Source organism: Methylonatrum kenyense (assembly GCF_023195885.1).
Classification (GTDB): Bacteria; Pseudomonadota; Gammaproteobacteria; order Nitrococcales; family Aquisalimonadaceae; genus Methylonatrum; species Methylonatrum kenyense.
Map to the genome: position 1 here is coordinate 56,384 of NZ_JALPKO010000007.1, position 112,203 is coordinate 168,586.

General features: G+C 64.4%; 115 protein-coding genes, 1 tRNA gene, 1 other RNA gene, 1 pseudogene and 1 riboswitch (2 of these 119 only partly in view). Of the genes and pseudogenes, 49 read left to right on the forward strand and 69 right to left on the reverse strand.

Going from position 1 to position 112,203, the window contains the following annotated elements; translation table 11 throughout:
- From M0534_RS09585 to M0534_RS09635, 11 genes are all read right to left on the reverse strand, one after another.
- Window positions 1-91, reverse strand: partial view of a carbohydrate kinase family protein gene (locus M0534_RS09585; protein ID WP_248568205.1) — the 5' portion only. 860 nt of this gene lie to the left of the window's left edge; 91 of the gene's 951 nt are visible here — the first part of the coding sequence; the start codon lies at window positions 89-91; the stop codon falls past the left edge of the window.
- A 35-nt stretch (window positions 92-126) separates the two neighbouring features.
- Window positions 127-1,590, reverse strand: coding sequence for an aminomethyl-transferring glycine dehydrogenase subunit GcvPB (gene gcvPB / locus M0534_RS09590; RefSeq protein ID WP_248568206.1), 1,464 nt, complete (start codon window positions 1,588-1,590; stop codon window positions 127-129).
- Complete coding sequence (gene gcvPA / locus M0534_RS09595; RefSeq protein ID WP_248568207.1) at window positions 1,587-2,948, reverse strand: aminomethyl-transferring glycine dehydrogenase subunit GcvPA; 1,362 nt, start codon at window positions 2,946-2,948, stop codon at window positions 1,587-1,589. The genes gcvPB and gcvPA overlap by 4 nt, the downstream gene beginning before the upstream one ends.
- The gene (gene gcvH / locus M0534_RS09600; RefSeq protein ID WP_248568208.1) at window positions 2,948-3,346 is read right to left on the reverse strand and encodes a glycine cleavage system protein GcvH; all 399 of its coding nucleotides are present in this window, start codon (window positions 3,344-3,346) and stop codon (window positions 2,948-2,950) included. The genes gcvPA and gcvH overlap by 1 nt, the downstream gene beginning before the upstream one ends.
- A gap of 30 nt (window positions 3,347-3,376) precedes the next feature.
- Complete coding sequence (gcvT, locus tag M0534_RS09605; protein WP_248568209.1) at window positions 3,377-4,480, reverse strand: glycine cleavage system aminomethyltransferase GcvT; 1,104 nt, start codon at window positions 4,478-4,480, stop codon at window positions 3,377-3,379.
- Between the two features lie 87 nt (window positions 4,481-4,567).
- Window positions 4,568-6,250, reverse strand: a complete 1,683-nt coding sequence (locus tag M0534_RS09610; protein ID WP_428348742.1) for an ABC transporter permease — start codon at window positions 6,248-6,250, stop codon at window positions 4,568-4,570.
- A gap of 36 nt (window positions 6,251-6,286) precedes the next feature.
- Window positions 6,287-7,309 (reverse strand): Fe(3+) ABC transporter substrate-binding protein, encoded by a 1,023-nt coding sequence (locus M0534_RS09615; RefSeq protein ID WP_248568211.1) that lies wholly within the window; start codon window positions 7,307-7,309, stop codon window positions 6,287-6,289.
- 156 nt (window positions 7,310-7,465) lie between these two features.
- Window positions 7,466-8,707: a UbiH/UbiF/VisC/COQ6 family ubiquinone biosynthesis hydroxylase gene (locus M0534_RS09620; protein WP_248568212.1), complete on the reverse strand. Its 1,242-nt coding sequence runs from the start codon at window positions 8,705-8,707 to the stop codon at window positions 7,466-7,468.
- Window positions 8,700-9,929, reverse strand: coding sequence for an FAD-dependent monooxygenase (locus tag M0534_RS09625; protein WP_248568213.1), 1,230 nt, complete (start codon window positions 9,927-9,929; stop codon window positions 8,700-8,702). The genes M0534_RS09620 and M0534_RS09625 overlap by 8 nt, the downstream gene beginning before the upstream one ends.
- Window positions 9,930-9,940: 11 nt before the next feature.
- A complete protein-coding gene (pepP, locus tag M0534_RS09630; protein ID WP_248568214.1) occupies window positions 9,941-11,245 on the reverse strand; it encodes a Xaa-Pro aminopeptidase in 1,305 nt (434 codons plus the stop codon).
- Window positions 11,246-11,284: 39 nt separating this feature from the next.
- Window positions 11,285-11,869: a UPF0149 family protein gene (locus M0534_RS09635; RefSeq protein ID WP_248568215.1), complete on the reverse strand. Its 585-nt coding sequence runs from the start codon at window positions 11,867-11,869 to the stop codon at window positions 11,285-11,287.
- 146 nt (window positions 11,870-12,015) lie between these two features.
- Between M0534_RS09635 and M0534_RS09640 the strand changes: the two genes are divergently transcribed.
- The 9 genes from M0534_RS09640 to M0534_RS09680 all read left to right on the forward strand — a co-directional run bounded on the left by M0534_RS09640 (window position 12,016) and on the right by M0534_RS09680 (window position 17,968).
- Window positions 12,016-12,243, forward strand: coding sequence for a TIGR02449 family protein (locus M0534_RS09640; protein ID WP_248568216.1), 228 nt, complete (start codon window positions 12,016-12,018; stop codon window positions 12,241-12,243).
- Window positions 12,243-12,545: a cell division protein ZapA gene (locus M0534_RS09645; RefSeq protein WP_248568217.1), complete on the forward strand. Its 303-nt coding sequence runs from the start codon at window positions 12,243-12,245 to the stop codon at window positions 12,543-12,545. Before M0534_RS09640 ends, M0534_RS09645 begins: the two co-directional genes overlap by 1 nt.
- A 98-nt stretch (window positions 12,546-12,643) precedes the next feature.
- Window positions 12,644-12,830, forward strand: a non-coding RNA gene (ssrS, locus tag M0534_RS09650) — 6S RNA.
- A gap of 28 nt (window positions 12,831-12,858) precedes the next feature.
- Window positions 12,859-13,455 carry a 5-formyltetrahydrofolate cyclo-ligase gene (locus M0534_RS09655; protein WP_248568218.1) on the forward strand — a complete coding sequence of 199 codons (597 nt, stop codon included), beginning with the start codon at window positions 12,859-12,861 and terminating at the stop codon, window positions 13,453-13,455.
- Between the two features lie 96 nt (window positions 13,456-13,551).
- Window positions 13,552-14,040, forward strand: coding sequence for an EVE domain-containing protein (locus M0534_RS09660; RefSeq protein ID WP_248568219.1), 489 nt, complete (start codon window positions 13,552-13,554; stop codon window positions 14,038-14,040).
- Window positions 14,041-14,412: 372 nt separating this feature from the next.
- Window positions 14,413-15,999, forward strand: a complete 1,587-nt coding sequence (locus tag M0534_RS09665; protein WP_248568220.1) for a peptidoglycan DD-metalloendopeptidase family protein — start codon at window positions 14,413-14,415, stop codon at window positions 15,997-15,999.
- A 77-nt stretch (window positions 16,000-16,076) separates the two neighbouring features.
- Window positions 16,077-16,676: a Slp family lipoprotein gene (locus tag M0534_RS09670; RefSeq protein WP_248568221.1), complete on the forward strand. Its 600-nt coding sequence runs from the start codon at window positions 16,077-16,079 to the stop codon at window positions 16,674-16,676.
- Window positions 16,676-17,197 carry a Slp family lipoprotein gene (locus M0534_RS09675; protein ID WP_248568222.1) on the forward strand — a complete coding sequence of 174 codons (522 nt, stop codon included), beginning with the start codon at window positions 16,676-16,678 and terminating at the stop codon, window positions 17,195-17,197. Before M0534_RS09670 ends, M0534_RS09675 begins: the two co-directional genes overlap by 1 nt.
- A gap of 240 nt (window positions 17,198-17,437) precedes the next feature.
- The gene (locus tag M0534_RS09680) at window positions 17,438-17,968 is read left to right on the forward strand and encodes an outer membrane beta-barrel protein (protein ID WP_248568223.1); all 531 of its coding nucleotides are present in this window, start codon (window positions 17,438-17,440) and stop codon (window positions 17,966-17,968) included.
- Between the two features lie 68 nt (window positions 17,969-18,036).
- Here M0534_RS09680 and ilvA read toward each other — a convergent pair whose 3' ends face one another.
- Window positions 18,037-19,599: a threonine ammonia-lyase, biosynthetic gene (ilvA, locus tag M0534_RS09685; protein ID WP_345894718.1), complete on the reverse strand. Its 1,563-nt coding sequence runs from the start codon at window positions 19,597-19,599 to the stop codon at window positions 18,037-18,039.
- Window positions 19,600-19,682: 83 nt separating this feature from the next.
- On the opposite strand from ilvA, the gene rpiA reads away from it, so the two are divergent.
- Both rpiA and M0534_RS09695 read left to right on the forward strand, forming a co-directional pair.
- Window positions 19,683-20,342, forward strand: a complete 660-nt coding sequence (gene rpiA, locus M0534_RS09690) for a ribose-5-phosphate isomerase RpiA (protein ID WP_248568225.1) — start codon at window positions 19,683-19,685, stop codon at window positions 20,340-20,342.
- Between the two features lie 3 nt (window positions 20,343-20,345).
- Window positions 20,346-20,546 carry a DUF2905 domain-containing protein gene (locus M0534_RS09695; protein WP_248568226.1) on the forward strand — a complete coding sequence of 67 codons (201 nt, stop codon included), beginning with the start codon at window positions 20,346-20,348 and terminating at the stop codon, window positions 20,544-20,546.
- A 79-nt stretch (window positions 20,547-20,625) separates the two neighbouring features.
- On the opposite strand, the gene M0534_RS09700 is transcribed toward M0534_RS09695, so the two are convergent.
- From M0534_RS09700 to M0534_RS09735, 8 genes are all read right to left on the reverse strand, one after another.
- Window positions 20,626-21,294: a hypothetical protein gene (locus M0534_RS09700; RefSeq protein WP_248568227.1), complete on the reverse strand. Its 669-nt coding sequence runs from the start codon at window positions 21,292-21,294 to the stop codon at window positions 20,626-20,628.
- Between the two features lie 17 nt (window positions 21,295-21,311).
- The gene (mgtE, locus tag M0534_RS09705) at window positions 21,312-22,667 is read right to left on the reverse strand and encodes a magnesium transporter (RefSeq protein WP_248568228.1); all 1,356 of its coding nucleotides are present in this window, start codon (window positions 22,665-22,667) and stop codon (window positions 21,312-21,314) included.
- Between the two features lie 354 nt (window positions 22,668-23,021).
- Window positions 23,022-23,879 (reverse strand): vWA domain-containing protein, encoded by an 858-nt coding sequence (locus M0534_RS09710; RefSeq protein WP_248568229.1) that lies wholly within the window; start codon window positions 23,877-23,879, stop codon window positions 23,022-23,024.
- Window positions 23,876-24,442, reverse strand: coding sequence for a hypothetical protein (locus tag M0534_RS09715; RefSeq protein ID WP_248568230.1), 567 nt, complete (start codon window positions 24,440-24,442; stop codon window positions 23,876-23,878). The genes M0534_RS09710 and M0534_RS09715 overlap by 4 nt, the downstream gene beginning before the upstream one ends.
- Window positions 24,439-25,398 (reverse strand): vWA domain-containing protein, encoded by a 960-nt coding sequence (locus M0534_RS09720; RefSeq protein ID WP_248568231.1) that lies wholly within the window; start codon window positions 25,396-25,398, stop codon window positions 24,439-24,441. Before M0534_RS09720 ends, M0534_RS09715 begins: the two co-directional genes overlap by 4 nt.
- Window positions 25,395-26,342 carry a hypothetical protein gene (locus tag M0534_RS09725; protein WP_248568232.1) on the reverse strand — a complete coding sequence of 316 codons (948 nt, stop codon included), beginning with the start codon at window positions 26,340-26,342 and terminating at the stop codon, window positions 25,395-25,397. Before M0534_RS09725 ends, M0534_RS09720 begins: the two co-directional genes overlap by 4 nt.
- Window positions 26,343-26,345: 3 nt before the next feature.
- Window positions 26,346-27,206, reverse strand: a complete 861-nt coding sequence (locus M0534_RS09730; protein ID WP_248568233.1) for a DUF58 domain-containing protein — start codon at window positions 27,204-27,206, stop codon at window positions 26,346-26,348.
- Window positions 27,203-28,228, reverse strand: coding sequence for an AAA family ATPase (locus tag M0534_RS09735; protein ID WP_248568234.1), 1,026 nt, complete (start codon window positions 28,226-28,228; stop codon window positions 27,203-27,205). Before M0534_RS09735 ends, M0534_RS09730 begins: the two co-directional genes overlap by 4 nt.
- A gap of 248 nt (window positions 28,229-28,476) precedes the next feature.
- Between M0534_RS09735 and M0534_RS09740 the strand changes: the two genes are divergently transcribed.
- On the forward strand, window positions 28,477-29,361 hold the full coding sequence (locus M0534_RS09740; protein ID WP_248568235.1) for a sirohydrochlorin chelatase: 885 nt from the start codon (window positions 28,477-28,479) through the stop codon (window positions 29,359-29,361).
- 748 nt (window positions 29,362-30,109) lie between these two features.
- Here M0534_RS09740 and M0534_RS09745 read toward each other — a convergent pair.
- The 6 genes from M0534_RS09745 to M0534_RS09770 all read right to left on the reverse strand — a co-directional run bounded on the left by M0534_RS09745 (window position 30,110) and on the right by M0534_RS09770 (window position 33,057).
- Window positions 30,110-30,183 (reverse strand) — tRNA-Gln (locus tag M0534_RS09745).
- Between the two features lie 9 nt (window positions 30,184-30,192).
- A complete protein-coding gene (gene rpsI, locus M0534_RS09750) occupies window positions 30,193-30,585 on the reverse strand; it encodes a 30S ribosomal protein S9 (protein ID WP_248568236.1) in 393 nt (130 codons plus the stop codon).
- Between the two features lie 32 nt (window positions 30,586-30,617).
- Window positions 30,618-31,046, reverse strand: a complete 429-nt coding sequence (gene rplM, locus M0534_RS09755) for a 50S ribosomal protein L13 (protein ID WP_248568237.1) — start codon at window positions 31,044-31,046, stop codon at window positions 30,618-30,620.
- Between the two features lie 97 nt (window positions 31,047-31,143).
- On the reverse strand, window positions 31,144-31,458 hold the full coding sequence (locus M0534_RS09760; RefSeq protein WP_248568238.1) for a (2Fe-2S) ferredoxin domain-containing protein: 315 nt from the start codon (window positions 31,456-31,458) through the stop codon (window positions 31,144-31,146).
- A gap of 288 nt (window positions 31,459-31,746) precedes the next feature.
- Window positions 31,747-32,577 carry an adenosylmethionine decarboxylase gene (speD, locus tag M0534_RS09765; protein WP_428348690.1) on the reverse strand — a complete coding sequence of 277 codons (831 nt, stop codon included), beginning with the start codon at window positions 32,575-32,577 and terminating at the stop codon, window positions 31,747-31,749.
- A gap of 63 nt (window positions 32,578-32,640) precedes the next feature.
- Window positions 32,641-33,057 (reverse strand): OsmC family protein, encoded by a 417-nt coding sequence (locus tag M0534_RS09770; protein ID WP_248568240.1) that lies wholly within the window; start codon window positions 33,055-33,057, stop codon window positions 32,641-32,643.
- Between the two features lie 234 nt (window positions 33,058-33,291).
- Here M0534_RS09770 and crp point away from each other — a divergent pair, with 234 nt between their 5' ends.
- Window positions 33,292-33,936 carry a cAMP-activated global transcriptional regulator CRP gene (crp, locus tag M0534_RS09775; protein WP_248568241.1) on the forward strand — a complete coding sequence of 215 codons (645 nt, stop codon included), beginning with the start codon at window positions 33,292-33,294 and terminating at the stop codon, window positions 33,934-33,936.
- 47 nt (window positions 33,937-33,983) lie between these two features.
- On the opposite strand, the gene trpC is transcribed toward crp, so the two are convergent.
- The 7 genes from trpC to M0534_RS09810 form a co-directional block, all read right to left on the reverse strand.
- On the reverse strand, window positions 33,984-34,793 hold the full coding sequence (trpC, locus tag M0534_RS09780) for an indole-3-glycerol phosphate synthase TrpC (protein WP_248568242.1): 810 nt from the start codon (window positions 34,791-34,793) through the stop codon (window positions 33,984-33,986).
- A gap of 7 nt (window positions 34,794-34,800) precedes the next feature.
- Entirely contained in the window at window positions 34,801-35,826 is a 1,026-nt protein-coding gene (gene trpD, locus M0534_RS09785; protein WP_248568243.1) for an anthranilate phosphoribosyltransferase, read from the reverse strand.
- Window positions 35,827-35,865: 39 nt separating this feature from the next.
- Window positions 35,866-36,474, reverse strand: a complete 609-nt coding sequence (locus M0534_RS09790) for an anthranilate synthase component II (protein WP_248568244.1) — start codon at window positions 36,472-36,474, stop codon at window positions 35,866-35,868.
- A 24-nt stretch (window positions 36,475-36,498) separates the two neighbouring features.
- Window positions 36,499-37,989 carry an anthranilate synthase component I gene (gene trpE / locus M0534_RS09795; RefSeq protein WP_248568245.1) on the reverse strand — a complete coding sequence of 497 codons (1,491 nt, stop codon included), beginning with the start codon at window positions 37,987-37,989 and terminating at the stop codon, window positions 36,499-36,501.
- 74 nt (window positions 37,990-38,063) lie between these two features.
- Window positions 38,064-38,738, reverse strand: coding sequence for a phosphoglycolate phosphatase (locus M0534_RS09800; protein ID WP_248568246.1), 675 nt, complete (start codon window positions 38,736-38,738; stop codon window positions 38,064-38,066).
- A 44-nt stretch (window positions 38,739-38,782) separates the two neighbouring features.
- Window positions 38,783-39,250, reverse strand: coding sequence for a CopD family protein (locus tag M0534_RS09805; protein ID WP_248568247.1), 468 nt, complete (start codon window positions 39,248-39,250; stop codon window positions 38,783-38,785).
- Between the two features lie 112 nt (window positions 39,251-39,362).
- Window positions 39,363-39,962, reverse strand: a complete 600-nt coding sequence (locus M0534_RS09810) for a TetR/AcrR family transcriptional regulator (protein WP_248568248.1) — start codon at window positions 39,960-39,962, stop codon at window positions 39,363-39,365.
- Window positions 39,963-40,236: 274 nt separating this feature from the next.
- Here M0534_RS09810 and M0534_RS09815 point away from each other — a divergent pair, with 274 nt between their 5' ends.
- The 5 genes from M0534_RS09815 to M0534_RS09835 are packed head-to-tail and all read left to right on the forward strand — an operon-like array spanning window position 40,237 to window position 46,304.
- Window positions 40,237-41,559, forward strand: a complete 1,323-nt coding sequence (locus tag M0534_RS09815; RefSeq protein WP_248568249.1) for an NAD(P)/FAD-dependent oxidoreductase — start codon at window positions 40,237-40,239, stop codon at window positions 41,557-41,559.
- Window positions 41,560-41,562: 3 nt separating this feature from the next.
- Window positions 41,563-42,321: a DUF1365 domain-containing protein gene (locus M0534_RS09820; protein WP_248568250.1), complete on the forward strand. Its 759-nt coding sequence runs from the start codon at window positions 41,563-41,565 to the stop codon at window positions 42,319-42,321.
- Window positions 42,321-43,559 carry an SAM-dependent methyltransferase gene (locus tag M0534_RS09825; protein WP_248568251.1) on the forward strand — a complete coding sequence of 413 codons (1,239 nt, stop codon included), beginning with the start codon at window positions 42,321-42,323 and terminating at the stop codon, window positions 43,557-43,559. The genes M0534_RS09820 and M0534_RS09825 overlap by 1 nt, the downstream gene beginning before the upstream one ends.
- Window positions 43,556-44,896 carry an MFS transporter gene (locus tag M0534_RS09830; protein WP_248568252.1) on the forward strand — a complete coding sequence of 447 codons (1,341 nt, stop codon included), beginning with the start codon at window positions 43,556-43,558 and terminating at the stop codon, window positions 44,894-44,896. The genes M0534_RS09825 and M0534_RS09830 overlap by 4 nt, the downstream gene beginning before the upstream one ends.
- 49 nt (window positions 44,897-44,945) lie before the next feature.
- On the forward strand, window positions 44,946-46,304 hold the full coding sequence (locus M0534_RS09835; protein WP_248568253.1) for a hypothetical protein: 1,359 nt from the start codon (window positions 44,946-44,948) through the stop codon (window positions 46,302-46,304).
- 76 nt (window positions 46,305-46,380) lie between these two features.
- On the opposite strand, the gene M0534_RS09840 is transcribed toward M0534_RS09835, so the two are convergent.
- From M0534_RS09840 to tkt, 3 genes are read right to left on the reverse strand one after another with little or no spacing between them, the layout of a single operon-like run.
- On the reverse strand, window positions 46,381-47,559 hold the full coding sequence (locus M0534_RS09840) for a phosphoglycerate kinase (RefSeq protein WP_248568254.1): 1,179 nt from the start codon (window positions 47,557-47,559) through the stop codon (window positions 46,381-46,383).
- Between the two features lie 32 nt (window positions 47,560-47,591).
- A complete protein-coding gene (locus M0534_RS09845; protein WP_248568255.1) occupies window positions 47,592-48,605 on the reverse strand; it encodes a type I glyceraldehyde-3-phosphate dehydrogenase in 1,014 nt (337 codons plus the stop codon).
- Window positions 48,606-48,615: 10 nt separating this feature from the next.
- Entirely contained in the window at window positions 48,616-50,616 is a 2,001-nt protein-coding gene (tkt, locus tag M0534_RS09850) for a transketolase (RefSeq protein ID WP_248568256.1), read from the reverse strand.
- Window positions 50,617-50,936: 320 nt separating this feature from the next.
- Between tkt and metK the strand changes: the two genes are divergently transcribed.
- The 4 genes from metK to M0534_RS09870 all read left to right on the forward strand — a co-directional run bounded on the left by metK (window position 50,937) and on the right by M0534_RS09870 (window position 55,980).
- Window positions 50,937-52,100, forward strand: a complete 1,164-nt coding sequence (metK, locus tag M0534_RS09855) for a methionine adenosyltransferase (protein ID WP_248568257.1) — start codon at window positions 50,937-50,939, stop codon at window positions 52,098-52,100.
- Window positions 52,101-52,116: 16 nt separating this feature from the next.
- Window positions 52,117-52,196: riboswitch (S-adenosyl-L-homocysteine riboswitch) on the forward strand.
- Window positions 52,197-52,237: 41 nt separating this feature from the next.
- Window positions 52,238-53,653, forward strand: coding sequence for an adenosylhomocysteinase (gene ahcY / locus M0534_RS09860; RefSeq protein ID WP_248568258.1), 1,416 nt, complete (start codon window positions 52,238-52,240; stop codon window positions 53,651-53,653).
- An 83-nt stretch (window positions 53,654-53,736) separates the two neighbouring features.
- The gene (gene metF / locus M0534_RS09865) at window positions 53,737-54,618 is read left to right on the forward strand and encodes a methylenetetrahydrofolate reductase [NAD(P)H] (protein WP_248568259.1); all 882 of its coding nucleotides are present in this window, start codon (window positions 53,737-53,739) and stop codon (window positions 54,616-54,618) included.
- A gap of 9 nt (window positions 54,619-54,627) precedes the next feature.
- Window positions 54,628-55,980: an adenosylmethionine--8-amino-7-oxononanoate transaminase gene (locus M0534_RS09870; protein ID WP_248568260.1), complete on the forward strand. Its 1,353-nt coding sequence runs from the start codon at window positions 54,628-54,630 to the stop codon at window positions 55,978-55,980.
- 224 nt (window positions 55,981-56,204) lie between these two features.
- On the opposite strand, the gene M0534_RS09875 is transcribed toward M0534_RS09870, so the two are convergent.
- From M0534_RS09875 to pilG, 7 genes and pseudogenes are all read right to left on the reverse strand, one after another.
- Window positions 56,205-56,936, reverse strand: a complete 732-nt coding sequence (locus M0534_RS09875; RefSeq protein ID WP_248568261.1) for a 16S rRNA (uracil(1498)-N(3))-methyltransferase — start codon at window positions 56,934-56,936, stop codon at window positions 56,205-56,207.
- A gap of 8 nt (window positions 56,937-56,944) precedes the next feature.
- The gene (locus tag M0534_RS09880) at window positions 56,945-57,406 is read right to left on the reverse strand and encodes a chemotaxis protein CheW (RefSeq protein ID WP_248568262.1); all 462 of its coding nucleotides are present in this window, start codon (window positions 57,404-57,406) and stop codon (window positions 56,945-56,947) included.
- A 30-nt stretch (window positions 57,407-57,436) separates the two neighbouring features.
- Window positions 57,437-63,016, reverse strand: a complete 5,580-nt coding sequence (locus tag M0534_RS09885; RefSeq protein ID WP_248568263.1) for an Hpt domain-containing protein — start codon at window positions 63,014-63,016, stop codon at window positions 57,437-57,439.
- Window positions 63,017-63,097: 81 nt separating this feature from the next.
- Window positions 63,098-64,303: pseudogene (locus tag M0534_RS09890) on the reverse strand (methyl-accepting chemotaxis protein); the annotation flags it as partial.
- A gap of 94 nt (window positions 64,304-64,397) precedes the next feature.
- Window positions 64,398-64,943 (reverse strand): chemotaxis protein CheW, encoded by a 546-nt coding sequence (locus tag M0534_RS09895; protein WP_248568264.1) that lies wholly within the window; start codon window positions 64,941-64,943, stop codon window positions 64,398-64,400.
- A complete protein-coding gene (locus tag M0534_RS09900) occupies window positions 64,943-65,308 on the reverse strand; it encodes a response regulator (protein ID WP_248568265.1) in 366 nt (121 codons plus the stop codon). The genes M0534_RS09895 and M0534_RS09900 overlap by 1 nt, the downstream gene beginning before the upstream one ends.
- 293 nt (window positions 65,309-65,601) lie before the next feature.
- Window positions 65,602-66,006 carry a response regulator gene (gene pilG / locus M0534_RS09905; RefSeq protein WP_248568266.1) on the reverse strand — a complete coding sequence of 135 codons (405 nt, stop codon included), beginning with the start codon at window positions 66,004-66,006 and terminating at the stop codon, window positions 65,602-65,604.
- A gap of 197 nt (window positions 66,007-66,203) precedes the next feature.
- Here pilG and gshB point away from each other — a divergent pair, with 197 nt between their 5' ends.
- The 8 genes from gshB (at window position 66,204) to M0534_RS09945 (ending at window position 72,571) form a co-directional block, all read left to right on the forward strand.
- Window positions 66,204-67,157, forward strand: coding sequence for a glutathione synthase (gene gshB / locus M0534_RS09910; RefSeq protein WP_248568267.1), 954 nt, complete (start codon window positions 66,204-66,206; stop codon window positions 67,155-67,157).
- Between the two features lie 109 nt (window positions 67,158-67,266).
- Complete coding sequence (locus M0534_RS09915) at window positions 67,267-68,106, forward strand: energy transducer TonB (protein WP_248568268.1); 840 nt, start codon at window positions 67,267-67,269, stop codon at window positions 68,104-68,106.
- A 10-nt stretch (window positions 68,107-68,116) separates the two neighbouring features.
- The gene (locus M0534_RS09920; RefSeq protein WP_248568269.1) at window positions 68,117-68,677 is read left to right on the forward strand and encodes a YqgE/AlgH family protein; all 561 of its coding nucleotides are present in this window, start codon (window positions 68,117-68,119) and stop codon (window positions 68,675-68,677) included.
- Window positions 68,674-69,099 (forward strand): Holliday junction resolvase RuvX, encoded by a 426-nt coding sequence (ruvX, locus tag M0534_RS09925; protein WP_248568270.1) that lies wholly within the window; start codon window positions 68,674-68,676, stop codon window positions 69,097-69,099. Before M0534_RS09920 ends, ruvX begins: the two co-directional genes overlap by 4 nt.
- Window positions 69,099-69,602 carry a bifunctional pyr operon transcriptional regulator/uracil phosphoribosyltransferase PyrR gene (gene pyrR, locus M0534_RS09930; protein WP_248568351.1) on the forward strand — a complete coding sequence of 168 codons (504 nt, stop codon included), beginning with the start codon at window positions 69,099-69,101 and terminating at the stop codon, window positions 69,600-69,602. Before ruvX ends, pyrR begins: the two co-directional genes overlap by 1 nt.
- Window positions 69,596-70,561: an aspartate carbamoyltransferase catalytic subunit gene (locus M0534_RS09935; RefSeq protein WP_248568271.1), complete on the forward strand. Its 966-nt coding sequence runs from the start codon at window positions 69,596-69,598 to the stop codon at window positions 70,559-70,561. Before pyrR ends, M0534_RS09935 begins: the two co-directional genes overlap by 7 nt.
- Window positions 70,558-71,859, forward strand: a complete 1,302-nt coding sequence (locus M0534_RS09940) for a dihydroorotase (protein WP_248568272.1) — start codon at window positions 70,558-70,560, stop codon at window positions 71,857-71,859. The genes M0534_RS09935 and M0534_RS09940 overlap by 4 nt, the downstream gene beginning before the upstream one ends.
- Window positions 71,860-71,866: 7 nt before the next feature.
- Window positions 71,867-72,571 carry a hypothetical protein gene (locus M0534_RS09945; protein WP_248568273.1) on the forward strand — a complete coding sequence of 235 codons (705 nt, stop codon included), beginning with the start codon at window positions 71,867-71,869 and terminating at the stop codon, window positions 72,569-72,571.
- Window positions 72,572-72,575: 4 nt separating this feature from the next.
- Here the strand turns inward: M0534_RS09945 and M0534_RS09950 are convergent, their stop codons facing one another.
- Window positions 72,576-73,433 (reverse strand): bifunctional nuclease domain-containing protein, encoded by an 858-nt coding sequence (locus tag M0534_RS09950; protein ID WP_248568274.1) that lies wholly within the window; start codon window positions 73,431-73,433, stop codon window positions 72,576-72,578.
- A 108-nt stretch (window positions 73,434-73,541) separates the two neighbouring features.
- On the opposite strand from M0534_RS09950, the gene M0534_RS09955 reads away from it, so the two are divergent.
- Window positions 73,542-74,162, forward strand: a complete 621-nt coding sequence (locus M0534_RS09955; protein ID WP_248568275.1) for a GDSL-type esterase/lipase family protein — start codon at window positions 73,542-73,544, stop codon at window positions 74,160-74,162.
- A gap of 105 nt (window positions 74,163-74,267) precedes the next feature.
- A complete protein-coding gene (locus M0534_RS09960; protein WP_248568276.1) occupies window positions 74,268-74,465 on the forward strand; it encodes a hypothetical protein in 198 nt (65 codons plus the stop codon).
- Window positions 74,466-74,607: 142 nt separating this feature from the next.
- Here the strand turns inward: M0534_RS09960 and M0534_RS09965 are convergent, their stop codons facing one another.
- A complete protein-coding gene (locus M0534_RS09965; RefSeq protein ID WP_248568277.1) occupies window positions 74,608-75,741 on the reverse strand; it encodes a PilT/PilU family type 4a pilus ATPase in 1,134 nt (377 codons plus the stop codon).
- 10 nt (window positions 75,742-75,751) lie between these two features.
- Window positions 75,752-76,789, reverse strand: a complete 1,038-nt coding sequence (locus M0534_RS09970; RefSeq protein WP_248568278.1) for a type IV pilus twitching motility protein PilT — start codon at window positions 76,787-76,789, stop codon at window positions 75,752-75,754.
- A gap of 72 nt (window positions 76,790-76,861) precedes the next feature.
- Here M0534_RS09970 and M0534_RS09975 point away from each other — a divergent pair, with 72 nt between their 5' ends.
- The 7 genes from M0534_RS09975 (at window position 76,862) to M0534_RS10005 (ending at window position 82,379) form a co-directional block, all read left to right on the forward strand.
- Window positions 76,862-77,569 carry a YggS family pyridoxal phosphate-dependent enzyme gene (locus tag M0534_RS09975; protein WP_248568352.1) on the forward strand — a complete coding sequence of 236 codons (708 nt, stop codon included), beginning with the start codon at window positions 76,862-76,864 and terminating at the stop codon, window positions 77,567-77,569.
- Window positions 77,570-77,615: 46 nt separating this feature from the next.
- Window positions 77,616-78,443 carry a pyrroline-5-carboxylate reductase gene (proC, locus tag M0534_RS09980; RefSeq protein WP_248568279.1) on the forward strand — a complete coding sequence of 276 codons (828 nt, stop codon included), beginning with the start codon at window positions 77,616-77,618 and terminating at the stop codon, window positions 78,441-78,443.
- A 1-nt stretch (window position 78,444) separates the two neighbouring features.
- Window positions 78,445-79,020, forward strand: a complete 576-nt coding sequence (locus tag M0534_RS09985) for a YggT family protein (RefSeq protein WP_248568280.1) — start codon at window positions 78,445-78,447, stop codon at window positions 79,018-79,020.
- Window positions 79,021-79,180: 160 nt separating this feature from the next.
- On the forward strand, window positions 79,181-80,326 hold the full coding sequence (metX, locus tag M0534_RS09990) for a homoserine O-succinyltransferase MetX (RefSeq protein WP_248568281.1): 1,146 nt from the start codon (window positions 79,181-79,183) through the stop codon (window positions 80,324-80,326).
- Window positions 80,323-80,925, forward strand: coding sequence for a methionine biosynthesis protein MetW (metW, locus tag M0534_RS09995; RefSeq protein ID WP_428348708.1), 603 nt, complete (start codon window positions 80,323-80,325; stop codon window positions 80,923-80,925). The genes metX and metW overlap by 4 nt, the downstream gene beginning before the upstream one ends.
- Window positions 80,926-80,985: 60 nt before the next feature.
- The gene (locus tag M0534_RS10000) at window positions 80,986-81,417 is read left to right on the forward strand and encodes a DUF4426 domain-containing protein (protein ID WP_248568282.1); all 432 of its coding nucleotides are present in this window, start codon (window positions 80,986-80,988) and stop codon (window positions 81,415-81,417) included.
- Between the two features lie 41 nt (window positions 81,418-81,458).
- Complete coding sequence (locus M0534_RS10005; RefSeq protein WP_282571396.1) at window positions 81,459-82,379, forward strand: histone deacetylase family protein; 921 nt, start codon at window positions 81,459-81,461, stop codon at window positions 82,377-82,379.
- A gap of 341 nt (window positions 82,380-82,720) precedes the next feature.
- Here the strand turns inward: M0534_RS10005 and M0534_RS10010 are convergent, their stop codons facing one another.
- Window positions 82,721-83,449, reverse strand: a complete 729-nt coding sequence (locus M0534_RS10010) for a hypothetical protein (RefSeq protein WP_248568284.1) — start codon at window positions 83,447-83,449, stop codon at window positions 82,721-82,723.
- Window positions 83,450-83,534: 85 nt separating this feature from the next.
- Window positions 83,535-84,632: a cell division protein ZapE gene (gene zapE, locus M0534_RS10015; protein WP_248568285.1), complete on the reverse strand. Its 1,098-nt coding sequence runs from the start codon at window positions 84,630-84,632 to the stop codon at window positions 83,535-83,537.
- 257 nt (window positions 84,633-84,889) lie between these two features.
- On the opposite strand from zapE, the gene sohB reads away from it, so the two are divergent.
- The gene (gene sohB, locus M0534_RS10020) at window positions 84,890-85,882 is read left to right on the forward strand and encodes a protease SohB (RefSeq protein WP_248568286.1); all 993 of its coding nucleotides are present in this window, start codon (window positions 84,890-84,892) and stop codon (window positions 85,880-85,882) included.
- A gap of 34 nt (window positions 85,883-85,916) precedes the next feature.
- Here sohB and M0534_RS10025 read toward each other — a convergent pair whose 3' ends face one another.
- Window positions 85,917-86,171: a sulfurtransferase TusA family protein gene (locus M0534_RS10025; RefSeq protein ID WP_428348711.1), complete on the reverse strand. Its 255-nt coding sequence runs from the start codon at window positions 86,169-86,171 to the stop codon at window positions 85,917-85,919.
- Between the two features lie 120 nt (window positions 86,172-86,291).
- On the opposite strand from M0534_RS10025, the gene M0534_RS10030 reads away from it, so the two are divergent.
- Window positions 86,292-86,459 carry a hypothetical protein gene (locus M0534_RS10030; RefSeq protein WP_248568287.1) on the forward strand — a complete coding sequence of 56 codons (168 nt, stop codon included), beginning with the start codon at window positions 86,292-86,294 and terminating at the stop codon, window positions 86,457-86,459.
- Window positions 86,460-86,467: 8 nt separating this feature from the next.
- On the opposite strand, the gene M0534_RS10035 is transcribed toward M0534_RS10030, so the two are convergent.
- Window positions 86,468-87,058, reverse strand: a complete 591-nt coding sequence (locus tag M0534_RS10035; protein ID WP_248568288.1) for a YIP1 family protein — start codon at window positions 87,056-87,058, stop codon at window positions 86,468-86,470.
- Between the two features lie 72 nt (window positions 87,059-87,130).
- Between M0534_RS10035 and M0534_RS10040 the strand changes: the two genes are divergently transcribed.
- Window positions 87,131-88,312, forward strand: coding sequence for a YncE family protein (locus M0534_RS10040; protein ID WP_248568289.1), 1,182 nt, complete (start codon window positions 87,131-87,133; stop codon window positions 88,310-88,312).
- An 11-nt stretch (window positions 88,313-88,323) separates the two neighbouring features.
- Here the strand turns inward: M0534_RS10040 and mutM are convergent, their stop codons facing one another.
- The 7 genes from mutM to rpmB form a co-directional block, all read right to left on the reverse strand.
- Window positions 88,324-89,142, reverse strand: a complete 819-nt coding sequence (gene mutM, locus M0534_RS10045) for a bifunctional DNA-formamidopyrimidine glycosylase/DNA-(apurinic or apyrimidinic site) lyase (RefSeq protein WP_248568290.1) — start codon at window positions 89,140-89,142, stop codon at window positions 88,324-88,326.
- A 3-nt stretch (window positions 89,143-89,145) separates the two neighbouring features.
- Window positions 89,146-90,000, reverse strand: a complete 855-nt coding sequence (locus M0534_RS10050; RefSeq protein WP_248568291.1) for a DUF4340 domain-containing protein — start codon at window positions 89,998-90,000, stop codon at window positions 89,146-89,148.
- Window positions 90,000-91,349: a GldG family protein gene (locus tag M0534_RS10055; RefSeq protein WP_248568292.1), complete on the reverse strand. Its 1,350-nt coding sequence runs from the start codon at window positions 91,347-91,349 to the stop codon at window positions 90,000-90,002. The genes M0534_RS10050 and M0534_RS10055 overlap by 1 nt, the downstream gene beginning before the upstream one ends.
- Before the next feature lie 9 nt (window positions 91,350-91,358).
- Window positions 91,359-92,126 (reverse strand): ABC transporter permease subunit, encoded by a 768-nt coding sequence (locus tag M0534_RS10060; protein ID WP_248568293.1) that lies wholly within the window; start codon window positions 92,124-92,126, stop codon window positions 91,359-91,361.
- Complete coding sequence (locus M0534_RS10065) at window positions 92,123-93,052, reverse strand: ABC transporter ATP-binding protein (RefSeq protein WP_248568294.1); 930 nt, start codon at window positions 93,050-93,052, stop codon at window positions 92,123-92,125. The genes M0534_RS10060 and M0534_RS10065 overlap by 4 nt, the downstream gene beginning before the upstream one ends.
- Before the next feature lie 146 nt (window positions 93,053-93,198).
- On the reverse strand, window positions 93,199-93,354 hold the full coding sequence (rpmG, locus tag M0534_RS10070) for a 50S ribosomal protein L33 (RefSeq protein ID WP_248568295.1): 156 nt from the start codon (window positions 93,352-93,354) through the stop codon (window positions 93,199-93,201).
- An 8-nt stretch (window positions 93,355-93,362) separates the two neighbouring features.
- Window positions 93,363-93,599, reverse strand: coding sequence for a 50S ribosomal protein L28 (gene rpmB, locus M0534_RS10075; protein ID WP_248568296.1), 237 nt, complete (start codon window positions 93,597-93,599; stop codon window positions 93,363-93,365).
- 267 nt (window positions 93,600-93,866) lie between these two features.
- Between rpmB and M0534_RS10080 the strand changes: the two genes are divergently transcribed.
- Both M0534_RS10080 and M0534_RS10085 read left to right on the forward strand, forming a co-directional pair.
- Window positions 93,867-94,796, forward strand: a complete 930-nt coding sequence (locus tag M0534_RS10080; protein WP_248568297.1) for a DnaJ C-terminal domain-containing protein — start codon at window positions 93,867-93,869, stop codon at window positions 94,794-94,796.
- 42 nt (window positions 94,797-94,838) lie between these two features.
- Window positions 94,839-96,194, forward strand: a complete 1,356-nt coding sequence (locus M0534_RS10085) for a DegQ family serine endoprotease (RefSeq protein WP_248568298.1) — start codon at window positions 94,839-94,841, stop codon at window positions 96,192-96,194.
- 169 nt (window positions 96,195-96,363) lie between these two features.
- On the opposite strand, the gene M0534_RS10090 is transcribed toward M0534_RS10085, so the two are convergent.
- The 4 genes from M0534_RS10090 to M0534_RS10105 are packed head-to-tail and all read right to left on the reverse strand — an operon-like array spanning window position 96,364 to window position 98,768.
- Window positions 96,364-97,227: an energy transducer TonB family protein gene (locus M0534_RS10090; protein ID WP_248568299.1), complete on the reverse strand. Its 864-nt coding sequence runs from the start codon at window positions 97,225-97,227 to the stop codon at window positions 96,364-96,366.
- Window positions 97,227-97,631, reverse strand: a complete 405-nt coding sequence (locus M0534_RS10095) for an ExbD/TolR family protein (protein ID WP_248568300.1) — start codon at window positions 97,629-97,631, stop codon at window positions 97,227-97,229. The genes M0534_RS10090 and M0534_RS10095 overlap by 1 nt, the downstream gene beginning before the upstream one ends.
- Window positions 97,631-98,032, reverse strand: coding sequence for an ExbD/TolR family protein (locus tag M0534_RS10100; RefSeq protein WP_248568301.1), 402 nt, complete (start codon window positions 98,030-98,032; stop codon window positions 97,631-97,633). Before M0534_RS10100 ends, M0534_RS10095 begins: the two co-directional genes overlap by 1 nt.
- Window positions 98,022-98,768, reverse strand: coding sequence for a MotA/TolQ/ExbB proton channel family protein (locus tag M0534_RS10105; RefSeq protein ID WP_248568302.1), 747 nt, complete (start codon window positions 98,766-98,768; stop codon window positions 98,022-98,024). The genes M0534_RS10100 and M0534_RS10105 overlap by 11 nt, the downstream gene beginning before the upstream one ends.
- A 306-nt stretch (window positions 98,769-99,074) precedes the next feature.
- Here M0534_RS10105 and M0534_RS10110 point away from each other — a divergent pair, with 306 nt between their 5' ends.
- Together M0534_RS10110 and M0534_RS10115 are read left to right on the forward strand one after the other, a co-directional pair.
- Window positions 99,075-99,728 (forward strand): protein-L-isoaspartate O-methyltransferase family protein, encoded by a 654-nt coding sequence (locus M0534_RS10110; RefSeq protein WP_248568303.1) that lies wholly within the window; start codon window positions 99,075-99,077, stop codon window positions 99,726-99,728.
- A 1-nt stretch (window position 99,729) separates the two neighbouring features.
- Window positions 99,730-100,050 carry a rhodanese-like domain-containing protein gene (locus M0534_RS10115; RefSeq protein WP_248568304.1) on the forward strand — a complete coding sequence of 107 codons (321 nt, stop codon included), beginning with the start codon at window positions 99,730-99,732 and terminating at the stop codon, window positions 100,048-100,050.
- A 50-nt stretch (window positions 100,051-100,100) separates the two neighbouring features.
- On the opposite strand, the gene waaA is transcribed toward M0534_RS10115, so the two are convergent.
- Genes waaA through hldE form a run of 3 tightly spaced genes read right to left on the reverse strand, consistent with a single transcriptional unit; the run spans window position 100,101 to window position 103,721 of the window.
- Complete coding sequence (waaA, locus tag M0534_RS10120) at window positions 100,101-101,366, reverse strand: lipid IV(A) 3-deoxy-D-manno-octulosonic acid transferase (protein WP_248568305.1); 1,266 nt, start codon at window positions 101,364-101,366, stop codon at window positions 100,101-100,103.
- A 4-nt stretch (window positions 101,367-101,370) separates the two neighbouring features.
- Window positions 101,371-102,282 carry a BUD32 family EKC/KEOPS complex subunit gene (locus M0534_RS10125; protein WP_248568306.1) on the reverse strand — a complete coding sequence of 304 codons (912 nt, stop codon included), beginning with the start codon at window positions 102,280-102,282 and terminating at the stop codon, window positions 101,371-101,373.
- Window positions 102,279-103,721 carry a bifunctional D-glycero-beta-D-manno-heptose-7-phosphate kinase/D-glycero-beta-D-manno-heptose 1-phosphate adenylyltransferase HldE gene (gene hldE / locus M0534_RS10130; RefSeq protein ID WP_248568307.1) on the reverse strand — a complete coding sequence of 481 codons (1,443 nt, stop codon included), beginning with the start codon at window positions 103,719-103,721 and terminating at the stop codon, window positions 102,279-102,281. The genes M0534_RS10125 and hldE overlap by 4 nt, the downstream gene beginning before the upstream one ends.
- Before the next feature lie 199 nt (window positions 103,722-103,920).
- Between hldE and M0534_RS10135 the strand changes: the two genes are divergently transcribed.
- Window positions 103,921-104,907 carry a lysophospholipid acyltransferase family protein gene (locus M0534_RS10135; protein ID WP_248568308.1) on the forward strand — a complete coding sequence of 329 codons (987 nt, stop codon included), beginning with the start codon at window positions 103,921-103,923 and terminating at the stop codon, window positions 104,905-104,907.
- A gap of 18 nt (window positions 104,908-104,925) precedes the next feature.
- Here the strand turns inward: M0534_RS10135 and M0534_RS10140 are convergent, their stop codons facing one another.
- The gene (locus tag M0534_RS10140; protein WP_248568309.1) at window positions 104,926-106,722 is read right to left on the reverse strand and encodes a PHA/PHB synthase family protein; all 1,797 of its coding nucleotides are present in this window, start codon (window positions 106,720-106,722) and stop codon (window positions 104,926-104,928) included.
- Between the two features lie 175 nt (window positions 106,723-106,897).
- Here M0534_RS10140 and M0534_RS10145 point away from each other — a divergent pair, with 175 nt between their 5' ends.
- A complete protein-coding gene (locus M0534_RS10145) occupies window positions 106,898-107,689 on the forward strand; it encodes a class I SAM-dependent methyltransferase (protein WP_248568310.1) in 792 nt (263 codons plus the stop codon).
- The gene (locus M0534_RS10150) at window positions 107,686-109,512 is read left to right on the forward strand and encodes a S9 family peptidase (protein ID WP_248568311.1); all 1,827 of its coding nucleotides are present in this window, start codon (window positions 107,686-107,688) and stop codon (window positions 109,510-109,512) included. The genes M0534_RS10145 and M0534_RS10150 overlap by 4 nt, the downstream gene beginning before the upstream one ends.
- A 103-nt stretch (window positions 109,513-109,615) precedes the next feature.
- Here the strand turns inward: M0534_RS10150 and pqqE are convergent, their stop codons facing one another.
- The 4 genes in view from pqqE to pqqB are tightly spaced (each overlapping or abutting the next) and all read right to left on the reverse strand, a layout consistent with a single transcriptional unit that may run on beyond the window.
- Window positions 109,616-110,809 carry a pyrroloquinoline quinone biosynthesis protein PqqE gene (gene pqqE, locus M0534_RS10155; RefSeq protein ID WP_248568312.1) on the reverse strand — a complete coding sequence of 398 codons (1,194 nt, stop codon included), beginning with the start codon at window positions 110,807-110,809 and terminating at the stop codon, window positions 109,616-109,618.
- Entirely contained in the window at window positions 110,778-111,050 is a 273-nt protein-coding gene (pqqD, locus tag M0534_RS10160) for a pyrroloquinoline quinone biosynthesis peptide chaperone PqqD (protein ID WP_248568313.1), read from the reverse strand. The genes pqqE and pqqD overlap by 32 nt, the downstream gene beginning before the upstream one ends.
- Window positions 111,047-111,817 (reverse strand): pyrroloquinoline-quinone synthase PqqC, encoded by a 771-nt coding sequence (gene pqqC, locus M0534_RS10165; protein ID WP_248568314.1) that lies wholly within the window; start codon window positions 111,815-111,817, stop codon window positions 111,047-111,049. Before pqqC ends, pqqD begins: the two co-directional genes overlap by 4 nt.
- Window positions 111,792-112,203, reverse strand: the 3' end of a protein-coding gene (pqqB, locus tag M0534_RS10170; RefSeq protein ID WP_248568315.1) for a pyrroloquinoline quinone biosynthesis protein PqqB. 503 nt of this gene lie beyond the right edge of the window; only the last 412 of its 915 coding nucleotides appear in the window; the start codon falls outside the window, past its right edge; it ends in the stop codon at window positions 111,792-111,794. Before pqqB ends, pqqC begins: the two co-directional genes overlap by 26 nt.

Consider the following 112,203-nt stretch of genomic DNA (forward strand, 5'->3'; position numbering starts at 1 on the left):
GCACCTGATCGGGCAGGACGTGATTCTTGAACCGATCACGGAACACCATGATCGTGTCGTAGGCGATCGATCCGCTGATCAATGCGGGCATGCAGATTCCTCCGGGATTGTCGGTCGGGGCGCTGCTCAGGCGTCGGGCGTCCAGCGGAGATCCAGTTCGCGTGCCGCCCGGACCTCGTCCAGCCGGCGGACGGGCAGCCGATGTGGCGCGCCCTGAACCAGTTCGGGATCGCGCCGCGCCTCCTGCCGAATGGCCACCATGGCGTCGACGAAGCCGTCCAGCTCCTCGCGGGTCTCGGTCTCGGTCGGCTCGATCAGCAGACACTCCGGAACCAGCAACGGGAAATAGGCGGTCGGCGCATGATAGCCGTAATCCAGCAGGCGCTTGGCCACATCCATGGCGCCGACCCCGAGGTCGCGGGACTCGCGCTTCAGGCTGATGATGAATTCATGGCTGGCCCGGCGTTGCGGAAACCAGACCTGGAAACCTTCGGCACGCAACCGGCTCATCAGGTAATTGGCATTCAGGGTGGCAAACTCGGCGACCCGGACCATGCCCTCGGCACCCAGCATCCGGGCATAGACGTAGGCCCGCAGGATGACGCCGGCATTGCCCATGAAGGCCGACAGGCGGCCGATGCTCTGCGGCCGGTCGGTTTCGGTCAGCCAGCGGTAGTGGTCACCGTCGCGACCCGCCATCGGGATTGGCAGGAACCCCTGCAGCCGCTCGCCGGCCCCGATGGCACCGGCGCCCGGACCGCCGCCGCCATGCGGCGTCGAAAAGGTCTTGTGCAGATTGATGTGGATGACATCGAAACCCATGTCACCAGGGCGGGACTTGCCAAGAATGGCGTTCAGGTTGGCGCCGTCGTAATACAGCAGGCCACCCGCCTCGTGGACCAGATCCGCCATCTCGCGAATGCGACGCTCGAACACACCGAGCGTGGAGGGGTTGGTCAGCATGATGCCGGCGGTCTTTGGACCCAGCGCCTCGCGCAGGGCCTGCATGTCGACATCGCCGTCGGCGTCGGTGGGCAGTTCGCGCACGGTAAAACCGCACATCACGGCGGTGGCCGGGTTGGTGCCGTGGGCGGCATCCGGCACCAGGATCTCGGTCCGTTCACTGTCTCCCCGCGCCTGATGGTAGGCACGGATCATTGCCACACCGGCGAACTCGCCCTGGGCGCCGGCCATCGGCGTCAGACTGAACTCTGCCAGGCCGGTGACCGTGCACAGCATCTCCTGCAACTCCTGCACGCAGGCGAGGAACCCCTGGCTCTGCGCCGCCGGCGCCCAGGGGTGGCGCTGCAGGAAACCCGGCAGCATGGCCAGCGAATTGCTGGCCCGCGGGTTGTATTTCATGGTGCAGGAACCCAGCGGGTAGAACTGGGTATCGATCGAAAAGTTCTTCTGCGACAGACGCGTGTAGTGCCGCACGGCCTGCAGTTCCGACACCTCCGGCAGACAGGGTGGCTGCCGGCGCAGTGCCTCCGGTGGCAAGTCGCCGGTGTCCGGGGATGCGGCCGGGGCCTGGACCTGCGCCCTGCGGCCGGGGCGGCCCTGATCGAAGATCAGACGGTCCTGCCTCATGCAGCCTCCCGCAGGATATCGGCCAGGGCGTCACGATAGGCCCGGATGTCGCTATCGGTGATGACCTCGGTGGCGCAGACCAGCACGCCGTTGGCAAGCGCCGGATCATGCTGTCCGAGGGGGTAACCGCCAAGCAGGCCACGCCGGGCCAGACGTTCCAGCACCGGCTCGGCGGGTTGCCCCAGATCCAGCGCCCGTTCATGGAAACAGGCTCCCTGGTGCAGGGCGCGCACGCCCGGCAGTTCGCAGAGGTTCCGCACCAGCGTGCGGGTGCGTTCGTGGCAGCAGGCCGCCACCCGACGCAGGCCCTCGGCACCCAGCAGCGCCATGTGGATGGTCGAGGCGGTCACCACCAGACCCTGGTTGGTGCAGATATTGGAGGTCGCACGCGACCGCCGAATATGCTGCTCACGGGCCTGCAGGGTCAGCGTGTAGCCCTCCACGCCATCCAGGTCGACGGTGCGACCGACAATACGCCCGGGCATCCGCCGGACCATGCTGCGGCGACAACAGAGGAATCCGTAGTACGGCCCACCCGAGGACAACGGCACGCCCAGTGGCTGACCATCGCCGCAGGCAATATCGGCACCGTGCTCGCCCCAGTCACCCGGCGGCTTGAGCAGGGCCATGGCCAGGGGATTGACCACACCGATGACCAGTGCGCCGGCGGCGTGCGCCCAGTCGGTCAGGCGGTCCACGGCCTCCAGCCGCCCAAAGAAATTCGGCTGCGGTATCACCACGGCCACCACGTCATCGAGCAGCGGCAAGGCCGCCACATCAACCACGCCGGAGGCCGGCTCCAGCGGCAGTGATTCCAGCGTCACCCCCTGGTTGCCAACCACGGCCTGTGCCACCTGGCGGTACACCGGATGCAGACTGTCGGCCACCAGGATGCGTCCGGAACGCACCTTCTGGTTCGCCCGGATTGCCATCAGCATGGCTTCACCAAGCCCGGAGGCACCGTCATACAGCGACGCGTTGGACACCTCCATCGCCATCAGGCCGCACATCATGGACTGGTATTCGTAGATCAACTGCAGCGTGCCCTGACTGGCTTCCGCCTGATAGGGCGTGTACGCGCTGTAGAACTCGCCCCGCGTCGCCAGTTGCCAGACCGCCGCCGGCACGTGGTGCTGGTAGGCACCCGCGCCGATGAAGCACGGCCCGGTCTGGTCGCGGCCCGCACGATCCTGCATCAGCCGGCCGATTTCCATTTCCTGCAGTGCTGGCGGCATCGGCCGCAGGCTGCCCGCGCGCAACTCGGGTGGAATCTCGTCGAACAGCGTGTCCAGGTCCGGCACGCCAATCGCCGCCAGCATCTCGCGGATGTCATCCTCGGTGTGCGGGATGAACGGCACTAGTCGTCCTCTTCCTCGGCAAGCATGTGTTCGTAATCCTCGGCGCTCATCAGTTCTTCGATCAGATCCGGATCCTCCGCCTTGATTCGCATGATCCAGCCGTCGCCGTAGGGATCGGTGTTGACCAGTTCCGGCTCGTCGGTCAGTCGGCCATTGGCATCCACCACCACACCGCTGACCGGCGCATAGATATCGGATGCCGCCTTCACCGACTCGACCACGGCGCAGGCGTCCCCGGCTTCGACATCGGCATCCAGTGACGGCGTCTCGACGAACACCAGATCGCCGAGGGCCTCCTGGGCATGGTCGGTGATGCCGACAGTGATCAGGCCATCATCGTCCAGCCTTGCCCATTCGTGGCTGCTCGCATAGCGCAACTCTGTGGGTAGTTCACTCATCCCTGCTGTCCCCTGTTGAGATATCGGTTTTCATTCGCTCGACACCAGCACGCGTCCATGGCGTACAAATGGCGGCCGTACGACTCGCGCCTCCAGCAAACGTTGGCGGCTCTGCACAACGACGGTCTCCCCGGGCTCCAACGGCAGTCGCGCCAGACCGATCGAGCAGCCAAGCTGCGGTGAGTATCCGCCACTGGTGACGACTCCGCCGCCATCGCGACCGGTCAGTGCCACCGCCTGCCCCTGACGCAGCATGCCACGCGCCTGCAACACAAGCCCGAAGAGGTTGCGGTCCGGCCCGGCCTCGCGCTCAGTCGCCAATGCCTGACGGCCGATGAAGTCGCGCGTCTCCGGTTGCCAGGCCACGGTCCAGCCCAGCCGCGAGACCAACGGTGAGGTACTCGCGTCCATATCCTGCCCGTACAAGTGCATGCCGGCCTCAAGACGCAGGCTATCCCGGGCGCCCAGGCCACAGGGCGCAACACCGGCATTCATCAGCCCTTGCCAGAGGCCCGCCAACTGTGCGGCAGGTACAGCAACCTCGAAACCATCCTCGCCGGTATATCCTGTCCGACCAAGCAGCCAGGCGCCGCGTTCCAGACAGCCGAACGGCTCGAGTCCGCGCAGCGCGTCACCCAAGTCCGACTCCAGCAGGCTGGCCAGAACGTCCGCGGCCTGCGGTCCCTGTACCGCAAGCAGGCCCAGGTCGTCGCGCAAGCGCAGATGCACATTGAAATCGGCGCCCTGCGTCAGCATCCAGTCCATGTCGCTGGCCCGGTTGGCGGCGTTGATCACGCAGCGGAAACGGTCCTGCTGCAGACGGTAGACGATCAGGTCGTCGAGTACCCCGCCCCGGACATTCAGCATGCAGCTGTACAGGGCCCGTCCATCATCCAGGCGCGCCACATCATTCGCCAGCAGGCGGCGCAGGAACGCTTCGGCCTGATCACCGGCGACATCCACCAGCCCCATGTGCGAGACATCGAAAACGCCGCAGGCGGAACGCACCGCGGCATGTTCGCGCAACTGCGAGCCGTAGTGCAGCGGCATATCCCAGGCGGAGAAATCGATCATCCGCGCGCCGGCCGCCCGGTGCAGGGCATTCAACGGCGTCTGTTGTTGTGCACTGCTCATGGACCTCACCGTCGGGGTGCGAACTTTGCCGTCATGATAGAGACGGAAACGGTCGCCGTCTCGTGACGCGGGGAATCGCCGGCCGGGTCAGGCCCCGCCAAGCCGCAGATCACGGCCGGCGGTCGCTTGCACGGTGCCCCGGGACGAGCGGCGTGGCTGCTGGGCGGATCGACGGACCAGGAAGATCACCGGCAACAGGCCGACAAGCACCAGGGTGACGGCCGGCAGGGCGGCCCGTTCCCATTCGCCCTCGCTGGTGAGTTCAAAGATGCGAACGGCCAGTGTGTCCCAGCCGAACGGGCGCATCAGCAGCGTCGCCGGCATTTCCTTCATCACGTCGACGCAGACCAGCAGTGCACCGGCAAACAGGCCCGGCCGCAGCATCGGCAGGTAGACCTCACGCAGCAAGCGACCCTGGCCAGCCCCGAGGCAGCGCGCGGCTTCGGGGATACTTGGCCGGATCTGCTCCACCGCGGCATCCACCGAACTGAAGGCAACCGCCATGAACCGGATACTGTAGGCCAGCAGCAGGGCAACCAGGCTGCCGGCCAGCCAGCCGCCACCACCGAGACCGAACAAGGAGACCATCGCATTATCCAGCCAGGTAAAGACCAGCATGACCGCCACCGCCAGCACCGAACCGGGCAGGGCGTAGCCAAGCGTGCTCGCCGCTACCGCCCGTCGCGTCAGCCAGTCCGGCTGGATGCGCTTGGCGTAGGCCAGTACCAGGGCGACGCTGACGGTGATGAAGGCGGCCATCAGGCCCAGCCCAACCGTTCGCAGCAACAGGTTCAGGTAGCGCGCATCCAGATCGCCGATGGAATGCCAGATCACCCACCAGACCAGCTGGAACAGCGGAATCAGGAAAGCGACGGCGAGCACGCCGCCGGCGAAACCGGTGGCCAGCCAGGCTCGCGTGCCCCGCAGCACGATCCGGTGGCCGCTGCCTGCGACCTGGAAAAAGCGTGCCCTGCCACGGGTGTAGCGTTCGGTAAACAATGCCACCGCCACGAACAGCAGCAGCAACGAGGCGAGTTGCGCCGCCACCTCGATGCTGAAGAAACCGTACCAGGCCTTGTAGATGGCAGTGGTGAACGTGTCATAGTTGAATACCGCGACGGCCCCGAAATCGGCGAGCGCCTCCATCAGCGCCAGCGCCGTGCCGGCGGCGATGGCCGGCCGGGCCATCGGCAGGGCGACGCGGAAGAACGCGCGCCAGGGTCCCATGCCGGCAATCCGCGCAGCTTCCATCAGGGTCGGCCCCTGTGCCATGAAGGCGGTGCGGGCCAGCATGTAGACATAGGGGTAGAGCACCAGGCCCATGACCAGGACCACGCCGCCGGGGGAACGGATCGGCGGGAACCAATCACTGCTGCCGAACCAGTCGCGCAGACTGCCCTGCACCGGCCCGGAGTAGTCGAGAATGCCGATGAAGGTGAAGGCGAGCACGTAGGCGGGCACGGCCAGCGGCAGCATCAGCGCCCAATCGAAAACCCGCCGACCCGGGAATTCGCAGACCGCCGTCAACCAGGCCAGCGACACCCCCAGCAGCAGCACCAGCGCAGCGACGCCGACGATCAGGAACACCGTGTTGCCGATCAACCGGGTCAGCACCGTCTGTGACAGGTGCTCCCAGATGGCCTGATCGGGCTGCAGCCAGGACAGCAGGGTAATCAGGATCGGCGCCAGGATGATCGCCGCGATCGCTACCGCCAGCCAGCGCCAGCCACCGGTGCCGCCACCCCGGGTGGAACCCGCAGTCGGGCTCATCCAGCGGATATCGGCCTCCGGCGTTGCCATGAACCGTTACCGGTAACCGACCCGATCCATCAGCATGACGGCATCCACCTGGCGACGACCGGCCTCGGACACGTCGATGTCATCGCCCTGGAATTCGCCCCAGCCACGCACGCGCTCGGTCCACTCGGTTTCCGGGCGTACCGGATATTCCATGTTCAGCGCGCCGAACATCTCCTGCGCCTCCTGTTCCGACAGCCACTCCAGCAATTGCAGGGCTGCCTCGGGATTCGAGGCGTGGCGGGTGATTCCGGCGCCGGAGACGTTGACGTGTACGCCCTCGGCGTCCTGATTGGGCCAGAACAGGGCCAGCGGCGTCTCGTCCCCATCGCGTTCCTGGAGACGGCCGAAATAATAGGTATTGACGATGCCGACGTCGCACTGGCCGGCAACGATGGCCTCCATCACCGCGGTGTCATTGGAGAACGGCTGGGTGGCCAGGTTATCGACCCAGCCGGAAACGATCTCCTCGGTAAGCTCCTCGCCGTGGCGGGCGATCATGGTCGCGACCAGGGACTGGTTGTAGACCTTCTTCGAGGTGCGCAGGCAGAGCCGGCCGTCCCACTGATCATCGGCCAGCGCCTCGTAGGTGGACAGGTCCTCCGGATCCACCCGCTCGGTGCTGTAGACAATGGTGCGGGCACGGACCGAGAGACCGAACCAGCGACCATCCGGATCACGCAGGTTGGCCGGCACGTTGCGCTCCAGCGTGTCCGACTCGATTGAAGCCAGCACATCCTGCTCCGCCGCCTGCCAGAGGTTGCCGGCATCGACTGTCATCAGCATGTCGGCGCGGGTGTTTGCCCCCTCGGCCCGAAGCCTTTGCAGCAACGGCCCGGCATCGTCGGTGACGTAACGAACACGCATGCCGGTTTCCTCGGTGAAGCGGTCGAACAGCGGCTTGATCAGATGCTCCTGGCGCGCCGAGTAGACGATGATCTCGTCACCCTGCCCACCCGACTGCTGGCTGGCCCAGAACGAGACACCAAGTACGGCCGCGGCGACGAGACCCACAATCAACAATACGCGCATGAGACCGGCTTCCTGACGGTGAACGGGACAATGTCAGCAATGATAATCATTCTTATTACGGCCTGCAAAAAGACTTGCGCATGACCTGAAGAAACCGTGCAGAAATCGGCCGCGACGCGACCCGGGGAGCGATTCGCTGACTAGGGAAACACTGATTTATTCCCGCGCCTGCGTTGGAGTCCGTATTTTTTCCGAGGCCAGCCGCGGCAGGTGGGCGCCCGAATGCAGGGCAAGAGCGGTGAACAGACGCTTCGCCGGGGGCAGGCGTTCGGTGGCCAGGAAACCGAGGTTGCGGGCCAGTTGCCGCACCGGATCCGAATTGCTGAATAACCAGTGAAATCCGTCCATCAGCCATTGCACCGGCAGATTGTCACTGCGGCGCCAGCGGGCATAACGCCGCAGCTGCGGATAAGCGCCGGGGTCAACGCCCTCCTGCAAGGCCTCGCCCACGACCTGGGCCAATGCCGCAGCATCCAGCAGGCCCAGGTTCACACCCTGCCCGGCCAGCGGATGGATGACGTGCGCGGCATCCCCCACCAGGGCGAATCGCGGCGCCACATAGCTGTCCGCCTGCTGCGAGCGCAGTGGGAACAGGTGCCGCGGGCCGGTCTCCCGGATCGGCCCGAGCACCGCCTCCGATGCGTCCGTCAGCGCGGCAAGGAACGCGGTATCGTCCAGGGACTGCAGGCGTTTTGCTTCCTCGTCAGGCAGCGACCAGACGATCGAGCACAAATCGTCCTGCACCGGCAACAGGGCCAGTGGTCCGCCGGGCATGAAGCGCTGCCGCGCGATCCGGCCATGCGATTTCGAAGGTCGCACGGTCGCTACCAGCCCGTGCTGGCCGTAACTCCGGCCGCTCACCCCGATGCCCATCTGTTGCCGCAATGCGGAACCGGCACCATCAGCCGCAACCAGCAGCCGCGCACGCGCCGTGCCACCGTCGCCCAGGCGCAGCCGGCAGCGGGAAGGCTCCGTCCTGGCCTCATCGATCCGGCAGTCGTACCGACAAAGAACGCTGCCACCCCAATGCGCATGCAGCCGCTGGTCCAGCATGGTCTGAAGCAGGCTGTGTTCAACCAGATAACCCAATGCCGGCTGCTCCAGGTCCGCGGCATGGAAACGCAATCGCGCACCGCCGGCATCCCAGGCATGGATGGCCTCGAACGGCCCCAGCCGCCGCTCGGCGATGGCCGGCCAGACACCGACTCGTTCCAGCATGCGACGCGATGCCGGGGTGAGTGACGAGATACGGATGTCCGGATGCTCCGGCGACCACTGCGGCGGCGGGCCGGCCTCGAACACGGCGACACGGGCGCCCTGTTCGGCCAGGGCCGCGGCCAGCATCAAGCCCACCGGCCCGGCCCCGCCGATGGCCACATCGAATGTCCTGTCAATCACGGCCATCTCCGTCCAGCGGCAAGCCTCGGCTCAGCCGCCCACCACCACCATGGCGCCCCATGCCCAGGCCCGCAAACCCCCGCCGCAACGGCGGCAAGCCGGCCAGCAACAGCAGTCCCGCATTGCGGGCCAAGCGCAGCCCCGGAAACTCGTTGGAGAAAAGACCGACCAGGCCGTGGGTGAACGCGGTGACCCGCTGCTGCACGCGATGCTGCGCACGCAGCCAGGCAGCCAGCTCGCGGGAAAGGGCCGGATCCTGACCGGCCTGTGCCGCCTCATGCAGCGCCTCTGCCAGTCCGGCGACATCACGCAGTGCAAGATTCAGCCCCTGGCCGGCAACCGGGTGCAGATTGCAAACGGCGTTTCCGACCAGCAGCAGGCGTCCATCGCGCCGCCTGCGGGCACGGCGCAGCCGCAGCGGCCAGGCACCGCGATCGTTGACCTCAAGCAGTCGGCCGAGACGATAGCCGAAAGCCTGCTGCAATTCGGCGAGGAAGGCCGCGTCGTCCAGCGGGGCCAGCGTGTCGGCCCGCGCGCTGGGCGCGGACCAGACCAGTGACAGGCGACCATCGGGCAACGGCAGCAGGGCCAGCGGACCACCTGGCGTGAAGCGCTCGAAGGCCTGCCCCTGATGCGGACGACTGGCTCGCACTGTCGCCACCAGGGCGACCTGGCAGTAATCCAGCTCTTCGGCGCCCAACCCGGCCGCCTGCCGCAACGGCGATCCGGCGCCATCGGCCGCAAGTAGCAGACGCGCCGACACGGTGCGGCGTGTCTGCTGCTCCAGCAGTTCCATGCGAATCCGGTCGCGGTCGTTTTCGGGCGCCTGTACCTGCGTCCCGGTCAATAGACTGAGCGAGCCGGGATCATCGTTGATCCGCTGCCAGAGGGCCGCTTCCAGGTCGCGGTTCATAATCACGTGCCCGAGTGCCGCCATGCCCTGTTCCTCGGCCTCCAGCCGGACCCGGCCGAAGCCGCCGCGCTCGGACACGTGGATGCTGCGGATCGGCGCCATCCGGCCGGCAAGCCGTGGCCAGACTCCGAGCGCCTCAAAGATATGGCGCGAGCCGGGCGCCAGCGCAACACTGCGGGGATCGGACTTGCCTGCCGGGCCGTGGCCGGGGTCCACCAGCAGCAGACGCAGGCCGGAATGGCGCAGTGCGCAGGCCAGGGTCAGCCCCACCAGGCCACTACCGGCAATCACGAGGTCGGCATCGGGCATCGAGGCAGTCGTCACGAGCGCATCAGTGCCTCGATGTCGTCGATCGCCTTTGGCACATCGAGACTGAGGACCTCGGGACCGTCGCGGCTGACCACCACGTCGTCCTCGATGCGCACACCGATGTTGTGCCAGCGCGGGTCGACATCCGGGATGTTGTCGGCGATGTAGAGGCCCGGCTCGACGGTCACCACCATGCCCGGCTCCAGCTCCCGCCAGTGACCGTCCACCTTGTAGTCACCGACGTCGTGTACATCGAGCCCGAGCCAGTGGCCGGTGCGATGCATGTAGAACGGGCGGTAGGCTTCCTGCTCGATCAAGCCGTCGATGTCACCGTCCAGGAGGCCCAGGTCAACCAAGCCCTGGACCAGTAGACGCACCGCCTGTTCATGCGGCTCGTTCCAGTGGTTACCGGCCCGGGTCGCGACGATTGCTGCCTGCTGCGCGGCAAGCACGATCTCGTAGACTGCGCGCTGCTCCCCGGAAAAACGTCCGTTGACCGGAAAGGTGCGCGTGATATCGGAGGCGTAGCAGTCAAGTTCGCAACCGGCATCGATCAGCAGCAGGTCGCCATCACGCAACTCGGCCCGGTTATCGATGTAATGCAGGATGCAGCCGTTGCGGCCACCGCCGACAATCGGCGGATAGGCATGCTCACCGCCATGGTCGCGGAACACGGCGTGGAATTCCGCCTCGATCTGGTATTCGAAAAGTCCCGGCCGGCAGCGCTGCATGGCCCGTCGATGCGCCTTGGCCGCCACCGCGGCCGCCTCCCGCATCTGAGCCAGTTCCGCCGCACTTTTGAACAGCCGCATTTCGTGCAGCAGGTGCTCCAGCGAGACGAACTCGTCCGGCGCCCTGACTCCCAGGCGTGAACGGGCGCGCAATTGATTGACCCAGCCGAACAGCATCTGGTCCATTTCCGGGTGCTGGCCAAGGCTACCGTACACCTTCTGCCGACCCTCCAGCATGCCCGGCAGGATGTCGTCGATATCGTCGATCGGAAAGGCATCGTCAGCGCCGAACTGATCGCAGGCACCGTCCTGTCCGGCGCGCGGCCCGTCCCAGACCTCGCGATCCGGATCGCGCTCGCGGTTGAACAGGATGTACTCGCCCTGGGCTCGCCCCGGCACCAGCACGAGCACCGCCTCGGGCTCAGCGAACCCGGTGAGGTAGAAGAAGTCACTGTCCTGCCGATAGGGGTAATGCACATCGCGGTTGCGAATCTGCTCGGGAGCAGCAGCGAGAACCGCAACCGCCTGCTCCCCCATCATCGCCATCAGTTCCTCGCGGCGACGGCGGTATTCCTCCTGGATCACAACACCTCTCCTGGCATGGGTGGACTTTTCAACTATTTCCTAGTGAATGGTTCCGTCATCCGGCAGTTGCACCGGCACTGGCCGCTGCCGACGCAGCGGCTGGAGTTGCTCATGCACCAGCAGTGCCGCGACGCGGACGAACTCCTCCAGTTCGGAGAAGGCCGCCTCGTCTTCCTCGCCACTGGCATCCGGGTCCAGCAAGGCGATTTCCGACAGGCTCTGCACCGCCTCGGCAGCCTCACCAGGCAGCTTCGCGACGCGGTCCTGCTGGTCATGACCAAGCCCGTAGAGAAAGCCCTGGCACCAGGCCGCCAGCCCTCCAGCACGTGCGGACAGCATTGTTTCTGCCGCCGGCAGCAGCAGCTGCAGACCGAGGTCGGGATCCTGCAACCCATCACGGGTCTGCTGCCAGAGCACACTGAGTTGCTCCAGACAGCGCCGCGCCGGGTCACCCTTCGGCTCGGCATCCTCGAGAACCCGCGCGATCCATTCCGCAATCTCGGTCTTCGACGACGCACTCAGCATGCCGCACAACAGCCCCTGGCTCTCGGCGGCCCCCATCTGCGCGGATACCGCGCCGAGAGCCGCTTCCAGTTCGGCATGCGTACAGGTCTGATCGACCATGGCCGTCCTCCATTTCGCCGGCAGATTTCTGAAACAAGTCTGTGATTGCCGGACAGGCTATCCTACCATTGGGTTCCGGCGGTGCCGGCGGCTTGCTGCCGGCGCCGGACCGGCGTTGGCAAACAGGGGGAGCAACGCGGCAGACCATGGATAACGCGGACGCAGGAAAGATTCGTCAGGACCTCCAGCTTCTCGAGCAGCGAGTCGACCAACTGGTTGAGCTGTGCCTTCGGCTGCGCGAGGAAAATCGCGTGTTGCGCCAGTCCCAGGAAAGCCTGAATGCGGAACGCGCCGGTCTGCTGGAGAAGAACGAGCTCGCACGATCGCGGATCGAGGCGATGATCAGCCGACTCAAAGCGATGGAGCAGCACTGATGGAACGCACGGTGGAACCGGTCAAGGTACACATTCTGGACAAGGAGTTCCTGATTGCCTGTCCGGAGGATGAAAAGAACGATTTGATGAAGTCGGCCGCCTACCTGGACCGGCGCATGCGCGAAGTACGCAAGAGCGGCAAGGTGGTCGGGGCCGACCGCATTGCGGTCATGGTGGCGTTGAATATCACCCACGAGATGCTGCAGACCACCGAGGACGGCGCGGACATCAGCCAGTTGGTACAGGACCGGATCCAGACCATGAGTCAGCGGATCGCCAGCGTCCTGCCGACCAAGGAGTAGCAATTACCCACCCATCCGCGCCACCCACCGCGGGCCGCGCCTGCAGATGGAAGCTACGGCTTGCACCGCGGCGCTGCTGGCCCCACCATGGAGCCAGGCACCCCCTGCGGCGTTCGAGATCCGGCATAGCGATTCTTGAGCCTCAACTTTTTCGCCCGGGGAGCTGCGTGCTGGACGCCGGTGTGCATGTCCGCCAGGAGCGGAAAGCCTAAGGCCCCAGTCGTCCTCCCCACCTGAACCACAGGGTTCAAGGGGCGACGCCGGGACGGCGCAGGCGGGGGGTGTCTGTCCACGACCAAACGGCCCGATTCCCATGAGCCCTGACACCGATCGCAGCGCGATACGCCGCGCCATGCGTCAGCAACGCGCACAGTTGTCGGCGGCGGCGCGCAATGCGCTCAGCGCCAAACTGTGTCACACGATTTCTCGCCTGCTGCCCTGGCAAAAGGCGCGTCGCCTGGCACTGTTTCTGCCCCACCGCGGCGAACCGGATCTGCGGCCGCTGCTGGCGGAAGGCCGACGGCAGGGCAAGCGGATCGTTGTCCCCGTGCTGAAGCCGTTCGGTGAACGCGGGCTCTGGTTTCGGGAGATCACCGCCGAAACGCGCTTGCGACCCAACCGTTTCGGCATCGGCGAACCCGGAGCGCGGGCGGCAAGGCTGAAGCCGCGGGAACTGGACCTGGTCCTTACCCCCTTGCTGGCATTCGATGGTGCCGGCAACCGGCTGGGCATGGGTGCCGGTTTTTACGACCGCAGCTTCGCCTTCCTGCAACGGCAGCAGGGCTGGCGCCGCCCGCTCCTGCTGGGCGTCGGCTTCGGCTTCCAGGAAGTCCCGCAGTTGCCAGCCCAAGCCTGGGACGTGCCACTGCACGGTGTGATCACCGAGCTGGACCTGCGCCGCTTCCGTTGAAGCCGAAGTCCGGTATTGGTTTACTGCCGGAGGCAAACGCCTGTGCGCGGCAAGGCATCAGCCTTCGCCGGCCCATTCGCGACAGGGAGGACCAACGTGCGTTACTGGCTGATGAAGTCCGAACCGGACGTGTTTGGCATCGATCACCTTGCCGAACGGCCCGGGCAAACGGAGCCGTGGGACGGTGTTCGCAACTATCAGGCGCGCAACATGATGCGTGACCAGATGCAGGTCGGTGACCAGGCGTTCTTCTACCACTCCAACACCAAACCGCCCGGCATCGTCGGCGTCGTCGAGATAAGCCGCGCCGGATATCCGGATCACACGGCCTTCGACCCGGAGGATCCGCACTACGATCCGAAAAGCCATCCGGACAATCCACGCTGGTTCATGGTGGATGTGACCCTGAAGCGACGCCTGAATCGCAAGATCACCCTGGACGAGCTGAAGGCGCGCCCCGAGCTCGCCGACATGCGGCTGGTGCAGAAAGGCAATCGACTGTCCGTCATGCCGGTCGAGGCTGACGAGTGGGAAGCGATACTGGCGCTGGAAGATGTGCCTGCTGCCGAGGCCGAACGGCGCTGAATCGTTCGCGGTAATACGGCCTGGCAAGCAGGGTTTGGCCGCTGCAGCATGGCCCGCAACATGTGTGGATATTCTGCAACACGCACTGTCGCCAACCCGAAAAAACGTCCCGCAGAGGTTTCATTTAGGTGTCAGCCTGCCCTCATCTGGTGCTGTCGCTTTTTGGCCACACCCGGGCTGGTCGCAAAACTCCTGCATACGCAATATGTTGCGTCAGATTCCTGCACTTGAGTGGGACAAAGGGATAGGGTAAGTTGCAGCCTTGATCAATTCCTGTCGGGCAGATAACAAGAACGCGCGCGGAACCGCGTCGACTCACTCGGGGGAGTGTGTATCTGCACTGCGGGCCTAACCGATTCCTGGAGGTATGGTGTGCAGGGCACGCGACTGACCGATCTTGATTTCAAACTTGATGGTCCGCGCTTCAACCGACGACACCGCCTCCGAAAAAGGCTGGCTCCCCTCCTTTACGGCATCATTCTGATCGGACTCGTGATTGGTCTGGCCAGGGCCCCGCAACCGGCGAGCCTGGTGCCCGGCGAAGCCGGGAACGAAACCGGATCGCGCGCCCTGGACGTTGCCGACAGCGATGAGCAGGCTGCCGGCGACAAACCGGAAAAACCACTGGGCGACGGACGGGCTGACAAGGCCGACCAGCAGCAGGCTGACGAAGCCGTCGCCGACAGCACCGACGAAGCGGAACAGGAATCAGCCACCGCCGCGACTCCTCGGGACTGGCAGCCAGGCGTTGTCCTCGACAGCCTTCTGCCGATGCCGCGGCTGCATGATATCGCCACCGGCGAACTGCTCGTCTTCAAGCGGATTGTCGAGCTGGCGCCGGATACCGAACCCGACTACCAGAAGGTCACCGTCCGTTCCGGTGACAGCCTCTCGGCGATTTTCAGTCGGGCCGGCATCAGCGCCCAGGAAACCCACCGGGTCACCAACGCCGATGATCGGGTCAAGGCCCTGCGGCGGATCTATCCCGGCGACGAACTGCTGTTCCACGTCGACAAGGATGGCCGTCTACAGAGTCTGCGCTACGCGATGGACAGCGTTCGCACCCTGGTCGTGGAACGGGATGCGGAAGACGGCTTCAGCACACGGATCGTCGAGGAAGTGCTCGAGACCCGCGTGGTGGAAGCCTCCGGCACCATCGACCGCTCGCTTTTCGTCTCGGCCCGGCGCGCCGGCCTGAGCCAGCGCCAGGTGATGCAGTTCATGAGCATTTTCGAGTGGCAGCTGGATTTCAATCGGGACATCCGCCAGGGCGACACCTTCTCGATCGTGTACGAGGCCGAATTCCTCGATGACGAAATGGTCAACGACGGCCGCATCCTCGCCGCAAAGCTGATTAATGGTTCCCGTCGGCACACGGCACTGCGCTTTGAGCAGGAAGACGGCACGGTCGGTTATTACGGCGCCAACGGTGAAAACCTGCGCAAGGCCTTTATCCGCCGACCAGTACAGAATGCACGCATCAGTTCCGGTTTCGATCGCAACCGGATGCACCCGGTGCTGGGCGAGCGGCGCCCGCACCTGGGTACCGATTTCGCCGCCCCCACCGGCACACCGATCATGGCCTCCGGTGCCGGCCGTGTGGTCCACGTCGGGCGCAAGGGTGGCTATGGCCATACGGTCATCATCCAGCACAACAACCGCTACCGGACCCTCTACGCCCACATGTCCCGCTATGCCGACGGCCTGAGCAATGGCAGTCGCGTGGAACAGGGTGAAGTCATCGGGTACGTTGGTCGCTCAGGCCTCGCCACCGGGCCGCACCTGCACTATGAGTTCATGGTGGAAGGCAATCATTACGATCCGATGTCGATTGACCTGCCCACCGGTGAGCCGGTGCCGGACTCGCAGATGACGGCCTTCCGCCAGCACACTGCCGGTGCCCTCGCCCAGCTTCAGGACGGTGCCGAAACCCAGCTGGCAGCGCGCGGCGAGGACTGACCTGGGCCGGAACCGGTGCCTTCGAACACGGTCTAGGTTGAGAGGGAAACCACTCCTGCCGCCGTTCGAGCGCCGTGATGCCACGCAATACCCCGCGAAGCCTTGCCGACCGGACGCCGCATCACCTGCGGCGGTCGGTTGTGTTCGGCCTGCTAGTGCTGCCTTTTCTGCTTTGCGCCTGCGCCGCGATGCCCGAGGCGCTCGATGTCGAGCTCGCCGCCGATCCGCCCAGCCTCGAGCAGGCCCGGCACCAGCCGGATGCGGTCAAGGATGCGAGCGTACGGTTCGGGGGCCAGATCGCAGCGGTCGAGAATCGCAGTGACACGACACTGATCGAGGTGGTTGGCCGGGACCTGCGCAGGGACGGTCGGCCCGTTGGCGATAGCACGAGCCGCGGCCGCTTCCTTGCCGTGTTCGAGGATTTCCTGGATCCGGCCGTCTATGAAGAAGGCCGCCAGATCACCGTGGTCGGTACGCTGGACGGCACCGAAGCACGTAAGGTCGGGGAACATGACTATCCCTATCCCCGGGTCAGGGTCCAGGGCCATCACCTCTGGCCGGAACTCCGGCCGCTACCGCCACCGTATTATTATGACCCCTGGTACTACCGGGACCCGTTCCTGCGCTCGCACTATGATCCGTTCTTCCCCAGGCACCCAAGGCACCACTGGCGATAATGGCACGACGTCGATTCACACCGCTGCTGCTGACCGCGATCTGCCTGGCGCTGCTGCTTTCCGGTTGCGCCACGGGACCCGGTTATGACCTGGCTGCGGCGCGGACCGACCTGACCGCGGAAGCGGTTGCCGCTGGGCGCGACAACTTCCGTGGCGAGCCCGTCGTCTGGGGCGGTCGCATCATCGAGACCACGCCCAAGGATGCCGGCACCGAAATCGAGTTGCTGGCCTACCCACTGGACCAGCGGCAGCTGCCGGCACACCGGCGCCAGTCCCAGGGCCGTTTCCTGGTCGAGTACGCCACGTATCTCGAACCCGGAGACTGGACAACCGGCAGGCTGGTCACGGTTCGCGGCCGACTTGCACCGAATCGCGACGGCAAGGTCGGGGATGCCGATTACACCTATCCGGTGGTGATTGCCGAGGATCTGCATCTGTGGCCGGAAGATGCCGCGCGCACTGATCGATACCGCAGCGGCCCCCGGGTCAACGTCGGCATCGGTGTCATCTATTCGCGATGACAGGCATTGTGAGGAGGGACAAGGAGCTGACGGCCTTGCGATAGCTGTCTCATTACTGCAACAAAACAAAATTATCTGTGTTTTTTTTGCAAATCGGGTATATAGTTGAGGGTAAGAAACCGTTGTGGCGTCAGCGCATTTCCGCCCTTGTGAATGGCGGAACTGTTCGGCGGGAGGCAGCGACAGGCTCGCAGGCGAAGCAAGATGGACAGAAAAACAACACAGTGCGGACTTCTGGTCGTGACTCTCGCCTGCTGCGGCGCGCTTGGTAGCGCCCAGGCGCAGCAGTACCTGACGCCCGAATTCGAATCTTTTGGCGGCGACAGCCTGTCTGAACCGCACCGCTACAGTAGCGGCTTCGACGACTTCCGCAGCGACCAGTTCCGCGATGACGACCACTGGCGAATCAGTGGCGGACTGCGCGTCAATCCGTTTGTCTCGCTGGAGCTCGGCTATCAGGATCTCGGTGCGCGCGGTGCCCGGGAACCGGGTGGCGATGACATGGCCGGCTGGAGTTTCTCAGGCCTGTTGTCGATGCCGCTCAGCAGTGGCCTGGCCCCCTACGCGCGCATCGGCCAGATGTTCTGGGACGAATCCGGCAGCAGTCCGCGCAGCGTCTCGGGTCGCCGAGACAGCCGCGAGCTGTACTACGGCATCGGCTTGCGCTTCGGCTTGGCGGAACAACTGGACATGCGCTTCGAGTACGAGCGTTACGAGCTTGACGAGAGCGAGCTCGACATCGGCACGATGAACCTGCAATTCTCGTTCTGATCGATCCACGCCATCGGCGCCCGCCGATGCGGTCTCCAACGCAGGCGTGCGAATAAACCAGTTTTTCCTTAACTCAGAAACAGCCCGTAAACCGGATTCGCGGTCTCCTCGTGATAGCGGTAATCCAGCTTGTCGAGAAACTCGAGGAATGTCCCGCGCTGGGCCGGGGGCACCTGGACGCCCACCAGCACGCGGCCATAGGCCGCGCCATGATTGCGGTAGTGAAACAGGCTGATATTGAAGCGCTTGCCCAACCGGGTCAGGAACTTGAGCAGCGCACCGGGCCGCTCCGGAAACTCGAAACGGTACAACAGTTCGTTTTCCACCATATGACCATGACCACCCACCATGTGCCGCACATGGGTCTTGGCCAGATCGTTGTTGGTCAGGTCCAGCACCGGGTAGTCCTGTTCGATCAGGCTGGCGACCAGCTTGTCCCGTTCCTCCAGGCCATCGTTCAATTGCACGCCAACGAACACATGAGCCTGGCTCGGATCGGCGAAACGGTAGTTGAACTCGGTAATGCCGCGCTGGCCAATGGCCTGACAGAACTGCCGGAAGCTGCCCGGACGCTCCGGGATCGTGACCGCCAGCACCGCCTCGCGGTGCTCGCCGACCTCCGAACGCTCGGCCACGTGCCCGAGCCGGCTGAAGTTCATGTTGGCGCCGCAATTGATGGAAACCAGGGTCTGCCCGCTGACACCCCCGCGCTCCACGTATTTCTTGATACCGGCGACGCCGAGTGCACCGGCCGGCTCGACGATGGAGCGGGTGTCGTCGAAGATGTCGCGAATACCGGCACAGATTTCATCGGTATTGACCAGCACCACCTCGTCCACATGCTGACGGCAGATGCGCCAAGGTTCCTTGCCCAGCTGGCGGACGGCGACGCCATCGGCGAACAGTCCAACCTGCTCCAGCTGGACACGCTTGTTCCGGCGCAATGACTCGTACAGGGTCGGGGCATCCTCGGGCTCGACGCCAATCACACGGATGTCCGGACGCAGGTGCTTGACGTAGGAAGCGACACCGGCCATCAGGCCACCGCCGCCAACGGCAACGAATATCGCGTCGATCGGATCCGGATGCTGCTGCAGGATCTCCATGGCGACGGTGCCCTGACCGGCAATGACGTCCGGATCGTCATACGGCGGCACCCAGCTCATGCCGCGCTCTTCCATCAACTTGGCCGCATGGGCCGCCGCCTCGTCGTAACCGTCGCCATGCAGGACGACACGGCCACCCAGACGCCGCACCGCCTGTACCTTGATCTGCGGCGTGGTCCGCGGCATCACGATCACGGCCTTGATCCCCATCTGCCGCGCCGCCAGTGCCACACCCTGGGCATGGTTGCCGGCCGAGGCGCAGATCACGCCGCGGGTCCGGGCCTCCTCGGGCAGGCTCGAAATCTTGTTGTAGGCGCCGCGCAGCTTGAACGAGAACACCGGCTGCAGGTCTTCGCGCTTGAGCAACACGCGATTATCCAGCCGCGCCGACAGATTCGGTGCCGGATCCAGCGGCGACTGGATCGCCACGTCGTAGACACGGGCCGTGAGAATGCGCTCCAGGTAGCTTCGGCTCATAGGCTCTTGTTCTTCGGACTGTGTGGGGCGCTCAGTGTAAGGAAACACCAGGCGGTACGCACGTCTGCCATCGATTGGCGCGGTTCCGAAGGAACCGTATCATTGGCCGCAGTCAATTTGAGGAGAAGCAGATGAATCAGGACGATTTGAAACGCGCTGCGGCCAGGGCCGCGCTGGACTATGTGCCGCGGGGCGAGGTGGTCGGCGTCGGCACAGGCTCCACCGTGAACTTCTTCATCGAGGAACTGGCCGCTATCCGCGACCAGATCGCAGGCGCCGTATCGAGTTCGGAGGCCTCGACCGAGAAGATGCAGGCGGCCGGCATCCGGGTCATGACGCTGACCGAATCCGGCGACCTGCCGGTTTACGTGGATGGTGCCGACGAAACCAACCGCCACCTGGAACTGATCAAGGGCGGGGGCGGCGCACTCACCCGGGAAAAGATCATCGCGGCGGCCAGCAAGACCTTCGTCTGCATGGTCGACCAGAGCAAGATGGTGGGGACACTCGGTGCATTCCCGCTGCCGGTGGAAGTCATCCCGATGGCAAGGAGCTATGTGGCGCGGCAACTGGTCAAGCTGGGCGGACGCCCGGTATTGCGCGAGGGATACACCACCGACAATGGCAATGTGATCCTCGACGTCCACGACCTGCGCATCAGCGAGCCGATGAAGCTGGAACAGCAGTTGAACAATCTGCCCGGCGTGGTCACCAACGGGCTGTTTGCCATGCGCGGCGCCGACGTGCTGCTGCTGGCCGAAGCCGACGGCGTGAAGACCCTGAAAGCCTGAACCATGCAGCGCACGCTGATCATCATTGGCCTCGCAGTACTCCTGATCGGTTTGCTGTGGCCCTGGATCTCGCGAATAGGGCTCGGTCGGCTTCCCGGCGACATCATCATTCGCCGGGAAGGCGGCACGTTCTACTTTCCGATCATGACCAGCATCCTGGTCAGCCTGGTTTTGTCGCTGCTTTTCTGGCTGTTCCGCAAATGAAAACACCGGGGTGTTTCACGCACCCCGGTGCCGATGATGCCGGTTTAGAAAGCGAACCCGCGAATAAACCAGTCTTTCCTCAGAACTGTGCCAACTGAAAGCCGATGCCGGCGGAGAAACCACCACTTCCGCCGGACTCGGTTTCCTCGAAGTAGCTGATGTCCAGCTCCACCTGGTCATCGAACAGCACGAACCGGATACCGCCATGCAACGTCGGCGCATTGTTGTCGACGCCGAAGACCTCGGCCGCAAGTTCCACCGGTCCGAACAGGGCCAGTTCGCCGCCCACGCCCCAGAACGGGCTCCAGCGACTGTCTTCCCGGCTCCAGACTACACCTGGGTTGAGGTGCACCAACAGGCGGTCGGCGACCGGCTCCAGGGTCAGCATGCCGAACACCTCGCCCTCTTCCCAATTGCGGCTGTCGCTGTCGTAGCCGGCCGCGACGAAGAGCCCTAACCCGTAGCCGTCGGTTTCCAGCTCCCGGCCGAGCGCCTTGCCCTCCAGCCGGTAGGCTTCGCGGTCGCCGCCACGTGGCATTTCGACTTCACCCAGCAGTTGCAGCGGTGCCGTGCCGCGGCAGGCCAGGTTCACGAAATTCGCATCCTCGAAATCACTGTGCCAGAGCTCCATGTCGCAGGACCGCGGATCGGCAAGATCCGCGTCCTGGACCACCCACTGGCCTGCTCCCTGGGCCGCCAGTGGCGACAAGGCCGCGGCCAGCAACATCACATAACGCAGCTTGCACATAACGAAACCCTCCCTGGTCATCCGCCGGCCGGCAGCGTCAGCACCGCCGTGGCAATGGAGAAATAGATCATGATCCCGCAGATGTCCGCGATGGAGGTGATCAGCGGCGCACTGGCCGTCGCGGGATCAAGCTTCATGCGGGTCAACAGGAACGGCAACAGCATGCCGATCATGCTGCCGACAATCACCACGCAGACCATGGCCAGCGCAACCACGATCGCGACCTCGGGGCCGCCCCGCCATAGACCAATCGTGGACACCGCCAGCCCCATGGTCAGACCCAGGGCCGTGGCAACGCCGAGCTCCTTGCCCCAGAGCCGCAACCAGTCCTTCATGCGTACATCACCCGTGGCCAGCGCACGCACCATCAGCGTCGCAGACTGGGACCCCGCGTTACCTCCGGAGTCAACAATCAACGGCAGGAAGAAAACCAGCGCGATGACCGCCTCGATGGTGTCCTCGAAATGGGCGATGGCGGCACCACCGAAAATGTTCATGAACACCAGCAGCACCAGCCAGCCGACGCGCTTGCGATACAGCAGGCTCGGGCGGGCCTCCTTCAGGCTGAGATTCAGCACACCCACCGAACCCATCTTGTGGAAGTCCTCGGTGGCCTCCTCCTCGACCACGTCAATGACGTCGTCGACCGTGACGATGCCCAGCAACACCCCGCTCTGGTCCAGCACTGGCAACACTTCCAGGTCGTAATGCTGCATCAGGCGGGCGGCTTCCTCGCGGGACTCGCTGGCGATAATGCTGACCGGGTCGTCCTGCATGATGTCGGCGATGCGCTGGGATGGCCGCCCAAGCACGAAATCACGCAGCCGGATCCGGCCCAGCAGCCGATTGCGCTGGTCCACCACGAAAACGACGTTAACGGTCTCGCCGCCCGCGCTCCGGTCACGCACGTAATCCAGCGCACGTTCGACGGTCCAGTCCTCCTTGACCGTGAGAAACCGCGGCGTCATCAGACGGCCGGCCGACCTCTCCGGATAACCCAGCAGGCGCATGGCCTCCTGCATTTCCGGTGCGGGCAGCAGCTTCAGCAAGCGTTCCGACTGCTCGGGCTCCAGTCGTTCCAGCAGCGCGGTGCGGTCATCCGGCACAAGTTCGGCGAGCAATGCCCGGGCGTCGCCCTCCGGCAACTGATCGAGCAGAGTGAACTGCATCCCCGGCGCCAGATAGGCGAACACCGGTGTCCGCCGTTCGGCCGGCACCTTGCGCAGCAGCGCGGCCATCTCTTCGGCCCCGAGGTCCTGCATCGCATCAGCGATGTCCTGGACCGCCATCTCTTCGAGCAGGCGTTCCAGGAGATCGCCGCGATCGGCGCGGAAGAGCTGCAGCAGCTCCAGAATCTGTTCGGTCTTTTCCACGATTGCGTCTCCTGTGGTTGGGGAGACGGCGACAGCGCAGGCATCGAGGGCAGCCTGGATGGACCCGGTCGCGGACATCGGCCAGGGATCAGCGTCTCCAAGCGCCCAAGTGTGGGACACGGATTAGACGCGACCATGACAGACATGGCTTCTCTGGTACCGGCGCTCAAACGCACCGGAGGGTCCTGCAGAATGGGGATTCAGGGGTGTTCAGTCACCGAATCACGGCCGACGCCGGATTCGTGACCGCGGGGGGTCTAAAGCGGGCGCCGGCGCTATTGCGCCATCCTGTTAGATCGACTACTGCTCGGTTCCAACGGATTCACCGCCTCTGGCTTGACAACGGTCGAGAGTCTACGGACGCGGACCGCGGTTGACAAGTGCCGGCACATGAACGGCAACCAGCAGCAACAGGGCGAGCCCCGCGAACAGGGGTGCCAGCGGGCGCTCGCCCGGCAGCCGTGTGGCATGTTCCGGGCCCAGCAGATCAGTCACGAGTTGCTCGTCGTCGCGCAGGCGCAGATAACTGATGTCCGGCTCGGCAGCGAGGCCGACCAGATGCTCCTCGTCCAGCCGGGATACCGCCGCCGCCCCCGAGGGCAGCGACAGGAACCCGGTGGACTGGCCACGCGGATCCAGTCGGGGCACGTTTGATGCCTCCTCCGACCCGGTACCGACCAGAATCACGGGTGCGGCCAACTCAGGCACCGAGGCTCCGGTCCAACCGCCGGCGCCGCCGAACGCCGGCGCCTCGTCGCCGTCCGAAATGAACACCAGGGTCGGCGGTGACTCCATGCGCCGTTGATGTGCCATACCGTCGACCAGTGCACGTCGCACGTTACTCTGCGGCACCCAGCCGAGGGTCCAGTCGATATCCGAGACCAGTTCAGTCAGCTCCTGCCGATGACCGCACGCCTCCACCGGGTTGAGCAACAGGCCGGTTTGCCAGCCGGAGAACAGGGCAATGCCGACCTTCGAGTCGCAGGGCACCTCCCGCAGGAAGCGCTGCAGGCTGCGACGGGTCAGCTCCAGCCGGCTGATGGGTTCACCGTTCAGCAGGTAATCCGGCACGTTCATGCTGCGCGTGACGTCGACCACGAACAGATAGTGAAAGACCTCCCGCTCGGCCGGCAGTGACGGTCGAAAAACGGCGATCACCGTCAGCGCAAGGGCACCGATCAGCAGCAGCAGACGAATGCGGCCGCGGATCATGGCATGCCCTCCGGAAACTCCTGCAACAGCTGCCAGCGGTGCGTACCACCCGCTTCCGGATCGGCAACGTCATCGACCGCCCCTTCGGTCTGGCCCGGCGTCTCCGCCCGCGGCAGCCCGAGGTAATCCAGATTGTACTTGGCCGCATAGAAATCGCTGTCGGCGCGCAGCGCGCGCATGAAGGCGATCCGGGCCTGCTGGATTACCGGCGCGACGTTGGTCCGCGGCTGGTCATACAGTTGCCGTGCGAGCTGGAAATGTGTGGTACCCAGGTTGTAGAGAACGGCTGCAAGCTGTTCATCGTCGACCTGCTGCTCCAGCAGTCGATATCCCGCGATCGCCTCGTCGATCCGCCCGGCCTCGGCAAGATGGTGGGCCTTGACCATGAGCAGCTCGGGAGCGGCATCCCAGGCGATCGCATCGGCATCCCCGGAAGCCAGGGCCCGATTGTAGCTTGTCATATCCAGCCAGAGCCGGCCGTAATGAACCGCTCCGACCGCAAGCACCAGCACCAGCACCAGCAGCGCAGCTAGTCCACGCACCGCCCGGTTTCGCTGAGTCATCGTTCCAACTCCATGCTGCGCAAGCCGACCAGGGCGAACAGCAATAGCCCGGCAGCAATGTAAAGGGGACGGTCCAGTTCGCGCCGGGGGCTTACCTGCTGCATCGGTACCGGGCCCGTCTCCAGGGCGTCCAGACCGGCCAGCACCTGATCCACGGCATCCTCCTCATTCGCCCAGACTTCTCGGGTCGGCACTTCGAGACTGCCCATCACGGTCGGGAAATGAATGCCCTCCGCCTCGCGCGTCTGCCAGCCGCTGGGCCGTCCCACCACGTCATCCGAAGGCGACGGAAAGCGCAGCCAGTGCAAGCGAACGCCGGCATCGCGACTCCACAGCCGAAGCCGTACCGCATGCTGGCCGTCAACGCCAAGTTCGCCGTCGGATACCAGCAGGATCACCCGTTCGGACGCCCCGGCGTGGCCATGAAAACTGTCCAGCGCCTGCACCAGCGGGGCCGCGACTTCGGTCAGGGTCAGACCGCGATCGGTGGCGGCATCAATGGCCGCCCGCACCGCGTCGGTGTTCCCGGTAGGCCGGATGGCTCGCAGCGGCGCTGTGGAAAAACCGATCACCCCGTAAAGGTTGTCCGGGCGACGGGACACGATCTCATGCATCATCTCCCGTGCCTTTTCGTAACGCCGGTAAGGCGACCCCTGCTCGAAGTCGTCTCCCATGCTGCGGCTGCGGTCGACGACCAGCATGACCTGCACCGCCTCGACGGTCGTCGGTTCGATCTCTTCCGGTAGATGCGGCCCGGCAAGCGCCAGGATCAGGGCAAGCATGGCCGCTGACGCCAGTCCGCGGATCAACCAGTCGGAAATACGGGATAGCGGGTCGGACGGCAGCAACGGCAGCCAGGGATAAACCAGCCGATCCTGCCCCGAGCGAAGCAACGGCAATACCGCCAGCGGCAACAGCAGCAGGGGCCACCAGGCATCCAGCGCCAGACCGCTCACTGCCGTCGCTCCAATCGGTCACACTGGCGCAGCAACTGTTCGAGCTCGTCCAGGTCGACCGACTCGACCGTCGCGCCTTCCCGATAGAAGGCGCTGGCAGAGGTCGCGAAGAACTCGCGCAAAGTCGCCTCGGCCGGCTGCAGCCAGGGCCGGCTTTGGATGAAGGCCGGCAGCCTGCGCAGCATCAGGGTTTCGCCTGCGGTCTCGTCCAGTGCCCGATGCACCCGGCGAACCGCCCGGACCGCGAGATCCTGACCATCCGTACGACGCAGCTGGCGAATGTCGTGTCGGGCCTGCGCGAAAGCGTTCCGCTGCCGCCCGTCCCGCAACAACGGCCAGCCCCAGACGAAGAAAGCAAGGCCTGCCCCACCAGCGGTGCAAAGCGCGAACCCCAGCAGCGCCGGCGCCGCGTCCCTGGGTTCCGGCGCCACGCCCGGCAACATCCGACCCTCTCCCGGCGTGCGGTCAATCGCTTCACCGATGAGGGGTGACAGGGCGAAACGCCAGCCAGGCACGGCGGTTTCCACGCGCATGCCATCGCCCGACAGCACCAGGGTGAAGCCAGGCACATCGTGCAGCTGCACATCCACCGGCGCGGCGAAAATCTGGTACTGGATTCGCAGTACCGCCTCGCGCTCGCCGTCAGTCCGCTTTGTTTCAACACGCACACGCTGCCGCTCCAGGCCGCCGGCGAAATTGCGTGCCGTCGGAATACTGCCCGGCTCCAGCGTCAGCCCATCCTCAAGCTTCAAACGCACGACGAGTTCAAAGCTGTCGCCGACGAACAGGCCGTATGGACGCGGCCCCTCGAGGATCGCGGGGACTGGCGCATCCTCCAGCTGTGCTTCCCAACCAAGTCCGATGACCTGCTGGCGCGATTCCGTCTCCGCCAGCGCGGACCCGACCACGACGAGAAGCAGGGAGATACAAGCAAGCAGCCGCATGCGCTAACGATCCGCGAAATAGGCGTTTAGACGGCTCGAATCGACCCGTCCTTCAAGGAAAAAGGGCTCCAGCCCGAAGCTCCGGAACAGGCGGAGCAGTGCTTGCCGGCGCTCTTCGGCGGCGAGTTGGAGCTTGCGCGCAAGCCCGGGACGCACCCAGATGTGCCGTTCCCGACCTGTCTCCGCGTCGCGCGCGAGCATGAAACCGAAGCGTCGGCGCGGCACCATTTCAGCCTCGTTCCAGACCACGATCGGCACGACATCATGCATCGCGGTTAGCGTGGCCAATGCCGGCTCGAGATCCCGGACCGGCAGGTGAAAATCGGAAACCAGGAAAACCATGCCCGGAGTTGCCGGCAAGGCATGGGCCAGGCCGTCGAAATCCGGCGGCGTGGCAGCCTGTGGCAGCGTCTCTCGCAAGCGCTGCAGCGTGCTCTGGACCAGAGACTCGCTGCGGGTTGCCGTGAGCGGTTCGCCCAGCACCGGCGTGGTCGCCAGACCCAGTTGATCGCCGAACCGCCAGGCGGAAAAAGCCAGGGCCTCGATAAAATCCAGGGTCAAGGCCCATTTCCTCTCCAGCCCGCGGCCACCCATTGAAGCCGACGCGTCAAGCAACACCTGCACCGGAATACGGCTGTGCTGGTTGAACACATGAACGTGCAGCTGGTTGAAGGGATCCTGCACGCTGGAACGCAACGCCAGGCGGCGGGGGTCCGGATGCTCAAGCAAAGATACGCGATCACGCAATTCATGGCCGGCACCCGCCGCCAGACCCTTGTGCGCCCCTGGCATCAGGCCTCTTGGCCGAAACCCGGGCCGGTAGTCGAACTCCCGACTTGCAGCCCGTTGCCAGCCGCTAGTCATGGTGAAGGCACCGTCTGCAGGATGGCCTCGCTCAGCTCCGGACCCAGCACATTGCGTCGCCGTTCATAGGCCGGCGTGAAGAACAGGCGGTGAGTCATCACTTCGGGAAAGATTTCACGCACGTCGTCCGGCAGGACGTAATCGCGCCCGGACAGCCAGGCAGCGACCCGGGCTGCCCGAATCAGCAGGCTGACCCCACGCGGGCTGGCGCCGGCAACCATCAGCGAATTCATATCGACGTCTGCCAGATCCACGCCGGCTGCGCCCGGATCGCGGGTCGCCTGCCACAACCGCAGGCCGTAATCCTGCAGCGTCTCGCTGACGGTCACGGCCTGCTGGATCTGCGGCGCCAGCGCAGCCAACTGATCATAGGGCAAGCGCCCGGTCGGCACTTGATCGATCAAACGGTCCACATCATGAAAGCGACTGTCGAACATCAGCGCGCGACGGTCCTCGTCGGAGTCCGGCGGCTGGATATTGATTTCCATCAGGAAACGGTCCCGGGCCGCCGACGGCAGTTCGAAAGTTTCTTCTTTCTCGACGCGGTTCCTGTCGGCAAACACCTGCAGGTGCGGGAAGCGGTGCTCTCGGTTGAACGCGGTGAGGGTCCGTTCCTCCATGACCCGCAGCATCAGCGAGTGGACCTGGGGTCGGGCCCGGTTGACCTCATTGAAGAAGAACACCGCCAGATCCTCGCCGTGCCGCAGCAGCGGACCCGGATCAACCCGGGGCTGGCCGTTTTCATCCAGATAGGTGTGATAGATCAGGTCGTGCGGCAACAGGTCAATGGTGCCTTCCAGCCGCTGGTAACCGCCACCGATGCCCTTGGACAAGGCACGCAGCAGCGTCGTCTTGCCAACCCCCACATCACCTTCGAGAAGAACATGGCCACGCGCGAAAAGCGCAACCAGCAGCAGACGGATGGCCCGCGCCTGTCCGACAACGGTATTCCGAATATCCATTTCCAACGCGAGCGCCGCTTCGCGCCAGTTATCCAGCTCCGAAAATGCTTTGTAATCCATGCAAGACTGTCCTGACAGCGATATCGATGTGCGGTACGCGCGCGTCCGCCGGAAAAACCTATTGCAACGCAGCAATTTAGCGCGCATTTTCCAGCGCCAGATGTACTTATACCATCCAACGAACTTTCTTTTCCAACTCCTAGACAAAAACAGTACACGCCAAGCCCTTTCCGCCGCAGTCCCGACTTTAACCGGCTGCGACAATCCGTGAGAATCGGCTTGATTCAAGGGACTGCAACAGGACAGACATGCGCGCCATTTTTTTGGTAGATAACGGATCACTCCAACCGGCGGCGACTTTCAACCTGCGCCGGGTGGCACGGCTTCTCGGCGAACAAACGGCGTTGGAAATAACTCCAGCCTCGCTGTTGCATTCCCACAAGATCCCGGCGGCTGATCTCGACGGAACGCCTGCGCCGACACTGGCTCCGCAGGTCAGCCGCGCCGCGCGGGCCGGCGTCAACGACGTGGTGGTGGTGCCCTTCTTCTTCGGGCCGAGCAAGGCACTGACCGATTACCTGCCCCGACGACTCGGGCAGATCCAGCAGGAGTGGCCGGAGCTTGCGGTTCGTGTGGCGGCGCCGCTGGTGGATTTGGAAGGCGCGTTGGACCTGCGGCTGGCGGAGATCCTGTGCGATGGCGTGCGGCAACACCTGACTGGCGGTGACCCCCCCTCGGTGGCGCTGGTGGATCACGGCAGCCCGATCCCGGAGGTCAGCGCGGTACGCAATGTGCTCGCGGGCCAACTGGCAGCCCTGCTGGGCGACGAAGTCGCGCGGCTGACACCGGCCTCAATGGAACGGCGCGAAGGCGACAGTTACCGGTTCAACGAACCACTGCTGGAGAATCTGCTGGACCGGCCCGGCTTCAATAGCGGCCTGGTCATCCTGTCCATGCTGTTCCTGTCCCCGGGGCGCCACGCCGGCGAGGAAGGCGATGTGCACGCGATCTGCGCGGCAGCAAGGGACCGCAACCCCGGATTATCGACGGCGATGACGGCCCTGGCCGGCGAGGACCCGCGCATCGTCGAGATTCTCGCCGACCGTCTTCAGGACGCCCTGACCGGTCGCCGTTACCTGCTGGATCTGCCGCCTGATCGCAAACCGGCGAAGAATCAGCCGAATGGCAAATAACGCCGCGAGGGAACGTGTGCCGCAAGAACGCGGCCGTCGATGGCCCTTTCAGCAGGTGCAAGACTCGATCGCCCTGGGGCCAGTGGAAGCTTTTTCCTGGCCTGACGTGCCTTCGGCCCACCAGGGCCAGGAAAAAACTTCCACTGCCCCGTACCACTCCGCCAAGGGATCACACCGCGCGGATCCGCTGCGCTTGATCCGCCCTACGGCCCTGCCTGGGTGTTGAACCTTCCAGGTTCGAACCCTGGGCATCTTCTACCCAACAAAAAACCGGGACCCCCGTTGGGGGCCCCGCACGGGCCGAGGTGATACGTATTGCACCGCCGCGTTGGAGTCCGCATTTTTTCCGAGGCAAGGCGCGCTGCGCAGCGCCGCAGTCATTCTGCGGTCAAGCAGCGCAACACGGACTCGGGGAAAATGCGGCCCAACCCGGAGGGCCCGGCCGGTTTTGGCCCCTGGCGGCGTTGCGTCACCGGCCCGGTAGCTATGGCTACCGAACCGGCACCGCGCCTTGCCAGATGACCAAAACCGGTCTCGGGCGCGGCGGTGCAATACGTATCACCTCGGCCCAGTTGGCTGGGGGACCAGGATTATTCGGCCCTTCGGGCCTCACCCCTTTGGGGCCGCAGTCGCTGCCGCTCCTGCGTTGGCTTCGCTGCGCTACGCGCTCGAACCTTCCAGGTTCGAACCCTGGCATCTTCTACCCAACAAAAAACCGGGACCCCCGCTGGGGGCCCCGGTTTCTTGTTGGCTGGGGGACCAGGATTCGAACCTGGGTTGACGGAGTCAGAGTCCGTAGTCCTACCGCTAGACGATCCCCCAATAAGCGGTTTAGCGCTTGGAGAACTGGGTGGCGCGGCGGGCCTTGTGCAGGCCGATCTTCTTGCGCTCGACCATGCGGGCGTCACGAGTGACGAAGCCGGCCCGGCGCAGGCTGCCACGCAGCTCACCGTCGTATTCCATCAGTGCGCGCGTGATGCCGTGGCGGATGGCGCCGGCCTGGCCGCTGGGGCCGCCACCGGAGACGGTGACATCGACATCGAACTTGTCGGTCGCCTCGACCAGTTCCAGCGGCTGACGCACGACCATGCGCGAGGTCTCGCGACCGAAATAGTCGTCAATCGACTTGCCGTTGATCGTGATCCGTCCGCCACCGGCCCGCAGAAAGACGCGAGCTGCCGAGGTCTTGCGGCGTCCGGTACCGTAATAATGCTGTTCTGCCATGTTCAATCCGTCCAGGTGGTTATCGGCTCGGCTCAGAGTTCAAGCGCCTTGGGCTGCTGGGCGGCGTGGCGGTGCTCGACGCCGGCGTAGATCTTCAGCTTTTTCAGCATGGAACGACCAAGCGGACCTTTCGGCAGCATGCCCTTGACGGCAATCTGCAGGGCTTCGCCAGGCTTGGACGCCTGCAGGCCCTGGAAATTGATGCTTTTCAGGTTGCCGATGTAACCCGTGTGCCGGTAATACATCTTGTCGCTGGCCTTGCGGCCGGTGACACGAAGCTTGTCCGCGTTGACCACGACGATGTAGTCGCCGGTATCCACATGCGGGGTGTACTCGGGCTTGTGCTTGCCACGCAGGCGATGGGCAATCTCCGAGGACAGACGACCAAGCGTCTTGCCGTCGGCATCAACCACGTACCAGTCTCGCTCGACGTCGGCCGGTTTCGCGCTAAAGGTCTTCATGTAAATCGTCCACCGTGTGGGAGCGCGTGCTCCGAATTGCGAAGGCTGCGGATAGTACCCGAAAGGTACAGCCCCTTCAAGCGCATCCGCCGAACCCTTATTGCCCAATCAGGAGCCGCCTGACGACCTGCCCGCCAAGCAGATGCCCTTCGATGATTTCATCCAGGTCCTCGCGATCCACATAGGTGTACCAGACCTCGTCCGGATAGATCACGACGACCGGCCCGTCCTCGCACCGATCCAGGCAACCAGCATTGTTGATCCGGACCTTCCCTGGACCATTCAGGCCCAGTTCCTTGACCCGCGACTTGACGTACGCCCGCGCCTCGGCGGCACCCTTGTCGGCGCAGCACTCGCGCTCACCGTCCCGGCAGTTGGTACAGAAAAATACATGGTGCTTGTAATAGGCCATGAAGTCGACGCTCCCTAGGGAAACACTGATCTATTCGCACGCCTGCGTTGGAGTCCGCATTTTTTCCGAGGCAAGGCGCGCTGCGCAGCGCCGCAGTGATTCTGCGGTCAAGCAGCGCAACACAGCATTCGGGAAAAATGCGGCCCAACCCGAAGGGCCCGGCCGGTTTTGGCCCCTGGCTGTGTTGCGTCACCGGCCCGGTAGCTCAGGCTACCGAACCGGCACCGCGCCTTGCCAGATGACCAAAACCGGTCTCGGGCGCAGACGCGGGAATAAATCAGTGTTTCCCTAGCGGAATTCGAGCCCAAGCGAGACTTCCTGACCGGGCTGCACATTCCGGCCGTAGAAGATTTCCGCCATTTCCCTTCGCAACTTGCGCCGGATCTCCTGTTTTTCGGCGTCGGACACCTGTTCCGCGGACTCGCCGAACAGGTAGTTCGACAGCCGTGGTTCCTTGAGCAGCATCTTGGTGTGAAACATGTTCTCCTGATACACGTTCACATCGATGGTGTGGTACTGCTCCTTGGTGTCCTGGGACAGGTAGTTCTGGATGGAATTGATCTCGTGATCGATGAAGTGCTTGTGACCCTCGACGTCACGGGTAAAGCCGCGCACCCGATAGTCCATCGTGACGATGTCGGAATCGAAGGAGTGGATCAGGAAGTTCAGCGCCTTCAGCGGCGAGATGACACCACAGGTGGAGACATCGATATCCGCCCGGAATGTGCTGACGCCGTGGTCCGGATGCGTCTCCGGATAGGTATGAACCGTAATGTGGCTCTTGTCGAGATGCGCCAGCACGATATCCGGCAATGGGCCCGGGGCCGCCTCGCCGATCTCCTCGCTGGGCACGGTTTCTTCCTCGGCAATCAGGATCGTGACGCTGGCGCCCTGCGGGTCGTAGTCCTGGCGAGCAATGTTCAGCACATTGGCGCCGATGATATTCGCCACCTGGGTCAGGATCTGGGTCAGGCGCTCCGCATTGTAGACCTCGTCAATGTAATCGATGTACGCCTGACGCTGGCCGGCGCTGCGCGCATAGCACACATCATAGATGTTGAAGCTCAACGACTTGGTCAGATTGTTGAAACCGTGAAGCCTGAGCGTGTCCCATTGCACCAAAAGCGAGCCCTCCCCCGACTCACGCGCCGCGTGATCGCGGCGAACGCATGATGGAATTCCTCAGCGTTGTTCGAGCACGTATTCGTGCGTCAGGTTCGCTGCCTTGCCGAGCATGATCGAGGCCGAGCAGTACTTCTCTGCCGACAGCCGCACGGCCCGCGCGACCGCCGCCTCACTCAGGCCTTCACCACTGACGTGGTAGACCAGATGAATGTCGGTGAAGACCTTGGGCGGGGTTTCAGCGCGCTTCGCCTGCACCTCGACCTGACAATCACTGACCGGATGCCGCCCCCGTTGCAGGATATACACCACGTCGAATGCGGTACATCCGCCGAGCCCCAGCAACAACATCTCCATCGGACGGGTACCGCGATTCCGGCCTCCGGCATCCGGCGGGCCGTCCATGACGACCGTGTGTCCACTGTCGGCGGTTCCTTCGAAGCTGGCCTCACCGAGCCATTTGACGGTGGCGTGCACTGGCACCTCCCGATTGATGTTCCGGACCGCCCCGCCGCAGGCAGCCGGCATCCGCCTGCCGCATCAATGACGGTTACAAAAAAGGGCTGGCATTATAATCACTGTGCCTCGCCGGGGAAACGTCGCTTTTGCAGCGCAGCAAAACCGGCCCGGCGGCGCGAGGCGATTGGAAACTTGCATCACGGGCGCTGGCATGTCCCCATAGGAAGATCAGTCGTCGAAGGATGCGAATCGATGGACAAAGTCGTGGGTTCCGCCAAGCGACCTTACCAGGACACAATCGAAGCACTTCTCAAGCACTGCCACAGACGACGCTATCCCGCGCGCAACGGCATCATCTTCGCCGGCGACGCATCGGACGCGCTGTATTACATCGTTGAAGGCTCGGTCAGTGTCGTCATGGAAGACGAGAATGGGCACGAAATCGTGCTTGCCTACCTGAACGCCGGTGATTTCTTCGGCGAACTGGGCCTGTTTGCGCAGGAAACCATTCGCAGTGCCTGGGTGCGGACACGGACGGCCTGCGAGGTGGCGGAAATCAGCTACAGCAAGTTCCAGCAGCTTGCGCACGCAGATCCGGAGATCGTGTTCTGCCTCGCTGCGCAAATGGCGGAACGGCTGAAACGCACCAGTCGCAAGGTCAGTGATCTGGCGTTCCTTGATGTCACCGGCCGGGTCGCCCGCACGCTGCTTGACCTGTGCCGCGAACCGGATGCCATGACCCATCCCGACGGCATGCAGATCCGCATCACCCGGCAGGAACTCGGCCGCATCGTCGGCTGCTCCCGCGAGATGGTGGGGCGGGTGCTGAAGGATCTTGAGGAACGGGAACTGATCTCGGTGTCCGGCAAGACGATGGTGATCTTCAATACGCGCTAGCGTTTTTACGTTTTACGTTTTACGTCAACAGCTTAAAACCTAAAACATTAGACTTTAAACAGTTCTTCCAACTTGTGGCCCGGCTCGTCGGCGCGCATGAAGCTTTCTCCGATCAGGAAGCCGTGCACACCGGCCTTGCGCATCGTGGCCACCTCTTCCCGGGTGGCAAGCCCGCTTTCGGTGACCAGCAGCGTTCCCGCCGGCACCCGGGGCAACAGCCGCAACGTCGTCCCGACATCGGTATCGAAGGTGCGCAGGTTTCGGTTGTTGATGCCGAGCAGGTCCGGCTCCAGCACCAGCGCCCGCTCCAGCTCGGCCTCATCATGCACTTCGACCAGCACATCCATGCCCAGCTCCCGTGCCAGGCCATCGAGTTCCGCCATGCGGTCGTCACTGAGGGCCGCCACGATCAAAAGGATACAGTCGGCACCGAGCATGCGCGCCTCCCAGACCTGGTAGGCGTCGATCATGAAGTCCTTCCGCAGCACCGGTAATTGGCAGGCCTGCCGGGCCTGCTGCAGGTAGAGGTCATGCCCCTGGAAGAAATCGCGATCGGTCAGCACCGACAGGCAGCTGGCGCCGCCCTTCTCGTAGCTGCGGGCGATCGCTGCCGGGTCGAAGTTCTCGCGAATCACGCCCTTGGACGGCGAGGCCTTCTTGATCTCGGCAATTACCGCCGCCTCGCCCTGATCGACGGCGCGTTTCAACGCACTGCGAAAACCACGGGCCGGTGGCGCGGAACGGGCTTCGTTGCGCAGGGTTTTGAGATCCAACGCCTGCGAGTTGGCGGCCACTTCCTCGGCCTTGCGACCAAGTATGCGCTTGAGGACATCCGGGGTATCGGGTTGCAGGTCCATAAAAACCTCAGGCCTTGGGCTGCGACTGCGAGAAGGCAACGAACTGGGCGAGTTTTTCGGCGGCACCCCCGGAGTGCAGGATTTTCTGGGCGCGCAGCACACCGTCGGCCAGCGACTCGGCAAGGCCTGCAAGATAGATCGCGGCACCGCCATTGAGCGCGATCATGTCGCTGGCAGGCCCCGGCTCACCCGAGAACGCGGTACGAATCATCGCGAGACTGTGCTGCGCGTCTTTCACCCGCACCGCATCGAGGCCCACGCGGGTCATGCCGAAATCCTCGGGGCGAATGGTGTATTCGCGGATCACACCATCGCGCAACTCGGCGACCTGGGTCTCTCCACTGATGGTGATCTCGTCCAGACCATCCTCGGCGTGGACCACCATCACATGCCGGCTGCCAAGCTGCTGCAGCACGCTGGCGATCGGCAACACCAGACTGGGGGAAAAAACGCCCAGCAACTGATTGGGTGCCCCCGCCGGGTTGGTCAGCGGACCCAGCACGTTGAAAATGGTGCGCACCGCCATCTCCTTTCGTGGGCCGATGGCGTACCTCATGGCCGAGTGGTAAAGCGGCGCGAACAGGAACCCCACGCCGACCTGCTCGACGCTTTCGGCAACCTGGGGCACATCCAAGTCCAGCCGCGCCCCGGCCGCCTCGAGCAGATCGGCGCTACCGGAGGAACTCGACACGGAGCGGTTGCCGTGCTTCGCCACCCGGCCGCCAGCGGCTGCGACCACGAAGGCGGTGGCGGTGGAGACATTGAACGTACCCGAGGCATCGCCTCCGGTACCACAGGTATCCACCAGATGGTCCGTCGATACCGGCACGGCAGTCGCCAGCTCACGCATCACCCGGGCGGCAGCGGTAATCTCGTCGACGGTCTCGCCCTTCATCCGCAGACCGACCAGAAAGCCGCCGATCTGGGCCGGGGTCGCCTCGCCGGTCATGATCGTGCGCATGACCGAAGCCATGTCGTCCACGCTTAGATCGCGGCTGTCGACGACCGAGCGAATCGCGGTTTGCATATCCATCGCATCTACCTGCCTGTCTGCTGGGTTTGTCTACCGATCTCAGCCGGCGACCACGTTGGGCTGCCGGTCACGTGGCCCGAGGAAATTTGCGAGCAGTGCATGACCGTCGGTGGTCAGGATCGATTCCGGATGAAACTGCACGCCTTCCACATCCAGTTGGCGATGCCGGAAACCCATGATTTCCTCCTGGCTGCCGTCCGGATTGCGGGTCCAGGCGGTGACCTCAAGGCAATCGGGCAGGCTGTCGGCGGCGACCACCAGCGAATGATAACGGGTCGCCGTCATCGGATTGGGCAGTCCTCGAAACACGCCCACATCCTTGTGATGGATGTCGGAAACCTTGCCGTGCATGACCCGGCCGGCATGCACCACCTGACCACCAAACGCCTGACCAATTGCCTGATGACCGAGACAGACCCCGAGCAGCGGCACCCGCCCGGCGAAATGCCGCACCACATCCAGCGAAACGCCGGCCTCGTTGGGGGTACAGGGGCCCGGCGACAGCACGATCCGCTCCGGGCCCAGCTTCTCGATCTCATGGATACCGATGGCGTCATTGCGGAAGACCCGGACGTCGGCACCCAGCTCACCGAAGTACTGCACCAGGTTGTAGGTAAACGAGTCGTAATTGTCGATCATCAGCAGCATGCCGGTCCTCTCCTCGCCTGCAGCTCAGTCGTCCAGTCCGCGTTCCGCCATGGCGACGGCACGGAACAGCGCCCGCCCCTTGCTGAGCGTCTCTTCCCACTCCGCATTGGGCACCGAGTCATACACCACACCGGCCCCCGCCTGCACGTGCACCTGGCCATCCTTGATGACCGCGGTGCGAATGGCGATGGCGGTATCCATGTTGCCGCTCCAGGACCAGTAGCCGATGGCACCCGAATAGATGCCGCGGCGTGTCGGCTCCACCTCGTCGATAATCTCCAGCGCACGGATCTTGGGCGCCCCGGACAGCGTGCCGGCGGGGAAGGTCGCACGCAGCACGTCCAGCGGCGACAAGCCGGACCGCAACCGGCCGGTGACATTGGAAACGATATGCATGACGTGGGAGTAACGCTCGATGGTCATCTGGTCCGTGACCCGCACCGACCCGGTTTCGCTGACCCGGCCGACGTCATTGCGACCCAGATCGATCAGCATCAGGTGCTCGGCCAGTTCCTTCGGGTCGGCCAGCAGCTCGGCCTCCAGGGCCTGATCCTCCGCCTCGTTGGCACCCCGCCGACGGGTGCCGGCGATGGGCCGCAACGTGACCTCGCCGTCCTCGACACGGACCAGGATTTCCGGCGAGGAGCCCACCACATGAAACTCGTCCAGATTGAGGTAGAACATGTACGGCGAGGGATTGGTGCAGCGTAGCGCCCGATACAGGTCCAGCGGCGGCGCCGTGTAGTCGGCCGTCATGCGCTGGGACGGCACCACCTGCATGGCGTCACCGTCGATGATGTAGTCACGAATGCGGCTGACGGCGGCCTCGAAATCCGCCTGCGGAAAGCCGAAGCGGAAATCCGTCTCGTCAACCTGCCGCGGGGCATGTGGCACCCGGTAGTCGCCGCCATTCCCCTGGCGCAGGGTGCGCACCAGCTGGTCAAGGCGTGCCGTGGCCTGCTGCAGGGCAGCGTCCTGCCGTGGATCGACATTGACCACCAGATACAGCCGGCCGCCGAGGTTATCGAACACCAGCACCTCGTCGGCCACCATCATCAGGATATCGGGCACACCGAGCTCATCGGGCTGACCGCGCTGCGCCAGCCGAGGCTCGATGTAGCGGATCGTGTCGTAGCCAAAATAGCCGGCAAGGCCACCGATGAAACGTGGCAGGTGGTCGAAGCCGGGCGGCTCGGCCACCTTGTAGCTGGCCTGGTAGGCCTCCAGCCACTGCAACGGGTCATCCAGCCGCTGATCAAATTCGGCAACGCCATCGCGGTGCACGGTGACCCGATGGTCCATGACCCGCACCACGGTTCGCGCCGGCAACCCGATGATCGAGTAACGGCCCCATTTCTCGCCGCCCTGGACAGACTCCAGCAGAAACGAATACGGGCCGTCCGCCAGCTTCAGGTAGGTGCTGAGCGGCGTATCCAGATCCGCCAGCACCTCGCGGATGACCGGAATGCGGTTGTAGCCGGCCTCGGCCAGCGCATCGAAAGCCTGTTTATCCATAGGAACTACCGTCGCGGCTTGCCGGCCGCCGCGGGCACCGACCGATGTCGATTTCCGCGGACCGGGCTCGCCTGTCAGGCCGCCTCGCGCAGTATCTGTTGCAGCTCGGTCAGCTTGTCGATCACCGGCACACCACACTCGCGGATGTTGCCAGTCGGATTGTAGCCATAGCTGACACAGGCAATCGCGGTCCCGGCATTGGCCGCGGCGCGGATGTCGGTAATCGAGTCACCCACCATCAGGGTCTGTTCGGCAGTCGCTCCCAGTGCCTGCATCGCATGCCGCAACGGCGCCGGATCCGGTTTCTTCTGCGGCAGGCTGTCGCCACCGACCACCACCGGAATCAGCTCGGGGCCGAGACCGATCTCTCGCAACAGATCACGGGACAAGTCCTCCGGCTTGTTGGTCACGCATCCCAGGCGATAGCCCTCGGCATGGAGCTGGTCGACACACTCGCGAACCCCGGGGTAGAGCACGCTGCGAACGCAGAGCGCCTCCCGGTAGGCCTCCAGGAACAGCGCCAGGGCGCGTTGCCGATCGGCCTCTGGCGGCATACCGTCCATGGTGCCTGTCAGGGCACGATCCATCAGTTTCTGCGCACCATTGCCAATCCATTTCCGCGCCAGGGCCTCGCCACGCGACTCACGCCCCATGGCAAGCAGCGCCTTGTCCATGGCCACGGCGATGTCAGGTGCCGAGTCCACCAGCGTGCCGTCAAGATCAAACAGCAGGGTCGTGATTCCCTTCATGCGAATTCCTCGAAAAACAGGTCTATGGTGCAAGCCCGGCGGGCTCAGCCCAGCAATCCGAAGCGGCCGCCGCTGGCGACCACGACCACGACGATGCCGAGCAGCAGATTCGCGCCGACCAGCTTGCGCAACATGGCCAGGGCATTACCGCCGGCCTGCCAATCCTGCCGGTCCACGGCATCACGCAGGGCACGGAACGGCAGGAAGAACGCGACCAGGAACAGCACAACCATGATCCAGCTCAAGCCATGCATGACATGCACATGGGTCGGCCAGTTGGCCATCGTCTGCCAGATGCCGAAACCGAGCCAGTAGCCGGTCAGCGTCATGATCAAACTCGCCTTCCAGACCCAGACGAAGAACTTGGCGAGAACGCGACGCCAGAGCATGAGCCGCTCCGGGGCCTCGAGCACACTGGCCGCAACCGGCCGCAGAATGATCCACGCGAAGAACATGCCGCCAACCCAGATGACGGCAAACAGCACATGCAGGAGACTGGCAAGGCTTAGCACGGCAGCGCACTCCTCGAATCGAACAATGGCCGGACCGCCGCCGAACCAGCGGCAAGCGATCCCGAGGGCGCGAAGAATAGCATGGCGGGCGGACTCACTGGACTACCGCCCATCAACTTGCGGCGACCAGCAAACCGGCGGAACTGATTCCGAGCCCGTCACGCACCTGCTGCAGTACGTCCTGGAAATGCCGGCTGCCGCGCAATCGTGCCAGCTGCAGGCCGCCCTGCAGCTGGGCAAGAATCGCGACTGCTACCGCCCGACTGGCGCCCTCCAGACGGATATCCTGCGCGCGACGCCCCTCCTCAAGCACTGCCGCGAGCCAGGTCTCCAGGTCAGCTGCCAGGCCGGCCGCCTCGGCCTGAACCGCCTGCGTAACGTTCTCGAACTCGACGCAGACCACCCCTAGCGGACAGACCTTGCCTTCCAGGCAGTACCGGCTTTCCAGTTCCAGAAATCTCGCCACTTTCTGCGCCGGCGTCAGCCCCTGCCGCTCGACCTGCTCGGTCCACCAGCGGAAGCTGTCCCGATAGCGACTGAGCAAGGCAACCCCAAGATCTGCCTTGCTCGGGAAATGGTAATGAATCGCGGCATTGCGCACCCCCAACTGGGCGGCAATATGCTGATAGCTGAAACCGCTGAAACCGCGGCGCTGAAACAGTTCCGCGGCCGCATCGAGAATCCGTTTGCGGGTACTTCTGGCTGCGCTCACTGGTGCCTCACCTGGTTGCCTCACACCGCCGCTCTGCGGCCGGGCCCGGTGTTCGGTTCGATCCGGTCCGGACAAGGCCTCTTCCCCCAAGCCTCGCAACCCGGGGGCGCGTAAAACGGTTCAAAGGTTCTTTACTGTTGAAGCCTACCATCGTCGGCGATTATCCCGCCGCATCCAGTCGGCGCCGAACGCCGTACCGCAGACGAAATCAGTGCTTGCAGTGCATGCCAAATGATGTACATTCCCTGTACAAATATTAATACGGTATTAGGCGATGCGTATTGCGGTGGTCGGCGGAGGAATCTCGGGACTTTCGGCAGCCTGGCTACTGAGCAGGCGTCACGAGGTCATGCTTTTCGAAGCGAATGATTACATCGGCGGTCATTCGAACACCGTTGATGTCCCGGGACCGGGTTCGACGCCGGTGGCCGTCGACACGGGTTTCATCGTCTTCAACGAACGCAATTATCCGCACCTGACGGGGCTTTTGCAGACGCTCGGCGTCGTCACCCGATCCAGCGACATGTCGTTCGGCTTCAGTGACCGTCGCAGCGGCCTGGAGTGGGCGGGCGACAACCTCAACAGCCTGTTCGCCCAGCGCCGCAACCTGTTGAACCCGGGCTTTATCGCGATGACGCTGGATATCCTCCGGTTCAATCGTGCGGGCAAGCGGTTTCTGCGGATGCGGGGCGGCGACGCCATGTCACTCGGAGAGTTCCTGCGAGAAATCGGTGCGGGGTCGGCCCTGCGCGACCACTACCTGCTGCCGATGGCGGCGGCGATCTGGTCCTGCCCTCCCGATACGATGCTGGACTTCCCGGCCCGCCGTTTCCTGCACTTCTTCGACAATCACGGCCTGATCGACTTACGCAACCGACCCCAGTGGCAAACAGTGCTCAACGGATCACGCGAGTACGTGCGGCGCATGCGCCCGGCAATCAGCGGCGGCAGCCATTGCAATACCCCGGTACGGCGGGTTCGGCGCAAGGCTGGCGCGGTGGAACTGTTCGGCGACCAGGGATCCCTTGGCGAATACGACCAGGTGGTCCTCGCCAGCCACGCCGACCAGGCCCTGGCGATGATCGAAGAGCCCGGGTTCTGGGAGGCAAAGCTGCTGGGCAGCATCCGTTATCAGCGCAACGAGGCCTGGCTGCACCGGGACCCGGGGCTCATGCCCAGCTCCGGGCGTGTCTGGTCTTCGTGGAACTACCTGGCCGGCAACGGGCAGTCCCAGGCCTGTGTCAGTTACTGGATGAACCGACTGCAGGAGCTGCAGACGAACCAGCAGTGGTTCGTCACGCTCAACCCGCCGGAACCCCCTGCGGAAGCCTTGGTCTTCCGTCGTATGGACTACGATCACCCGGTCTTTGATATGACCGCAATGCGGGCCCAGGAGATGCTGCCGCAGATCCAGGGACAGGACCGGATCTGGTTTTGCGGTAGCTACCGGGGCTATGGCTTCCACGAGGACGCGCTGCGTTCGGCGGTCGAGGTGGCAGCCGCGTTCGACATCCATCCGCCGTGGCAGTCCAACCCGAATCTTGCTGCCGCCAAGCCGCATCGGGAACCGGCTGACGTGCAGATGGAGACCTCCTGAGTCGTGACAGCGGCGTTATACATCGGCAGCGTCATGCACCGGCGCCTGGTGAAGCCACGGCTGCATTTTCGCTACCGTCACTTCGCTCTGCTGCTGGACATTGATCAGCTCGACCGCGACCTGTCCGCGACCAGGCTGCTATCTCGGAACCGATTCAACCTGTTCTCGTTCCATGACCGGGACCATGGCCCGCGCGACGGCTCACCCCTGCGCCCCTGGATCGACCGGATTCTGCGCGGAGCGGGAATTCATCTGCAGGGCGGCAGCGTCCGGCTTCTCTGCATGCCGCGCACGCTGGGATACGGTTTCAATCCGTTGAGCAGCTGGTATTGCCACCATGCAGACGGCAGCCTGCGGGCCGTGCTTTGCGAGGTGCGCAACACCTTCGGCGAACACCATGGCTACCTGCTGCACCAGCGAGGCGAACCGCTGGCAGCAACCGTTCGCTCCGCGGCGAACAAGCAGTTTCACGTGTCGCCGTTTTTCCCTGTCCAGGGCCGCTACGAGTTCAGCATCCAGCCTCCGGCGGACCGCGTGCGCATCGGGATCCGCCTGATCAGTAACGAAACCGTCCAGCTACTTGCCGGCCAGCACGGCCGACATCGCCCGCTAAATGATCGCGAGTTGCTACGGCTGGCACTGCGCCAGCCGTTCAGCAGCCTGAAGGTAATCGCCAGCATTCACTGGCAGGCCCTGAAGCTCTGGCTGCGAGGCGCCCGCTATCACTCGAAACCACAACCTCCGCAACAGGAGATCAGCTGATGGATGCCGAGCGCACTGCCGAACGCGGTCAACTTGCGTTTAGGCCCTCTCGCAGCTGGCATGGGCGCCTGCTGAACCGCGCGCTGTCGCGCATCGAACACGGCGAGCTGGATGTCCGCATGGGCGACGGCAGCCGCTACCTGCACCAGGGCGCCAAGTCCGGCCCGAAGGCGCGAATCATGGTACATCGGCCCGGTCGGCTGGTCTGGCGCCTGGCGACCAGCGGCGGCCTGGGGCTGGATGACGCCTTCCTCGCCGGCGACTGGGAAACCGACGAGCTGTCGGATTTCCTGACCCTGATGGCTGCCAACGAGCACTGTTTCGGACGGCTCGGCGAGCCCCGGCTGCTGGCCCGCATTGTCACAGGGCTGGTCCATCGGCGCCGACGCAACACCCGGCGCGGCAGCCGACGCAACATCGCCGCCCACTATGACATCGGCAACGATTTCTACCAGGAATGGCTCGATCCCGGCATGACCTACTCCGCGGCACTGTTCGACCGGCAGGACGAGGACCTGGAGCAGGCGCAGCAACGCAAGTACGGTTCCATCCTGGAGCGTCTCGACCTGCAGGCCGGCCAGCACATCCTGGAAATCGGCTGCGGCTGGGGCGGTCTCGCGGAGGCCGCCGCCCGACGTGGGGCAAGGGTCACCGGCATCACGCTGTCACGGGAGCAACTGGACTTCGCCCGCCGCCGGATCGAACGGGCGGGCCTGTCGCATCTGGTCCGGCTCCGCTTGCAGGATTACCGGGATGTCGAGGGTCAGTTCGACCACGTGGTCTCGATAGAGATGTTCGAGGCGGTGGGCCGGGACTACTGGCAGACCTTCTTCGAGTGCCTGCGCAAGCGGTTGAAACCGGGTGGCCGCGCCGCCCTCCAGATCATCACCATGGATGCAGAATTCTTCGAACGCTACCGCCTGAATCCCGACTTCATCCAGCGCTATATCTTCCCCGGCGGCATGCTGCCAACGGTTTCGGAGCTTCGTACCATCGTCCAGCGGCTGGGGCTGGATCTTGCGGAAACCCAGTTCCACGGCCGGCACTATGCGGCCACGCTGCACCGCTGGCACGAACGGTTCAACATGGCCTGGCACCGGATACAGCTGCTTGGCTTCGACGAACGATTCCGCCGCATGTGGCGCTACTACCTGGCCTACTGCGAGGCCGGCTTCCGGACCGGTCGTATCGACCTGATGCAGACCGCCCTGATCACGACACCCGGACACGAGGCTTGACCGCCACCACCCCGGTAAAGCGCAGGACCGTTTTCTTCTACGGCCTGCCCGGGCTGCCTTTGGCGGTGCTCGGGATACCGTTGTATGTCTTCCTGCCGCCGTTCTATGCCGAGACCGTGGGCATCGCCGCGGTGGGTGTCATCCTGCTTGCGGCCCGCTTGTGGGACGTGGTTACCGATCCGCTGGTCGGTGCCATCGGTGATCGCCTGGACAACCGGCTGGGCCGACGCAAGACCCTGATCCTGATCGGCACACCATTGTTGTTGCTGGCAGTCGACCAGCTCTTCCGGCCGCCGGACGGCGCTGGCATGCTGCACCTGCTGGGCTGGAGCTTTCTGGTCTACCTGGCGTGGACGCTTGTTGCCCTGCCCTACACGGCCTGGGGTGCGGAACTGTCTCCGGATTACGACCAGCGATCCAGCATCGCCGGCAGCCGCGAGGGATTCGTCATCGTCGGCATGCTGCTGGCCATTGCCCTGCCAGCGATCATGGTGCCGGATGGCAGCCCCGGCGAATCCCTCGCCTGGCTTGCCGGCATGCTCTGGATCAGCGTTCCGCTGGCGCTGGGCGCGACCCTGCTGCTGGTTCCGGAACCGCGCAACCTGTTGCCACCGGTACCCTGGCGTGAGGGCCTCCTGTTACTGAAGGAAAACAGGCCGTTCTTCCGCCTGCTGGTGGCCTACATCCTGAACGGCATGGCCAACGCCCTGCCTGCCACGCTGTTCCTGCTGTTCGCCCAGCACGTGCTGGTTGCCGACGACTGGGCCGGCGTCATGCTGATTACCTATTTCGCCGCCGGCCTGGCCGGGATTCCGTTGTGGTTGTGGCTTGCGCGCCGGATCGGCAAGCACCGCGCCTGGGCATGCTCCATGCTCTGGGCTGCGATGATTTTCGCCTGGGTGCCGCTGCTCGGCGCGGGTGACATCTGGCCGTTCCTGGGGATCTGCCTGATGTCCGGGCTGAGCCTCGGCATCGACATGGCGCTACCGGCGTCCATCCAGGCAGACCTGGTGGACCGTGACACGGCCCGGGGAGGCGGCCAGCGCACCGGGCTGTTCTTCGGCCTCTGGGGCATGGCCACCAAACTGGCCCTGGCATTGGCCGTTGGCCTCGCGTTTCCGCTACTGTCGCTGAGCGGGTTCGACGCCGGCGCCAGTGAACCCGACGGGCTGCTGGCCCTGGCGCTGCTGTACGGGTTGGCGCCAATTCCGTTCAAGCTGGCCGCCGTCTGGCTGATGTGGAGCTTTCCGGTGGATCGCGAAACCCAGCAGCACTGGCAGCAGCAGGTCCGCGAGCTGGAACAGGTCGACGAGACTGGGCCGGGTCTCATACGCTAGACTGCAGGGTTTGGAGAACCGGCGTTTTCTCGAAGGAGCGCCCATCGTCATGACGAGGGTTTTTACCGTGTCCCGACACCTGATCGCACTGCCCGGACTGCTCGCCTGCGCGGCACTTCTCGGTGCTTGTGCATCGTCCGATCGTAATGCCGAGCAAGAGGCGGCGGAGCCGCAGGCCCGCTACCCCACCCAGGAAATGCAGCAGAACGCGCTCGGCGATCGCGAGGCCGAGGACGAGAGCGGCGGCTGGTTCTCCGGGCTCCGTGGCCTATTCAGCAGCGACCGCGGCGGTGAGCGACCCATGACCTACCAGGAGCGGGAACGCCAGCGCCGGGGCGGCGGCGGACCTGCGCGCCAGGAGAATTACGGCAGCGGCCCGGCACCGGAACGGCGGCAACGGGATCAGCGCCAGGAGTGGGATCCGGCGGCCATGGATAGCCGCGACCAGGAAATCCGTGAACTGGAAATGGAGCTGGCCATGCTGGAGGCCGGTGAGGATGACCGCGGCTTCCTGCAGGCCCTGCGCGGCCTCGTTGTACCCGGCGGTGACAACGGCGGCACTCGGGACTTCCAGCAGGTTCAGCGCGAGCGTTACCAGTCCACAACAACGAGCCGGGGTGGTGAGCGCCGCATGCAGCAATCGGAGCGCGAGGAACGGATTGCCGCGCTGCGCGAGGAACTGGAACAAAGGGAGCGCGCGGCCTGGGACGAACGGCTGCGGGAAACCGAGCGCAGTGATGCACGCGGGCCACGCACCCGCGTCGGTGTGATTCTCAGCGGAGAGGACCGGGACCGGTTGGAGACCGCCTTCAAAGCGGCGGCGCTGGATATGCCGATTCGCCTGATCAGTGATCGCCGGACGCGTGATGCCGTCGAGCGGGCCGGGTGCAGTATCGAGAACGCGAGTGCCTGTGCGGAAACGCTGCGGCGCGATCTGGGCCTGCGCATGCTGATCGAAGTCCGTGTCACGGATGACCAGCGCGTTGCCGTGCGTAACCATGACCTGGAGATGCAGGGTGCGATGAGTGAACGCCGGCTGGCGCCGGGTACGCCCAGCGGCCGCGTCTCGGCCCGATCCCTGGAGGAATTGGGGGAGAACGTGCTCCGCGACTCGCTGGAACAGGCACGTCGCATGCCCTGGTTCGCACGGCCTGTGGATGCCGCCGCCGAGGAGCGCTGGATCATCAATGCAGGGCGCGCCTCCGGGCTGACCGCCGGACAACAACTGCGGGTGCACCAGCCCGGCCGGCTAATTCGCGGACCCGAGGGTCAGCCGCGGAGCTGGTTGCGGGGACCCGCCATCGGTGTGGTCGAGGTCACCGACCTGGAAGACGAGGATCGCGCCAGGGTCCGGCTGCTGGATGGCCAGGGACCGGCGTCGGAGTCGGTGCTGATTCCGCAAGGATAGGCGGCCTCCGGCAGACTCAGCATAAAAAAACCCCGCTTATGCGGGGTTTTTTCTTGGCTGGCTTTCCGTCCTAGCCCTAGCCGGCGCGGTCGCTCAGCACCTTGACCGCGGGCAGGGTCTTGCCCTCGAGAAACTCGAGGAAGGCACCGCCGCCGGTGGAGATATAGGACACCTGATCGCCGATGCCGTACTTGGCAACGGCCGCCAGCGTGTCGCCACCACCTGCGATGGAAAACGCCGGACTTTCGGCAATGGCCTGGGCCAGCGCCTTGGTGCCCGCTCCGAACTGATCGATCTCGAACACGCCCACCGGGCCATTCCAGACAATGGTACCGGCTTCCTTCAGCCGTTCAGCGTAGATGCGCGCAGTTTCAGGGCCGATGTCCAGGATCAGGTCATCGTCGGCCACATCGGCCACCGCCTTGGTTTCAGCAGCGGCGTCCTCGGAAAACTCCTTGGCCGTAACCACATCCACCGGCACCGGAATCTCGCCACCCTTGGCCCGGGCCTGCTCCATCAGGCGCCTGGCCTCGTCCACCAGATCCGCCTCGTACAGGGATTTACCCACCGGATAGCCGGCGGCGGCGATGAAGGTGTTGGCAATACCGCCACCGACGATCAACTGATCGACCACACCGGCCAGGGATTCCAGCACGGTCAGCTTGGTCGAGACCTTCGATCCGCCCACGATTGCCGTCATTGGCCGCTTCGGTTCCTCTAGCGCCTTGCCCAGCGCATCCAGCTCGGCTGCCAGCAGCGGGCCGGCGCAGGCCACCGGCGCAAACCGGGCCACGCCGTGGGTCGAGGCCTGGGCACGGTGGGCGGTGCCGAAGGCGTCCATGACGTAAACGTCACAGAGCGCCGCCATCTTTTTCGACAGGGCCTCGTCGTCCTTTTTCTCGCCGGCGTTGAAGCGCACGTTCTCGCACATCACCACTTCGCCTTCGCCAACCTCGACGCCATCCAGCCAGTCGGCCACCACCCGGACAGGCTGGCCCAGCAGGCCTTCCAGGTGCTTGGCCACCGGTGCCAGCGAGGCCTCCGGGTCGAACTGACCCTCCTCGGGACGGCCGAGGTGACTCATCAGCATGACCCGGGCGCCGCCATCCAGTGCCGCCTGAATGGTTGGCAGCGAGGCACGAATACGGGTGTCGTCGCCGATCTGGCCGTTTTTCACCGGCACGTTCAGGTCTTCGCGGATCAGGACGCGCTTGCCCTTCAGATCCAGGTCGGTCATGCGCAAAATCGTTGCCATGATCTGTCTCCTTACAGGTTTCTTGAAATCGGTCAGTGCTGAAATCGGGCCGCCCAGCGATCCGCCACCTCGAGCATGCGGCAGGCGAAGGCCCATTCGTTGTCGAACCAGGCCATTACGGTCAGCAGACGTCCGCCACTGACCCGGGTCTGGGTCAGGTCGACGATGCTGGACCGGGTGTCATGATTGAAGTCGCAGGACGCATGCGGCAGGTCGGTCCAACCCAGCACCCGATTGCATCCCGCCTTCAGAATCGCGTTGACTTCCGCCTCGTCGGTGTCGCGGGCCAGCAGCAGATTCAGCTCCATGACCGAGACATTCATCGTCGGCACCCGCAGATGCCGTGCGTGGATCCGTCCCTCCAGTTCTGGCAACAACCGCTCGACCCCGCGCGCCAGTTCGGTGGACACCGGAATCACCGAGTGCATCGCCGAGCGGGTGCGGCGCAGGTCGCTGCGATGATAGCCGTCCAGCAGGGGCTGGTCGTTCATCGCCGAATGCAGCGTGGAAATACCGGCTGCCTCGACCCCCAGCGCCCGGTGCAGCAACTGCAGTAGCGGCACCACACAGTTGGTCGTGCAGGACGCGTTCGACACCAGCCTCGCCGCCGCGGGGATCGCCTCCTCGTTGACCCCCATCACCACGGTGATGTCCGTGTCCTCGCGGGTATTCATCGGCTGCGAAAGCAGCAAGCGGGGACACCCTGCGGCCTGGTAGCGCTCGGCGGTGGTCCGGTCACCGAAACTGCCGGAACATTCCAGCAACAGATCGATACGCAAGGCCGCCCAGTCCACATCCTCGGGCTCGGTGGCGTGAAACACGCGAATCCGGCGGCCATTCACCGACAATGCCGTGCCGTCCTCCTTCACCTGGCCGGGAAACCGGCCATGGGTGGAGTCGAACTGGCTCAGGTAGGCCATGCTGGCCAGATCCTGGGGCTCGTTGATCGCCACCACCTGGATCCGGTCCGCGTCGCCACGTTCATGCAGGGCGCGCAGCACACAGCGGCCGATACGCCCGTAGCCATTGATGGCGACGCGGAGCATGCGCCGCGGATCAGCCCTGCAGCAGGGCCTTCGCCCGCTTCACGACGTTTTCGGTGGTAAAGCCGAAGTGCTTGAACAGATCACCGGCCGGCGCCGACTCGCCGTAGCTGCTCATGCCCACCACATCGCCGTCCAGGCCGACATACTTGTGCCAGCCGTCGACGTGCGCGGCTTCGATGGCGAGCCGCTTGCCGACCGCCTTCGGCAGCACCGACTCGCGGTAGGCCGCATCCTGCTGCTCGAACACCTCGAGGCAGGGCATGGAGGCAACGCGCACCTTGACGCCGGCGTCAGTCAGCTCCTGCCAGGCATTGACCGCCAGTTCCACTTCCGAACCGGTGGCGATCAGCAGCAACTCCGGCTCGCCGTCGCAATCCTTCAGCACGTAACCGCCCCGGACCACGTCGGCGAGCTGCGCCTCGTCCCGGGGCTGATGCGGCAGACCCTGACGGGTCAGAACCAGCGAGGTCGGGCCATCCTGGCGCTCGATACCGGCACGCCATGCGGCAACGGTCTCGACCACGTCGCAGGGCCGCCAGACGTGCATGTTCGGAATCATCCGCAGGCTCGGCACATGCTCCACCGGCTGGTGGGTCGGACCGTCTTCACCCAGACCGATGGAATCATGGGTATAGACCAGCACCACGCGCTGCTTCATCAGGGCAGCCATGCGCACGGCGTTGCGGGCGTAGTCGGAGAACACCAGGAAGGTGCCGCCATAGGGCAGCAGACCACGATGCAGGGCAACGCCGTTCATCACCGCGGTCATACCGAACTCGCGCACGCCATAGTGGATGTAGTTGCCGCCGGCCTCGCTGGTGCTGATGACCTTGCTGCCGGACCAGTTGGTGTTGTTGGAACCGGTCAGGTCCGCCGAGCCACCGAGGAATTCCGGCAGCACCGGACCGAAGCCTTCGATCACGGACTGCGAGGCCTTGCGGGTCGCGACTTTCTCCGCCTTGTCGTTGGCTTCACGCAGCAGCTTGTCGGCGGCAGCGGCGAAGTCCGCGGGCAGATCGCCGCGCATCCGGCGCTGGAATTCGGCGGCCAGCTCCGGGTGTGCCTTCTGGTAGGCGGCGAAGGTTTCGTTCCAGGCATCCTCGGCGGCCTTGCCGGCCTCGACCGCATTCCAGCCCTGGTAGATCTCGTCCGGCACCTCGAACGGTGGATGATGCCAGCCGATGGCCTCGCGGGTCGCCGCCACTTCGTCATCGCCCAATGCCGCACCGTGCACGCCATGGGTACCCGCCTTGTTCGGCGAGCCCATGCCGATCACGGTCTTGCAGCAGATCATGCTCGGCTTGTCCGTGACCGACCGGGCTTCTTCGATCGCCTTCCTGACCGCCTCGCTGTCATGGCCGTCGACATTCTCAACCACGTGCCAACCGTAGGCCCGGAAGCGCTCCGGCGTATTGTCGGTAAACCAGCCCTCTACCTCACCGTCAATGGAGATGCCGTTGTCATCGTAGAACACCGTGAGCTTGCCCAGACCCAGCGTGCCGGCCAGCGAGCAGGCCTCGTGGGACACACCTTCCATCAGGCAGCCGTCGCCGATGAAGCACCAGGTGCGATGATCGACCACGGCATGATCCGGGCGGTTGAACTGGCTTGCCAGCACCTTTTCCGCCAGCGCCATGCCGACGGCATTGGCCAGCCCCTGACCCAGCGGGCCGGTGGTGGTCTCGATACCCGGGGCATAGCCGTGCTCCGGGTGACCTGCAGTCTTGGCATGCAGCTGACGGAAGTTCTTCAGTTCTTCCATCGGCAGGTCATAGCCGCTGAGATGCAGCAGGCTGTAGATCAGCATGGAACCGTGGCCGTTGGAGAGGACGAAGCGATCACGATCGACCCAGTCCGGGTTGCGCGGGTTGTGGCGCAGATAATCGTTCCACAGCATTTCCGCGATTTCGGCCATCCCCATCGGCGCACCAGGGTGCCCCGAATTGGCCTTCTGCACCGCGTCCATACTCAATGCTCGGATGGCGTTCGCCAGGTCTTTACGCGACGTCATGAGTCGACTACTCCTCTCTGGATTCAGAATTCTGGGCGCGCACCACAACTGTGTCCGCCGGGTTGCGGAGCTCTGGCGACCCCTTTGAAAACCTCGCACTGCGACGGACGACTGCCCCGATCGGTGCCGTGAAAAGTCGGCAATTTTCTCTAAGTTTGGGTGCAGCAGCAAGCCGGCATATATAAGTGTTGCTCGCCGCGAGCATAATCCGGGCGGAACCGACCGCGGCGAGCGACGTCAACGGACTGGAAATTTCACGGCGAGACCTTACACTTGACAGTCTTTTGCGGACGTCGCCCACGGTTGGAGGAGGCAGACGGTTGAGCGAGTTTCTCTTTACCTCGGAATCGGTGTCCGCCGGGCATCCGGACAAGATGGCGGACCAGATTTCCGATGCGGTGCTGGACGCAATTCTGTATCAGGATCCGAACGCCCGCGTGGCCTGCGAGACCCTGACCAAGACCGGCATGATACTGCTGGCCGGCGAGATCAAAGTGGCGGACCACGTGAATGTGGACTTCGAGTCCATTGCCCGGGATACCGTGAAGCGAATCGGCTATACCGACTCGTCAATGGGCTTCGACTGGGAGACCTGCGCCTTCATCAACGCGCTTGGCAAGCAGTCCATGGACATCAACCAGGGCGTCGACCGCAATTCCCCCGAGGAACAGGGTGCCGGCGACCAGGGCCTGATGTTCGGCTACGCCTGCGACGAAACCGATGTACTGATGCCGGCGGCAATCACCTACGCGCACCGGCTGGTACAGCGGCAATCGGAGCTGCGCGCCAGCGGTGAACTGGCATGGCTGCGGCCGGACGCCAAGAGCCAGGTGACGCTGCGTTACCGCGACGGCCGGCCCTTCGCCGTCGACACCGTCGTCCTGTCGACCCAGCATGCGGATTCTGCCAAGGACGCCGAGATCCGCCAGGCGGTGATAGAGCAGATCATCAAGCCGGTCCTGCCGGAAGAGTGGATCACCGCGGACACACGCTACCTGGTCAACCCGACCGGCCGTTTCGTGGTCGGCGGGCCGATGGGCGACTGCGGTCTGACCGGCCGCAAGATCATCGTCGATACCTATGGCGGCATGGCCCGCCATGGTGGCGGCGCATTCTCGGGCAAGGACCCGTCCAAGGTGGACCGCTCTGCCGCGTATGCCTGCCGCTATGTGGCCAAGAACGTCGTTGCTGCCGGCCTGGCACGGAAATGCGAGGTCCAGGTGTCCTATGCCATCGGTGTGGCAGAACCCACCTCGATCATGGTCGATACCTTCGGCACCGGCGAGATCGACGACCGCCAGATCGAGGTGCTGGTGCGTGAGCACTTCGATCTCAAGCCCTGGGGCATTATCACGATGCTGGATCTGCTGCGCCCGATCTATTCCCCAACCGCGGCTTATGGTCATTTCGGCCGCAACGGTGATCAGTTCACCTGGGAGCGAACCGATCGTGCCGAGGCCCTGCGGATCGCAGCCGCCGCCTGAACACGATCTTTCGGTGAAGGCCGAGGAGCGCTGCAACGGGAGTCTCCCTGCCAGGCTTGGCCCTCACCACCCTTAATTGAACGGCGCTCAGCGAATGCGGGGAACGGCAGGCGTTCTCCCGGGAAGGAGTCAGCACCATGAATGCAGTGGTTGAAACCAGGGCATCCGACTACATCGTGCGCGACATCGGCCTGGCTGACTGGGGTCGCAAGGAAATCGGCATTGCCGAAACCGAGATGCCGGGTCTGATGGCGGTGCGCGAGGAATACCGCGCGCAGCAGCCGCTGAAGGGCGCGCGCATCGCCGGCAGTCTGCACATGACCATCCAGACCGCGGTCCTGATCGAGGCACTGGTGGAACTCGGTGCCGAGGTACGCTGGGCGTCCTGCAACATCTATTCGACCCAGGACCATGCTGCGGCGGCGATCGCCGCCGCCGGCGTGCCGGTGTTCGCCTACAAGGGCGAGAGCCTGGAGGAATACTGGGAGTACTGTCACCGCATCTTCGATTTCGCGGATGGACAGACGGCCACCACCATCCTGGACGATGGCGGTGATGCCACCCTGCTGCTGAACCTTGGGGCGAAGGCGGAACAGAATCCGTCGGTGCTGGACAATCCGGGCAGCGACGAGGAAAAGGCGCTGTTCGGCAGCATTCGTGCCCGGCTGGAGACCGATCATGGCTGGTACGGCCGCGCACTGGCCGCCATCCAGGGGGTAACCGAGGAAACCACCACCGGCGTCAACCGCCTGCTGCGGATGGAAAAGGACGGCTCGCTGCCGTTCCCGGCGATCAACGTCAACGACTCGGTGACCAAGTCCAAGTTCGACAACCTCTATGGCTGCCGTGAATCACTGCTGGACGGGCTGAAACGCGCCACCGACGTGATGATTGCCGGCAAGATCTGCGTGGTCTGCGGTTACGGCGATGTCGGCAAGGGCTGCGCGCAAAGCCTGCGCGGCCAGGGTGCCACCGTCTGGGTGACCGAGGTGGATCCGATCTGCGCGCTGCAGGCGACCATGGAAGGTTACCGCGTGGTGACCATGGAAGACGCGGCCGCGCAGGCCGATATCTTCGTCACCGCCACCGGCAACTACAAGGTGATCAACCACGATCATCTGGTGCAAATGAAGCACAATGCCATCGTCTGCAACATCGGTCATTTCGACAACGAGATCGATGTCGCCAGCCTGAAGCAGTACCCTTGGGACAACATCAAGCCGCAGGTGGACCACATCACCCTGCCCAGCGGCAACCGCATCATCCTTCTGGCCGAAGGCCGGCTGGTGAACCTGGGCTGTGCCACCGGCCATCCCAGCTTTGTCATGTCCAACTCGTTCACCAACCAGGTACTTGCCCAGATCGAACTGGTGCAGCACCGGGAGCGGTACGAGAACAAGGTCTACGTCTTGCCGAAGCACCTGGATGAAAAGGTCGCGGCGCTGCATCTGGAGAAGCTCGGTGCCAGACTGACCAGGCTGACGGAGGAGCAGGCCGACTACCTCGGGATCGAGGTTGCCGGACCGTTCAAGCCGGACACCTACCGGTACTAGGCGGTCCCGCGTCCGGGCCTCTCGCCCCGTCGGCAAAACTGCCGCCGGGGCGTTCCTCGTTGACAAACTTCGGTAAGCACAGCATGACAAGCGACAGCAATGCCTCGCGGGTTTTCAGTTTCGAGTTCTTTCCGCCCAAGAGCCCGGAAGCCGAGGCGCGCCTGCAACGCACACGCGAGCGGCTTGCGCGCCTGAATCCGCTGTTCTTCTCGGTAACCTTCGGTGCCGGTGGCTCCACCCGTGACCGGACCTTCGAAACCGTGGTCGAGATCCAGCGCAGCGGCGGCATCGACGCCTCGCCACACCTGTCCTGCATCGGCGCGACGCCGGAAAGCATCCGCGAGATCCTGGCACAGTACCGGGAGCACGGCATCCGCCATATCGTCGCCCTGCGGGGTGACATGCCGTCGGGCACCGGCATCGTCGGTACCGGTGACTTCCGCTACGCCAGCGAACTGGTGGAATTCATCCGTGCCGAGCACGGCGATCATTTCCGGATCGAGGTGGCCTGCTATCCGGAGGTGCACCCACAGGCGGATGATGCCGACGCCGATCTGCGGCACTTCGTACACAAGGTGCAGTGTGGCGCCGACAGCGCCATCACCCAGTACTTTTTCAATGCCGACGCCTATTTCTATTTCGCCGACCGCTGCCAGGATGCCGGCGTCACGATCCCGATCGTCCCGGGCATCATGCCGATCATCAATTTCAAGCAACTGGCCCGCTTCTCCGACGCCTGCGGTGCCGAGATCCCCCGCTGGTTGCGCAAACGGCTGGCCGCCTACGGTGACGACAAGGCCTCGCTGCAGGCCTTCGGAATCGACGTGGTCAGTGATCTTTGCGAACAATTGCTGGACGGCGGTGCGCCCGGCCTGCATTTCTACACACTGAACCAGGCGGGTCCCACTGAAGCCATCTGGCGCAACCTCGAGCTGCCGGTGGACACCACCGCCGCACCCGCCTGAGGTCAAGGCATGGCGTCCCGCAATCGCGCCCTGATCGAACGTGACCTGGAGGTGCTCTGGCACCCCACCACCCAGATGAAGGACCACGAATGGCTGCCGCTGGTGCCGATACGCCGCGGTGAAGGCGTCTGGCTGTACGACCTGGACGGCAACCGTTATCTGGACGCGATCAGTTCCTGGTGGGTCAACCTGTTCGGCCACGCGCACCCGCAGATCAATCAGCGCATCCGCGAGCAGCTGGACAATCTGGAACATGTTCTGCTGGCCGGCTTTACCCACGAGCCGGTGGTCGAACTCTCGGAACAACTGGTGGAGATCACGCCGGTGTCGCTGACCCGCTGTTTCTATACCGACAACGGCTCGTCCGCCGTGGAGGTGGCGCTGAAGATGAGCTACCACTACTGGCACAACAGGGGCCAGGCGGAGAAGCGCCGCTTCATTACCCTGAGCGGCAGCTACCATGGCGAAACCCTGGGCACACTCGGGGTCGGCGACGTGGCCCTGTACAAGGAAACCTACAAACCCTTGCTGATGGAGGCGATTACGGTGCCGTCACCGGACTGCTTCCAGCGCGAACCCGGACAGAGCTGGGAGGATCACAGCCGGGCGATGTTCGTCCACATGGATCAGGCCCTGGCCGAACATGCCGGGGAGACCGCAGCGGTCATCGTCGAACCACTGGTGCAATGCGCCACCGGCATGCGCATGTACCACCCGGTGTACCTGCAGTTGCTGCGCGAGGCCTGCGACAGGCATGGCGTGCACCTCATTGCCGACGAGATCGCGGTCGGCTTCGGCCGTACCGGCAGCCTGTTCGCCTGCGAGCAGGCCGGCATCTGTGCCGATTTTCTCTGCCTGTCGAAGGGCCTGACCGCCGGCTATCTGCCGCTGGCAGTTGTGCTCACCACCGATCAGGTGTACGAGGCCTTCTACGATGACTACGCCACGCTGCGCGCCTTCATGCACTCGCACAGCTACACCGGTAACCCGCTGGCCTGCAGTGCCGCACTGGCAACGCTGGAGCTGTTCCGCGAGCAGGACGTGATTGGCCGCAACCGGGAACTGGCCGAGCACATGGGAGATGCTGTCGCACATCTGGCCGAGCATCCGCATGTCGGCGAGATCCGCCAGACCGGCATGATCCTCGCGATCGAGATGATGCAGGATCCGGCCAACCGCGTCCCCTACCCGTTCCAGGAGCGCCGCGGCATCCGCGTTTACCAGCATGCCCTCAGCCGCGAGGCACTGCTCCGCCCGCTGGGCAACGTGGTCTATTTCATGCCGCCCTACGTCATCAACGAAGACCAGATCGATCACCTGGCACGGGTGGCGGAGGAAGGGATTGAGCACGCAACGCGGTAGCGTGGCGAGTGTTCGGTTTTCAGTGTTCAGTTTTCAGACGGCGCCCGGGCAACGGTGAGCGGCGGAGTTGAGGCCCAACGCAATGCCTAATATCCGGCTTGGTTCCAATACCATTCGGCTGCTCTAGACCGATCTGCAACAGCAATCCGAAATTCGCGCCGCAAACGCCCCTGAAAACTGAACACTGAAGCCTGAAAACCGCCGCGCGAAGCGCGGCTACGCGTCTACCCCATATCCCCCCACAGCGTCTGGACGGCAGCCAGGGCGGCGATGCCGGCGGTTTCCGTGCGCAGTACGCGGGGTCCGAGACGCATACAGGTCCAGCCGGCATGCCGCGCGCTGGCCACTTCCTGATCGCTAAGACCACCCTCAGGACCGACCAGCAGGCTGAGGCCATCGGCGTCCGGCGGCGGCAGTTCGGTAAGGCCGTGCCCGGCCCCCGGATCAAGCACCAGGCGACGGCCGGCGCCCTCGCGCGCGAGCAGCTCAGGCAAGGCGCGCGCCGGTAACAACCGTGGCAACTCCGCGCGGCCGCACTGTTCGCAGGCACTGACGATCACTCCCTGCCAATGAGTCTGGCGTCGGGCCAGGCGCCGCTCATCCAGCCGCACCACACTGCGCTCGGTGAAGACCGGGCCGATGCACGCCACCCCGAGCTCCACCGCCTTCTGGATGGCGGTATCCATGCGGTCGCCCTTGCTCACACCCTGAAAAAGCGTCAACGGCAGTGAAGGTGCCGTTTTGTTGGGTCGAGCCTCACCCAACGCAACGCGGGCACGGCGGCGCTCCAGGGCCAGCAACTCGCCGGGGTAATCCAGGCCATCGCCATTGAACAGAACCACCGCCTGGCCGGGGCGCGCCCGCAACACGCGCAGGTGCGCCGCCGGACCTGCCGGCAAGTCCAGTTCGCCGCCCGACTGCAGCGGTTGATCCAGGTAGAGTCGCGGGCACTTCATGGACTGGCTCAGGCCGGTTGGAGGTCGTTCAGCAGGCGGTCCATCGCGGCAAAGTCGGGTATCACGGCTGGGCCACCATCAAGCCGGACCGCTGCGGCGATTCCCGTGCCGTGCAGGCCATTCGGGTCGGGCTCGAGGTTGTCCGGTCGCACATGGGTCAATCGCGGCGATCCCTGGACCAGCATCACCAGAAATTCGCCATGCCGGACACTATCGACGCGCTTCAGCACCAGCAGGCGCCTGCGGGAGCTACTCGCGGCCGGCGTGCCGGTGGCCATGCACTCAAGGTCGATACACGGCAAGGGGCTTCCATGCCAAAAAAGCTGGCCGAGCAGCCAGTCCGGACCGCCCGCCGGTTCAGGCACCGAATAGGCCAGCACCTCGGCCACCATGGCACCGGGGACCAGCAGATTGCAGCGTCCCATCGGTGCCAGTAGGCCTCGCAGCGGAGAAGTGTCCGTTTCGCTCATATCTCGATTTCTGTTGTCGCCGGTCCGTGATCAAGCCGACGGTTCGGACTCGGATGCGATGGCCAGCCCGAGCAACTGATCCAGGTGGCCAAGCAGCACGCTTTCCTGATAGGGCTTGCCGAGGTAGTGCTGTACTCCCAGTTCCAGTGCTCGCTGGCGATGCTTCTCACCGGTGCGCGACGTCACCATGATGATCGGCAGCTCGCACAGCGCCGGCTCGTTGCGGATGAAGCTGGTCAATTCGTAGCCATCCATGCGCGGCATCTCTATATCCAGCAACATCGCGTCCGGACGATTTTCCTGCAACAGGGCAACAGCGTCGACGCCGTCCCGGGCCGTGATCACCCGCATGCCGTGACGTTCCAGCAGGCGGCTGGCGACCTTGCGCATGGTGATGGAATCGTCCACCACCATGACCAACGGAGCTCGCTCAGGGAGATCCGCGGCCAGCATCTCGCCGTCTGGTGCCGACGGGAATTCGGCAGGGTCGGCCCCGATCAGCGCCGGCAGATCGAGTATCAACACCACGCTGCCGTCACCCAGCAATGTGGCACCCAGGACGCCGGGCACGGCTGACACCTGGAGACCGACCGATTTCACCACCACTTCCCGGTTGCCCATCAGCGCATCGACATACAGGGCGAGTCGCGTGTCGCCAACGCTGACAAGTACCAGCGGTACCCGCTTCAGGCTCTGCGGCGGCGTGCTCTCCCCCATGCCGAGCAGCTGCGCCAGCGACATGATCCGATAGGGTTCGTCGTCATAATGCCGCATGTGATCCGCTTCGACGTCGGAAGACAGGCGATCCATCAGTTCCTCGCGCGCCATCCAGACCACGGCGCGGACGCCGTTCAACGGCATCGCAAACGCCTGTTCCTCGACCTGGCAGAGCAACGCCCGGTTGACCGCCAGCGTAAACGGCAACCGCAGGGTGAAACTGGTGCCTTCGTTGGCCCGCGATGCAATATCAATACTGCCGCCAAGTTGCTTGATCTGCGCGTTGACCACATCCATGCCGACGCCGCGACCCGAGATCTGGGTCACCTCGGTGGCGGTGGAAAACCCCTGGGCCAGGATCAGGCGCGCCAGATCCTGTTCACCGGATTCCGCGTCGTCGGTCAGCAGGCCACGTTCGACCGCCCGTTCGCGAATCGCCTGAAACCGCAGTCCGCCGCCGTCATCCTCGACCCGCAGGATGACATCGCTCCCCTCCCGCCGCAGTTGAATACCAATCGTTCCCTGCTCCGGCTTGCCGGCGGTGCGCCGTTCTCCCGGCGTCTCGATGCCGTGGGCGACCGCGTTGCGCAGCAAATGCTCCAGTGGCGCGACCATGCGCTCAAGGACGGTCCGGTCCATTTCCCCCTCGACGCCGCCAACATCGAGATACACCTGCCGCCCGAGTTCCTCGGCGGTTTGGCGGACGACCCGGCGAAGCCGCGGCACCAGTTGGGCAAACGGCACCATCCGGGTCCGCATCAAGCCATCCTGCAGCGAAGTCCCAAGCCGCGCCTGCTGCTGAAGCAGGGTTTCCGAATCACGCGCCATGCCATCCAGCAGCCCCTGCAGGCTGCTGAGGTCGTTCATCGATTCGGCCAGGGCACGGGACAGTTCCTGCATGCGGGAAAAACGATCCAGCTCCAGCGGGTCAAACTGCGGCGATCCATTGTCCGCCGCCGGGTCACGGTCGAAACGGTAGCGGATCTGTTTCTCGGTCTCGATCTCGAGCGAACGCAGCTGGTCCCGGACCCGGCCCACGGTTTGCTCCAGCTCGCCAAGATTGAACCGGAAACCGGACATCTGCTGTTCGATACGGGAACGGTAGACGCTGATCTCCGCGGCCTCGTTGACCAGCGTATCCAGCAGTTCGGAGGGCACGCGGATCTGGTCGCCGGAGGCGCTCGGCTGTCCACTCAGACGCCTGGGCGCCTGAGTCGCTTGGGGTGCTGCCTGGACCGGTTCCGGCAGTTCAAGGTCACGCAAGGCACGCCGCAGGTCCACCGCCGGCTCCGGTAGACTGCCTGCTGCCGCCTGCTCACACATCTGTTGCAAGCGCCCATGAGATCTTTCGAGCACCTCGCGCACTGCCGGCTCGGGGCGCAGTTCTCCCCGCTGCCTTTCGAGCAGTGCCTCCACCTCGTGGGCAAGATCCGCAATAGCCGACAGACCCGCCATGCGGGCTCCACCCTTCAGCGTATGCAAGGCCCTGCGGATCTCCGCAAGCGGGGAGCTGTCGGAAGGGTTCAGCTGCCATTGACCAAGCCGCTCACCGATCAGTTGCAAGGCATCGGTTGCTTCCTCCAAGAACAACTCAACCAGTGCGGGCTCGTCGTCCTGAGCCGGTTCGACCACATCGGGCGCTGCTGCCGTGCGGCCGAACTCCGCCAACTCGGCCAGCAGTTCCTCGGCTTCTTCCGGCTCCGCCGGCATACGCAGCGCCGCGAGCATATCGTCAAGGCGCTCGTGGACCCGACGCAGCACATCAAAAAGTCCGTCATCGACGGCCAGCGACCGCGCGTCAACCGCCTGCAGCACGGACTCGAGGCCCTGGCAGAGATTTCCCATCGGCGCGCATTGGGCTAGACGCGCCCCGCCTTTCAGGGTGTGCACGGTTCGCCGGAGCTCGGCCAGACGGGGCCGGGTATCACCCGTCCTTTGCCAATCGTCAACCGATTCTCCGAGCACCTGTATCAGGTCCTCGGCCTCCTCCAGGAACAGCAGCAACAGTTCGTCGTCTTCCTGGGTGGTCGAGTCCCCTGGCGTGCGCTTGTCGGCGAATGCCGGCCGGATGGCCTCCGGCAATTCGGCCATGAAGACATCGGCACGCTCGATCAGGTCGGCAACCTCCGGTTGCGGCAGGCGCGCGTCGGCCAGGCTGGCCACCAGTTCCCGGGTCCGACGCAGCGCAGCGTCCAGCAACTCAAGTTCCCGCCCCTGCATGGCCCGGCCCTGATCGCGATAGGCACAGACCAGGGTCTCCATGGCGCGACCAAGCGACGCCAGGGTCATCACCTCGGCCATTCTCGCGCTGCCGCTGAGGGTGTGCAGCGCACGGGCCAGTGGCTCGTTCACCTGCCCCCGGTAACCCTGTTCCCTGCAGCGGTCAAGAAACGCGCTGATGACCTGCAGGTGATCGTCGGTCTCGTTGCGGAAGACCTCGTAGAGGGCCGGGTCAAGCACCGGCTGGGGAGGACCTTTGGAAACAACGTAGGACGGAGCGGCCTCATCATCGTCTGCCGACGCCGAAGCGGCTGGCTGGTCGGCGCTTTCCGGCGGCTGGGCAGGCGATTCGCCTGGTGCTGAATCGGCCAGACGATCTGCCTGGCGCATCAACTCCCGCGGATCCTGCTCCGGCGCAGGGCCGCCACGCAGCTCCTCAACCATGGCCGGCAGGCAGGCCGTAACCTGCTGCACGAGCTGCCGCACGGGCTTGTCGGCACGCACCTGCCCAGCAAGCAGGCGATTCAGGAGCCGCTCGACCGACCAGGCCAGTTCCCCGACCAGCAGTGCCCCGATGGTCCGGCCACTACCCTTGATGGTGTGGAAATTGCGGCGAATGACAGTCAGCGGTTCCCGATCTCCGCTGTCCTCCAGCCAGCGTGGAATGTGCTCCTCGAGGGACGTTAGCACCTCCTCCATTTCTTCCAGAAATATCTCGACCAACTCCTCGTCGAGTTCCAGGGCGCGCACCGGCACCGCATGATTCACCGCCTCGCCGAAGCCGGCCCCGACCAGAGGTTCCGTGCGGGACGCCGTCACCGCGCCATCATCACCCTCCGGCACCGGCGTGCCGCTGCCCGGTTCAGCAGGCCCTTCAGATGCCGTTGCCGCCTCGCCGGGCTCCGCCATTGCGGCATCATCGATCTCCGACGCTGACTCGACATCCGGGACCGGTTCCTCCTCCGGCAGGGCGCCGGTTTGCACCTCGCCGGCAGCGTCATCGCTTGGCGCCGGTTCCGACACGCCGTCGGCGTCTGTCGCATCCGCCCCGGACAATGATTCCCCACCCTCGAACTCGGGCAAGGTCTCGGGTTTCTGCAACGACGCAAGACGCAGTTCGGCACGGTTAAGCCAGTCATCGCGCTGCTGATGCCCATCGAGCTCGTTCTCCAGGAACAGCTCGACCCCGGCGATTGACTCGGCAAGCGCCGTTTCCTCGTCTTCGGTCGGCCCGCCCGAGTCGCCACTGATCAGGCGATCGAGACTGTTGATCGCCGACTCCAGCAGATCCCGGCAGCGGCCCATCCCCAGAATGGATAGGGCGCCGGCAAGGCGGTTGCCGAGTTCGTTCACGGTTTCCGCGGAATCGCCATCACGCAGACGCCGCATGACGCCGTCCTTCAGTCCGTCGATGTCATGCAGCACCTCGTGCAGCACCTGCCGCCTCAACGCTCCCTGGCGCAGGCGGAACAGCGCAGCGTCGCTGATCGAACCATCGTCGTTGAGCGCGTCTTCGGGCTGCAGGGCGGCGCCTGCGATTGCCGCTTCGAGACTGGTCTCGGCCAACAGCAGGGCGCGAGCCACCTCGACCATTTCCGCTTCGTCCGCATGGCCGCTGGCGCGACAGGCAGCAATCGCCTCGCGCCGCTGACGGATGGCGTTGGCCGGAACAACGAGTCCGGCCATTGCCAAGGCCCCGGCCACGCGGGTCAGGATGTCCTCGGCGTCGGCCAGGCGTCCGACCTCCGCCTCGCCGCCGCGGGCCACCATGTCCAGTGCATCCTCCAGCGCCGCCAGGTCTTCCTCGATTGCCAAGGCAGCAGCCCGCAGTACGGCGGCGCCGGGCCTGGCGACGCTTTCCGCGCTTGCCGGCGAACGGCCGGGAGGTGTATCGAATTCGCGCCCAGGCTGCGCGACGCGCAACGCGTCCAGCAAATCCGCTGAGGGAATCTGGCGCTCCTGTTCGGTCGCATCCGATCGGGCGAGGTCCCGCAGTTGTCGGTCGATCATCCCGAGCAACACCCGCATCCCGGGACTCGGTGCGCTGTTCGCCTTGCCGAGATCCTCCAGCAGGGCCCTGACGCGCCACCAGCACTCCTGCATCGGCGGCCGCTGGCTGGCCTGACTGAGGCGCTCGGCAAGGCCCACCATCTGGGGCACGGCCTCGAGCCGGCCCCGCAGCAATTGCAACAGACCCCGCTGGTAAACGGCGCGGCCGGCGCGGGCAACGCTGTGCAAGGTACCGGGTTCGCCGGAGTCGGACGGGGGGTTCACGGCTTTGCCGCGCAGGCGCTGGATTCGATGCAGCAGTGGACCAAGCTGTGCGCAGGTACCGTGCTGCCCCGCCTCGATGCGATCGATGCAATCGGCAAGCCGCAAGGTGCCGGTCATCAAGGCATCCTGCACGTCTTCGCGGCCGTCGTCGTCGGCCCTGGCGATGAAATCCGCAAGCAACAATTCCAGCTCACGAGCAAGCTGTGCCAGGTCCGTCAGGCCCAGCATCGCGAAACTACCGCGCGCATCGCGAAGGTGCTGACCGCAACGCTCCAGCTCGCGCCGGTTGGCGTAATCCTCGGTGTAGTCCTGAATCGCCGCGGCCGCCTCGTCCAGACTGCGGTCGATCTCGTCCCGCAGCCAGGAAAGCCCGCGCAGGACCCTGTCGGTCTCAGTCATCACGCAGCTCCCGGTGCCGGACCGCAACTGCCTCCGATGCCCCCGGCCACTCGCATCGTGGGGTCATCGGCAGGCGTCTGATCACGGCAACTTGAAACCGGAGACGGATTCGCGCAGTTCATTGGCGAGCTCGGTGAGGTTGCCAATGGAGGTCGCGGTCTGGTTGGTACCGGCCGAGGTCTGCGAGGTGATTTCCTGGATCACGTTCATCGAATCCGACACCCCGGTGGCCGCGCGCGACTGCTGGCGGGCGGTTTCACTGATCCGCGTGATGAGTTGCGCGAGTTGCTCCGAGGTCGCCTGGATCTCCTTCAAGGCCTCACCGGCATCCTCAGCCAGGCCGGCACCGGCGACTACGCCGGCGGTGGACTGCTCCATCGACGTCATGGCTTCACTGGTATCGGTCTGGATTGCCTTGACCAGCGCTTCGATCTGCTTGGTGGCACCGCCGGAGCGTTCGGCCAGACGTTGCACCTCGTCGGCGACCACCGCGAAGCCGCGTCCAGCCTCACCCGCCATGGCCGCCTGGATCGAGGCATTGAGCGCCAGGATATTGGTCTGGTCGGCGATATCGTTGATCAATTCGACGATGTTGCCGATCTCCTGAGAGGATTCACCAAGACGCTTGATACGCTTGGAGGTTTCCTGGATCTGCTCACGAATACCATCCATGCCGTCTATGGTTCGGCGCACGGTCTCGCCACCGCGCTGTGCCAGTTCCACTGAACGGTGCGCGACACCCGCTGACTCCTCGGCATCCGCCGAAACCTGCCCAATGGAGGTCACCATTTCGCTGACCGCTGCCGACGCCATGGTGATCTGGTGCGACTGATGATCGGACGCCTCGGCGAGTTGCAGCGCCGTGGCCTGGCTGTCGGAAGCGGCGGTGGAAACCTGGGCGGAGGTCTCGTTGATCGTGGTAACCAGATTGCGTAGCGCGTCGGTTGCGTCGTTGAAGGCATCCGCGATTGCGCCGGTAAAGGCTTCTCCCACGGAAGCCTCGACGGTCAGATCGCCTTCGGAGAGCCCCTGAATCTCGTCAAGCAGATTGAGGATCGCCATCTGGTCCCGCTGGGTACTTGCCGCCAGCCTGGCGCGCTCGGCCTCCAGCGCCTCGCGCTGGCGGCGGGACTCGGCCCGCACCAGCACGACCTGCACCAAAAGGACCACCAGAGCCACGAGCAACAGCCCGGCCAGGGCCTCGGTCGGCAGCATCGCGGCACCGTCCAGCTGCTGACTGAGCAAGCTTGCCAGCGGTATCGCCAGCAGCGCGACCAGGATCACGCTGAACAGCACGGTCAATGTCTGCAGTCGATCGGTCTTGCCTTCCATCCGTCATTTCCCCGTTCTGGTTGTTCGATCGCCGGCAATCGGCGAGAGCTCAGTTGGCGGCGCCGGAAAACTCCGGGTGCGACGCAAGCCCGGCCACACTCAGCACCTGCCAGGATTGGCCCTGATCATCGAATTCACCGGACAGCACGGCGGCCAGCCCAGCCGGGACATCGCCCGCTGCAGCCGAAAGACTGTCCAGCGGAAACTGCCGCATGCCCAGGACCTCGTCGACCAGCAGACCGGTGGTGAGCTGATCCGCTCGGGCGACCAGTACCCGTGATGATCGAGTGATGGTGCTCATCCCGTCACCGAGAAAACCCGCCAGATCCATGATCGGAAGCAGGTTTCCGTGGACATTGGCAACACCACGCAACCAGTGGCGGGCACGAGGCACGGGCGCCACCACCGGGTAGGGCACGACTTCCTCGACCTCACCGGTGCGACAGACGCAATACCGTCCAGCGAGGCGGAACGCCACCCCCAGCCATTGTTCGGGCAGCGCCTCAAGTGCACCCTCCGGCGTCATTGGGTGCTGCTGCGCCAGTTGGTTGAGGCGCTGCAGTATTGCAAGCGGGGTTTCGCTCGACGTCTCCATCAGGCCGCCATGACACTGCGGACCTTGTCCAGCAGTTGCTCCTCGCTGACGGGCTTGATCAGGTACTCTCGGGCACCCTGGCGCATGCCCCAGATGCGGTCCGTTTCCTGATCCTTGGTGCTGATGATGATCACCGGAATCGCGCTGGTGGCTGCATCCCGGCTGAGTTTGCGCGTCGCCTGGAAGCCGTTCATGCCGGGCATGACGATATCCATCAGGATCAGGTCCGGGCGCACCTCGCGCGCGATCCGCAGGCCTTCCTCGCCGCTGCCTGCGACCAGTACCGTGAAATCGTGCCGCTCCAGCATGCTGCGAAAGACATGTGTCTCGGTCGGCGAATCGTCAACAATCAGAACCCGTGCCATGCCCTGCTGCCCCCGCCCGTCGCCGTGCATCGTGTGCCGGCCTTGCTTGTTTCCACCCTGGGGCCCTGCCCCCGCCCGTCTTCCGATGTCACCGCCCACGCCCGGCAACCGCGGAACGATCACCCAGGTAAACACGGATTTATTCCAACGTCTGCGCCCGAAACCGGTGTTGCTCATCTGGCAAGGCGCGGCGCCGGTTCGGTAGCTGTAGCCACCGGGTCGGTGGCGCAACACTGCCAGGGGCCAAAACCGGCCGGCGTCTAGGGCAAGCGTGCGAATAAATCCGTGTTTCCCTAGGCGGCAGTGGCGACATGCTGCCGTATCGCTCCCAGCAACTCGTCACGAGTGAACGGCTTGGTCAGATATTCCTCGGCCCCCGCGATCCGGCCACGTGCGCGATCGAACAGACCGTCCTTGCTCGACAGCATGACCACCGGGATCTGGAGATACGCGGGATTGTTCTTGACCAGGGCACAGGTCTGGTAGCCGTCAAGCCTGGGCATCATGACATCGATGAAAATGATGTCCGGCCGGTGATCGGCAATCTTCGCCAGGGCCTCGAAGCCATCCACCGCGGTGATGACGGTACAGCCCTCCCGGCGCAGAAGCGTCTCTGCCGAGCGACGGATGGTGCGGCTGTCATCGATCACCAGGACCTTGAGCCCGCCAAGATCCGGAGCGTTGCTGGTCTCGTTCAAATGCTCGCCTCCGAACAGATACCGGGTACGCCCTGCAACCGTGGATCGGCTTGCCCGCACGGCACGACAGGCACCCGCCATGCCCTGATGATCAGATGTAGCATAGCGCTCTGCAGGGCGCTACAACATGACGGACAAGGCGTGACGGACTTCGCATCCTGTAGACTTCCGGTCCGTCCCGAACACGGAGCAACAAGATGGCAACACGCCTGGGCATCCTGATGGATCCGATCCAGCAGATCACACCTTACAAGGACACCTCCCTGGCAATGCTGCTGGCCGCCAGTCGGCGCGACTGGCAATTGCACTACCTGGAACTCGCCGACCTGTTCCTGCGTGATGGCGAGGCCTGGGGACGCAACCGCGAACTGCGGGTCCGGGATGACAATCAGGACTGGTTCAGCCTCGGCGCCGCCAGCGAGGCACCGCTGGCCGAGCTGGATCTGCTACTGATACGCAAGGATCCGCCGTTCGATGGCGAGTACCTTTACGCAACCCAGATCCTGTCACTCGCCGAGGACCAGGGCCTACTGGTGGTGAATCGGCCGGCCGGGCTGCGGGATGCCAACGAGAAGCTGGCCTCGGCCTGGTTTCCGCAATGCTGCGCGCCGACCATTGTCGATGCCGATGCCGAGCGGCTGAAACGTTTTATCCAGGACCAGGGACATGCGGTGCTGAAGCCGCTGGACGGCATGGGTGGACGCTCGATCTTCGTGCTCGCCGACGGCGACCCGAACACCACCGTGGTCATCGACACGCTGACTGACGGCGGCCGCCGTTACGCCATGGCGCAGCGCTATCTGCCGGAGATCCGCGACGGCGACAAGCGAATCCTGGTCATCGACGGCGAGCCGGTGCCCTACGCGCTGGCGCGGGTGCCTGCATCCGGGGAAACCCGCGGCAACCTGGCGGCCGGCGGGCGCGGCCTGGGCCAGCCTTTGAGCGATCGCGATCAGTGGATCGTGGACCAAGTGGCGGAGACCCTGGTGACGCGAGGACTGCGATTCGTCGGCCTCGACGTCATAGGCGATTACCTGACCGAGGTCAACGTCACCAGCCCCACCTGTGTCCGCGAGCTCGACGCCCAGTTCGATCTGGACATCGCCGGACAGTTGCTGGATCGCCTCGCAACGGACCTGAACGACCGCTGATCGGACCGGCGACGGCAATGCTGGTCCGCCTGCGGCCGGTTCCGTACCATCAGTCGGCAGGGGCGATGGCATTGTCGGACCATCGCCATCAGCGCGTTTCCACCGGACCATGCAGCAAGCCACTGTCACCAGCAATGACCGCCTCAGCATGACGCTGTTCCTGGCCGCCGTGATCCACGTGCTGGTTATCCTCGGCCTGGGCTTCAGCGGCGTCCTGCCGACGCCCCGGTTTCCGCCGTTGATGGAAATCACGCTCAGTCAGACACCCACGGAAAGCGCCCCGGACGATTACGACTTCCTCGCGCAGCATGACCAGGTTGGCGGCGGCAGCAGCGAGCAGGCCACGGCGCCCCAGGCGCCGGCCGCAGCAGCCAGCGCAACGCCACGCCAGTCAGCACGGCAGGAGCAGACCAGCGAACAACAGCTTGAAGACACGCCACTGGTCGGTCTTGATACGGAGCGGGCGGCCACCGAGGAACCCGAGACCCCGGAAAAGCAGGAAATGGAGCATTCACATAGCCCGGTGGCGCAGCCGGGGATCGACAGCCAGGTAGTCGACATTCACCAGCGCCTGGACTGGGATGCCCGGTACCCGAGCGCGCAACGCATCGACGCGCGCACCCGCTCCCACCATGCCGCCGCCTACATGCAGGACTGGGTCGACACCGTGGAGGATGTGGGCAATCGTCATTATCCGAGCGAGGCACGACGCCTGGGGTTGACCGGCAGCCTGGTGCTCGAGGTCATGCTGCGGCCGGACGGCACCGTCGCCCGCGCCCGCGTGCTGCGGCCATCACCCTACCCGCTGCTCGACGAGGCGGCCCTGCAGCTGGTGCAACTGGCCGCACCCTATGCTCCGGTGTCGGATGATGTACTGGACGGCAACAATCGGCTTGTCATCACCCGTACCTGGGAGTTCGTGGGCGGCAATCAGTTGCAGGCACAATGAGGACATTGCGATGGTGGAACAGAGCTTTACCGACCACTTCCTGATCGCCATGCCCAGTCTGGACGATCCGAATTTCCAGCGCTCGGTGACGTACATCTGTGAGCACAATGCCGACGGCGCCATGGGCATCGTGATCAACCGGCCCACCGATGTCAGTCTCGGTGAGTTGCTGGAGCACACCGATATCGAGACCAGTATCGGCAGCGTTGCCGAACGGGCCGTATTCATGGGTGGCCCGGTGCAACAGGATCGCGGCTTCGTCCTGCACCCACCGGGTGGAAAGTGGGATTCCACGCTTGCTGTCTCGCCACAGGCGGCGGTCACCACCTCCCGCGACATCCTGGCCTCCATCGCCAGGGCTGACGGGCCGGACCGCTATCTGGTGGCACTGGGTTACGCCGGCTGGGGTGCCGGCCAGCTGGAACAGGAAATGGCCGAGAATGCCTGGCTCTGTGGCCCGGCTTCCGCCGACATCCTGTTCGACCTGCCGGTGGAACAGCGCTGGCAGGCCGCCGCGGCCCTGCTGGGCGTTGATCTGGCCCTGCTGTCCAGCGATACCGGGCACGCATGAGCGTAGAGACCCTGCTCGGCTTCGATTTCGGTGTTCGCCGCATCGGCGTCGCGGTCGGCCAGACCCTGACCGGAAAGGCCCGGCCGCTGGCCGTGGTGCATTGCCTTGACCGGGGCCAGCCGGACTGGTCCGCGATCGACACCCTGATCCGGCAATGGCGACCCCAGGCGCTGGTGGTCGGCCGCCCCAGCCATGCCGACGGCAGCGACAACCCGACCTCGGTGGCCAGTGACCGCTTTTCGGACCGCCTGGCCGAACGCTACCAGCTGGCGACCCACCGGGTGGACGAACGGCTCAGCTCGCACGAGGCCGGCCAGCGCCTGCAGGAACTCGGCACGCGTGAGCGGCAGAAGCCGGGCGCCGTTGATATGATGGCGGCCTGCGTCATTCTTGAAACCTGGCTAGCGGAACCCTCGGCATGATGGAATTGCCCCCCGCCGCAGAGCTTTACCAGAAATTCGAGGCCGCCGTGCGCGAACGGCTGCGGGCCGATGGCGTGGACCGTCCGCTGGTGGTGGGTATCCATACCGGTGGTGCCTGGCTCGCGAAACGGCTGCACCGGGCACTGGATGTGCCCGAGCCACTGGGCACACTGGACATTTCCTTTTACCGCGACGACTTCAGCACCGGCAGCCTGCACCCTCAGGTCCGTCCGTCCAGCCTGTCCGGCGATATCGACGGCCGTACCGTGCTGCTGGTGGATGACGTGCTCTACAGCGGTCGCACCGTGCGTGCGGCAATGAATGAACTGTTCGATTACGGTCGCCCGGAGCGTGTGATCCTGGCAGTACTGGTCGACCGCGGCGGTCGCGAACTGCCGATCGCCGCCGACATCTGCGGCCTGCGGCTGGAGTTGCCGCCTGGCCAGCACGTGAAACTGCGCGGGCCGGACCCGCTGCAACTGGAACTGGGAGCCGCATGCTGAATCAGTTGAATGCCGACGGCAGCCTGCGCCACTTCCTGACCACGGAAGGACTGCCACGGCCGCTGCTGGAACGGATTCTCGATACCGCCGAATCCTTCTCGGGGGTGATCGGCAAATCGGTCAAGAAAGTGCCCCTGCTGCGCGGTCGCACCGTCATCAACCTGTTTTTTGAGTCCAGCACCCGGACGCGCACCACATTCGAGCTGGCAGCCAAGCGGCTGTCCGCCGACGTACTCAACATCAATGTTGCAACCTCTGCCACCAGCAAGGGCGAGAGTCTGCTCGACATGCTGCACAACCTGGAGGCCATGCAATCGGACATGTTCGTGGTCCGGCATGCCGACAGCGGCGCCGCCCACTTCATTGCCAGCCATGTGGCGCCGGAGGTCCGGGTGATCAATGCCGGGGATGGCAGCCATGCGCACCCGACCCAGGCCATGCTCGACATGTACACCATCCGCCGGCACAAGGGCGAACTGGAGCCCCTGCGCGTTGCCATCGTCGGCGACATCCTGCACTCCCGCGTGGCCCGCTCGCAGATCCATGCCCTGAACGGGCTTGGCGCCGGCGAGGTACGGGTGGTCGCGCCGCGCACGCTGCTGCCGAAGGACGTCGAGAACCTCGGCGTGCACGTGCATCACGACATCCGCAACGGGCTGCGTGATGTCGACGTGGTGATCACCCTGCGCCTGCAGAAGGAACGGATGCATGGCGCCCTGCTACCGAGCGAACAGGAGTACTACCGCCTGTATGGCATCAGCCGGGAACACCTGGCGCTGGCAAAGCCGGATGCCATCGTGATGCACCCCGGCCCGATCAACCGCGGCGTGGAAATCGAGTCAGCGGTGGCCGACGGGCCGCAGTCGGTGATCCTGAACCAGGTGACCAACGGCATCGCGGTGCGCATGGCGGTCATGTCCATGTGCCTGGAGCACAAGGCGGCGGAGACCGAGGCATGAACCGGATCCGGATCCGACAGGGACAGCTGATCGACGCCAATGGCGATCCCGGAAAACGCAGCGATCTGTTCGTCGCCGGCGGCGAGATTGTCGGCATCGGCGAGGCCCCGGACGGCTTTACCGCGGACCGCAGCATCGATGCCAGCGGTTGCCTGGTCCTGCCCGGGCTGGTGGATCTGTCGGTTCACCTGCGGGAACCGGGTGCCGACCACAAGGCCAGCATTGACAGTGAATCACGGGCCGCCGCAGCCGGCGGCATCACGCGCATGCTCGCCTCGCCGGCCACCGACCCGATCTGCGATACCCCGGCGGTGGTGGAACTGGTAACCCGGCGGGCACGCCAGACGCAGTGCACACGGGTCATGCCGGCCGGCGCGCTGACCCGCGGCCTGGCCGGCGAACTGCTTACCGAGGTATCGGCGCTGAAGGCCGCTGGCTGCGTGGCCCTGAGCGATGGCGGCAGGCCGGTGCGCAACGCACTCGTGCTCAGGCGAGCGCTGGATTACGCGGCGACCTGTGGCCTGCCGGTGATCCTCAGCGCCTTCGATCCCGACCTGATGGCCGGCTCGCGGATGCACGAGGGCTGGGTCTCGGCCCGGCTCGGTATTCCGGGCTCGCCAGTGGCCGCCGAGACCGCCGCGTTGGCCCGTGGTCTGGCCCTGGCCGAGGAATCCGGCGCCCATGTTCACTTTGCCCGGCTGTCTACGGCCCGCGGCGCGGAGATCCTGGCGCGGGCCCGCCGTGACGGTCTGCCGGTCAGCGCCGATGTGGCCATGCACCAGCTGTTTCTCACGGAAATGGATGTCAGCGGCTTCAACAGCCAATGCCACGTCGTGCCCCCGTTGCGCAGCCATGCAGACCGCGAAGCGCTGCGCCAGGCCGTGGCCGACGGCACGATCCAGGCCATCTGCTCGGACCACCAGCCTCACGACGCGGATGCCAAGGCCGTGCCGTTCGTCGCCTCCGAACCGGGCATCTCGGCCGTCGACAGCCTGCTGCCACTGGCCCTGCGGCTGGTGGACGAGGGCCTGTTGACGCTGCCGCAGTTGGCAGCCCGGCTGTGCCGCGGGCCAGCAGAGGTTCTAGGCTTGAGTTGCGGTTTGCTGGAAGTCGGCCGGCCGGCCGACCTGTGCATCGTCGACCCGGAGATTCCCTGGTGGCATGGCCCCGGGACCATGCGCAGCCACGGTGAGAACTCGCCGTTCATTGGCTGGGAGTTCAGCGGCCGGGCGCGCTATACGCTGCTGGGCGGGCGGCTGATCCATGCCGCCGAACCGGCCGGCATGAAAACCGGCTGAGCCGGGCATGGCATTCGGTACACGGCTTCGGTCCGTGGGTGCGCTGCCGGACGGTGGTCAGTTGCTGACATTTGAGCTGCCACGACCGCTCAGTGTCCTCCCCGGCCAATGGTTCGATCTTGAATGCGCGGGGCAAACACGGCTGGTCGCGGCGCTCGATTATTCCCCCACCGAAAGCTGGTTATCACTCGCGCTCCCGCGCGACCAGCGACTGGGATCGACACCGTTGTCACCAGGCACCGAATGCGTGCTGGACGGTCCGCATGGCGAGGGGCTCGATGCCGACGGGGCGATGCAGAACACGATCATTGTTGCCGATCCACTGGGCCTGCCCGGCCTGCTTTTCCTGGCCCGCCGCGGGCCGGCCGCGGCACTTGCACTGGTATCCCTCGAACAGACCAGTTGGCTGCGATTGCGGCCGTCCCGGTACATGCTGCCGCAAATGCCGGCCGGCGTGATCGCCGGGCTTGGGCCGCTGGAGGACGCCGGCATTCCCAGCCGCGCCAGCCACGCCGAGCATCCCGGCTGTCATGACGGGCCGCTCAGCGACTTGCTGGACGCCTGGCTGGCCGGGCGCCCCGCCGAGGACCGGTGGCAGGATCACGCGGTGGTCATCGGTGAAACCGCTTTCGTCCACCGGATCAGGGACCTGCTCCGCGGCCGCATCGGCCACTACCGGGGATTGACCATCCCGGGGCAGGCGCGCAAATAGACCGCTAAAGCTGAATCCCGGGCGCGTCCGGATCAACTTCCGGCACACCGGTGTCGAGTTCCATGCTGCGCTCCTCGCCATCCTGCCAGTAGCGAATGATCGCCGGCTCGTCCTCGGAGCTGCGCCGAATCAGGTCCAGAAAGTCCATCGGGCTTTCCGGCACCGCGTCGTCCACCGACAGGATCAGATCACCGGCCGCAAGGCCCTGATCAGCGGCTTCACCCCGCACACCGCTGACCAGCACGCCTTCTTCGTCCGGCAGACCCAGGGCATCGCGCAACTCATCGGTCACCTCCACCACGGTGATGCCCACGGCAGTTACCACCTGATCCTGGTCCAGCCCCTCGTACTCCAGGTCGCGGGCACTGATCAGGATCCGCGGAGCCACCAGGATCGTGGCACCGGTACGTGCCGCCAAGGCCAACGCATCGCTCGGGCGGCTATCCACCAGCAAGCTCTCTTCCCGCTCGGGGATGGCCAGCTCCAGCGCACCGTGATAAGTCCCGTCGCGAAGGTCATCGATCAGGATGCGGCTGAGCCGGGCATCCAGCGCATCCAGCAGATCGCGCATCAGGTCATGGGTCTGCGGGCGCGGCGGCGCGGATTCGTGCAGTGCTAGTAGGATCGCGCGGGCCTCTGCCACGCCGATGGCGATCGGCACGATGTCTCCAGACACCGGCTCCCGCAACAGCACCACCGGCGTTCGCGTGGCCGGATTCATGCCCACTGTGGCCAGCTCCACGGCCACCATCTCATCCGGATCAACGGCAGGTTCGCGGGCCTGCACGCCCTGCAGCGAGACAAAAAGCCCCGCCAAGAGCAGTACCAGGAATGCCGAATAACGCCGCACTCGTGCTTGCATGCCGCCTCCAGGAATTGGCGATTGGTGTCGTACGGGTCGCGCGACCACGCCCGGTCCGGTGTAGCATCCGGCCCTTGCCCGTCAGTCTAAGCCGGAGGACAAGGCCTCGTGAAACCGTTCCGTCAGATTGCCATCTGCTTGGTGCTGATCACGCTGCTTGCCTGCAGCAGCGCCCCGACGCCGCAGTTGCCGTTGCTGCCCAGCGAGGCCCGCGTCCTGGCCTTCGGCGACAGCCTGACCCGCGGAACGGGTGCCGGTGAGGCGGATGCGGCCTATCCGGCCATGCTGGCGGAACGCATTGGTCACACGGTCATCAACGCCGGCGTTCCGGGCGAGGAATCAGCAGAAGGCCTGATTCGCTTGCCTGAGGTGTTGGACAGCGAGAATCCGGATCTGCTCCTGCTGTGTCACGGTGGCAATGATCTGTTGCGCAACAGAGATGAAGATCAGCTGAGGGACAACCTCCGAAAAATGGTCGCCTACGCCAGGGATCGGGATATTCCGGTGGTATTGATCGCGGTACCCGCACGCGCGCTGCCGCTGCGGCCCGCCACTGTCTACGGGGAACTGGCCGATGAACTGGAGCTGCCGCTTCTTGAAAGCACGGTCAGCGATATTCTTCGCGACAATTCCCTGCGGGCCGACCCGATTCACCCGAACGCCGCCGGCTATGCCCGACTGGCGGAAGCCCTGCACGAGTTGCTGACCGAGGCCGGCGCGCTCAACTAATTACTCGACCGTGCCCAGCGGCGTGCGAGGGACAGTCCGCAATCTATACTTTCGGCAGTGCTATTCCATGGCCATCAGCGAAGGAAACCCGAGGAGGGGGCTGTCATGACGCACTACCACTGCACCGTCGAATTCCGCGATCCCAGCGGCTGCATTCGTCATCACATTCTCGATCTGGATGCCAACACCAACGAGGACGCCATCTCTCTTGCGGAGGCCTCGTTGATGGAGAGCCCGAGCGCATCAAATACCGTCCGCGTCGAGCAGGTAGTCTGCTGGGTCGAGGACGACGAACCGCATTAGGGAAACACTGAGCCATTTTCGCGCCTGCGCCCGAGACCGGTTCTGGTCATCTGGCAAGGCGCGGTGCCGGTTCGGTAACCGTAGCGACCGGCCCGGTGACGCAACGCCGCCAGGGGCCAAAACCGGCCGGGCCCAACAGGGCTCAGCGCGGCGGCTCGTCCTCCGACAACAGGCTCATGTCATCGGCGGCGGCCTGCAAGCGCTCTTCCCGGTCATCCGCCGACAAGCGCGCCATCAACCGGACCTCGTTGGCGGAGTCGGCGTGGCGGATGGCCTCGTCATAGGTAATCTTGCCTTCCGAATACAGTTGGAACAGGTGCTGGTCGAAGGTTCGCATGCCCTGCTCCGGCGACCGCTTCATGATTTCCTTCAATTCATGGACCTCGCCGGCTCGAATCTTGTCCTGCACCAGCGGCGTGCCGATCAGGACCTCGACGGCTGGCACGCGGCCCGAGCCATCGGGCGTGGGTATCAGCTGCTGGGCGATCACGCCCTTCAGGTTCAGCGACAGGTCCATGAACAGCTGGTTATGCCGCTCCGGCGGGAAAAAGTTGATGATCCGGTCCATCGCCTGGTTGGCGTTGTTGGCATGCAGGGTGGCCAGGCACAGGTGTCCGGTCTCGGCGAAGGCGATGGCGTAGTCCATCGTGTCCTGGCTGCGGATTTCGCCGATCAGTATCACGTCCGGCGCCTGGCGCAGCGTGTTCTTCAACGCCACCTCGAAGGACGCGGTATCGATACCCACCTCGCGCTGGGTGACGATGCAGCCGTGATGCCGGTGCAGGTACTCGATCGGGTCCTCGATGGTGATGATGTGGCCGGTACTGTTCTCGTTGCGGTAGCCGATCATTGATGCCAGCGAGGTGGACTTACCGGTGCCGGTGCCGCCAACGAAAATCACCAGCCCACGCTTGGTCATTGCCAGGTCGCGCATGATGCCGGGCAGGCCCAGCTCGTCGATTTCCGGAATCCGGGTCTCGATTCGTCGCAGCACCATGCCGGCCTGATTGCGCTGGTAGAAGGCACTGACCCGGAACCGGCCGACCTCCTTGGCGCTAATCGCGAAATTGCATTCCCGGTCACGGGCGAAATCCTCGCGCTGCTGGTCGTTCATGATTGCCGTGACCACCCGTTCCGCCTGATCCGGGCTCAGCGCGGTCTTGGTCACCGGCATGATGCGGCCGGAAACCTTGAGACTGGGCGGCATGCCAGCGGTAATGAACAGGTCAGAAGCCTTCTTGCTGACCATCAGGTCGAGCAACGCATTGAAGTCCATAGCAATCGTCCTATGTGAAGAGGTCCTTGTTCATCGCCTTCGGCCGTGCGTCCGCCTTGGATACCAGGCCCTGACGCACCATGCCCTGCAGGCACTGGTCGAGGGTCTGCATGCCCAGCGCCTGGCCAGTCTGGATTGCGGAATACATCTGCGCCACCTTGTCCTCGCGGATCAGGTTCCGGATGGCCGCGGTGCCGACCATGATCTCGTGGGCCGCGACCCGGCCACCGCCGGACTTCTTCAGCAGGGTCTGCGAGATAACAGCGCGCAGGGATTCCGAGAGCATCGAGCGGACCATGGATTTCTCGCCGGCCGGGAACACGTCGATGATCCGGTCGATGGTCTTGGCCGCGGAGCTGGTGTGCAGCGTGCCGAAAACCAGATGGCCCGTCTCGGCGGCGGTCAGCGCAAGGCGAATGGTCTCCAGGTCGCGCAGCTCGCCGACCAGGATCGTGTCCGGATCCTCACGCAATGCCGAACGCAGGGCCTCGGCAAAACCGAGGGTGTCCTTGTGCACCTCGCGCTGGTTGACCAGGGATTTCTTCGACTCGTGCACGAACTCGATCGGATCCTCGATGGTCAGGATGTGCTCGTGGTAATTGCTGTTCTTGTAATCCACCATGGCCGCGAGGGTGGTCGACTTGCCGGAACCGGTCGGCCCGGTCACCAGCACCAGGCCACGCGGGTTGTCGGCGATGTCACGAAACACGCTGGGGCAATCGAGCTGCTCCAGGGTCAACACGGTGGACGGGATGGTCCGGAACACCGCGCCGGCGCCGCGATTCTGATTGAACGCGTTGACGCGGAAGCGTGCCAGGCCCGGCAACTCGAACGAGAAGTCGTGCTCGAGGAACTCCTCGTAATCCCGGCGCTGCTTGTCGTTCATGATGTCGTAGATCAGGGCATGGACCTGCTTGTGCTCCATGGCCGGCAGATTGATCCGACGCACATCACCATCCACGCGAATCATCGGCGGCAGGCCGGACGACAGATGCAGGTCCGATGCGTTGTTCTTGACACTGAATGCCAGCAGATCCGCGATATCCATACTGTGTCGTCCCCCGACAGTCCGTTACATTGAAAAAGGAAAACCCTGGTGCAAGGAGACACCGACAAGGCCATGCCGTCCATCGCCACCCGCATTGAAACTGTACGCCGACGGATCCGCGAGGCGGAAATCGCAGCCGATCGCGGACCGGGCAGCGTGACCCTGCTGGCCGTCAGCAAGATGCAATCCGTCGAGGCCCTGCGCCAGGCGGTTGCTGCGGGCCAGCGGGAATTCGGCGAGAATTACCTGCAGGAGGCCGCCGACAAACAGGATCAGCTGGCCGACCTGGCCGGATTGCACTGGCATTTCATCGGCCCGTTGCAATCCAATAAAACAAAAGCGGCGGCCGCACGCTTTGACTGGGTTCACAGTGTCGACCGACTGAAACTCGCCCGGCGCCTGGATGCGCAGCGTCCCGATGGACTGCCACCACTGAATATCTGCCTTCAGGTCAATATCAGCGACGAGAGCAGCAAGGCCGGGCTGTCGCCGGCGGACACCTTGGCTCTTGCCGGCGAAATCGGGCAGTTCGAGCGGCTCCGCCTGCGTGGTCTGATGGCGATACCGGCACCGACCGACGACCCGGAAGAACAGCGGCAGCCTTTTCGCGCGCTGCGAGAACTACGGGATCGGTTGAACCGGCGCTGGGGTCTGCAACTGGACACCCTCAGCATGGGCATGTCGGCGGACCTGGAGGTAGCCATCGCCGAGGGCGCAACCATCGTCCGGGTGGGCACCGATGTGTTCGGTCCGCGGCCGTCCCCGGCGGCAAAACCCTGAGATTGAAGCCGGGCGGCTTGTATCCCGGGCAAGGAGGTCAAGGCAAATGGAACAGGCAGAGATCAGCTTTATTGGTGGTGGCAACATGGCACGCAGCCTGATCGGCGGGCTGCTTGCAGACGGCCTCGGTGCCGATGCGATTCGCGTTGCCGAACCGGACGCCGGTCGACGGCAGGCGCTGGGCGCTGACTTCGGCATCACCACGGTCGAGGACAATATGCAGGCTGCGCAAAACGCCGATGTGGTCGTGCTGGCGGTAAAACCGCAGGTGATGCGACAGGTGGCCGATGAACTGGCGCACACCATCGGCGACGGTTCGATCCTCGTGCTATCCATCGCGGCGGGCCTGCGGGCGCAGGACCTGACCCGCTGGCTGGGTCCCGATGCGGCGGTGGTCCGGGCCATGCCGAACACGCCCTCGCTAGTTCGGGCCGGTGCCACCGGCCTGTTCGCCAACGCCAATGTGAGCGACAGCCAACGCAGTCTGGCAGAGTCCCTGATGCGTGCCGTGGGCCTGACCTGCTGGGTCGACAATGAGCAGCAGCTTGACGCGGTGACCGCAGTCTCGGGCAGCGGGCCGGCCTACTTCTTCCTGCTGATGGAGATGATCGAGAGCGCCGGCATCGAATTGGGGCTGGAGCCCGAGACCGCTCGCCTGCTGACCATCGAGACGGCGATTGGCGCCGCCCGGATGGCACTGGAAAGCGACCATGATCCGCAGACGTTGCGCCGCCTCGTGACCTCGCCCGGCGGCACCACCGAGGCAGCCATCAACAGTCTCGAGGATGCGGATATTCGCGCCCTGCTCAAGCGGGCTGTGACCGCCGCGGCAAACCGCGCCGACGAACTCGGACAACAATTCGGAGAACAATGAGATGAGTGGCAACTACGTCACCGATCCGGTGGGCTTTCTGGTCGAGATCCTGTTCGCCCTGCTGATCCTGGCGATCATGCTGCGATTCCTGCTGCAGTACCTGCAGGCCAACCCCTACAACCAGATTTCGCAGACGCTCGTGCGCCTGACGCAACCGGTGCTCGCCCCGCTGCGACGCGTTCTGCCCTCCGGCAAGCGGATAGACACGGCCTCGCTGCTGGCCATGCTGATCCTGCAATTCATCGCGCTCAGCCTGTTGATGCTGATCGCTGGCCGTGGACTCAACCCCGCATTTCTTCTGGTGCTGTCGTTTGCCGAACTGATCAATTTGCTGCTTAACGTTTTCCTGTTCGCGGTGATCATTCGCGTGATCCTGAGCTGGGTGAATCCGGGGGCGCATCATCCGGGCATCGAATTGCTGCACGACCTCACCGAACCGGTGATGGCACCGGCCCGCCGACTGATCCCGAGCCTGGGCGGCCTGGATCTGTCACCGATTGCCATTCTCATCGGTATCCAGCTCCTGAAAATGCTGCTGTTACCGCCGATCCGGCAGCTCGCCTTCGCGGTTGGCTGAATGCCAGGAAAACACTGACTCGTTCCCGCGTCTGCGCCCGAGACCGGTTTTGCTCAGCGGACTGCAACGCAGGCGTGCGAATAAATCAGCGTTTCCCTAATTGCCCCGGCAGGTTGCCGCCAGTAGACTCTCACCGCTTCTGGCGCCCCGGGTCCCATAGATGCCAAAAGAACTGCCCGCCGACAGCGTCGGCTTCATCACGCCACAAAGCCTGCATTTCGATGAGCCGCTGACGTTGGATTGTGGTCGAACGCTGCCGAATTTCGATCTGACCTTCGAGACGTACGGCGAGCTCAACGCAGAGCGCAGCAATGCCGTGCTGGTCATGCATGCGCTGTCCGGCAATCACCATGCTGCCGGCTATCACGACGGTGATCGCAAGCCCGGCTGGTGGGACGCCTGCATCGGCCCCGGCAAACCCATCGACACCAACCGATTCCACGTCGTGTGCTGCAACAATCTTGGCGGCTGTCATGGCTCCACCGGACCACTGAGCACCAACCCGGAAACCGGTCGGCCGTACGGCGCCGACTTTCCGGTTGTCACCGTGCGTGACTGGGTGCGTAGCCAGGCGCGGCTGGCTGACCGGCTCGGCATTAATCGCTGGGCCGCGGTGGTGGGCGGCAGCCTCGGGGGCATGCAGGCACTGCAATGGAGTATCGATTTTCCGGACCGCTGTCACGCGGCGGTGATCATTGCCGCCGCGCCTCGGCTGTCGGCCCAGAACATCGGTTTCAACGAGGTTGCCCGGCAGGCAATCATGAGCGACCCGGAATTTCACGGCGGACGCTACGCTGAATACGGTGTGGTTCCGGCACGCGGCCTCGCCCTGGCGCGGATGCTGGGCCATATCACCTATCTGTCGGACGACGCGATGGGTGCGAAATTCGGTCGCAGCCTGCGTAACGGCCGGCTGAGTTTCGATTTCAACGTGGATTTCGAGGTGGAAAGCTACCTGCGCTACCAGGGCCAGTCCTTTGTCGGTCGCTTCGACGCCAACACCTACCTGCTGATGACCAAGGCGCTGGACTACTTCGATCCGGCAGCCGAGCATGGTGACGAGCTGGCCGCAGCACTGGCCCGCGGCAGGACCCGCTTTCTGGTCGTCTCGTTCACCAGTGACTGGCGATTCTCGCCTGCCCGGTCGCGAGAAATCGTCCGAGCACTGCTCGACCGTGACCGCGAGGTGGTGTATTCGGAGATCGAGGCTCATCAGGGCCACGATGCCTTCCTGATGCCGTTGCCGAATTACGTCAATGTGTTCAACGCCTACATGCAGGGCCTGGCCCGGGAGGTCGGCGCATGAGTTTCCTGCGGCCGGAATTCAGCATCATCAGCGAATGGATCCAGCCCGGGTCCAGGGTCCTGGACATGGGCTGCGGTGACGGCACGCTGCTGGGGCATCTGCGCGATACCCGCCAGGTGACCGGCTACGGCCTGGAGATCGCACCGGACAACATCCGCCGCTGCGTGGAGGCGGGTATCAGCGTGATCCAGACCGATCTGGATGCCGGCCTCTCGGATTTCGAGCAGGACTCGTTTGACTACGTGCTGATGACCCAGACTCTGCAGGCCGTGCGTTACCCGGAACGCCTGCTTGACGAAATGCTGCGAATCGGCCGCCAGGGCATCGTCACCTTTCCGAACTTCGCGCACTGGAGCCTGCGCCTGCACCTGGCCCTGCGCGGAAGGATGCCGGTGAGCAAGGCACTGCCCGACAGCTGGTACAACACACCCAACATCCACCTCTGCACCGTGCGCGACTTCGAGGAACTCTGTCAGGACAAGGGCATCCGTATCCTGGAACGGACGCTGTGTGACGACCGATACAGGGCCGGCCTTGGTGCCCGGCTGCTGCCGAATCTGATGGGTGCGATCGCACTGTACCGCTTCAAGCGGCATTGACAGGCCGCGCCCGCAACGCGGCGTGCAAAGCCGACCGCCGCTTTCTGCTGGGAGAATATGATGCGCAATCGACCGATCATGGCTCTGCTGTGCAGCGTACTGCTGGCGGCTGGTTCGCCCCTGCTTGCGGACAGCTACCAGCAGCACGATGACCTGGAGATCCACTACAACGCGATGCCGACCACCCGGCTTGCACCGGCAATCGCCGAGGAGCGCGGCATTCAACGCAGTCGGCTGCAGGGCATGGTGGTGATCTCGGTACAACGCGATGGCAAGTCCGTGCCGGCCCGGCTGCGCGGGCATGCCATCGATGGCGCCGGCGAGACCCGGGATATCGATTTTCGCAAGATTCGGCAGGGTAATTTCGTCAATACGGTCGGCACGTTCCGTATTGACGATCTGGAGCGGCTGCGATTCGAACTTGAAGTGCAACCGCGCGACGATGACGCCCGCTATCCGATACGATTCAGCGAACGGTTCCATGTCGATTGATCGGACAACCCAAGCCGCTGCAGGAGGTGCCCGTGAGTGTGATGTTACTGACCCACGAGAGTTGCCTACGGCATGACACGGGTCCGGGCCACCCCGAAAGCCCGGAGCGGCTGCGCGCAATCCTGCAACGACTGAACACCGACGAGTTCGATTTCCTGGACTGGCATGAAGCGCCGCGCGTGGAACGGCAGCAGTTACTGCAGGTTCACGATGCACGCTATGTGGACGCCGTGCTCGACAGCATCCCAGAGGACGGCCTGTCCGCGCTGGACAGCGATACCTGGATCAGTCCCCACTCCGGCGAGGCCGCGTTGCGTGCGGCCGGTGCAGTCTGCGCCGCAGTCGACGCGGTGATGGCAGGCGAGACCCGTCGCGCCTTCTGCGCGGTGCGTCCGCCGGGTCACCATGCCGAGCCGGACCATGCCATGGGATTCTGTCTGTTCAACAACGTCGCGGTTGCCGCGGCCCATGCCCGCAATCGTTACCACCTTGATCGTATCGCAGTAGTCGATTTCGATGTCCATCATGGCAACGGCACGCAGACCATGCTGGCAGGCGACAGGCATTTCCTGTACGTCTCCAGCCATGAGCATCCGCTGTTCCCCGGTACGGGCATCAACCTGCCACCAGGGATCAACAATATCCTCAACAGCCCTGTCACCGCCAATGCGGGGCCGGGCGAGTTGCGGCGGTTGTACGAATCGGAACTGCTGCCGGCAATCCGCCGCTTCGGTCCGCAACTGGTGCTGATATCGGCGGGTTTCGACGCCCACGCGTCGGACCCACTGGCGAATCTCAACCTCAGGGCCGAGGATTTCGGCTGGCTGACGCGGGAACTGGTGGCGATCGCCAATCAATTCGCCAACGGCGGCGTCATCGCCACACTGGAAGGTGGTTACGACGTCGCAGCACTGGCCGAAAGCGTCGCCGCCCATCTGCATGCCCTGGCCGAAGGGGCTTAAGGAAACACTGATTTACCTGTGTTTCCTTGACTCGGCACAAGCGGATCGGTGCCCCGCAGGGCATTTATGCACAATTCCAGTGCCGTGACGGGAAAATGGGCGGCATCTGGAGCACACCGTCCGCCGCTTCATAAGTGCTTGTAAATTCGACTATTGATCGAAAGCCAGGCGGGCGACCGACAGATCATGCTGCAGTGAACAAATTCCGGAAGCCACATCAGAAAAAGTTTTCCACACAGTTATCCACAGGCAGGCAGAAGCCTGCATCGTCAGGTGGTTAGCGGTAACAGCTGAAACGAAAAATCAGCTTTAAGGAAACGCGGGAATAGACCAGCGTTTCCTTAAGCGGCGACTGCCCGGATATCGCCAAGATCCATCCAGCCGAGGGATACCCCGGAAACCAGGTGACCGCCGGGCATGGCCGTCATGCTGCGACGGCGGGTGGCAAGCACCAGCCCGTCGCACTCCTCGTTATCTTCCAGCACCTGACCGACACGCAACACCGATCCGTAAAGCCTGGGCACGGAATCAATCCGCCGCAGCAGGCCGGTGGCATCGGCGTACAGGGTCAGTTCCGGGGTCAGGCTCGGGATATCGCACGGCAGGCGAACGCTGAGGCGATAGTAACGCTCCCCGTTGAGGGTCAGCTTGTCGAGTTCCTCGACGCCACAACCCTCGCGCAGCAGCAGGAACGGCATACACAGGGTCTGCCACAGGGTCAGGCCGCAGTAATAGGTGACGTCGAGGGCGTCCCACCAGAACCAGTGGCGAGGTGAATGAAAGACGGTCCCGGGAGCCGTACGTTCCTCAAGCACCGTGCCGTCATCGGCCTGCAACCAGACGCGGCTGGGCTGGAAACGCGCGGTCACACCGGCACGCGGATAACCGGCAATGGACACGTCGGGACCTGCTGTCGAGGCGGTGACCTCGCTGTCCCGCAGCGGTTGGGCCTGGAACCGGGAGGTAAATTCCATGCCCCCCATGCTGACCACGGCCATCACGGCATCGAGTTGACGCCAGCGCTCGACACCACCATGGGCAGCAAGTATCCGCTCGAACAAGCCTGACACGCAGTTCCTCCCAAGACTGACAGCGCCCCTTCCCCGAGGCGATTCCCCGAGTCTACCTGATGCGGCCGGCGAGGCGGGTGCGCCGCTACAGCCTGTGTGGCCGTGCCAGATACTCCGTGGACTGCATTTCCTCAAGGCGGCTGCGGGTCCGCTCGTATTCGAACCGCAGGCGTGCCCCCTGGTACAACGCCTGCGGCGAGGCATCGGCGCTGATGATCAGCTTGACGTTACGGTCGTAGAACTCGTCCACCATGCTGATAAAGCGACGGGTATCGTTCTCGCGCTGGGCGGTCAGCACCGGCACATCGGATAGCAGCACCGTGTGGAATTCGCGGGCAATCTCGATGTAATCCTGGGCACTGCGGGGGCCGTCCACCAATGTCTTGAAATCGAACCAGATCACGTCCTCGGCGATGCCGAGGGCCGGGATCGACCGGCCATTGACATCGATCTGCACATTGCGCTTCGGCTCGGCAGCCATCCCCAGGCGCTCGAACTCCTCGGCCAGGCGGGCACTGGTCTCGGCGTTGACCGGCGTATGCCAGGTTTCCGCCTGCTCGAGATAACGCAACCGGTAATCGGTGGCGCTGTCCAGGTGCAGCACACGGGTGTGCTTGTCCAGCAGATCGATTACCGGCAGGAACTGTTCGCGTTGCAGGCCATCCTTGTACAGGTCCTTCGGTTCGACATTGGATGTTGCCACCAGCGTGATGCCGCGCCGGAACAGGGCCGCCAGCAGGCGGCCAAGCATCATCGCATCGGTGATGTCACTGACGAAGAACTCGTCAAAACACAGCACACGAACACGCGCCGCAAAGCGTTCGGCCACGACCTCCAGCGGGTCCGGTGTGTCCGGCAGCACCTTCAGGTCCGCATGCACCATCTGCATGAACCGGTGAAAGTGGAGTCGCTGCTTGTGCTCGAATGGCAGGCTCTCGAAGAAAGTATCCATCAGGTAGGTCTTGCCGCGACCCACGCCGCCCCAGAGGTACAGGCCCTGCACCCCCTCTCTGGGTTGCTTGCGTCCGAGCAGGCCACGCAGCCAGCCCCCGGAATCCGGAGTTGGCTGTTGCACGAGTCGCTGATGTAGATCGTCGAGCACCTCCACGGCCAGGGCCTGGGCGGGATCGTCGATGAAATCCGGGCGTTGTAGATCTACCTGGTAGCGTTCCTTCGGTGTCATTGTCCCTTCGCATCTGTTGCACCGCCGCAGAATGTAGCACAGCACCCCCGTGTCACGGCGGAACGGGGCGGGAAACGCATTGGCGCAAACCGCTTCCGCCGTGGCAACCTTCTGCCGGTCGGTCTGTCGGATCACAGACCGCAACCATCGGCAAATGCCAATTGCCTGCCGGGCTTGTGCGCTGACCGGCGAGGCTGTCGTCAAGCGGACAGGCGCAGGCTGTCTCGCGCCAACCCCAGGTGCAACAGGAGAGGACCTTGGAACTACTGGCAGATTTCGGCCTGTTTCTGGCCAAGACCCTGACGCTGCTCGGCGTCATGCTGATTCTGATCGCTGCAGTTGCGGCCGTCGCCAGCCGCGGCAAGTCGCAACAACGGGATCGGTTGACGGTCAGGAAGCTCAACGACCGCATGCGGGCCATGGAGAGCACGCTGGCGCACGCGTTTCTCGATCGCCGCGGCCGTCGGCAACTTCGCCGTCGCAAGAAGGAGGAAAAGAAACGGCTCGCAGCCGAAGCAGCGGAAAGGCCACGAATCTTCGTGCTGCGGTTCCACGGCGACCTGCGCGCCAGTTACACGGACAATCTGCGGGAGGAAGTCTCGGCGATCCTGACCCAGGCGCGACCGGAAAAGGACCGCGTGGTTGCCTGCGTCGAGAGCGCCGGCGGCCTGGTACACAGCTATGGCCTCGCGGCGGCGCAACTCGCCCGCCTGCGTGACCGCAATATCGACCTGACCGTCGCGGTCGACCGCGTTGCCGCCAGCGGCGGTTATCTGATGGCCGCGGTGGGGAACCGCATCGTTGCCTCACCCTTCGCAATCCTGGGATCAATCGGCGTGGTCGCGCAGATGCCGAACTTCAATCGCCTGCTGCGACGACACGACGTGGATTACGAGTTGATCACCGCCGGCGAACATAAACGCACGCTGACGCTGTTCGGCGAGAACACCGACGAGGGCCGTCAGAAATTGCGGCAGGAACTGGAAGACATCCACCGCCTGTTCAAGGCCTATGTGCACAAGTATCGCAGCTCACTGGACCTGGACCGGGTCGCGACCGGTGAGCACTGGTTCGGCAGCCAGGCGCTGGAACTGGGCCTTGCGGACAGCCTGCAGACCAGTGATGACCTGTTACTGGAACTGGGTCGCGACCATGACCTGTTCGAGGTTCGCTTCCAGCGCAAGGAACCGTTCAGCCGGCGGCTCAGCCTGGCCATCGAGAACACGCTGGAACGCCTGATGCGGCGCTGAGGCCGACGAATCCACGGCGCGCGGCCGCCGGTGGCTACTCGCCCCGGCGCAGCAGGAAGTGGAACACATCATCCTCCTGCCAATGGCGGACCATGCTGTGCGCCGTCTTCTCGGTGAAGGCCAGGAAATCGATCTCCGCATGGGGGTCGGTCGCCAGCACCCACAAGGTCTGCCCCGGTTGCAGGCGGTTCAGCGCCCGTTTGGTCTGCAGGATCGGCAGCGGGCAATTCAGCCCACGGGCATCCAGCTCTTCGTCAAACCCGGTTTCCTGATCGGTCATCTCGTTCATGGCGCCAGTATACCGCGCGTCTCCGGGGTCTCGACCAACGCGCAGGCGCGGGAATTAATCAGTGTTTCCTTATTCGGTATAATGCGCCGCAAATTCATTGCCGAGGAGATCTCTGCACCCATGCAGGACGACAAGAAGCAACATGACGCGGTGGATCCGCGTTCCTTTACCGACAAGCGCATTCTCGAAGAACACAGCCGCGAGGAAGTCGAGCGCTGGCGCAAGGAGGCGCACGAACGGCATCGGCAGTGGATGTCCGTCATGCAAAACAGCTACGGCAAGGACTGACCGGTCCCTCAAACAAGCCACAGTCGGCCCATACGGACCGCTGGCGCGGCACCGGGAATCAGGTCCCGCAACTGCCAGCCTACCGCCAGGGCGCACAGCAGCATGCCCATCAGGCTCGCGAAAAGGTGTGCGGCGCGCCCCGTCCGAAAACACAGCGCCGGCCCCAGCCCCTGGTAAAGCAGCCAGGCAGCCCAGGCCAGCAGGCCGGTACTGAGCCATACTCCCAGGGGTAGTGCAGAGGTCATACGCGCCGCCGCCAGCGGAACCATCGCGACGGCGACGGCGGCCATCGCCGCATCGAGATCGGCGCGGCCGTCGAAGGCGTCGGCCAGCAGACTGGCAACCAGCGCCAGGGCGAACGCGGCGGCCAGACTGGTTAGCGCCATGTACATTGCCCAGCGGTGCAAGACGGGCCAGCCCTGCTCGGGAATATCGGGCGGGAACATCTGTAGCAACTGAACCTGCACGGTGACCGAGAGCAGGATCAATGGCAGGACCAGCAGCAACAGGCTCCACCACCACCGCGGCGGCCGCTGGCTCCATATCAGTCCGGCATCGGCGGGGCGGTAAAGGCCTTGAACAAACGTCTGCCACGGCATACAGGTACCCAGGCCTCATCATCGGTAACAAGCTGTGCGCACACAGCTTACGGAACACGAGGGAGAACACCAGTGAACACGTATCTTTCCCGATTGACCCGCCGAAGCCGCGCACCACGGCTCGCCGGGCTGCTGCTCGGCGCGGTGATGCTGGCGGCCTGCGGCAGCGGCGACGAACCGGAGCTGGTCAGCGCCACCGGCGGCTACGAAATCTGGGCACTGGATCAGGGCACCCACATTGCCTACATCTACGACTCCGGTCTGCAGGAGGTCGGGCAGATCGACCTGGGTTCCCACGGCGCCGAAGTGCCACACATGATCGAGTTCAATTCCAATCACCGCTATGCGGTGGTGGCCAATGTTGCCAGTGGCAACGTGGCCGTGATTCGTACCGCCGACCGCGAGGTGATCGAGGTCATCGAAACCGGGCCGCGCACCCACATGGCAAGCTTCAGCCATGACGACAGCCGCATCCTGGTGGACGTGATTGGTGATGCGGACACCTATCGGGACGGCAAGCTGGTCGAAATCCGCGCCGATCTCGACAGCGAGACCTTCGAGATCGAACGCGAACTGGTGATCGCCGACGACCCGATGTTCCAGGACAACGAGGACCGCTTCGAGGACGTGGCCGCGATCTGCCACTATCACAACGCCGATCACAGCCAGGCCTACGTTTCACTGGGCCCGGATCTGGACAATGGCGGTTTGCTGGTGGTCAACACCGATGACCTGACCATCGAGAAGCTCTGGGGCCCGGAGGACCTACGGGTCAACTGCGGCACCATGCTAACCCCGGACGGCCGGCATATGCTGGTCAACGGCGGCGGCCATGAGGTCGGCATCTGGTACGCCATCGACACGGAAACCCTGGAAGTCGTACACGAAGCCAGCAGCGAGGGCATCGATGCCCACGGCGTACGTAATCTGCCGAACGGCGAGGAAATCTGGATGGTGAACCGCGGCACCTCGGACGGCATCGTCATCGACGCCGAGACGCTGGAGGTCATCGACACCATTCCGGATACCGGCATGACACCGGATATCCTCGATTTCTCGCCGGATTCACGCTTTGCCTTTGTCACCCTGCGCGGCCCGAATCCGGTGTCGATGCCGCACATGGCCAAGGGTGACACGCCGGGCTTCAGCGTCATCGATGTGGAGAGTCGCGAGCTGATCGGCCTGGTTATGCCCGACGAGGACAACGAGGCCAGCGACTTCCACGGCATCGGCGTGCGCGTGCTGGACGAGTAATTAAAGGCGATTCAACGCTGGCAGGCGGGGCAGTAGTAGCTGGCCCGTTGGGCAATGACGCGCTGGCGGATTGCGGTATTGCATGTCGGGCAGGGCTCGGTGGCACGGCCGTAGACGCGCAGTTGCTGACGGAAGTAGCCGGGCTGGCCCCCGACGCCAACGAAATCCCGCAGCGTGGTGCCGCCGGCGGCTATCGCCGATTCGAGCACCTGGCGGATGGCCAGGGCGAGCCGACGATAGCGGGGCAGACTGATGCGGCCGGCGGCGCGCACCGGGTTGATGCCCGCCAGGAACAACGCCTCGCTAGCGTAGATGTTGCCGACACCCACGACAATGCGGCCATCCATGACAAAGCCTTTCACGGTGCCGCGACGGCCGCGGCTGCGCCGGAACAGTAACTCGCCGTTGAACGCCGCATCCAGTGGCTCCGGCCCCAGATGAGCCAGCAAGGGGTGCGGGGGGGCATCCAGGGGCAACCAGTGCAGGCTGCCAAAGCGGCGTGGATCGGTGTAACGCAGGCAGGCACCACTCTCCAATAGCAGATCCACGTGGTCATGCCGCTGCGGCGGGGGCACCGGCGGCGGGACGACCTGCAGACTGCCGGACATGCCCAGATGCAGCAGCAGGCTACCGGCATCAGTGCGGAAAAGCAGGTACTTGGCACGCCGGTCGACGGTGCGGATGCACTGGCCGGCAAGGACCTCGCCGAGCCTGTCCGGCACTGGCCAACGCAGGCGCGACTCACGCACCACGACGCGCTCGACCCGCGCGCCTGCCACATGGGGCAGGATCCCGCGCCGCGTGGTCTCGACCTCGGGTAGCTCGGGCACGAATCAGCCCCCGTTACCGATCGGCTCGGCAGCCATCGATTCCGGGTCGCCCCGCAACAGGTAGTCCAGCGTGCCGCCGTCAAACACATAAGCCAGGCCACGCCGGTCATCCACCAGCCGGCGCTCACCGTCCTCCTCGTCCAGACGCAGCACACGGCTCGAACCGTCATCCAGCAGCAAGCGGACGTCGGCGCCATCAGGTTCCTGTCGGCGCACCTCTCGCACCACCAGGGCGGAGACGTTACGCCAGTCGGTGGCGATGTCGCTTGCCGGCACGGCAATGTCGGGCTCCGCCTGCCACTCATCCTGCTCCAGTTGCAGCCGGTAGTGAGGCGTCTCGACCGCCTTCAGCGAGCGGCCGGATGGCAGCAGCCGGCGGTCGATCAGGTTCCACCAGGCCCCTTCCAGCAACGGCATGATGCGGTCGGCGATCAACAGTACCCGATCATCCACCTGCACGTAACGCAGGCCGTCCACCGCATCGGTATCGCCGAACAACACCACTCGGTCATTCAACTGCAAACGCACCCTGGGTGGATCCAGGCCCAGCCGCTCCGGTTCGACATCTGCCAGCGCATAATCGGCCTGCGGTTGCGCCCGTGCCACGTTGAGCATCTGTCGGATGTGGAAATCGTTGGCGGAGACTTCCGAGGGCGCCTGCAGCCACCACTCGCCGTGCTGCCGGCGAAGTTGCACGGTTTCGGTATTGGGCCGCTGGATCAGCACCCGGTCGATGGCGTCGGGATTCAGACCGGAAAGCAGTTGTCGGTCCGCGGCGCCGCGGTCGAGCACCAGCCAGGCCGCCAGCGCGACAACACCGGCAAGCAACAACAGCAGCCACGGCCAGCGCGTTCGCATCAGGCGCGCCTGCGTCGCCACCAGAGGGCCAGCGCCATCAGCAGGCAGACCGCCGGCGCGGCCAGCAGCACACCGCCACCGAGAATCAGCAGGCCGCGATCACTGTATTGCAACCGCTGATCGCGGGCCGCCGGCCCATGCATGGCGTCGCTGGGGTCGCCCAGCGCCAGCCACTCCACCAGATTCAGGCCCAGTTGCAGATTGACGCCGTTACCCAGGTAAGCGTTGGACAGGAAATCGGCATCGCCGATCACCGCGATTCGCTGTTCACGGCCATCGCCGGCGACATCATCACGGCTCAACCCGAGGCCGACCGCCAGCGGACCAGGCCGGTCGCCGGCCTCCTCGTCCAGCACCGGCGCGTCCAGATCACTGGTTTCGCTCCAGTGGCGATCTGCAGTCAGCAGCAGGGGGGAGACCTGCCAGTCCTGCTCCATCCTCGGCTCTAGGCCCCTGGCGCTGAGAAACAGGGATACGCCGTCCAGGCCTTCCAGCACCGGGTGCGAGGGGTAGTCTCCGAGTACCAGCAGGCGGGGGTTATCGACCCCGAGCAATTCCTCGGCACGTGGTTCGACGACGATACCAGGCACGAAATCGAGATCGAGCTTTTCGGCAAGAAACGCCAACCGGGTCTCGTCCTCGGCATCCACCAGCCAGAGCAGATGGCCACCCTGCTCGACATGCTCCCGCACCATGGCCTCGGTCTGCGGCAACCAGTCGCTGCGCGGCCCGGACAGAAGCAGCAGTGCCGGCTCTTCCGGCATGGTGTCGCCAGGTGCCAGTGCGGTCAGGTTGAAGCCCTGCTGCTTCAGGTAATCGCCAAAACCACCCAGATCATGGTTGGCGTTGCCCTCGAGATTACGCTCGCCGTGCCCGCGAAGATAGACGATGGGTCGTTGCTCGGTGCGATGCAGGCGCTGCAGGGCCGCGCTGATCCGCGGTTCGCTCGGCACCCGGATGCGCTCCTGCCGTCCCTTGTACTCGACGATCAATTCGCCGCTGCCTTCGATCTGGAAATCCCGCACCAGGTCCGGACGCGCATCCGGATTGACCTGCCGATAGCGCAAGTCCGGCTTGTGGGTCTGATAGCGCGCGACCAGCGAAGCCATGTGGTCCGCCAGCATGTCATCCGGTTGCACGAAGCCGAGCATCTCCACCGGGCCATCCAGTCGCTGCAGCAGGCGCACGCTGTGCTCTGACAGTTCTGCGCTGCGCAGCGTCGATACCTGGGTCGAGGCCTCATACCGCAGGCTTGCCCAGGCCAGCAGTCCGAGCAGCGCCAGGAAGGCCACCGCGAACAGGGCGGCCTGTAAACGCATGAGCCAGCGGGTGCGTTGGTTGATCTGCATGGACCGGGGTTATCGCTGCAAGCGCAGACTGTCGAGCTGGCGGATCGTGAATGCGACGAAGGCCAGCACCAGCAGCGCGAAGTAAATGATGTCGGAGGAACGAATCAGGCCCTGCACCAGTGGCTCGTAGTGACTGAGCAGGGCCAGATAATCGGCGACCGCGTCCTCACCACCCGCCACTGCCTCGACGCCGGCATTCAGGCCCATCAGTGCGACCGCGATGGCGACGGTCAGGGCGGCAGCGGTGGCCGGCTGGGCGGTGAGGCTGGAGGCGAACAGAGCGATGGCCGCCAGCACGCTGACAAGCAGCAGCACCCCGAGATTGGCGCTGAGAAGCCTTGCAGTATCCAGCTCGGTGCCGAACGCCAGCGTCCACGGCAGCAACAGCCATGGCAGCGCCAGCAGGGCCAGACAACCAAGGGCCGCGAGGTACTTGCCGACGGTTAGCTGGGTCATGCTGATGGGCGAGGACAGCAGGAGCTGCAGACTGCCCGAGCGCCGCTCGTCGGCCAGCAAACGCATGGCCAGCATGGCCGCGCCGAGCAGCAGTGCGCCGAGCAGCAGCACGCTGCCGTAGAACGGCAGGACCACAAGGTCATTAACCCCCATCGGACTGTTCACACGCACCACCAGGGGCTCGTAGTGGCTCCGGTACTGTTCGATCAGCAGCAGATACCACCAGGCGGCAAAGACCTGAATCAGGCCCAGCAACAGCCAGAAAGCCGGCCCCCGGCCGATCAGCCGCAATTCCCGCCAGGCCAGTCGCAGCGCCATCATGCGGCGGCCTCTCCCGCCGTCAGGGACAGGAAAACCTGTTCCAGGGTCCGCCGGCAGCGGCCGAATTCCCGGGGCTGCCAGCCCGCCGACACAGCAGCAGCCAGGACGCCGTCCAGCGCCTCGGAATCGTCGGCAAGCAGCAGTTCGAACAAACCGGATTCCAGCTGTTTCACCGACCGGACCCCGGCAAGGACCTGCAGCGCGTCAGGCGCCGGCGGGGTCTGCAGCCGCAGTTGATAGCGCCACTGCGAATCGTCATCCGTGGGCGTGCCCGAGTAGACCTGGCGGCCGTCATGCAGAATCACCACGTTATCGCACAGCGCCTGCACCTCGGGCAGGATATGCGAGGAGAAGATCACCGCATGCTCCTGGCGCAGGTCATTGATCAGGCGCCGGATCTCCACCACCTGCCGCGGATCGAGCCCCACGGTCGGCTCATCCAGTACCACCAGGGCCGGGTCATGGACAATCGCCTGGGCAATGCCGACCCGTTGCTGGTAGCCCTTCGACAGGTGACGGATCAGGCGCCCGGCAACGTCTTCCAGCCCACACCGGTCCAGCGCGCGGGCGACCGCCTCGCGCTTCCGGACAGCCGGGACGCGCCTCAGCATTGCGGCGAAGGCGAGGAACTCACCGACGCTGGTGTCCTGCGTCAGCGGCGGGATCTCCGGCAGATAACCCAGCGACCGTCTGGCCAGCGCCGGCTGCTCAATCAGATCAAGCCCGGCGATATGTATGCTGCCCCGAGTGGGCGCCAGGGTGCCGCAGATCATGCGCAGCGTGGTGGTCTTGCCGGCGCCATTGAGTCCCAGCAGGCCAAGTACCTCGCCACGCGCGACATGCAGATTGACATCAGCCACCGCCAGCCGGGAACCGAAATGGCGCCCCAGCCCGTCGACATGCAGTAAGGCCTCGCTGGATGTCATGCAGTCACGGGTCCCGGCGATCGAGAGGGACCACGACGATAGAGCCGAAGGGGGCCAGGAATCAATCGTCGATGATCGAATGGCGGACAGAAAAAAGCCCGCAACGGCGTGACCGGTGCGGGCTCGCGATTCATGCCTGTGGCGCCTTACTTGATCTTGGCTTCCTTGTACATCACGTGCTTGCGAACAACCGGATCGTACTTCTTGAACTCGAGCTTGTTCGGCGTATTCCGCTTGTTCTTGTTCGTGGTGTAGAAGTGGCCGGTGCCGGCACTGGAAACGAGCTTGATCTTGTCACGCATGCTTCACCTCAGACTCGTTCGCCGCGGGCACGCAGATCGGACAGCACGCTGTCGATGCCCAGCTTGTCAATGATGCGCAGGCCCTTGTTGGAAACCCGCAGACGCACCCAGCGGTTTTCGCTTTCCACCCAGAACCGATGGTAATGGATGTTCGGCAGAAAACGCCGCCGGGTCTTGTTGTTCGCGTGGGATACGTTGTTCCCGGTGGTCGGGCGCTTACCCGTGATCTGGCATACCTTGGACATTGGTACCCGACTCCTGCTTGACCTGATTCTTGGAGGTCACCGCTGACTGGCGATGTCTCAGAAAGAGCGGTGTTATACCAGCATGAGCGAGGCCTTTCAAGAACGAGCCCCGGGTGGCTTGCCAGACCCTTTGAAAACGCCACGCGCCGCCATCATTTCTCAGACAAAGTCGGGGCCGCCGGAACCTGCGGCCCATGCAGTGCAACTGACAGAGCAGAATTACCGGCCACCGAGGTGTCAAACGCTCGGTGCGCCCAGGGAGAATCGATGGAATACAAGGACTATTACAAGACCTTGGGGGTTGGCCGCGACGCCGACAAGGACGCGATCAAGCGCGCCTACCGGCGTCTTGCGCGCAAGTATCACCCCGATGTGAGCAAGGAGGCGGATGCCGAGACTCGGTTCAAGGAGATCGGCGAGGCCTACGAGGTGCTGTCGGATCCGGAGAAACGCCAGGCTTACGACCAGCTCGGTGCCAATTGGCGCCAGGGTCAGGATTTCCGGCCGCCACCGGGCTGGCAGCAGCAGTATACCGCCGGTGGCAACGGTTTCGGTGGCTTCGAAGGCGGTGCCGAGTTCAGCGACTTTTTCGAAAGCCTGTTCGGCGACGCAGGCCCATTCGGCCATGGCGGCTTCCGCGCCCGGGGCCGGCGACCGCCAGCCCGTGGCAACGACCACCGCGCCGAGATCCAGGTCAGCCTGAACGAAGCCTATTCCGGCGTCAGCCGCACACTGAACCTCAGCGATGGCCGTGGCGGATCGCGCAAGCTGCGGGTGAAAATCCCGGCCGGCGTCACCGATGGACAGACCATTCGCCTGACCGGTCAGGGGGGGCGTGGCCCGGGCGGCGCCGGTGACCTGCTGCTGACGGTCGGCATTGCACCACACCCGACGCTGCGGCTCGACGGACGCGATGTTCACCTGGAATTGCCGATCACCCCGTGGGAGGCCGCCCTCGGCGCCCAGCTCAAGGTGCCGACCCTGGGCGGCTGGGTGGATATGCGCATACCGGCAGGTTCGCAGAGCGGGCAACGCCTGCGACTCAAGGGCAAGGGCCTGCCCGGCAAGCCGCCCGGTTCGCAACTGATCACGCTGAAGCTGGTGACACCGCCAGCGGATACCGACAAGGCGCGCAAGCTCTACGAACAGATGCGCCGCGAACTACCGATGAACCCACGAGAGACTTTGACTCTATAGGGAAACGCTGATTGATTCCCTACAACCGAGGAGATGCCAACGATGAATCGACTGTCCACCTGGCTGGCCATTCTCAGCCTGCTGGCACCACTGAGCCTTCCGGCCCAGTTGCCAGACGCCGTCGACGGAGAACCCCTGCCGTCCCTGGCACCGATGCTCGAACGCACCACCCCGGCCGTGGTCAATATCGCCACCACCGGCCGGGTCCAGCTACGCGAAAACCCGCTGTTCCAGGACCCCTTCTTCCAGCGCTTCTTCGACATGCCCGAGCGGCCGCGGGAGCGCGCCACCCAGAGCCTCGGCTCCGGTGTGATCATCGATGCCGAACGCGGCCACATCCTGACCAATCACCATGTGATCGCCCGGGCCGACGAGATCCGCGTCACGCTAGCCGATGGCCGCGAACTGTCCGCCAGTGTGGTCGGCAGCGACCCCGACACCGATGTGGCGGTGATCCGGGTCGAGGGAAATGACCTGCAGGCGATCCCGATGGCGGACTCAGACGAACTCCGTGTCGGCGATTTCGTGGTCGCCATAGGCAACCCCTTCGGCCTGGGCCAGACGGTGACCTCCGGCATTGTCAGTGCCCTCGGCCGTTCCGGACTGGATCTTGGCAGCTACCAGGATTTCATCCAGACCGATGCCTCGATCAATCCGGGCAATTCGGGTGGCGCACTGGTCAACCTGCGCGGCGAACTGGTCGGCATCAACACCGCGATCCTGTCACCGGCAGGCGGCAACATCGGGATCGGCTTTGCGATCCCGGTGAACATGGCCACCTCGATCATGCAGCAGCTGGTCGATCATGGTGAGGTCAGCCGGGGCCAGCTTGGCGTCAGCATCCAGGACCTGACGCCCCAGCTTGCCCGGGCCTTCGGTCTGGACCGGGACCGCGGCGTGGTCGTGACCCAGGTGATGCCTGGCTCTCCGGCTGAACGCGCCGGCCTGCAGACCGGCGACGTGATCCGTGAGGTCAATGGCCGCAGCGTCCAGAGCAGTGGCGAACTGCGCAACGCGATCGGCCTGCTGCGCAGCGGTGACAACGCCGAGTTACGCGTCTACAGGGACGGCCGTACACTTACCGTGAACGCGGAGATCGGCGCGGTGGAACGGGCCTCACTGGATGGTGGCAGCCTCTCGCCGCGGCTTGAGGGCGCGACCTTCGGACTGGTGGAAAGCCCCGATCCACGCAGTGACGGTCAGCGCATTGGCGTAACCGAGCTGCGCGACGGCAGTCCGGCGCAACGCGCCGGACTGCGGCGCGGTGACGTCATCCTGTCCGTGAACCGGCAGCCTGTTGCCAGTCTCACCGAACTCCGTCAGCACAGTGAGGAAGCGAGGGAATTGCTGTTGCATATTCAGCGCGGAAGGGGAGCGTTGTTCCTATTGCTCCGGTAAGTCAGACCAGGCCGGCGGAAGCCGGCCCTTTCAGTTTTCAGTTTTCAGTTTTCAGTTTTCAGTTTTCAGTTTTCAGTTTTCAGAAAATCATACGGCTTTATCTGCGCACCTCGATGGACCCGCATGCCTTCTGAACACTGAAAACTGAAGCCTGAAAACTTCTTTCTATTTATCTCAACGAAAACTGGACCGGGAGCGTGATTTCCATCCGGTCCTGGGGCAGGTCATCCGGGATGCCTGGAAGCGGTGCCGCGCGACGGAGTAGATCCTCGACCTCGTCGTCCAGCAGGCGGTGTCCGGACGACTCGGTGATCTGCACATTGCTCACCTGACCCTCACGGTCGACGGTGAAACGCACCGTCACAGTGCCCTGCTGGCGTCGCTGCCGCGCTTGGCGGGGATAATCCTTGGCGCGGTCGAGGTAGGCCCGCAATGCGTCGCCGTACCCAGCCTCCACTTCCGGGTCACCCTGCAGCTGATCCACATCGCTGGGCATGTCTTCCGGCTCTGGCTCCGGTGCATCCGGTTGCCCCAGTTGTTCCTGTGGTTCGGGTTCGGGCTCCGGCTCCGGTTCCGGTGACGGCTCGGGCTCGGGCTCGGGCTCGGGCTCGGGCTCGGGCTCGGGCTCGGGCTCGGGCTCGGGCTCGGGCTCGGGCTCGGGCTCAAAAGTCTCGACGACCTCCGGCTCTGGTTCAGGTTCAGGTTCAGGTTCTGGTTCTGGTTCTGGTTCCGGCTCAGGTTCCGGTTCAGGCTCTGGCTCTGGTTCGGGTTCCGTCTCGATTTCTTCGACCTCGTCGATGGTATCAATGTCTTCAACATCCTCGACGTCGTCGACCTCCTCCACCGTCTCGTCCAGATCCACCGGTTCGATATCCGGTAGCCCCTCGGTTGCGGTCAGGCGGATCTCCATACCTGCCGCCGGCATGACCTCCGGCTCGTCCCGTTCATACAGCCAGATCAGGGCCACCATGCCGTGCAGGGCCAGCGCGAAGACCAGCGTGATCAGCCAGTGATGAAGGCGGACGCTGTGCATTACGACTCCGGCGTGGTCAGGAGCATGATGCTTTCAGCGCCGGCCTCGCGCAGAACATCCATCAGATCAAGCAGCAACCTGGACGGCACCGCGCTGTCAGCCTTGAGCGTCAGCACCGGCGGCTCCTCGTCCTGTAGCCGCGCGGACACCACATCGGCGAGGTCCGCGAAGGCAATCTCCTCGCCCTCGAAGGCCAGATCCCCGTCGGCGGACAGCAGGATCAAACCTTCCTCGGGATCATCCTCCATGCGTGCCTCGCGGGTTTCCGGCGGATCCACGTCGAAGGCATCAGGCGGGCTCAGGGTTCCGGCCAGCATGAAGAAGATCAGCAGCAGGAACACGATATTGATCAGCGGGATGACATTCTCGCCGAACTCGCGGCGCTCGGGCTCCGGCAGACGCATCAGCGGGACTCCCTGTTCAACGTCACCCGCGTTCCGCCGACGGCATTAAGGGTCTCCACGACACGCACCACGTGCTGCAGGGCGGCGTCATCCTGGGGCCGGACAACCACCGAGTGATCCGGATCATCGGCGAAGATCGCCGAAAACCGATCGCGAAGTTCGGTCACCGAGGTCGCCTCGCCATCGACTTCAAGCTGGCCATCGTCCAGCACGCGGACGACCGTGGATCGCAAATCCGCCTCCGTTGCCCGTCCATCACCGGGCACGGACAGGCTGATGGACTGCCAGTCCAGGAAACTCGACGCCAACATGAAGAAGATGAGCAGGATGAACACCACATCGATCAGTGGTGTGAGCCCGATCAAGTGGCGACGACGACGCTTTTCCGGCTCAACGTGCATCCGCGGTGCGCTGCCCGCTCAGGGCTGGCGAAAGCTGTTCCGACGGGGATTCGGCAAATGCAGCCGGAGTAACGTCCGCGCTGGGAGCGCGCGTGAAGACCTGGGTGACCGCATCTTCCATGATGTGCTTGAACCGCTCGATCCGGCGCTCAAGCCAGGTCAGCATGGCTACCGCCGGAATCGCCACCGCCAGCCCGACGGCCGTGGTCAGCAGAGCCTCCCAGATGCCACCCGAAAGCAATGCCGGATCAACCCGGCTGCCGGCGGCCTCCAACTGGCGGAAGGCCTCGATCATGCCAAGCACGGTGCCGAGCAGCCCGAGTAGCGGACTCAGGGCACCGATCACCTCCAAACCGCGCAGGTGACTGCGCAGGTTTTCCAGATGCCGGGAGGCAATTCGTGTGGTTTCCTCACGGGCAAGCTCATTGCTGTAGCCCGGCGTGTGCTTGCCGGCAATGGCGACATCCATGACATGGGCGACCGGACTACGGTTGGCCGCCAGCATCTCGCGGGCCTGGCGAACGCGGCCGCTGGCTTCGAGTTCCAGGACAGGATCAACGAAACGGGTATCCGACACCTTGAGGCTGGCGAACTGCCAGAGTTTCAGCAGCACGATGGCGACACCGATGATCGACATCGCCATCAACAGCATCACCACCGGGCCGCCCAGATCGAACAGCACAGCGAGGCGGCTTATCCAGGCGCCGTTGACTGCGTTTTCCACCACTTGATCCATATCCTGTCCCCGTTTGCCGCCGCCTCGATGCGGATGCAGATAATCCGTCAGCCAGACTCGATACGACCCGGCATGGTATGAACCGCAAGGTAACCGAGGCTAGTGCGGATGCGAATCATTTGCAATTCGAAATCCGGCTTGTTACCGAAAAAAGGACAATTTCCCGAACGGTGGGGTTCCGGACCTGCATCCCATGACCCGGACGCTATCGGGCCACGGCGATGTGCAGGCGAACGATCAAGGCGTGTAAAATGCCGCTCCAGAACAATGCAACCGGAAACGTTCCGCGCTCAGGAGATCACCGCAATGAACCTCGAGAAGGCACGCTTCAACATGATCGAGCAGCAGGTCAGGACCTGGGATGTGCTCGACCCCGGCGTGCTCGACATCATGGAGCGTCTGCCGCGGCATGAGTTTGTCACCCCGGAGCACCGGGATCTCGCGTACTCGGACCTGGAACTGCCAATGGGCCACGGCGAGGTCATGCTGACGCCGAAGCTGCAGGGACGGATTCTGCAGGCGCTGGGTGCAAGCCCTGTGGAACAGATCCTGGAAATCGGCACGGGTAACGGCTATCTCACGGCATGCCTGGCGGCAATGGGCGCTCATGTACACAGCGTGGACATCCACCAGCCGTTCCTGGATACCGCCGCCCGGCACCTGCGCCAGGCCGAGGTTCAGAACGTGACGTTGGTCGAGGGCGATGCGGCAGAAGGATGGGACGATGGCCGCCGTTATGACGCCATCGCGGTCACCGGATCACTGCCCCGGTTTCACGAGGGTTTCCACCGCTCGCTGACCATCGGGGGTCGGCTGTTCCTGATCGTCGGCGAGGCGCCAACCATGGAAGGCCTTCTGATCACGCGGGTCAGCGAGACACAGTGGTCCCGCGAGAGCATCCTGGACACCTCGATACCGCCACTGGTCGGCGCGCCGCGGTCGACCGGCTTCCACTTCTGAGATGGTCACCGAGACGCAACCGAACGATCTGGCCGACCGGCTTGCCGCCGGCGAGCCGCTAACCCTGCTTGACGTCCGCGAGCACTGGGAAGTCGAGCATGCGGCGATTGACGGGATTCTGCACATTCCAATGGGAGAAGTCGTGGCGCGCCGCGAGGAAATCCCGGACGACAGGCCGTTGGTGTGCGTCTGCCATCATGGCATGCGCAGTGCGCAGGTGGCGGCCTACCTGGAGCAGCAGGGCTGGACCGGGGTGGAAAACCTCAGCGGCGGCATTGATGCCTGGTCACAGACCGTCGATCCCGGCATCCCCCGTTACTAGGGAAACACTGATTTGTTCGCGCGCCGGCTTTCGAATCGGTCCGCACAATCCTAGACCGCAATCAGCGGCCTGATCTGTTCCAGCATGCGCTCGGTCGCGCCCCTGTTGGCGTCCATCAGGGCCTGTGCGCAACGGCCGGCCGCAACCCGCCGATCGGGGTGTTCCAGCAATTCGGTCACCGCATCGGCCAGGAAACCGGCGTCATGGACCTGTTGACCGGCGCCACTTTCCACCAGCTGCTCGGCAACCTGACGCATCTTGAACACATGCGGCCCCATGATCACTGGCAGCCCCATGGCCGCAGCCTCCAGCGGATTGTGCCCACCAATCGGCACCAGCGTCCCGCCAATGAACGCGGCATCCGCCGCTCCGTAGAACACCAGCAATTCGCCCATTGAATCGCCGAGATAGACCTCGGTGCCTTCCGGGCAGGCCTGATCGCTGCTCCGGCAATGGAGGGAAAACCCTTGGTCCCGAACCAGGCCGGCGACCCGTGAGAAACGGTCCGGATGTCGCGGCACCAGCAGCAACAGTGCCCGGGGCACACGCTCCAGCACCGTGCGATGCGCCTGCAGGATCTGCTCTTCCTCGCCATCCCGGGTGCTGGCCGCAATCCACACCGGCCTGTCGCTCCCGAGTTCGCGGCGCAAGGCCTCGCCGCGTTCGCGGGCACTGGCCGGAATCTGCTGCTCGAACTTCAGACTGCCGGTGACAACCACGTTGCGGGGCGGCGCCTGCAGTTGCCGCAAGCGGTTGGCGTCATCCGCAGTCTGCGCGCAGAATCGGTCCGGTGCCCGGAACACAGGCCCCATCAGCCGCGGCAGCCGGGCGTAACGCCGGGCGCTGCGCCCTGACAGCCGGGCATTGACCACCACCAGCGGTACGCGCCGCCGTTTCAGGACGTGAAACAGGTTGGGCCACAACTCCATCTCCACGATCAGTGCCAGACTGGGCCTGGAGCGATGCAGGAAAGCCTTGACCGCATGCGGCAGGTCCAGCGGCAGGAAACAGTGCCGAACGCTGTCGCCGAACAGGCTCAGCACCTGCTCGCGACCGGTCGGCGTCATGGTGGTGATCAGCAGCGGACGCTGGGGAAATTCGCGCTGTAAGCCACGAATCAGGCCGGCGGCGGCCTGAACCTCGCCCACGGACGCGGCATGTACCCAGATGCCGCGCTGCGGCAAATCCATTGGTGGCAAACCGAGGCGTTCACCCCAGCCGTGACGGTAGGCGGGTTCACGCAGTCCGCGCCATGCCAGGTACAGCACGGCGAACGGAGTCAGCAGGTACAACAGGGCACTATAAAGCCGTCGCATACCGTCAGGATGCAGAGGATCGATGATCCGCCGCAAGCCGGGGCAGCACCGTTTCCACCGCCTCCGTGGTCAGCCAGATCCGCTCCAGGTCCTTTCCCGTCCAGCGCCGCGCCCAGCCAAGCATGGCTTTCAGGCGGCGCTTGATGTGATGTCCGCGGCGGACGGCTTCGAGTACGGCCTGTGGTGGCCCCTGCCGCAGATAGTCATCCAACAGTCTGCAACACAATTCACGTCGTTGCTCGCCGTCAAAGGCCTTGATCGCGGTTGCCGAATGCACCAGCAACATCAGGTCCATGGCCTGCCGGGCAGGCAGGGTCAGGGTCTGGTCCAGCGGTTCTTCGAAATCGATGCGATAGAGACGGTCGTCCCACTGCGTGTGATTGCGCAGCTGTGCGCCGCCATGCCAGTGGCCGCGGCGATGAAAATCAGCCAGCTCCGACGCAACCCGGCAGGCCAGCTCGGCCTGCCCGGCCACATCCAGCGAACGCATGACCTGGGTCAGCGGCGGCCCGACGTCCTGCATGATCAGGTGATCATCGGACACCAGCACCACCTCCGGCACCGACTGGCCCTGCGCATGCAGGGCGCGCAGCCGCGCGGCCTCGTAATGCAACTGGTCCGCCTGGCCCAGGCGCAACGGACCAAGCCGGGGCCAGTGCCCGGCGAGGAAACGCACCAGCAAGGCACCACCCAGGGCTCGCGGCAGACTGCGTCCCGCCGCCGACTGCTTGACCATGTACCGCTGGCCGGCGTGATTCAGGGCATACACGCGTCGCTTGGCTGCCGGTGCCTCGCGGTAGGCCCGGGCGCGTATGGCCTCGATTTCGCTCTCGCCAAGGTCCCGAACCGCGGGGACCGGCTCGGACAGGTTGCGCTGCCCCATCAGTCCGGACTCGTTCGCCGCGGGACCGGTCATTCGGCACCCTGTCGCGCGCCGGAACGCACGCGGCTGATCAGGTCGGTGGTGGAGCAACCATCCAGGAAGTCCAGCACCTCCACGGATCCGCCATTGGCCGTGACCTGTCGGTACCCGACGATGTCCTCCGGCTGGTAGTCGCCCCCCTTGACCAGCACATCCGGCAGCACACGCTCGATCAACCGCTCCGGCGTATCTTCGGAAAACGGCACCACCCAATCCACGGCAGCCAGCGCGGACAGCACCGTCATCCGGTTCTGCAGCGTGTTGACCGGACGCTCCGTCCCCTTCAGCCGGCGCACCGAGGCATCGTCGTTGACTGCAACCAGCAGACGATCGCCGCGGTTGCGAGCCTGCTCCAGATAGGCAACATGACCGGCGTGGAGCAGGTCGAAGCAGCCATTGGTCATCACCACCCGCTCGCCGTGAGCGCGGGCATCGGCCACCGCCTGCAACAGACGGTCCTCGGTCATCACGCCGCGGCCATTACCCTCGGATTCATGCAGGGCACGGCGCAGTTCGGAGACGCTGACGGTTGCCGTGCCCAGCTTGCCAACCACGATCCCGGCGGCGATGTTCGCCAGTGCCGTGGCCTGCGGCAGTTGAAGCCCGGCGGCCAGGCCTGCAGCAAGGGTGGCGATCACCGTGTCGCCGGCGCCGGTGACATCGAACACGTCCCTGGCCCGCGCCGGCAGATGCAGGTGCTCCCCCTCGGCGGTCAGCAGGCTCATGCCCTGCTCGCCACGGGTTATCAGCAAAGCCCCGATGCCGCATGCGCTGGCCAGCCGCCGGCCCCGCTCGATCAGGGCGTCGTCATCCGCGCAGGTGCCGACCACCGCCTCGAACTCACTGAGGTTCGGTGTTGCCAGCGCGGCGCCCCGGTAGCGGCTGAAATCACTGCCCTTGGGGTCGACCAGCACCTGCAGGCCGGCCTCGGACGCCGCCTGGATCAACGGCTGGGGATCCCGCAGCGCACCCTTGGCATAGTCGGAGAGCACCAGCACGCCTGCGCCGGCGAATGCATCCTGCAACAGGGGCAGCAGGTCCGCCGCGGTGACGTCACTGAAGGCATCCTCGAAATCCAGACGAATCAGTTGCTGCTTGCGACTGATGATGCGCAGCTTGGTGATGGTTGGTGCAGAGGGATGCCGCAGGAAACGATTCTCGACGCCGGCCTGCTGCAGCAAGCGTTCAAGATCCGCGGCCGTGGTATCGGAGCCGGTTACCCCGCTCAGCGTGGCGCTGACACCCAGCGCGGCCAGGTTCAGGGCAACGTTTCCGGCGCCGCCTGCACGCACTTCGTCGCCGCGCACGCGCACCACGGGCACCGGTGCCTCCGGCGAGATCCGCCCGGTATCGCCGTGCCAGTAGCGATCCAGCATCAGGTCGCCGGCCACCAGGACACGGACGTTATCAAATGTGGGCAGTTGCAGCTTCATGATCGCGGCGCGGGGCTCCTGATGCCGGCAAAAACTGGTTGCGGAGTATATCATTGGCGCCAGTTCACCGATTGAAGCGGCACCGTGCCTTGCCAGATAACCAAAACCAGTCTCGGGCGCAGGCGCCAGAATAGATCACCATTTCCCTAAGGTTGCAGCCGATTCCCAGCAACCCGCCGTTACAACCCTGGAGACCGGATTGAGCGACACGCACGACAGCACGCCGACCCATCCGGCGCATCCGCGCAACTGGGGCCAACTGATCATCCTCGGCCTGCTCTGGCTGCTGGCCCGCCTGCCATGGCGTGCCGCACTCCGGCTGGGCCGGGCCGGCGGACGCCTGAGCTACCACCTGCTGCCGGAACGCCGGCGGATCGCCCGGCGCAATATCCAGCTCTGCTTCCCGGAATTGTCCGGAGCCGACCGCGAGGCAACGGTGCGACGGAATTTCGCCTACCTTGGCCAGGGCATCGCCGAGGCTGCGCTCGCCTGGTATGGCGGCCCGGCAGTCGACCGAATCCCGTGCACGGTGACGGGCCTGGAGCATCTCAAGGCCGAGCAGGAGGCGGGCCGCGCCGTGATCCTGCTATCCGGCCATTTCGTCTCCATCGAGCTCACTGGCCGCCTGGTGCATCCGCATCTGGAGATGGCCGTGATCTACAAGCCGTTGGTGAAACAACCGCTGCTGGACCGCTCGATGCGCGAGGCGCGGTTGCGCCGCGGGCACCCGGCAGTCATCGCCAAGGACGATATTCGCGGCATCGTACGGACGCTTCGCCGGGGCATCCCCGCCTGGTACGCCGGCGACCAGAACTACCGCACCAAGCAGAAGGTTTTCGCGCCGTTTTTCGGCATCCCCACGGCAACGGTGACGGCGCTTAGCCGGCTGTCGCAGATGGGCAAGGCCAGCGTGGTGCCGCTTTTCTTCAATGCAAGACCTGACGGTTCCGGCTATGAAATCAGGTTGCTTCCGCCACTGCAGGATTTCCCCAGCGGTGATGTCACCGAGGATGCCGCGCGAATGAATGCCGTGCTGGAAGAAGCCGTCCGGCAACACCCGGACCAGTACCTGTGGATCCACCGGCGGTTCAAAGACCACCCGGACGAGGTCGACATGTATCCCAAGGTGCCGGATCACCGGGAGCTGCGGCGCTCAAAAAAACGCCGCCCGAAGGCGGCGTCCTGACGCCGTGCTGCCGCCGAATCAGCGGCTCGCCTTTTCCTTGACGTAGCTGCCCGGCGCATCCTCGATCGGCTTCAACTTGCCGTCACCCGGAACACGCGGATCGACCTTCGCCCCGGCACGCCGCACCAGCCACTTGTTCCACTCCGGCCACCAGGAGCCGTCGGTGTGGCTGGCGCCGTCCAGCCAGGCGTCCGGATCCTTCGGATTGCGTGAATTGGTCCAGAAGCCGTACTTGTTCTTTGCCGGCGGATTGATCACCCCGGCGATATGGCCCGACCCACCAAGGATGAACTTGGACTGGCCGCCCAGCAGATGCACGCCCCGGTAGCAGGTCTTCCATGGCGCGATATGGTCTTCCGCCGCCGAGATGAAGCAGCTCGGCACCTCGACCTTGCCCAGATCGATTGGCGTGTCGCGGATGACCAGCGAACCCGGATCCTTCAGCTTGTTCTCCTGGTACATGTTGCGCAGGTAGAAGCTGTGCATCTTGGCGGGCATATTGGTGCAATCCTGGTTCCAGTAGAGCAAATCGAACGGGAACGGATCGTCACCCTTCAGGTAGTTGTTGATGAAGAACGACCAGACCAAGTCGTTGGCGCGCAGCGAGCTCATGGTCGACGCCATCGAGGTGCCTTCCAGGTAGCCCTTTTCGTCCATGCGCCGTTCCAGGGTCGCCAGCTGTTCCTCGTCGATGAACAGCTCCAACTCGCCCGGCCGGGTGAAATCCAGCATCGCGGTAAAGAAGGTGATGCTCTTGACCCGGTCATCGCCCTTGGCGGCCATGTAGGCCAGGGTCGTGCCCATCAGGGTGCCGCCGAGGCAGTAGCCAACCGCATTGACGTCCCGTTCACCGGTCGCCTGCTCGACTGCGTCCAGCGCAGCCAGCGGACCTTCCAGCATGTAGTCGTCAAAGCCCTTGTCCGCGTATTCACGCGTCGGGTTCTTCCACGAGATGGTGAACACGGTGTGGCCCTGCTCGACCATGTACTTGATCAGCGAATTCTTCGGCTGCAGGTCGAGGATGTAGTACTTGTTGATCCACGGCGGAATGAACAGCAATGGCCGCTTGTAAACCTTTTCGGTCGCCGGCTCGTACTGGATCAACTGGATCAGATCATTCTGGTAAACCACCTTGCCCGGACTCATCGCGAGGTTCTTACCGACCTCAAAGGCCTCGGTATCGGTCATGCGGATATTCAAGCGGCCGTCGGTCTCGGACAGGTCGTTCAGCAGGTTCTTCAGACCCTTGAGCAGATTGTGGCCCTTGGTTTCCAGGGTCTTCTCGAGCACCGCCGGGTTGGTCGCAACGAAGTTGGTCGGCGACAGGGCATCGACAAACTGCCGGGTGTGGAACGAAATCTTGCGCGCCGTCTTGTCGTCCAAGCCTTCCACGTTGTTCACCGTGGAATGGATATAATCGGCCGCCAGCAGGTAGCTCTGCTTGATGAAGTCGAACAGCGGGTTCTCCTCCCAGGCCTCGTGCTTGAAACGCTTGTCGCCGGCATCCGGGCTGATCACCGGATCCTGCTGATGCCCCCAGAAGCGCAGGGCCGCGTTGTTCACCAACTGCAGGTAATCCTGCCAGAAGGCCATCTGTGCCTGGGCCAACTGCATGGGATTGGCAAGCAAACGGGTATTGAGCTGCTGGAACAGGCCGCTCATATGCAGGGCGTCATCCATGTCGATGACCTTGGCCTGCTGCTGCTGATCGAGAAAGGACTTGACCAGTTCCTGGCTGCGATCCGTGATATCAACGAGGGTACGCGAGAGTTCTTCCGCGCTGATCTCTTCGGCTTCAGTCGACTTGTCTGACATGATTTCCAATCCTCACTGCAGGCCCCGAACCGAGGCGAATGTCTATGCCGTTTTCAGGGAATCGATCGGCGGTTTCCCAGCAAGCCGACCATGATACTGCACGGCAACAAAATGGCACAAGCGCACAATACGCTATACAAATTACTGAAAACCAAACATTTTTTGAAGAATGCCGATGACTGAGCTGCTGGGCCTTCGATGTTCTGGTGCATTGCAACATAACAGGACAAGCGCCCTGACTGAAAGGCTGGGCATCCCGTTGCTGGCAGAATCAGCGACGCCAGCAGGCCTGTTTCTCGACCTTGGTCCGAAGGGCCTGGCGCTGCTCGATGGCCGTCCGGGTGCGCCGGGAGCCGTGCGTGCGGACTTTCTCGAACCGGCACTGCTACGCCGCATGCAGCAGGTCGGCGCACGCTCGGAACAGCTGGTCCGCGCGGTCGGCGCAACAAAAGGCCGACGTCCGACGGTGGTCGACGCCACCGCTGGCCTCGGCGGCGATTCGCTGATTCTTGCCTGGGCCGGTTGCGCGGTAACACTGGTGGAGCGCTCGCCCATTGTTGTGGCCCTGCTTACCGACGCCCTCGAGCGGGTCAGGCATACCGCCCCCGACAACCCGGCGGCGGAACTCCGCCTGGTCGAAGCCGATGCCAGGGACTGGCTGGCAGGCCTGGCGGAAACCGACAGGCCGGATGTGGTGTATCTGGACCCCATGTACCCTGAGCGGGGGGCCGCCGCGGCGGCGCGCAAGGAAATGCAACGACTGAAGCAACTGCTGGGCAGCGACGAGGATGCGGCCCCCGAGTTGCTGCGGGTTGCCCGCGCCGCAGCGCGCCAGCGGGTCGTGATCAAGCGGCCACGCAAGGCGCCACTGCTTGCCGGCTCGAAGCCCTCGCATCAGATCAGCGGCCGCAGCACGCGTTTCGATGTCTACATGTGCCACCCAGGAACGGAGACGAATCCCGCATGAGTCATGCCCCACTGCCGGCACGGGGTCTGTCCCCGGCTTCGCTCGCCGACAGCGTCAGCGTCGGCGTCCCGACCATCGGCCCCGGCGGCATCGCCTGGCTGGAGTCGGATCCGAGGAACGCCGGCAAGGTCGGTGTCCAGGTCCTGGCACCGGGAAGTCGCAGCCCAAAACGGCTGGTCGACCGGGACTGGAACGTCCGCAGCCGGGTGCATGAATACGGCGGCGGAGCGCTCTGGGCCGGCCATGGCGATTTTCACTGGTTCCTGGTCGATGAACCCAGCCAGTCGCTCTGGGCCATCAGCCGCAGCGGCGAGGAGCCCGTTCGGCTGGTACCGGGTGAGGACGGCATAGCACTGGCTGACGGTCACCTGAGCGCTGATGGCCGACGCCTGGTCCTGTTGCGGGAAGACAAGCAAGCGGACCGGACCCAGGTGCTGCTGCTCGACCCGCGTGAGCCGGCAGAGCAGTCCGTTCTGGAGAACGATGCCGACTTCTGCGCCGCACCCCGACTGAGTCCGGATGGCCGGCATGCCGCCTGGATCGTCTGGGATCATGGCACCATGCCGTGGGAGGCGACGCGCCTTCGAATCGCGGATTTGCAGACCGGCGAACGGCGAACCATCGACGACGACGCCCACTCCATCCTGGAGCCGGTCTGGACCGAATCCGGCGAACTGCTGGTACTCAGCGATCGAAACGGTGCCTGGTGCCCGAGCCGCGTGGCCGGTGATGTGCTGCAACCACTCTGTGACTCAGCCGATGACCACGCCCGGCCGCCCTGGCAACTGGGCGGCGGGCATTACGCACCGCTGCCGGACGGCAGCCTGCTGGCCATCCGCGTCGCGCAGGCGCGCTGCCAACTCGTGCGGCTGCACCGCGATGGCAGCGAGGAATCGATTGCCGGGCCGGAGAACGATATCGAGGGGCTGCGGGTGGATGGCTGGACGGCCGTCTACCTGGCTGGCAGCGCCAGGAGCCCAAGAAATATTCACCGCCGCAATCTGCAAAACGGCCAGGTCGAGCGACTCTCGGGCCAAACGCCGCCGCGGGCCGTGGGTGCAGGCAACGGCGCCGCCGAACTGGTCATGACCGATACCGCGGACGGACCGGTCTACGGGTTTCTGTACTGTCCGGAGGGGGCGATCTGCCCACCTCTGCTGGTCCGCGCCCACGGCGGCCCGACCGCGATGAAAAGCCCGGTTTTCGCTCCGGACACCCAGTTCTGGCTTAGCCACGGCTTCGCGGTGCTGGATGTGAACTACGGCGGCAGCAGTGGCCACGGCCGCGCGTACCGGGAACGCTTGCGCGGTGCCTGGGGCCGAATCGACAGTGACGACTGCGTGGCCCTGGCCCGGGCGTTGGCCGAGCAGCGCAAGGTGAATGGTGACCGGATGGTCATCAGTGGCAGCAGCGCCGGCGGTCTGACCGTACTGAATGCGCTGCAACAGGGTGTTTTCGCAGCGGGCACGAGCCGCTACGGCGTCACCGACCTGCTGCGCCTGGTGGATTCCACGCACCGGTTCGAAGCCGGCTATCTGGATTTCCTGATCGGCACCCTGCCGGAGCACCGGCAGCGCTATCTCGACCGCTCACCCGTCAATCATGCCGACAGGATCCGCGGCGCGGTGCTGTTGCTGCAGGGTGAGGACGACCCGGTGGTGCCGCTCAGCCAGGCCCAGGCGATCCACGACGCCATCCGGGCCCGCGGCGGAGAATCGGAACTGGTGGTGTATCCGGGAGAAAAACACGGCTTCCGGAAGGGCGAAAACCTGGAGGATTCGTTTCAGAGGGAGTTGGGGTTTTACCAGCGACTACTGGGATAGGGAAAGTTTTCAGTGGTTCAGTGTTCAGATTTCAGACCAAACCCAGAGGCAAACGACGGCCCTGTCTGAACACTGAACACTGAAACCTGAAAACTTCAGTTCCCTATTCCATTGTCTCCGCATCGGCGACTTTCGGGCGGCTGCCGAACTTCTCCCGCAGTGCCTTGCTGTTCTTGGCATTTCGCAGGATCAGCGGCTGCTCGACCATCACCCGTGGTTCCTCTTCGGCTGATTCCACCGCATCCCGCACCTGCTGGTGCAGCGGCGACAGATGGCAGGTCGGGTCGGTGGCCGCGGCATCACCGGTCAGCAGATAGGCCTGGCAGCGGCAACCACCAAAGTCCTCGAACCGCTTGTCACAGCTCCGACAGGGTTCCTGCATCCAGTCCAGGCCGCGGAAGCGGTTGAATAGCTCGGACTCGTTCCAGATCCAGTTGAGATCCCGCTCGCGCACATTGGGAAGCGGCGGCCCCGGCAGCATTGCCGCGCCGTGGCAGGGCATGACCCGGCCGTCGGGGTTGACGCCAATAAAGGTCGTGCCCCAACCGTTCATGCAGGGCTTGGGCTTGCCCTCGTAATAGTCGGACCAGATGTAGTAGATCCGCATCTTGCCGGCCATTTTCTCCCGCCAGCGGTTGGCGACTTCCTCGGCGTGCGTCAGCTGTTTCATGGTCGGCATCAAGGCCTTCCGATTCACATACGCCCAGCCGTGGTACTGGGTATTGGCCAGTTCCACGTAGTCCGCTTCGAGATCGGCCGCCATTTGCAGGATTTCATCGATCTGGTCGAGATTGCGCCGGTGCAGTACCACGTTCAGTACCATTGGATAGCCCTGCCGACGGATTTCCCGTGCCATGGCCTCCTTGTGCTCGAACTGCGTCCGCCCCGCCACATCGTCGCTCAACGAGGCGGTGGCCGCCTGGAAACTGATCTGGATGTGATCCAGCCCGGCCTCCTTCAGCCGCGCCAAACGATCCGCGTCCATGCCGACGCCGGAAGTGATCAGGTTGGTGTAAAAACCAAGCCGGCTGGCTTCGGCCACCAGTTCTTCCAGATCCTTGCGCACCAATGGCTCGCCACCCGAGAAACCGAGTTGCACGGCACCCAGTTCGCGCACCTCGCGCATGACCCGTATCCACTCTTCGGTGGAAAGCTCGTCCTTTTCGTTGGCGAAATCCACCGGGTTGGAGCAGTAGGCACACTGCAGCGGACACCGGTAGGTGACCTCTGCCAGAAACCACAGGGGCCCGCGTCGACTTCCGATGTCAGGATTCAGTCCGGATCCAGCCTCGCTCATGTGCATCCTCCAGAAACGCGTAGACGTCGCCGTCGAGATCGGCGTCCGGGAACTGTTCATGCAGGGCCGCCAGCACCTCGGCCACCGAACGACCATCACAGTATTTGAGTATCGCACTGGCGCTGTCGTTCAACTGCACCATGCCTTCCGGGTACAGCAACACGTGCGAGTTCTGGGACGGCTCCCACTGAAACTTCATGCCATGGGCCAGGTTGACCCGTGTATCGGCTGCAAAACTCATGGCTGCATCGCCCCCTTCACGGCGTCGTAAGGTGGCATCCCCACCACATAGGCCAGGTACATGGCGTCGAGCATAGTCCAGAGCACATCAAGCTTGAACTGAAGGATATCCAGAGCCCGCTCCTGATCCTCCCGCGTCTTGAAGTAATCCAGGGTAATGGCAAGCCCGTGTTTGACGTCTTCTCGGGCCTGACCAAGGCGTTTCTCGAAATACTGCAGCCCCTTGATATCAACCCAGGGGTAATGCCGCGGCCAGGTCTCAAGGCGCGAGGCGTGGGCCTTGGGCGCAAACAGCTCGGTTAGCGAGGAACAGGCAGCCTCCTGCCACGGGCGTGTACGGGCGAAGTTGACATAGGCATCCACGGCGAAGCGCACGGCTGGCAGCACGTCATCCAGCGACAGCAGGCGTTCTCGATCAAGGCCCACCGCTTCGCCCAGGGCCAACCATCGTTCGATGCCGCCGGCATCGCCCTCCAGGCCGTCATGGTCGGTGATGCGCTTGATCCAGATGCGGCGGGTCTCGCGATCCGGACAGCTTGCCAGGATCGCGGCATCCTTCTGCGGGATGCTGATCTGGTAGTAGAAGCGGTTGATCACCCAGCCCTGCATCTGCTCGCGGGTGAGCTTTCCCTCCGCCATCATCACCTGGTAGGGGTGATGGAAATGGTAGTAGCGCCCCTTTTCCCGAAGTTTCTTCTCGAAGGTCTCGCGGTCCCAGGGCGCCCCGGAATCCCGCAGCGAGTCAGAGTTCGATGCCAAGCCCGTCATAAGCAACCTCCAGCCCAGCCTCGTCCAGGATCCGCCGCTCATCGCTGTCGGGATTCAGGATCGGGTTGGTATTATTGATATGAATCAGGATACGGCGGGCATCTGGAAAGTCCGCCAGTACCTCGATCATGCCGCCCGGACCGGACTGGACCCTGTGCCCCATCTCGGCGGCAGTCTTTTCACCACCGACTTCGCGGGCCATTTCATCCTCGCGCCAGCATGTTCCATCGACCAGCAGCACATCCGCGCGTTCCATGTAGGGGCGCAGGTGATCCTCGATGATCCCCAGGCCCGGCGCATAAAACGCGGTTCTGCCAGTGGCGATGTCCTCGAACAGCACTCCGATATTGTCGCCCGGCTGCGGATCGGCACGATGCGGCGAATAC

Excerpts from the sequence above, each read along its gene's own strand:
- gshB (WP_248568267.1), top strand. The coding sequence starts at position 66,204 with ATGGCAACACGCCTGGGCATCCTGATGGATCCGATCCAGCAGATCACA.
- M0534_RS10060 (WP_248568293.1), bottom strand. The coding sequence starts at position 92,126 with ATGATGGCGCTGCGACTGGCCTGGCGGGAATTGCGGCTGATCGGCCGG.
- M0534_RS09870 (WP_248568260.1), top strand. The coding sequence starts at position 54,628 with ATGGCGTCCCGCAATCGCGCCCTGATCGAACGTGACCTGGAGGTGCTC.
- zapE (WP_248568285.1), bottom strand. The coding sequence starts at position 84,632 with ATGACACCGAAGGAACGCTACCAGGTAGATCTACAACGCCCGGATTTC.
- M0534_RS09920 (WP_248568269.1), top strand. The coding sequence starts at position 68,117 with ATGGTGGAACAGAGCTTTACCGACCACTTCCTGATCGCCATGCCCAGT.
- hldE (WP_248568307.1), bottom strand. The coding sequence starts at position 103,721 with ATGAAGCTGCAACTGCCCACATTTGATAACGTCCGTGTCCTGGTGGCC.
- M0534_RS09635 (WP_248568215.1), bottom strand. The coding sequence starts at position 11,869 with ATGGTCGATCAGACCTGTACGCATGCCGAACTGGAAGCGGCTCTCGGC.
- M0534_RS09800 (WP_248568246.1), bottom strand. The coding sequence starts at position 38,738 with ATGAAGGGAATCACGACCCTGCTGTTTGATCTTGACGGCACGCTGGTG.
- M0534_RS09670 (WP_248568221.1), top strand. The coding sequence starts at position 16,077 with ATGCCACGCAATACCCCGCGAAGCCTTGCCGACCGGACGCCGCATCAC.
- M0534_RS09655 (WP_248568218.1), top strand. The coding sequence starts at position 12,859 with ATGAGCCCTGACACCGATCGCAGCGCGATACGCCGCGCCATGCGTCAG.
- M0534_RS09915 (WP_248568268.1), top strand. The coding sequence starts at position 67,267 with ATGCAGCAAGCCACTGTCACCAGCAATGACCGCCTCAGCATGACGCTG.
- M0534_RS10090 (WP_248568299.1), bottom strand. The coding sequence starts at position 97,227 with ATGCACAGCGTCCGCCTTCATCACTGGCTGATCACGCTGGTCTTCGCG.
- M0534_RS09945 (WP_248568273.1), top strand. The coding sequence starts at position 71,867 with ATGGCATTCGGTACACGGCTTCGGTCCGTGGGTGCGCTGCCGGACGGT.
- M0534_RS09715 (WP_248568230.1), bottom strand. The coding sequence starts at position 24,442 with ATGACTCAGCGAAACCGGGCGGTGCGTGGACTAGCTGCGCTGCTGGTG.
- M0534_RS09965 (WP_248568277.1), bottom strand. The coding sequence starts at position 75,741 with ATGGACTTCAATGCGTTGCTCGACCTGATGGTCAGCAAGAAGGCTTCT.
- M0534_RS10050 (WP_248568291.1), bottom strand. The coding sequence starts at position 90,000 with ATGCGAACGCGCTGGCCGTGGCTGCTGTTGTTGCTTGCCGGTGTTGTC.
- gcvT (WP_248568209.1), bottom strand. The coding sequence starts at position 4,480 with ATGAGCAGTGCACAACAACAGACGCCGTTGAATGCCCTGCACCGGGCG.
- M0534_RS09845 (WP_248568255.1), bottom strand. The coding sequence starts at position 48,605 with ATGCTCCGCGTCGCCATCAATGGCTACGGGCGTATCGGCCGCTGTGTG.
- M0534_RS09740 (WP_248568235.1), top strand. The coding sequence starts at position 28,477 with ATGCGCGCCATTTTTTTGGTAGATAACGGATCACTCCAACCGGCGGCG.
- M0534_RS09610 (WP_428348742.1), bottom strand. The coding sequence starts at position 6,250 with ATGAGCCCGACTGCGGGTTCCACCCGGGGTGGCGGCACCGGTGGCTGG.
- gcvH (WP_248568208.1), bottom strand. The coding sequence starts at position 3,346 with ATGAGTGAACTACCCACAGAGTTGCGCTATGCGAGCAGCCACGAATGG.
- M0534_RS10000 (WP_248568282.1), top strand. The coding sequence starts at position 80,986 with ATGCGCAATCGACCGATCATGGCTCTGCTGTGCAGCGTACTGCTGGCG.
- rpmG (WP_248568295.1), bottom strand. The coding sequence starts at position 93,354 with ATGCGTGACAAGATCAAGCTCGTTTCCAGTGCCGGCACCGGCCACTTC.
- proC (WP_248568279.1), top strand. The coding sequence starts at position 77,616 with ATGGAACAGGCAGAGATCAGCTTTATTGGTGGTGGCAACATGGCACGC.
- M0534_RS09625 (WP_248568213.1), bottom strand. The coding sequence starts at position 9,929 with ATGCCCGATGCCGACCTCGTGATTGCCGGTAGTGGCCTGGTGGGGCTG.
- M0534_RS09895 (WP_248568264.1), bottom strand. The coding sequence starts at position 64,943 with ATGGAGACGTCGAGCGAAACCCCGCTTGCAATACTGCAGCGCCTCAAC.
- M0534_RS09880 (WP_248568262.1), bottom strand. The coding sequence starts at position 57,406 with ATGAGCGAAACGGACACTTCTCCGCTGCGAGGCCTACTGGCACCGATG.
- trpD (WP_248568243.1), bottom strand. The coding sequence starts at position 35,826 with ATGGATATGCAAACCGCGATTCGCTCGGTCGTCGACAGCCGCGATCTA.
- ruvX (WP_248568270.1), top strand. The coding sequence starts at position 68,674 with ATGAGCGTAGAGACCCTGCTCGGCTTCGATTTCGGTGTTCGCCGCATC.
- M0534_RS10030 (WP_248568287.1), top strand. The coding sequence starts at position 86,292 with ATGCAGGACGACAAGAAGCAACATGACGCGGTGGATCCGCGTTCCTTT.
- M0534_RS09825 (WP_248568251.1), top strand. The coding sequence starts at position 42,321 with ATGGATGCCGAGCGCACTGCCGAACGCGGTCAACTTGCGTTTAGGCCC.
- pyrR (WP_248568351.1), top strand. The coding sequence starts at position 69,099 with ATGGAATTGCCCCCCGCCGCAGAGCTTTACCAGAAATTCGAGGCCGCC.
- M0534_RS09725 (WP_248568232.1), bottom strand. The coding sequence starts at position 26,342 with ATGCGGCTGCTTGCTTGTATCTCCCTGCTTCTCGTCGTGGTCGGGTCC.
- M0534_RS10125 (WP_248568306.1), bottom strand. The coding sequence starts at position 102,282 with ATGACCGGTCCCGCGGCGAACGAGTCCGGACTGATGGGGCAGCGCAAC.
- M0534_RS10150 (WP_248568311.1), top strand. The coding sequence starts at position 107,686 with ATGAGTCATGCCCCACTGCCGGCACGGGGTCTGTCCCCGGCTTCGCTC.
- M0534_RS09975 (WP_248568352.1), top strand. The coding sequence starts at position 76,862 with ATGCCGTCCATCGCCACCCGCATTGAAACTGTACGCCGACGGATCCGC.
- gcvPB (WP_248568206.1), bottom strand. The coding sequence starts at position 1,590 with ATGAGGCAGGACCGTCTGATCTTCGATCAGGGCCGCCCCGGCCGCAGG.
- M0534_RS09970 (WP_248568278.1), bottom strand. The coding sequence starts at position 76,789 with ATGGATATCGCGGATCTGCTGGCATTCAGTGTCAAGAACAACGCATCG.
- metW (WP_428348708.1), top strand. The coding sequence starts at position 80,323 with ATGAGTTTCCTGCGGCCGGAATTCAGCATCATCAGCGAATGGATCCAG.
- M0534_RS09940 (WP_248568272.1), top strand. The coding sequence starts at position 70,558 with ATGAACCGGATCCGGATCCGACAGGGACAGCTGATCGACGCCAATGGC.
- M0534_RS09695 (WP_248568226.1), top strand. The coding sequence starts at position 20,346 with ATGCAGCGCACGCTGATCATCATTGGCCTCGCAGTACTCCTGATCGGT.
- M0534_RS10080 (WP_248568297.1), top strand. The coding sequence starts at position 93,867 with ATGGAATACAAGGACTATTACAAGACCTTGGGGGTTGGCCGCGACGCC.
- M0534_RS10055 (WP_248568292.1), bottom strand. The coding sequence starts at position 91,349 with ATGCAGATCAACCAACGCACCCGCTGGCTCATGCGTTTACAGGCCGCC.
- crp (WP_248568241.1), top strand. The coding sequence starts at position 33,292 with ATGGACAAAGTCGTGGGTTCCGCCAAGCGACCTTACCAGGACACAATC.
- pqqC (WP_248568314.1), bottom strand. The coding sequence starts at position 111,817 with ATGACGGGCTTGGCATCGAACTCTGACTCGCTGCGGGATTCCGGGGCG.
- trpE (WP_248568245.1), bottom strand. The coding sequence starts at position 37,989 with ATGGATAAACAGGCTTTCGATGCGCTGGCCGAGGCCGGCTACAACCGC.
- M0534_RS10145 (WP_248568310.1), top strand. The coding sequence starts at position 106,898 with ATGACTGAGCTGCTGGGCCTTCGATGTTCTGGTGCATTGCAACATAAC.
- M0534_RS09985 (WP_248568280.1), top strand. The coding sequence starts at position 78,445 with ATGAGTGGCAACTACGTCACCGATCCGGTGGGCTTTCTGGTCGAGATC.
- rplM (WP_248568237.1), bottom strand. The coding sequence starts at position 31,046 with ATGAAGACCTTTAGCGCGAAACCGGCCGACGTCGAGCGAGACTGGTAC.
- M0534_RS09900 (WP_248568265.1), bottom strand. The coding sequence starts at position 65,308 with ATGGCACGGGTTCTGATTGTTGACGATTCGCCGACCGAGACACATGTC.
- M0534_RS10140 (WP_248568309.1), bottom strand. The coding sequence starts at position 106,722 with ATGTCAGACAAGTCGACTGAAGCCGAAGAGATCAGCGCGGAAGAACTC.
- metX (WP_248568281.1), top strand. The coding sequence starts at position 79,181 with ATGCCAAAAGAACTGCCCGCCGACAGCGTCGGCTTCATCACGCCACAA.
- M0534_RS09710 (WP_248568229.1), bottom strand. The coding sequence starts at position 23,879 with ATGATCCGCGGCCGCATTCGTCTGCTGCTGCTGATCGGTGCCCTTGCG.
- M0534_RS09645 (WP_248568217.1), top strand. The coding sequence starts at position 12,243 with ATGGAACGCACGGTGGAACCGGTCAAGGTACACATTCTGGACAAGGAG.
- M0534_RS09730 (WP_248568233.1), bottom strand. The coding sequence starts at position 27,206 with ATGACTAGCGGCTGGCAACGGGCTGCAAGTCGGGAGTTCGACTACCGG.
- M0534_RS10085 (WP_248568298.1), top strand. The coding sequence starts at position 94,839 with ATGAATCGACTGTCCACCTGGCTGGCCATTCTCAGCCTGCTGGCACCA.
- M0534_RS09675 (WP_248568222.1), top strand. The coding sequence starts at position 16,676 with ATGGCACGACGTCGATTCACACCGCTGCTGCTGACCGCGATCTGCCTG.
- M0534_RS09760 (WP_248568238.1), bottom strand. The coding sequence starts at position 31,458 with ATGGCCTATTACAAGCACCATGTATTTTTCTGTACCAACTGCCGGGAC.
- ahcY (WP_248568258.1), top strand. The coding sequence starts at position 52,238 with ATGAATGCAGTGGTTGAAACCAGGGCATCCGACTACATCGTGCGCGAC.
- M0534_RS09935 (WP_248568271.1), top strand. The coding sequence starts at position 69,596 with ATGCTGAATCAGTTGAATGCCGACGGCAGCCTGCGCCACTTCCTGACC.
- tkt (WP_248568256.1), bottom strand. The coding sequence starts at position 50,616 with ATGACGTCGCGTAAAGACCTGGCGAACGCCATCCGAGCATTGAGTATG.
- M0534_RS10005 (WP_282571396.1), top strand. The coding sequence starts at position 81,459 with ATGTTACTGACCCACGAGAGTTGCCTACGGCATGACACGGGTCCGGGC.
- M0534_RS09840 (WP_248568254.1), bottom strand. The coding sequence starts at position 47,559 with ATGGCAACGATTTTGCGCATGACCGACCTGGATCTGAAGGGCAAGCGC.
- M0534_RS09875 (WP_248568261.1), bottom strand. The coding sequence starts at position 56,936 with ATGAAGTGCCCGCGACTCTACCTGGATCAACCGCTGCAGTCGGGCGGC.
- M0534_RS09960 (WP_248568276.1), top strand. The coding sequence starts at position 74,268 with ATGACGCACTACCACTGCACCGTCGAATTCCGCGATCCCAGCGGCTGC.
- metF (WP_248568259.1), top strand. The coding sequence starts at position 53,737 with ATGACAAGCGACAGCAATGCCTCGCGGGTTTTCAGTTTCGAGTTCTTT.
- M0534_RS09835 (WP_248568253.1), top strand. The coding sequence starts at position 44,946 with ATGACGAGGGTTTTTACCGTGTCCCGACACCTGATCGCACTGCCCGGA.
- M0534_RS09815 (WP_248568249.1), top strand. The coding sequence starts at position 40,237 with ATGCGTATTGCGGTGGTCGGCGGAGGAATCTCGGGACTTTCGGCAGCC.
- M0534_RS10095 (WP_248568300.1), bottom strand. The coding sequence starts at position 97,631 with ATGCGTCTGCCGGAGCCCGAGCGCCGCGAGTTCGGCGAGAATGTCATC.
- M0534_RS10115 (WP_248568304.1), top strand. The coding sequence starts at position 99,730 with ATGGTCACCGAGACGCAACCGAACGATCTGGCCGACCGGCTTGCCGCC.
- M0534_RS09735 (WP_248568234.1), bottom strand. The coding sequence starts at position 28,228 with ATGGATTACAAAGCATTTTCGGAGCTGGATAACTGGCGCGAAGCGGCG.
- rpsI (WP_248568236.1), bottom strand. The coding sequence starts at position 30,585 with ATGGCAGAACAGCATTATTACGGTACCGGACGCCGCAAGACCTCGGCA.
- pqqD (WP_248568313.1), bottom strand. The coding sequence starts at position 111,050 with ATGAGTTTTGCAGCCGATACACGGGTCAACCTGGCCCATGGCATGAAG.
- trpC (WP_248568242.1), bottom strand. The coding sequence starts at position 34,793 with ATGGACCTGCAACCCGATACCCCGGATGTCCTCAAGCGCATACTTGGT.
- M0534_RS09700 (WP_248568227.1), bottom strand. The coding sequence starts at position 21,294 with ATGTGCAAGCTGCGTTATGTGATGTTGCTGGCCGCGGCCTTGTCGCCA.
- waaA (WP_248568305.1), bottom strand. The coding sequence starts at position 101,366 with ATGCGACGGCTTTATAGTGCCCTGTTGTACCTGCTGACTCCGTTCGCC.
- M0534_RS09950 (WP_248568274.1), bottom strand. The coding sequence starts at position 73,433 with ATGCAAGCACGAGTGCGGCGTTATTCGGCATTCCTGGTACTGCTCTTG.
- rpmB (WP_248568296.1), bottom strand. The coding sequence starts at position 93,599 with ATGTCCAAGGTATGCCAGATCACGGGTAAGCGCCCGACCACCGGGAAC.
- M0534_RS09640 (WP_248568216.1), top strand. The coding sequence starts at position 12,016 with ATGGATAACGCGGACGCAGGAAAGATTCGTCAGGACCTCCAGCTTCTC.
- M0534_RS10025 (WP_428348711.1), bottom strand. The coding sequence starts at position 86,171 with ATGAACGAGATGACCGATCAGGAAACCGGGTTTGACGAAGAGCTGGAT.
- M0534_RS09790 (WP_248568244.1), bottom strand. The coding sequence starts at position 36,474 with ATGCTGCTGATGATCGACAATTACGACTCGTTTACCTACAACCTGGTG.
- M0534_RS10100 (WP_248568301.1), bottom strand. The coding sequence starts at position 98,032 with ATGCACGTTGAGCCGGAAAAGCGTCGTCGTCGCCACTTGATCGGGCTC.
- rpiA (WP_248568225.1), top strand. The coding sequence starts at position 19,683 with ATGAATCAGGACGATTTGAAACGCGCTGCGGCCAGGGCCGCGCTGGAC.
- M0534_RS09885 (WP_248568263.1), bottom strand. The coding sequence starts at position 63,016 with ATGACTGAGACCGACAGGGTCCTGCGCGGGCTTTCCTGGCTGCGGGAC.
- M0534_RS10035 (WP_248568288.1), bottom strand. The coding sequence starts at position 87,058 with ATGCCGTGGCAGACGTTTGTTCAAGGCCTTTACCGCCCCGCCGATGCC.
- pqqE (WP_248568312.1), bottom strand. The coding sequence starts at position 110,809 with ATGAGCGAGGCTGGATCCGGACTGAATCCTGACATCGGAAGTCGACGC.
- M0534_RS10110 (WP_248568303.1), top strand. The coding sequence starts at position 99,075 with ATGAACCTCGAGAAGGCACGCTTCAACATGATCGAGCAGCAGGTCAGG.
- M0534_RS09615 (WP_248568211.1), bottom strand. The coding sequence starts at position 7,309 with ATGCGCGTATTGTTGATTGTGGGTCTCGTCGCCGCGGCCGTACTTGGT.
- M0534_RS10065 (WP_248568294.1), bottom strand. The coding sequence starts at position 93,052 with ATGACATCCAGCGAGGCCTTACTGCATGTCGACGGGCTGGGGCGCCAT.
- M0534_RS10105 (WP_248568302.1), bottom strand. The coding sequence starts at position 98,768 with ATGGATCAAGTGGTGGAAAACGCAGTCAACGGCGCCTGGATAAGCCGC.